This is a genomic window from Actinomadura violacea (genome assembly GCF_017573465.1).
In the GTDB taxonomy this organism is placed as follows: Bacteria; Actinomycetota; Actinomycetes; order Streptosporangiales; family Streptosporangiaceae; genus Spirillospora; species Spirillospora violacea.
Genome location: NZ_JAGEPF010000039.1, coordinates 1 through 103809, shown reverse-complemented (window position 1 = coordinate 103809; position 103809 = coordinate 1). Strand labels below are relative to the sequence as shown.

The following is a 103809-nucleotide window of genomic DNA, read 5'->3' as shown; positions in this document are numbered from 1 at the left end:
GATATCCGAGCGGGCATTGGCCATCACCGAGACGGTCCTGGGCCCCGACCACCCTGACGTCGCCGTCCGCCTGGGCAACCTGGCCGCCACCTACGCCGATCTGGGACGGCCCGCCGAGGCACTGCCGATATCCGAGCGGGCATTGGCCATCACCGAGACGGTCCTGGGCCCCGACCACCCTGACGTCGCCGTCCGCCTGGGCAACCTGGCCGCCACCTACGCCGATCTGGGACGGCCCGCCGAGGCACTGCCGCTGGAAGAGCGGGCATTGGCCATCACCGAGACGGCGCTGGGTCCCGACCACCCTGACGTCGCCAACCGGCTGGGCAACCTGGCCGCCACTCACCGCGATCTGGGACGGGCTGCCAAAGCGCTGCCGCTGGAAGAGCGGGCGTTGGCCATCACGGAGACGGCGCTGGGCCCCGACCATCCCACCGTCGCCATCCGGCTGGGCAACCTGGCCGCCACCTACACCGCTTTGGGGCGGGCCGCCGAAGCGCTCGAAGCGATCAGGCGAGCTGAACAATGCGCATTGGCTGCACTCGGGCCGGAACACCCCACGACGCAGTCAACTCAGTGGTACGCCGACCACTTGAGAGATCTGTTCGGAGTTGCTGACTGAAGGGAAGCTGTACAGCACGCAAGTACAGCAACGCGAGCGCACAGACACTAAAGCGAACACGTGTCGACGCACGCTGTACCTGGAGGCAGTGGTGGGAGATGCGGGGGTGCCAGTGGTTCGCATCCAGGTGTTCACCGGGTGGAGGTACGCGCCTCGAACACCAGGCACCTGCGCCGACCTTGAGGCACCGTCTACCTTGGCAGACGTCCCGTGAGCCGGATGGTCGCCAGTTCTGGAAAGCGAAAGGTCGGCGGTTCGACCCCGCCCCTGCCTACACCTCGTGACGAGCGAGAGCATCTCGGAGCGGTGATCGGTTCCGGGCCTTTGAGTTGGACTGCGAGGTGCCTATTCGTGGACGGCCCTCGGCGTGCTCGGCATGAGTTTCAGCGCGCCGTGGGGGACGCTGACGCACAGCGCCGTGGGAGCGAGCACGGTCAGGGCCCCGAGCAGGCTTGCCAGCAGGGAGTGCGCAATGCCCATACCGGTCGCCACGGTCGCAAGAAACACGTAGACCATGGCAAGCGCTCCGGCAACGGCCGAGGCGACGAGCCACTTGGCGACGAGACGTCCCTTTTTCGCGGCCATCTCTGCGATAACGCTGGCCGGCAGGAACAGCAGCGGCACCAAGACGACGCCCACCACGCCGGCAAGCAGCACCAGGAAAGGCCCCGCAAGTGGACCGCCGGTGTCCGCATCGGCGACGACTGCGCACGCGAGCAGACCGGCGTAGATGACGACGCCCTGCACGACGAACGCCGCGCAGGCGACCACCGCACCGAGCAGGTGCCGGCCGGCCTTCACGAACATAGTCTCCCCCTGCGGTCACGCCCCGATCAGCACCAATGCGCGAGGCCTAAGCAGGTCGCCGGTTCGCACCCTGCCACCGGCCACGGACGCCCGGATTGTGATCGTATCGAACGGTTGTCGTAGTCGGCGGGGACGACCGGTGTCGCAGTCGAGCACCCGAGGCGGCCGATGGCAGACGGGCGATCGTCGGGACGAGGGCCGCGCCCTCGTATCGTCCGTCCGCTGGAGGTGGGACGACGGTGGGCGGGGAGATCAGCGCGCGCAAGTACGTCATGCCCGTGTGTTAGAAGGTATTGCCGACCCCCTGGAGGAATCACGTGCGGCTTCACTTCGATGGCCTGTACGCCGAGCAAGGCCAGACGTACACCTCGTTCCTGCGCTTCTTCCCCGCAGGGGAGGGCATGGCCGCATCGGTCGAGCATGATCTCCCGTTGGAGGAAACCGTCGTTTCGGTGGCCTCGTGGCTGCTCCCCGACCACCCCCTTGCGTCCCGTGGTCCGTACTCGGTGGAGGGCAACGTTCTGTCGTTCGATGCGACGTCCAAGGAAGGGATGGTCGAATACCTCGGCGTCATCGCGCCGCACGGCATGGAGCTATGCCTGCATTCGCACAGCCACATCAACGGCCACAGGGCCTACGGCGTTTACCGGTACCAGCGCCTTTCCATCTCCTAGCAACACCAGGAGGTGCGGGGTGCGGGTGGGCGCGGCGAGGGATTCGGCCGCTCCTGGCCGTCCAACTCCCGCTATACGGAGATCAGTGGTTTCCGGTTGTGGATGGGCGGCCACGCTTGCTGACCGGGCTCGAAGCCTGACCCCGCCGCTAATGGCAACTTCCGGCTCGGATGATGGTGGATGCGGCCCTACGGGTCGACTTTTCCTTGTGCCGTCCCTTGGTTACCTTCGAAGGTATGGACGAGGCGGAGGCGAGTGGGCGGGTCTGGCGGGACCAGGTGCGCCGGCGAGTGACCGCAGAGCAGGACCGGGACGCCTTGGCCCGTCTCATCGAGTACGACGCCGACCCGTTCGAGGTCGAACTGTACGAGCTGGCGGCCGACCCGCGGACGTTGGTCATCGACCGCGCCCAGCGGCGGCACGCCGGGCAGCATGAGCGGCATGTTCGGCGGTTGAAAGAGCGAGGTCGGCGGTTCGACCCCGCCATTACCTGGTGATCTGGTGGCGCTACTCGGAGCGTCGTCTCGCAATCGCAGATCACCGCGGCGTCGGGCCGTCTGCAGGCGGGCAGCATGTCGGGAGGGGCTGCCCGCCTTTTGCGTTGGGTCAGGTGTTGTCCGTGGGGTGACGCGGCGACAGTTGCAGGACGTAGCCGTCGGGGTCGCCGATGAACGCGGTGGGCAGCCCGTCCGCGCCGGTGAACTGCATCAGCAATTCCCCGCCCGCCTCCTGAGCGGCGCCGATGACCGTCTGGAGTGCGGTGGTGTCGGCGACGTCGAACCCGATGTGGTCGACGCCCCCTGAATCTCCAGGTCGGCGCGTCTTGCCGCTTGCCCGGTCCAGGTCCCTGCCCGCGGCCTGCAAGGCCAGCACGTCCTGTGCTCCAGGGGTGGCCAGGAAGGTGATCTCTTTGGTGACCTGCTTGATCCGCATGCCGAGCGCCTCGGTGTAGAACCGCACGGACTCCGGCACGTCGCTCACCACCAGGTTGACGTGGTTCAGTCCCAGCGTCGCCGGCTGCACGGCTTCGGCCGAGGTCGGGATCGTCGTCATGGTCTGCCTCCTCTGCTTCCGGACCGCCGCTCGGTCCATGCGGCTAGGCTGCGACTTGAACCGCGGTTCAAGTCAAGGCCGGGCCGGGGAAGGGAAAGCGCGCCATGGACGACGCTCGTCAGCGCTTGCTGGACATCGGCGAAGTCGCCGAGCGCGCCGGTCTGGCGCCATCGGCTCTGCGGTTCTACGAGCGCAAGGGCCTGATCAGCCCCGCCGACCGCGCCGGGCTACGCCGTGTCTACGCCCCCGACGTCCTGGACACTCTCGCGCTCATCAGCGCCGCCCGCGCCGCCGGCTTCGCCCTCGCCGAAATCGCCGAACTCCTGGCCGCCCGCCCCGGCGACCGGGACCTGCGCCGCCGGCTGGCGGCCAAAGCCGACCAGCTCGATCAGCGCATCACCCAACTCACCGCCATGCGCGACAGCCTCCGGCACGCCACCGCATGCCGCCACGCCCCCCTCACCACCTGCCCGCACTTCCTCCGCTCCATCCGAGCCACCTAGACGGCCTGCAACAGCCGGGGCCTCGCAAAGCGGGTCTAGTTCTCGTGCTCGCCGTCGGGGTCGCAGTACTCGATGTCGTCGGTCGGGGAGAACTTGCCGATGAGCAGGCGCCGGACGAAGGCGCCGCCTTTGGGCACCTCGTCGGCGTCGACCTCATAGGTGAACTGCTGGCCCTGACGCAGACGGCGGCCGCTGATCGTCACGGGACGGCGCACGACGTAAACGGCGCCCCAGGGGCAGCAGTAGTAGCTGCCCAGCAGCTTGCCATTGGAATTCTTGGCGTAGTCGATGGCGCCCTTCTGCTTGGCGGCATCGATCTCGGCCTGGATGCGCAGGGTGGCCGCCGGGGCCGGGTCGAACTCCCAGAGTTCCTTGACGGATTGGCGGGCACGGGGGTCCTTGCGCCATTTGGCGCGTTCGCGCGGCGAGGTCAGGCACCAGGGGTCGAAAGACGGGGACTTCGGGGTCACGTGCTGAGGAGCGACCGCGCCGATCTCGCCGCTCTCGTAGTCGGCGATCAAGGCGGGCATGGCCGTGAGCTGGCCGAGATGGTGATAGGACTCCAGGGCATGTTGCAGGCGCTGTTCGATCGCCTCATGCAGCCCGGGTTCGGGATCGGCTTCCAGCAGTCCCTCGGCGTAGTCGGCGGCGGTGGCCGCGTCGGCCGCCAGCTGGCGGAGCCGGCGCAGGTCGGCACCGTGCTCGTCGGCGTCCTGGACGGTGTTCTGGAACGTCCCCAAGGCCACCTCGGCGTGTTCCCTGATCGCCCGGGTCGCCGCGAGCATGCCGCGCAGGTGCGGCAGCGGGCACGGGTCGGCCTCCGCCCACTCGGGCAGGTCCGCCGGGAGCCTGACGACCTCGCCGACCGCGAAGGTGTCGTTGCCCGCGGCCTGCCGGGCACGTGACGTCCATGCCTCGACCTGGTCGAAGCATGCCGACACCTGGGTGTGGGTCACCGGCGGGACGTAGCCGGCCGTTCTGGGATCGGCGGCGTAGTCGGCGTCGAGCAGGTGTTCGCCGATGGACTGCAGCACGAAGGCATTCCAGGAGCACAGCAGCTGGCTGGAGATTCCGGGCTCGACGTGCCAGAGGTTCGCGCCGTCGGCGGCGAGCTTCTGGCGGAGCGTTTCGGCGTTCTGCATCTCGCCATAGGCGAAGCCACCCGCGCGGCGGAACGATTCCAGGGTGTCCGCACGTACTTCGCCCTTCAGCTTGGCCGCGACCCGGACCAGCAGTGCGGGCTTCCCCGACGACTCTCCGTCAATGCCCATGACAAATCCCCCTGGATGTTCGCCGGCGCCTCGCCGAGAGTCTAGACATCAATGATCTTTAAGGGAGAGAACCGTCGGCATTTCGGCCGCCTGCACCGCTGGGGGTGCGGAGGCCGTTGACGAGGATCGACAGCAGGCGGGGGCCCCGGGCGTCGAGTTCGGTGTCGTCGAGACGTGACAGCCAGCTGATGAGGACGATGACGTCGCGGGCTTCGGCGTCGGGGCGGACGCTGCCGGACGAGCGGCCGGCGGCCAGCAGCAGTTCCACCGCTTCGCCGATCGGCCCGAGGCTGTGAGCGGCGAGGTCGCGCCATGTCGCCGCCTCGATGGCGGCGAACACGTCGCGCTTGACCCGGGCGTAGGCGGCGACGCGGTCGAACCAGGCCGCCAGCGCGTCGAGGGGCCGGTGAGCCGCCAGCAGACGCGGTGCCTCGGCCACGAGTTCTTCCACTTCGCGGCGGTACACCTCGGCGAGGAGGTCTTCGCGCGTCGGGAAGTGCCGGTACAGCGTGCCCTGGCCGATGCCGCAGGCCTTCGCGACCGCGTTGAGCTTCAGCTCGCCCGGTTCGCGCACCAGTTCGCGGGCTGCTTCAAGGATCCGTTCGCGGTTGCGCTGCGCGTCGGCACGCCGGGTCGCGCTGCTTTTGACAGAAGCGGACATGTGTCCGCTATCGTGGTCGTCGTAACCGGACATGTGTCCCATTCTACCGCGGAGGTCTTCATGACCGTTCAGGGCAAGGTCATCGCCGTCACCGGCGCCAGCAGCGGGATCGGCGAGGCGACGGCCCGCCACCTCGCCTCACTCGGCGCGGCCGTCGTCCTCGGCGCCCGCCGCACCGACCGGCTGGACCGGCTGGTCGCCGAGATCGAGGCCGACGGCGGCGCGGCGGCCGCGGTGCGCGTCGACGTCACCGATCCCGGCGACCTCCAGGCGCTCGTCTCTCTCGCCGTCGAGCGCTTCGGCCGGCTGGACGTCCTGGTGGGCAACGCCGGCATCAGCAAGATCAGCCCCGTCGCCGACCTGGACGTCGAGGGCTGGTCGGCGATGGTGGACGTGAACGTCAAGGGGGTCCTGAACGGGATCGCGGCGGCCCTGCCGGTGTTCCGCCGGCAGGGCGGTGGCCACCTGGTCACCGTCGTCTCGACGTCCGGCCTGAAGATCGTTCCGACTCAGGCGGTGTACGCCGGGACGAAGAACGCGGTGCGCACCCTTCTGGAGGCCCTGCGCCAGGAGAGCACCGACGGGGTGCTGCGGACGACGTCGATCTCCCCGGGCTACGTCCGCACCGAGCTCATCGACAACGCCGTCGACGACCCGGCCGTGCGCGAGCAGGCCAGGCGGAACATGGTCGACCTCGGCATCGACCCGGCGGCGGTGGCACGGGCGATCGCCTTCGCCATCGACCAGCCCGAGGACGTCGAGATCGGCGACCTGACCATTCGGCCGACCCGGCAGGGCTGAGCGGGGAGTCAGACGTCGGACTCCAGGGCGAACGTGTTGCCGTCCGGGTCCTGGAACCATGCGATGCGTCCGCCGCCGGCCCGAGGGCTGATGCCCTTGGCGTCGTGTTCGAACTGGTCATAGCGGACGAACTCGACGCCGGACGAGGTGAGTTCGTCAACGATCCGATCGATGTCGTCGACGTACCAGGTGGCCAGTGTCGCCGAGGTCTCCCCGGCGGTGGCCGACTGGTACACGTTCAACGCCGGGCCGCCACCCGACTCGTACACGCGGCTGCCATCGGCGATGTGCGCGCTCGGGCCGGATCGCAGAGCCCGGAGGCCGAGTCTGCCTTCGTAGAACGCGACCGCCTCCCGTATGTCGGAAACGGCCACGTAAGTCCTGAGTTCATACGCGCTCAAGGGCATGAACCACCCTCTCACGAACACGAGCAGCGGATCGCGGCACGTCAGCGCGGGGTGAGCAGGCAGAACTCGTTGCCCTCGGGGTCGGCGAGGACCGTCCACGGGGCGTCGCCCTGGCCGATGTCGATGTCGGCGGCGCCGAGCGCCCGCAGGCGCGCCGCCTCCGCCGCGTGATCGTCGCCGGGGTAGGGCCGGACGTCGAGATGGACGCGGTTCAGTCCGGTCTTCACGTCGGGCGTGCGGACGAACTCGAGATAGGGGCCGATGCCGGCGGCCGAGCGCAGCCTCGCGAGATCGTCGGCCGCCTCGTGCACGATCCAGTCCGTCGCCTCGCCCCAGAAGCGGGCCATGGTCCGCGGGTCCGCGCAGTCGACCACCACCGCGGCGATCGGCCCGGTGTCCCGGTAGATCGACCGGGGCTCCAGCACGCAGAACTCGTTGCCCTCGGGGTCGGCGAGGACCGTCCACGGCACGTCGCCCTGGCCGATGTCGGCGGGCGTCGCGCCGAGGTCCTGAAGGCGCGCGACCAGGTCCGCCTGATGGTCCGCCGAAGCGGACGCGAGGTCGATGTGGACGCGGTTCTTCACGGTCTTGGGGTCCGGGACGCGAAGGACGTCGATGCAGACGGCGGAGGGGTCGGGATAGGCGAAGTCCTTGGGTTCGAGGTTGGTCACGCCGGGTCCCTCGCTGGCGACGCCCCAACCGAGGACATCCGCCCAGAACCGCCCGAGTGCGGAGTCGTCCCGGGCCTTCATGCTGATCTGCACCAGCCGCGTCGCCATGCTGCCGATCCTATGGGCGTGCGGGTGACACGGCTGGTCCAGGTCAGTACGTATGGCCTGGCCAGTGCGGGTCGTCCCAGCGGGCCGGGCCGTTCAGGCCGAGCAGGCGGACGCGTTGGAGGAGTGCGTCGTGTCCCCGGAGGCGTCCGGGGGCCTCCCGGATAAGCCAGACCACGAGCTCGGCGCGCGCCGACGCTTCGGACCCCCAACTGCACCATGGCAGAACGTCTCCGAGGAGGTCGTACTCCCATTTCTCTATCGCCTCCGCCAGGTGCCGATCGGCCGCCGGGGTACGCGACATCTCCCAGGCGGTCAGCCACGGGGTGAGAGTGTCCGAGGCCTCGGCGAGAAAGGCGAAGACCTCGAATGCGGGGATCGCGGGATCGGGCGCCGTGAGGGTGTGGGCCCACCATGCGTCGAGGAACCACTGGACCGCGGACGATTGGCCGGAGGACCACTGGCGCCACTCCCCATGCGCGAGGAAACGTCCGGCGTCCTCGAAGCCGATCTTGGGCTCGACTGCGCCGTCGACCAGGGCCGCGGCGAACTGCGGAAGGATCCGGCGCACCACGGACGCGTGGTCGCTCCACCCGGGAGCCCACCAAGTGCGGCGCAGCAGATCGGGATCGAGCGGGACGTCCGCCGTCTTCAGAAGCGCCAGTTCGTTCGCGCTGCCCCAATGGCATTCGCAGTTGTGCTCATCGGGAGCGGCGGTCATTCCGCGGAAGGCGGCGGCCAAGCCGTCCAGTGCGGCCTGGAGTCGCGGTCCGGGGGGTGTCCGGTCAGGGCTCGTCATGGGCGTTCGCCTTCAGGGACTCCGCGCCTTCTCACCGGCCGAAGATCGGAAGCCTACCGGCTCGCCGGAGCGAGAAGCCAGGACCGCTTCGTCAGGTGATGCCGAACAGGGGGAGGCAGTTGTTCGGGGTGGTGACGGTGACGGGTGGGCGGGGGCTTGATTGCCAGTCGCTGCGTGACAGTCTCAGGCGTTGCGAAATGACGGTCCGGCCGTTCAGGACGTCGCGGGCTATTCCGTCCGGGCGGTAGCCGAGGTTGCGGGAGATCTTCAAGGGCGCCGGGTTGTCGGCGAAGGACGCGGTCGTGGCCTCCAGGCATCCGAGTTCGGTGAACGCGAAGTGCAGGACGGCGGCGCGCATTTCGGTTCCGAAGCCGTGGCCGTGATGGTCCAGGCCCAGCCAGGAGCCGGTGGTGATCTCGCGTCTGAGCGCGAAATCCCGGGCTCGCATGTCCTGGACGCCGACCGGCCGGCCCCGGTGGAAGACCGCGAGTTCCAGTGCCCATTCCTGGGGGCTCCAGGTGCCGAGGCGCTGCCAGTGCTGCTGGATGACGTAGCGGCCGCGGTCGGTCGGCGGGCGGTCCGTCCACGGGGTGAGGAATGGCATTTCGCCGGGTGGATGGACGCCGCGGGCGGCCAGGTCGGCGAGTTCGGCCAGTTCCTCCTCCGAGGGGAGCCGCAGTTCGAGCCTGGGGGTCGTGAGACGGATGCCGCGCAGGGGCCAGTAGTCGGTCAGCACGCGCGACATTGTGCGGTGATGGTCAGCGGGAACGCACCTGGTTTAGGGGCGGGGGCACCGGCGGGGGAGGGCCACCTTGCCCGGGGTGTGCTTGAAGGTGTTCATCACCAGCCACTCGTCCAACTCGGGGTCGAAGAGGTTCTGGACGCCGAACTGGAGGACCTGCCAGAAGGTCGTGGGGTCGCGTTGGTCGACGTAGACATCGCCGAGGGCGAGGGGGAACCGCAGGTACTTGCCCGGAGGCAGTTTCGGCGCGACGATGCCGGTCCGCCAGTGGTCGACGCGGCGGGCGGGGTGCCGTTGCAGGATCTCGCGGCCGACGAACCGGGACTTGGCGAGTTGCTGGTTCAGGGTGTCCAGGTTGAAGCCCGGGATGCGCGAGCATGTGTGGTCCTTGAGACCGGGCCATTTGTAGGTCAGCGTGTAGAGGGAGTTCCGGTAGATGAGGTTCGTGAACCAGATCGGGTAGCGCGGGCCGCCGGCGATCATCTGGCTGTCGCCGTTCCGTCCGGTCCAGGTGAACGGGACGGTGATGCCGAGGTCGCGGACGATCCATTTGCCGCTTCCGTGGAAGTTCCGCGGCAGCCTCGGCGGAGCGGGCTCATGGTCCGCGGCGGATGCCGGGGAAAGGGTCGAAGCCGCGGCCATGACGGCGAGTGCGGCTGATGTGGCGGCTCTGCGTGCGCGGTTCATGGCCTCTCCTTCCCGGCGCCGACTTGTGCACCGTCCCCGGCATCGGAGAGGGGGAAGACCATGAGCGGGTCACGGTCTGATCTTGTCCGTTCAGCGGCGGCCGGTGGGGCGCTTCGGGGGCGACTCGGCCTCTTCGGAGAGGACCTCGACGATCCGCTGCCGGACCTGGGCGAGGTGGTCGACGAGGTGCTTCTCGGCGGCCTCGGTGTCGCCGCGGGCGGCCTGGCGGGCCAGTTCGCGGTGGCCGCCGCCGTGGTCCTCGACGCGGAGCGTGAGCAGGTAGCGGCCGACGCGGTTGCGGAGGTCCTCGATGAGCTCGACGGTGACGGGGTTGTCCTCGGTGGCGTACAGCTCCCGGTAGAAGGCGACCCGGTCGTCGACGGACGGGTTCTCGTCGAGGGCGGCGCCGAGGTCGCGGAGCCGCGCGGCGCGGGCGGAGGTCATGCTCGCGATCGACTTGCGCAGCGCGTGCGTCTCCAGGAGGCGGCGCAGCTCGTAGATCTCCCTGACCTGCTCGACGGTGAGGGTGCGGACGACCGCGCCGCGGTGCGGGTGGAAGGTGACGAGATCCTCGGCCTCGAGCTGCATGAGGGCCGTGCGCACCGGGATCCGGGAGACCCCGATGCGCTCGGCCAGCTCCTCCTGGCGCAGCCACTCGCCGGGCGCGAGGATCCCGGACAGGATGCACTCGCGGATGATCTCGTAGACCATCTGGCCCACGGTGCTGTACCGGCTGGACAAGCGTTCAGCCACGTCGGCGACGAGGTCCGTGTCGCGCGTCCGCCGGGTCACGGCCGCTCCTCAGAGATGGATCATGGATTCTGGATACAGTCTAGCCGTCAGCGCAGGCGCGGGAGGACCTGCGTGCCGATGAACTCGATCTGCTCGAACCAGCGGGCGAACTTGAAGCGGAAGTCGAAGACGAGGTGGTCGACGCCGACCTCGGCGAACTTCTTCACCTCGGCGACGACGTCGTCCGGGTCACCGGCGATGAGCTGGCCGGAGAGGTCCTCAACGGTCTCGAACCGGCCGGACGGCGGCTTCACCGCGAACTTCGCCTTGTTCGACCAGGCCAGCAGGCCGGGGACGTTCACGTCGCGGAGCGCCTCCTCGCGGGTGGCCTCCACGGACGTCGGCGGGATCACCGCGACGGTCGGCATCGGGCGGCCCTTCTCGGCGGACAGTCCGCGCATCGTCTCCACGCGTTCGGCCATGGTCGCGAGGGAGATCCGGCCGGGCATCCAGCCGTCGGCGAACTCGACGGCGAGGCGCGCGGAGCGCGGCGTCGCGCCGCAGTACCAGAACGGCACGGGCCCGCCGAGCGGCTTCGGTTCGACGGTGATGTTGGAGAAGGAGAAGTTCTCGTCGGCGTAGTCGACGTCGTTCTCGGTGGCGAGCCGGCGCAGGATGTGCGCGTTGGAGCGGACGAGCGACACCCGGTCCCGGTCGCCCCAGCCGATCGCCTCGAACTCGTGGTCGAAGGTGCCGGCGCCGACGCCGAGGATCAGCCGGGGCCCGACGAGCCGCGTCATCGTGCCGGTCATCAGCGCGGTGACCAGCGGGTGCCGGAACGGGATGAGCGAGCCGGTGCCGAGCCCGATCCGCTCGGTGACGGCGCCGATCGCGGTCAGCGTGGTCAGCGCGTCGTAGAACTCGCGGTTCGGCTTCTCCATCTCGCCGTGCGGTTCGAAGACCAGGTGGTCGCGGACCCATACCGAGTCGAATCCGAGTTCCTCGGCGCGACGGGACCCGCCGAGCAGCTTCTCGCGGTCGGCGTGCTCGCCGAAGTGGGGCAGCAGCAGTCCGAACTTCACGCCAACCTCCCGTGGCCGGGGACGCCCACGACGTCTCCCCCGGCGTAGACCTCGGTTCCGCGGACGAGCGTCCGCTCGATCCGCATCCGGCAGGTGACCCCCTCGTAGGGGGTCCAGCCGCATTTCGACAGCACGCCGTCCTCGGTGATCTCCATGGACGCATCCGGGTCGGCGATCACGATGTCGGCGTCGTGCCCGGGGAGCAGCGCGCCCTTCCGGCCGGCCAGGCCGAAGTGCCGGGCGGGGGCCTCCGCGACGAGCTGCGCGACGCGTTCGACGGGCAGTTCGCCGCGCGCGGCGGCGTCGAGGAGCAGCGGGTAGTAGTACTGGATGCCGGGCGTCCCGGTGTGGGCGCTCCACATCTTCGTCCAGCCGATGTCCTTCTCCTCCCGGGTGTGCGGGGCGTGGTCGGAGGAGCAGACGTCGATCGTCCCGTCGCGGAGCCCCTCCCAGACCGCGGCGCGCGCGTCGTCGGGGACCCAGTACGAGAGCGCGTACGGGCCGAGCCGTTCGACGTCGTCCCAGCGGGCGAGGAACAGCGCCCAGTGGTTGACCTCGCAGGTCACGTCGACGCCGCGGGCCTTGGCGCGGCGGACGGCGTCGATGGAGCGGCGCGTCTGCATGTGCGCGAGGTGGATCGGGCAGCGGGCGGCCTCGGCGAGGCGGAGGACGACGTCGATCGCGGTGTCCCAGATGACGCCTTCGCGTTCGGCGTAGGCGCGGGCGTAGGCCTGGGGGGTGTTCTCGCCGCGCTCCCAGTAGGCGCCCTCGATGTAGTCCATGAGCGCCTGGTCGTGCGGGTGGATGATGAACCGCTTCCCGGTGGCCGCGATGGTGTCCATCATGCGGAGCAGGTCGCCGTGGTCGTGCATGCCGGTTCCGGCGGGGTGCGGGTAGGTCCGTCCGGTGTCGACGACCATGTAGACCTTGAACGCGCGGACGCCGCGGGCGGCCATGAGGGGAACCTCGTCGGGCAGGGTCGCGGCGGGGTTGTGGTTGTAGTCCACCATCGACGACGCGGCGTACCGGGCGAGGACGTCCTCCAGGGCCTTGTCGGTGCTGGTCGGCGGGTCGAGGTTCGGCATGCCGAAGATCGTGGTGACGCCGCCGGCGGCGGCCTGGCGGGCCGTCGACTCGATGTCCTCCTTGTGCGTGAAGCCCGGTTCGCGGGTGTGCACGTGGACGTCGATCATGCCGGGCAGGACGAGCCTCCCGGACGCGTCGATCTCCCGCGCGGCGCCGGGCGTCGGGACGGCCCGGTCGACGAGCCCGGTGATCCGGCCGCCGGTGACCAGGACGTCCGCGGCGAGCTCGCCGGCGGGGGTGATCACCCGTCCGCCGCGGATCCGCAGGTCGGGGTCACTCATCGGCGGCCTCCGGGACGTCGAGCAGCTCGCGGCGGGCCCCTGCGTCATCGCAGGTGTCGATCACGACGTGGGCGGGGCCGAGGTGGCGGTCGAACCAGTCGACGATGCGCGGTGTCGTGGTCGTCCAGTACCGGTCGTAGGCGGCGTAGTGGGTGGTGTGCCGCTGCATGATCAGCTGCTTGGGGCCGCGGGCCGCGGCGTGGATCCGCTCGGCGTGGTCGGTGGGCGTCGTCGCGTCGCCCTCGATGCCGATGACCAGCAGCGGCGTCGTGAGGGCCGCGGCCGCGTCGGCGGGCCGGTAGGCGAGGATCTCCTCGACGGCGGGCGCGAACTCGACCGCGGTCGGGATCCGGCCGTCCACGTCCGCCTTGACCTTGGTCGCGCGCCGCTCCCGCGTCGGGACCATGATCTCCTCGCGCGGGTGGACGGTGCGTCCCTTGCCGGTCAGCACCCGGTCGCGCCGGTCCGCGCGGACGCTCGCCAGGAAGTCGAGCCATTCCGACTCGCTCCGCATCCGGTGCAGCCAGTCGGCGCCGTCGGCCACCGGGAGCTGGCTCACCGCAGCGCGGACGAGCGGGTCGGCGGCGGCGAGGAGCACGGCGTTGCCGCCGCCGGTGCCGCCGCTGCCGAAGACGCCGATCCCGTCGGGGACGACGTCGTCGCGGCTGTCGAGGTAGGCGACCGCGCTGCGCAGGTCGGCCAGCTGCCGGGCCGGGGAGAGCACGCCGCGGTCCCCTTCGGAGTCGCCGAAGCCCCGGTAGTCGAAGACGAGCACGGCGAAGCCGGCGTCGGTGAGGGCCTCGTGGTAGCGGACGTAGAGCTTGGCGTCCTTCAGCCCGAGCCAGCCGGGTCCCTGCACGATCGCGCGGTAGGGGCCGTCGCCGGCGTCGGGTGTTCGCCACAGCGCGCTGATCCGGTCACCTTCGCTGTACCAGCCGATCTCTTCGGTGCGCATACGCCTTCCCATGCGTGTGGGCCGGGCCCTGATGACCCGAAGCACGCCTAGCGTGAATCTTGTATCCAATCCTTGTCAATGGTGCGGCGCGATCGACTGATGGATCACGCCCGGCCCTTGCAAGACGAGCCCTTGTATGCCTGTCACAAGCGAATATCGGAGGCATTGACGCGCTGGCGAGGGCGTGAATAACGTAGCCAACTAGGGTCCGCCTGCACGGCAGGGCCCGGAACGGAGCACTCATGGCGAACGCCTCCGCCCCCGATCCGCCGACGAGCGACGCCCGTGGAACCGGGCCGCAGGAGCTGCCATGAGGGCGGTGCGGGTCACCGGAGGGCCGGAGACGCTCGCCGTCGCCGACGTCGCCGTCCCCGAGCCCGGCCCCGGCGAGGTGCTGGTCGAGGTCCACGCGGTCGGCGTCAACCAGCTCGAACGGCAGGTGATGGCCGGTGCGCGGCTGGGCGGCGAGCCCGCCGCGCTGCCCCGCACGGTCGGTATCGACCCGGTCGGCGTCGTCGTCGCCGCCGGCGGCGGGCCGGCGGACGAGCTGCTCGGCCGCCGCGTCGCGGTGAAGCCGAACCTGCCCTGCGGCGACTGCCGGTTCTGCCGCGAGGGACGGGAGGCCGACTGCACGGACCAGACCGTCCTCGGGGTCCACCGGGACGGGGGCGCCGCCGAGTACGCGGCGGTGCCGGCGCGCGCGGTGTTCCCGCTCCCCGACGGCGTGCCGTTCCCGGTCGCGGCGGCCGCCGTGCACAGCGTGCCGATCGCGCTGCACATGATCCGGCGCGGCGGCGGCGTGCGGCCCGGCGACGCCGTCCTGGTGACGGGGGCGACCGGCGCGCTGGGCTGCGCCGCGCTCCAGGTGGCCACCGCGCTCGGCGCGCGCGTCATCGCCGGCGCGCTGGAGGGCGAACCGACCGGCGAGCTGCGTGATCTGGGCGCCGATGCCGTCCTCACCTATGGCGTGCGGGAGGTCGCCGGCCTGCCCGGGGCCGTGCGCGCGCACGTCCCGGACGGCGTGCGCCTGCTGATCGACGCGACCGGCAGCGGCCCGCTGATCGAGGCGGCGCTGGACGCGCTCGGCTGGGCGGGCCATGCGGTGTTCGCCGCGGCGCTCCCCGGGGCCGCCGTCACCGTCGAGTCCCGCCCGTTCTACGCGCGCCGCCTCACCCTGCACGGCTGCGCCGCGGCCGACAACGCGGACATGCGCGACGGGCTCGCGCTGCTCGCGGGCGGGCGGGTCAGCCCGCCGGTCACCGCCGTGCACGGGCTGGAGCAGGCCGGTGCCGCGTACGCGCACGCCGGCCGCAGGGACCACCTCGGCAAGGTGGTGCTCCGCGTCCGTCCGGAACCCGGTGCCCGACCCGAGAAGGAGCGTTGATGCCCGCCCCCCTGGACGACGTCCGCGTGATCGAGATCGGCCGGTACATCTCCGGGCCGTACGCGGCGAAGCTGCTCGCCGACCTCGGCGCCGACGTGATCAAGGTCGAGTCGCCCGACGGCGATCCGATGCGGCGCTGGCAGGGCGGCGGCGACCGGCCGTACAGCCCCCAGTTCGGCGCCTACAACCGCGGCAAGCGCGGCGTCACGCTCGACCTGCGGTCACCGGACGGCCTCGCGGACCTGCTGCGGCTCGCCGGAGACGCGGACGTGCTGATCGAGAACTTCCGTCCGGGCGTCGCGGACCGGCTCGGCTTCGGCTGGGAGCGGCTGCGCGCGCGCAACCCGCGCCTGGTCTACTGCTCGATCACCGGTTTCGGCCCGGACGGTCCGTACGCCAAGAGGCCCGCCTATGACACGGTCATCTCCGCGTTGGGCGGGATGTACGGGCACCTCGTGCCGCTGGACACACCGCGTCCCGTAGGGCCGGCCTTCTCCGACCTGCTGTCGGGCATGTCGGCGGCGCAGGGGATCCTCGCCGCGCTGCACGCCCGATCGAGCACCGGTGAGGGGCAGCATGTGGAAGTGTCGATGCTCGGCGCGCTTACCGACTTTCTTACCGAGGCCGTCTCGACATACCTGGAAACGGGCACGGTGGTGGCGCCCGGCACTCGCGCCGCGCGCGCGCAGGCGTACGGCTGTGTCGGTTCCGACGGCCTCCCGTTCGTCGTCCACATGTCGGTACCGGAGAAGTTCTGGCGCGGGCTGCTGGACGTCATCGAGCGTCCCGACCTCGCCGACGACCCGCGGTTCGCGACCCGCGAGGCGCGCTACCGCAACTACGACGCGCTCGACGCGATCCTCAAGGCCGAGACCGGCAAGCACCCGCGCGACGAGTGGTTCGAGCGGCTGACCGCGGCCGACATCCCGCACGGCGCACTGAACACCGTCGCCGGCCTCGCGCAGGACCGGCAGGTCCGCCACCTCGGCCTGATCGACGACCACGAGACGGTGCCGGGCACCCGGTTCTCCGCGTGGGAGCGGGACCGGCCGGCGCCCGCCCCGGACCTCGGGGCGCACAACACGGAGGTGCTCGATGCGTGACGACCTGGTGGCCATCGATGTGCACACGCACCCGCAGACCGAGGAGTTCCTCGCCGCGATGGGCGCCCGCCGCGCGCAGATGGGCTCGCACTTCGGCAAGGAGCGGCGGCCGGTGTCGTTCGCCGCGCAGGCGGACGCCTACCGGGACCGCCGCATGATGGCGGTCATCGTCAACTCCGACGACGAGACGCAGTCGGGCGTCCGCGGCGCGCCCAACGACCTGCTGGGACGCGCCCAGGCCGACCACCCGGACGTGTTCATCGCGTTCTGCGGCATCGACCCGTGGAAGGGGAAGGCGGCGATCGAGGAGATCCGGCGCTGCGCCGAGACCTACGGCGTGCGCGGGGTGGGCGAGCTGAACCCGGCGCGGCAGCGGTTCCATCCGAACGACCGGCGCTTCTACCCGATCTGGGAGACGTGCGCGGAGCTCGGGCTGCCGGTCATGTTCCATGGCGGGTTCCCCGGCGGCGGCGCCGGGACGCCCGGCGGGATGGGATACAAACTGGAGTACGCCCGTCCCGTCCCCTACCTGGACGACGTGGCCGCCGACTTCCCCGAGCTGAAGGTGATCAGCGCGCATCCGGCGTGGCCGTGGCACCTGGACAATCTCGCTGCCTGCTGGCACAAGTCGAACTACTTCATCGACCTGTCGGGCTGGGCGCCGAAGTACTGGCCGGCGGAGGTCGCGCGCTACGCGAACAGCATCGTCACCGACCGGGTGCTGTTCGGGACGGACTGGCCGGTGCTGGACGCGGAGCGGTGGATGAAGGAGTTCGACGCGCTGGAGTTCAAGGAGGCGTCGCGGCGCAAGATCCTGCTCGACAACGCCCGCGGATTGTTCGGGATCTGACATGGCCGAGATCGTGGGGATCTACGGGGTCCCGCACAACCCGCTGCTCTGGCGCACCCTCGCCGCCGACCCGCTGCCCGACGACCTGCGCGCCACCGCGGACGGGTTCGCGCGGCTGCGCGCACGGCTGGCGGAGGCGCGGCCGGACGTCATCGTCACCGTGTCGACCGACCACCTCACCCAGTGGTTCTACGACAACATGCCGTCGTTCCTGGTCGGGAAGGCCGAGCGGGTCCCGGTGACGTTCTGGGCGGAGGAGCGCGAGTTCGGGCTGCCCAAGGCGGAACTGCGCGGCGATCCGGAGCTGGCCCGCGCGCTGCTCGCGGGCGGGATCGAGCGCGGCGTGGACTTCGCCGCGTCCGACGAGTTCACCGCCGACCACAGCGTGCTCGTCCCGCTGCTCTACCTGCGGCCGGACCTGGACCTGCCGGTCGTCTGCGTGTTCACCAACTGCATGGCGCCGCCGCTGCCGACGCCCGCGCGGTTCTTCCGGGTCGGCGAGGTCGTCAGGGAGACGATCGAGGCGCTCCCCGGCGGGCGGAGGGTCGCGGTCGTCGCCAGCGGGCACCTCGCCACCGAGGTCGGCGGGCCGAAGCACTTCGCCGGCTCCCCCGACCGGGACTTCGACGCCTGGGCGGTGGAGCTGCTGCGCAAGGGCGCCGTCGAGGAGGCCGTCCGGTCGCTGACGTTCGACCGGCTGCTCGCCGCGGGCAACGTCAGCCACCAGTTCCTGAACTTCCTGGTCACGATGGGGGTGGCGGGCGGCGCGCCGGCCCTGCACGCCGACGGCGCGGTGTCGCGCTTCGCCACGTCGCCGTTCTTCGAGTGGGCGGTGTGATGGGCGCTTACGACATCGACAAGTTCATGCGGGCGGTCAACATGGACGCCGACCGGCTACGCGCCTACGTCGCCGACCCGGCCGCATTCACCGCCGAATGGGTCGCTGCGGGGGCGCGCGGCCCCGGCTCAGAGCACCGCTCCGGGGGGATCCTCGACGAGCGGGAGCAGCGCGCGTTCCAGGAGCGCGACTATGGCGCGCTGTACGGGATGGGCGCGCATCCGTACCTGCTGTGGAGCTTCGCGGAGGCCGTCTGGGTGCCGGAGATCAGCCGTCCCGACCTGGTCGAACGCTTCCGCCGGGCCGCCGCCGCGCACGGCTACCCCGACTTCGCGACCTGACCTGCGGGAACGGAAAGGGGCGCCGGCGGCAGGCCGGCGCCCCTTTCCGTTCCCGCTCAGCCGATCGTCGTGATCCTCGGCGCGCGCGACCACGCGGTCTTCGGCCGGGGCGCCTTCTCGCCGTCCACGTAGACGGCGTCGACCTGCTCGTCGAAGAAGCAGACGAGGTTCTCGATCTTCGGGCACTCCGGGATCGGATACGGATAGGCCCAGGCCACGTCGTGCATCAGCCGGTCGCCGGCGCGCACCGACCAGTAGACCGGACGGCCCTTGTACGGGCACTGCGACGACGTCGGCGACGGCTGCAGCATGTCCATCCGGACGTCCTGCTTCGGGATGTACCAGCGCGGCGGGATGTTCGTCTCGACGAGCAGCCGGGGACGGCGCGTGTCGGCGACGACCTCGCCCAGCACCACGACCTCGATGTGCCGCGAGCTGTTCAGCACGTCCACCCGGTGGTACGGGTCCCTCGGGTGTCCGTAGATCTCGTCGTCCTCCTCGAACCAGGCGTCCATGGTCTTCCAGTAGAAGGCGATGTGGCCGGCGATGCCCGGGGCGCCCGGCGGCGCGTCCTCGAACGTCCAGGCGGCATCGCGGATCTCCCGCTCGCCCACCCGCAGGCCGAAGAACCGCGCCTTCCCCTTGACCGGGTCGTCGCGCGTCTTGCCGGACGGCGTGAGCAGGTCGGTCCGCACGTCCTCGGCGGGAAAGTAGTAGACCGGCATGTGCCGGGACTCCAGGAGGAGTCGGGCGCGGCACGAGTCGGCGACCGCCACGCCGCCGCAGTAGGCGCGGACCCGTTTGGGCGTGGGCTCCGCCTTCACCGTGTAGTCCACCTGGCGGGCGGCCTCCCGCTCGATGACCCGGTCCTCCAGCGGCTCGTCGAACAGTTCGGGCATGGTCACTCCTTCGGCTTCGCCTGGATCTCGATCTCGATCTTGACCTTGGAGCCGATGAGCACGCCCCCGGTCTCGAGGGCCTGGTTGTAGGTGACGCCCCACTCCTCCCGGTCGAACTCCGCCTCCGCCGAGAACACCGCCTTCCGGTTCCCCCAGCCGTCGGCGGCGGCGCCCTGGAACTCGACGTCCAGCGTCACCGGACGGGTGATCTCGCCGATCGTCAGGTCGCCGTCGACCAGCCAGTGGCCGCCGCGCGGGCGCACGCCGGTGCTCCGGTACGTCATCCGCGGGTGCGCCTCGGCGTCGAGGAAGTCGCGTCCCCGCAGGTCGCGGTCGCGGGCGGGCATCCCGGTCTCGATGCTCGCCGTCTCGATGTCGACGGTGACCGCGGAGTCCTCCGGACGGTCCGCGACCGTGACGACGCCGGCGAACCGCCGGAAGTGCCCCCGCACCTTCGAGATCACCAGGTGCCGCACCACGAACGCGAGCGAGCTGTTCCCGCCCTCGAACACCCACTCGCCGGGCACCGGCACCTCCCGCCCGTCCACGGTCCGGGTCAGGTCCCCCATTCAGCCCTCCTCGGCGCCGGCCGCGGCGCGGCTCTGCCCATCGGCCGCGGCGCGGCTCTGCTCATCAGCCGCGGTGCGGCTCTGCTCGGCGAACCGGACGATCCCCGCCTCCCGGTCGTCCTCCGTCATCTGCTGCCACATCGGGAAGTCGTCCCGGACGACGCTGTGCTCGCAGATCTTCCCGTCGCGGAACCGCAGGAAGTGGACGTGCGGCTGGCTCACGAACCGGCCCGTCGCCGGGATGCCGAACAGGCTGCCGCCGGTGTTGTACGCGGTGAACGTGCCCCTGAGGACGACCATGTCGCCCTCCGCGACGGCGGACTCGATCTCGAACTTCGCGTCGGTGAACAGCAGCTGGAACGCGCGCCGGACCATCTTGGCGTTCTCGAAGCCACGGTCCTTGCCCGGCTCGGAGGCGCGGTTCCAGTAGTCCTCGGTGTGGTACTTGCGGAAGTGCTCGGCGAACTCCTCGCCGTCCGGGTCGACGTCCGCGCCGATGTCGCGCCCCCAGATCGCCAGGGCGATCTCCTTGTTGCGCTCGGCGATGGGATCGGTCATAGGGGTTCTCCTTCTCATCGTGCCGCCCGGTCCGGGACGGGCGAGGCGGCGGTGACCACGGGCGCGGCGGGTTCGGCGGGCGCCGCGGGGACGGTGGCCGCGAGGGTGCGGGCGGACGTGCGGCGGGTCGTCAGCAGGCGCAGCCCGTAGCCCGCGACCAGCACGCACACCGTGAAGATGACGGCCATCGCGGCGCCCTGGCCGGGCGCGTAGAGCTGCGCGGACTCCGGGTCGATGCGGCTGTAGAGGTACCAGGACAGCGGGCGCGACTCGGGCGTCGCGAGGAACGCGGGCAGGGTGAACTCGTTCGCGCCCATGATCACCATCTGGATCCAGGCGCCGAACGCGGCCGGCATCAGCAGCGGCACCACGATGCGGCGGAACACCGCGAACCGGCTCGCCCCCGCCGCCGACCCCGCGTCCTCCAGCTCCGGGTTGATCTGCAGGACGGCGCTGTAGGAGATCCGGTAGGCGACCGACACCCGGTACGAGTACGCGAGGACGAGCACCCAGATCGTCCCCATCAGCGGCACCCACCGGTTGAGCGAGCTGTAGAGCAGGAACGCCGAGAAGCCCACCATCGTCGCGGGGATCGCCAGCGACGACGACGCCAGCGCGTCGAGCGCGCGCATCCGGCGCCGCTTCCCGGGCGTGCGGGCGGTCGTGTACGCCACCACCATCGCGACGGCCACGGCGAGCGTCGCGCTGGACACCGCGATGACGGCCGTCCGGCCGAGCGACGCCCAGAACTCGTGGTCGCCGAGCGCCGCGGAGAACGCGCCGCCGGTGAGGTGGTGCGTCAGGTTCGACCAGGTGACCGGCATCGCGTACGGCGTCACCGCCGACCAGAGCAGCGCGAGCAGCGGCAGGATCGTCGTCGGCACCAGGTAGAGCGCGACGAGGGCGAGCGCCGCGTACCGGAACCGTCCGAGCGGCAGCCGCACCGGCCGGTAGTCCTTGCCGGTCACCGCGGCCCGGCGGTCGGCGCCGCGCGTGGCCCAGAGGTAGACCCGGAACAGCAGCACGACGATGACCAGGAAGTTCGCGCTGTACGCGGCGGCCAGCCCGTAGCGGGGCAGCTCCCCCGTGCTGGGCGTGATGATCTTCCACAGCTTGAGCGAGAAGATGTGCCCGCCCTCCTGCTGGCCGAACAGCAGCGGGACCTCCAGGTTGCCGAACAGCAGCATGGCCAGCAGGACGACGACGCCGAGCGTGCCCGGCCACAGCATCGGCAGCGTGACGCGGCGGAACGTCTGCCACGCCGACGCCCCGCTGGCGCGGGCCGCCTCCTCGTGCGACCGGCCCATGTTCTGCATGATCGGCATGAGCAGCAGGAACGGGAACGCGACGTTCGCCAGCCCCTGCACGACCGTCATCGTCGCGAAGTCGAACGGGTCGATCGGACCGCTGCCGTGGCCGCCGAGGCCGGCGGCGCGCAGCATCTGGTTGAGGACGCCGGACTTCGGCGCGAGCATCAGCAGGTAGCCCTGCGCCCGGACGATCGGCGGGATAACGAACGGCACGATGACCGCCATCGTGATCACGTTGCGTCCCGGCAGGTCGGTGCGGACGACCAGCCACGCCAGCCCCCACGCCGCGAGGACCGCGACCAGCGTCGATCCGCCGACGAACAGCGCGGTGTCGCGCAGCGTGCGGAGCAGGTCGCCGCCGAGCCCGCCGTACAGGTCGGCGAAGTTGTGCAGGCCCCAGCGCGACGAGGGCAGGCCGAAGGGCAGGTAGGTGCCGCGGACGGCGCTGACGACCTGCACGGCGAGCGGGATCACCAGCAGGTAGACCATGACCAGGACCGCGACCGCGGTGGCGGCCCGCATCCCGGAGCCGCCGCCGGGCCCCCCGCGGAACCCGCCGCGGAACCTACGGCGGTCTCTGCCGCGGTCGCTGCTGCGGAAGCCGGGCACGCGCCTCACTTGCCCATCGCGTCGTCGGCCGCCTTGATGAGCTCGTTGTACTTGTCGCGGTTGGCCTGCGTCTCGAAGATCGTCCAGCCGTTCCGGACCGCGGTGAACAGCGCCGCCTGGTTGCGTTTGAGGACGCCGCTGCTCGGCTGGAACACGCTTTCGGGAAGGCCTGGGAAAGGCGTCTGCAGGGTCAGGAAGCGCTTGTCGGTCATCCGGGTGCGGAGCCAGTCCGGGTCATAGGCGTTCCAGAGCAGGAACAGTTCGGCGGCGGGCTTGTTGCTGCCGTACTTGTTGACGCCGGAGAACTGCACGTACATGTTCTCGGTGTCGACCGGCGACACCGCGAGCTTCGGGTTCGGGTCGAACAGCGGCCCGTTGATCATCACCGGCTTGTCGCCGTTGGCGAGCAGCGTGCCCGGGTTGTTGGTGACGGTGAGCCCGGCCCGGCCCTTCAGGTCCTTGATGAGCTGGACCATCTTGTCCTTGCCGTACTTCATGCCGTAGCCGCTGAAGTCCTGCGCCTCGTAGTCCGACATCGCGATCTTGCCGTTCCACTGCGGCGCGAGGAAGTCCGTCCAGCTCGTCGGCACGCTCTTGACCTTGGCCGTGTTGTAGGCGACGAGCGGGCCGTTGATGCTGTCGGGCAGCAGCTCCGGGGCGCCGATGTCGAACCATTCCTTCGGCACGCCGAACTTCGTCCAGTCGACCTTCTCCCAGAACCCCTGGTCGTACATGGCGGTGATGCTGGTGATGGAGCCGGAGACGACGTCGGTGTTGCGCGCGCCGGTCGCCTTCGCGGAGATGATGGCGGACGAGAGGTTGTAGTTCAGCCCGCGCGTCTTCACCTTGATGCCGGGGAAGCGCTTGGTGAACGCCTTGATCAGGTCGGGGCTCAGCTCGTACCAGTCCCAGACGACCAGCTGCCCGCCGTCGGTCTCCAGCGCGTGCTTGTAGAGGGCGTCCATGTTGGCCTTCAGCGTCGGCCAGTACGCGGTGTAGAAGTTCTTGCAGCGCGTGATCGGGCCGAACGGCTCGGCGTCGCACTTGACCGGCTGTGCGGTCTTCACCGGGCCGACGACCTTGCTCGACGAGGAGCCTCCGTCGCATCCGGTCAGCGCGATCGGGCCGGCCACGAAGACCGCCGCCAGCCCGGCGCCGACCTGGATCGAGCGTCGCCTCATGGTCTGCTCCTCTCCCTCTGCCCCGGCCTGAGCGGCCGGTGATCGAGTGATGGTTTGGATTCTGAATCCAATTTTTCGGCGGGAGGCTTTCCTGTCCGGTTCCGGTCAGGGTCGGAAGACGGGTTTCAGCCGGCCTTGGCCACCGGCCCGGCGGCGGCCGGGAGCCGCGCGCCCCGGTCGGTGAGCACCGCGCACCCCTCGGCCGCGAGCTCGATGTGCACGGTGTCGCCCTCCCGCGGCGCCGCCTGCGGATGCCGGTGCACGAGCAGCACGGCCGCGCCGCAGCTCACCTGGCACTCCACCGACTCGCCGAAGAAGTCGACGCGGTCCACCGTCCCGGCCAGCATCGTGGCGCCGCCCGCCGCCGCGTCCGGCGGCGACAGGTGCATCCGGATGTCCTCCGGGCGGAACGTCATCGTCACCCGGTCGCCGACCCGCGTCCCGTCCGGGCACGACGCCCGCACCACGCCCGCCGCGGTGCGCAGCAGCCACCCGTCCGCCGCCCGCTCGACGACCTCCGCGTCCAGCAGGTTCGCCGTCCCGACGAAGTCGGCGACGAACCGGGTGGCGGGCCGCTGGTAGATCTCGCGGGGCGTCCCCTCCTGCACGATGCGCCCCTGGTCCATCACCGCGATCCGGCTGGACATCGACAGCGCCTCCGCCTGGTCGTGCGTCACGAACAGCGCGGTCACGTTCAGCCGGCGCTGCAGTTCGCGCAGCTCGACGCGCATCTGGTCGCGCAGCCGGGCGTCCAGGTTCGACAGGGGCTCGTCCAGCAGCAGGAGCCGCGGCTCGCGGATCAGCGCCCGCGCCAGCGCCAGCCGCTGCTGCTGCCCGCCCGACAGCTGCGTCGCCGACCGGCTCGCGAAGTCGGCGAGCCGCACGGTGCCGAGCACCTCCTCGACGCGCCGCCGGACCTCCTTCTTGGTGCGCCGCCGCCCGTCCACCCGGAGGGGGAACGCGACGTTCTCGAACACCGACATGTGCGGCCAGATGGCGTAGCTCTGGAACACCATCCCGATGTCGCGGCGCTCCGTCGGCACGTAGACGCCCTGGTCGACGACCGGGACGCCCGCCAGTTCGATGCGCCCGGAGTCCGGCCGCTCAAGCCCGGCGACGCAGCGCAGCGTCGTCGACTTCCCGCATCCCGACGAGCCGAGCAGGGTGTACATCTCGCCTTCGGCGATCGTCAGGCTGACGCCGCCGACGGCCCGGTGGTCGGATGCACCGTCCACCGGATAGTCCTTCACGAGGTCTCGTACGTCCAGGCAGATCGTCGTCGTATCCACGGTCGACATGCTCCCTCCGCGGAGGCTCGTCCTGCGGTGGCCCTCAGACCTGCCCCCCGGCGCCCTCCTCCACGGAGGGACGGCCCGCATGCCGCGGAGTCTACGCTCGCCCAAAGATGACGGACCTATAAGAAATTTCTCCCCCGCTATGACGACACCCGCATACCTCGCCGGCGCGACGAGCCGCCTCCGCCTTGCATCACCGCAGCTCAACGCCCCTCTCACCCGTTCCCGGACGGCACCCGCCGCTCAGACCGCGTCGATCTCCATCGTCGTGACCGTGCCGGCCCCATGGGTCAGCGTGAGGATCCCGTCCTGCGAACGCGCGTCGGGCTCGCGCGCGTACCGGCGTGCGCCCGGAGCGTCGGTCGCGTCGGTCACCCACACGCGGGCAATATCGGTGCCCTGGGTCAGCCGCCGCAGGGCGTAGGTGACAGTTCGTTGCGCACCATTGTTGACGGTGACCAAGGACAGGCGCTGGGACGCCGCGTCATGTGCGGCAATGGTGTTCGTGTGCCCTGAGTTGAGAATTCGCGCCCCCGGCCTGATATGGCGAGTGTATTGGGCCAGGACGTGGTACTTGGTGTTCACGCCGCCCACTCTGCCCTTGAGCGTGCCTTTCGCACCGCCGTTCGGGTTCGGGGTCTGATCGTCGTATTCGCCGTCCAGAAGTCCCCAGTCGAGCGCCTCCACCGGCTGCCAGCAGACCCATCCGCTCGGCCGGAGGAACCTGATGTCGCGGCTGATGCTCAACGCCATCGCCATTCCGTCGGGCTCCCCTTCGGAGTACTCCGACTGCCATACCGGCATCGCTTCGCCCACGGCTTTGCGCAGATCAGCGCGGCTGCGGCAGCCTTCGTCGCGCTCGTACGCGTGCACGTTGACGCGCCCGACGAGGCGTCTGGTGTCCTCGGTGAAGCTCCGCCAGGTCCTCGCGGCGCCCGCGTAATGACATTCGTCGGACGCAGCGATCAGCACATCACCGAGACCCTGCTCGTCCAGCGCGCCGCGCAGGAGTTCGATGACCGCCTCCTGCGCACCGAGGGTGAAATGACAACCCTCCTGGTTCTGCTTTGCATGCCAGGAGTTCAGCGACGGCTCGTTGAACGGATCGACCGACGAGAATCTGATTCCCCATTCGTCGCGTGCCCGCCTGGCCACCGCCGCGATGAAACGCGCGAACTCCTTCTGGTACTGGAATTCGAGATTGTCCTGATCGCCCCGCTCGGCGCCGGAGGGATTCCCGTTGACCGTCATCCACCACGGCGGCGACACCGAGAACATCTCGAAGAGGTCGGCTCCGGCATCGCGGGCCTTCGCCAGCATGCTCCGCTGGTGAGCGTCGGCGCCCCAGTCCCACGCGTCGCCGTCGCAGAACGTCTCGATCTGCTTGCGCCGGACGATGGCAGGCGACTCGACCATCGCCGACCCGTCCGTCCACGTGCACGCCCCGAGGTTGTAGCGCACGATGTTCAGGCCGAGCCCGGGCAGCTCGACCGTCCGGCCGGCGGCGTCCACCTTCGCCGTGTCCAGGCGGAACAGGGCGGCGGCCAAGTCGTCGCGCGTCCCCAGCTCGGTGTTCGCCCACCACGACAGGCACGTCCCCCACCCGTCCCAGGTGTACGCGCCTTGCGGGTCTATGACCCGTTCATCGGACATGTCCACGCCTTCGCTCGCCCGTCCCACCGGGATGTGTTCGGACGAGCAGGCACTATCCGACGCTTTTCAGAACTTTGCCGGATCCTTCCCAACACCGTCCGTACAGGCGGCCGACGCGGCGCGGCGTCTCCTCACCCGGCCGGCCGGGCGGCCTCGGCCCTGGTGAGGTGTCACGTGGCCGTGAACAGGACGGCACGCCCGGCGTTGGCCGCGCGCTCGTAGAAGACCCGTACGCCCAGAAAGTTCTGCCACGTATACGAGAAGTCCTCGTCGTTCTGCGGGCCGTTGTAGTCGGGATCGTCAATGGCATCGAAGCGCCGCCGCAACCAACCCTCGTCGACCTGGTTCAGTGCCGTGTTGACGTCGCGAGCCTCCGCTGCGGTGACGTAGACGACGTAGTACTCCTCATGCAGGTGCCGCCCGCCGAGAATGGCGTGCGACAGCGGGTAGCGGCCGCCGTCGGGGTCGAGGCTGCCGTTTCCGAGGGAGCGGTGTATCGCGTCCCAGGCTTTGTCCGTGGACGCGGAGAGGTCGTCCTCGGCCCAGTTCTCCTCGATGTCCTCGAGCACTTCCCCGACGTTCGCGTCGCCCTCCGCCGAGAGCAGGGCGCGCTCCTGATCGGCGGTGAGGGCGAAATGCACTCCGAGCATGCCCGTGGATCGTACGCGTCCCTTCCCGCTGAAGAGCGCTGTCAGGAGGTGGTGAAGGCGCCGGCGGTGGCGGCCAGGGCGGCGGTTCTGGCCGCGTGGGCGGGCAGGTCCGGGTCGGGGGCGGTGCGGAGCAGGACGAGCTGGTGGTAGAGCGGCGCGGTGGCGGCGATCAGGAGTCGCCGGGCGTCGGTGCCGGGCGGCAGGTCGCCGCGCTCGACGGCGCGGGCGACGACGATCTCGCAGCGGGCGTAGCGGTCGTCCCAGAGCCGCCGCTGGGCGTGCTCGGCCTTCTCGGAGCGGAACGAGGCGGCGATCAGCGCCGCCATGATCGACGGCTGTGCCGCCATGGCGTCCTGGATCTCCTGGTTCAGCGCGGCGAGGTCGCCGGTCAGGGAACCGGTGTCCGGCGGCTGCCAGGCGTCGTCGCTCGCCGCGTCCAGCACGTCGGCGAGCAGGCCGCCGATGTCGCCCCAGCGCCGGTACACCGTGGCGCGGTGCACGCCGGAGCGGGCGGCGACGGCCTCCATGGTGAGCCCGTCGTAGCCGTGCTCACCGAGTTCGGCGAGGACAGCGTCGAGAACCTGGGCGCGGACGCGGGCGGTGCGGCCGCCCGGGCGTCGCCGCGGCGTCCCTGCTTGCTCGGTGGACGATGCCATGGCACTATCTTAACGCACCAGTCGTCGCATTAGTGAGGTCATCGATGCTCTTCCGAAGCGTTCACCCGGTCGCGCGGCCCGTCCCGGCCGTCCAGTCCCCGAATGCCGAGGAGTGCCCGCATGCCCGCACAGATCACCGCGCTCGCCGTCGCCAAGTCCTTTGACGGCAGGACCGTCCTCGACTCCGTGACCTGCTCGCTCACCGCCGGTGAGCGGACGGGGATCGTCGGCGAGAACGGGTCCGGCAAATCCACGCTGCTGCGCCTGCTCGCCGGGCGCGAACGGCCCGACCAGGGCGAGGTCGTCGTCCAGGCCGACGGCGGCGTCGGTTACCTCGCGCAGGACGAGCGGCTGCCGCCGGACGCGACCGTCCAGCAGGTCATCGACCGCGCCCTCAGCGATCTGCGCGCCGTCGAGGCGCGGCTGCGACGCCTGGAGGCGGCGATGGCCGGGGGCGACGGGTCGGGCCTCGCCGAGTACGGCGACCTGATGACCGTCTTCGAGCTGCGCGGCGGCTACGACGCGGACGCCCGCGTGGAACGCGCCCTGCACGGGCTCGGCCTCGGGCTCGTCGACCGCGACCGGACCGTCGGCGGCCTGTCCGGCGGGGAGCAGGTCAGGCTGCGGCTGGCGGCGCTCCTCGCGGCCGCGCCGGAGGTGCTGCTGCTGGACGAGCCGACCAACCACCTCGACGAGAACGCCCTGACCTGGCTGGAAGACCACCTGCGCGCCCGGCGCGGCACCACGGTGGTCGTCTCACACGACCGGACGTTCCTCGAACGCGTCGCCACCGCCCTGCTGGAGGTGGACGGCGACCGGCACGGCGTCGCCCGGTACGGCAACGGCTACACCGGCTACCTCGCCGAGAAGGCGGCGGCCCGGCGGCGGTGGGCGCAGGCCCACGAGCAGTGGCGGGACGAGACGGACCGGCTCCGCGAGGCCGCCGCGACCACCGCCCGGCAGGTCGCGCCCCGCCGTCCGATGAAGGACGGCAACAAGATGGCCTACGACCGGGCGGGCGGACGGGTGCAGCAGTCGCTGGCCAGCCGGGTGCGGAACGCCGAGGAGCGGTTGCGCCGGCTCCTGGCGGACCCGGTCCCGGCGCCGCCGGAGCCGCTGCGCTTCACGCCCGTCCTGCGGTCACGCCGCTTGGAGGGAGTCGTGCTCGACGCCGCCGATGTCACCGTGGCGGGCCGGCTCGACCGGACGAACCTCCAGGTCACGGCGGGCGAGCGGCTGCTGATCTCGGGGCCGAACGGCGCCGGCAAGAGCACGCTGCTGCGCGTCCTGGCCGGGGAACTCGCGCCGGACGGCGGCCACGTCACCCGGCGCGGCCGGATCGGCTACCTCCCCCAGGAGCCGCGACCAGGCGAACCGGACGAAACACTGCTGGCGGCGTTCGCCCGCGGCGGCCGGGCCGACGACGCCGCCGAACGGCTGTCGTCCCTCGGCCTGTTCCGCACCGAGGTGTTCTCGGTGCCGGTCGGACGGCTGTCCACCGGGCAGCGGCAGCGGCTCGCGCTCGCGCGGCTGCTCAGCGAGCCGTCCGAGGTCCTGCTGCTCGACGAGCCGACCAACCACCTGTCGCCCGCCCTCGCCGAGGAGCTCGAAACCGCCCTGGCCGGGTACGACGGCGCCGTCGTCATCGTCAGCCACGACCGCCGGCTCCGGCGCCGCTGGCAGGGCGCCCACCTGATGATGCGGCCGGCCACCGCGCCCGCCGCCTGCGCCTGACGCGCCGCCGAAAGGAAGACCACCATGACCCCGCCCGTCCCCGCCGACCCGACCGTCCTGCACCCCGTGCCCGGCCAGCCGCGGGTCGTCCTGCTGAAACCGCTGGTCACGTCGCCGCTGATCGACGTCGGCGAGTTCTCCTACTACGACGACCCGGACGACCCCACCGCCTTCGAGACCCGCAACGTCCTGTACCACTACGGCCCGGAACGGCTGGTCATCGGGAGGTTCTGCGCGCTCGGCGAAGGCGTCCGGTTCATCATGAACGGCGCGAACCACCGCATGGACGGACCGTCGACGTTCCCGTTCCCGATCATGGGCGGGTCGTGGGCCGAGCACGCCGACCTCATCACCGGCCTGCCCGGACGCGGCGACACCGTGATCGGCAACGACGTCTGGCTCGGCTACCGGTCGCTGGTGATGCCCGGCGTCCGCATCGGCCACGGGGCGATCATCGCCTCCGGGTCCGTGGTCGTGGACGACGTCCCCGACTACGGCATCGCCGGAGGGAACCCGGCCCGGCTCGTCCGCCGCCGCTACGACGACGCCGACATCGCCCGGCTCCTCGCCGTGGCCTGGTGGGACTGGCCGCTCGACCACATCACCGAACACGTCCGCACCATCATGTCCGGCGACATCGACGCCCTCGAGAACGCCGCGCCCCGCTGAACCCCCGCACTTCGGAATCGAGCCTCCTCAGCATGCCTGCATCGTCCGAGCACGACCCGTTCACCGAACACACCGTCCCGCTGACCCATCTCGACCCGGCGGCGCCGCTCGACGACCTGGAACCGCTGCGCGCCGTCATCGGCGGCGCCCGCGTCGTCGCGATCGGCGAGCACTCCCACTTCATCGGCGAGTTCGCGCTCCTGCGCGAGCGCATCCTGCGGTTCCTCGCCGAACGCTGCGGGTTCACCGTCCTGGCCTTCGAGCACGGCTTCAGCGAAGGCTTCGCCCTCGATGCCTGGGCGCAGGGGGACGGCGCGGACGAGGACCTCGCGTCCCACCTCGCCGCGTCGATCCCCATCGGGCTCGACGGGCCGCTGCGCTGGATCCGCAGGCACAACCAGACGGCCGCGCGGCCGGTGCGCTACGCGGGCGTCGACGTGCCCGCCGCGGGCGGGTCCCTGCTTCCCGCCCTGGCGCCGGTCGCCGACTACCTGCGGCGGATCGACCCGGAGGCCCTGCCGGCCGTCGAGGCGGCGATGCGGATCGCCGAATCGTTCGCCGGCGGCTCCGCGGCCGTCGCCGCGCCCGCCTGGGCCCGGCTGCCCGCCGCCGACCAGGACGCCCTCACCGCTTCGCTGATGCGGCTGCTCGTCCGGTTCCGCTCCGCCCGGCCGCTGTACGTCTCCCGCGGCGACCGGCACGAATACGACATCGCACTGCGTCGCGTCGAAGCCGCCTGCCATGCCGACTACGGCTTCCGCGCCATGGCGGACCTCTTCGCCGGACGCGGTCTCACCGCCGACACCTCCGCCCGGGACGCCTACATGGCCGAATCCGTCCGGTGGCACCTGGACCGCGCCGGGCCCGGGGCCCGCATGGTGCTCGTGGCCCACAACGCCCACATCCAGAAGGCCCCGATCGCGTTCGACGGGCGGCTCACCGGCTTCCCGATGGGGCATTACCTGCGCGACGCCCTCGGCGACGACTACTTCGCCCTCGGCCTGACCAGCACCACCGGACGCACCGCCGAGATGTGCCGCGACGAGGACGCCCGCTTCGGTTTCACCCTCGCCGACACCGCGCTGGCGCCGCCCGAACCCGGCAGCATCGAGGCCGCCTTCGCCGACGCTGGCCTCGGCCTTGGCCTCGCCGACCTTCGCCGCGCACGCCGCGAGACCCCCGAAGGCGAAGGCCCCGACCGCATCCGGATGCAGAGCGGCTACTTGCGGACCCCCGTCCTCGACGCCTTCGACGCCGTCCTCAACACTCCGGCCTCCACCATCGCCGAGGACGTCCGGCTTTGAGGGCTCGGCCCCCGAGTAGCCTTGGCGCGTGTTCTCGGATCAGGGGCCCTCGTTGCGGGAGCTGGCGGTTCAGGCGCTGTCGTCGGTCGAGCGCGGGTACGACCTGCTCGCCCCGAAGTTCGACCGCACGCCTTTCCGCACGCCCGACGGCATTCTCGACGCGACCGCCGACGCACTGCGGCCGCTCGGGCCGTTCGAGCGGGGCCTGGACGTGTGCTGCGGCACGGGCGCGGGCATGCAGGTCCTCGAATCCGTGTGCCGGGAACGGGTCGCGGGCGTGGATTTCAGCGCCGGAATGCTCGCGCAGGCTCAGAAGGCGCATCCGGATGCCAAGTTGGTCCGAGCTGATGTCCGGGGCCTTTCCTTCGGTGAGGAATTCGACCTGGCCGTCACCTTCGGGGCGCTCGGACATGTGCTGCCCTCCGAACGTCCCGCGGTCTTCGCCGGAGTGCACCGGGCGCTGCGTCCCGGTGGCCTCTTCGCCTTTCCGATCGGCGCGCCGCCGCCCCTCACATCGGCCTCCTATTGGGCGCTCCTCGGCTTCGACGCGGTCATGCGCGTCCGGAACGCGGTGTGGCGTCCGCCGTTCGTCATGTACTACCGCACCTGCCCCCTGAGCGCCGTCCGCGACGACCTGTCGGCGGCCGGCTTCACCGTGACGACCACGCCCTTGACGTCCCTGGGCCGCCGCGACAACGGCGCCCCGCGCTACCGCCTCATCCTCGCCCGCAAAACACCCCCTCCCACCTAAGCCTGAATCGTCGCAATCTTTCAGGTTTTGGGCATGGTGTGGTCTGGGGCGTCCCAAAAGGGAGCCGGGCGCGGTTGCGGTTGACGGTTAAAGGGGGACCTTTCGGACATCAAGTCCGGCTGCGAGCTTGGGGAGGCCCCCGATGACGAGGACGACGCACGGCACTCCGCGGCACCTTCCGCAGACGTCCGGCTGGCTGACGTTCGCCGGGACGCTCGCCATGGTGATCGGCGCGTTCAACGTGATCGACGGGCTGGTCGGCCTGTTCAACGACCACTACTACCTCGTCGGCAGCAACAAGATCATGGTGTTCGACTTCACCTCCTGGGGCTGGTTCTGGCTGATCCTCGGCGCCGTCCAGATCGCCGTCGGCGCCGGGATCATCGCCGGGCGGATGTGGGCGCGCGCCGTGGGCGTGATGTTCGCCGTCCTCACCGCGATCGGCCACATCGCGTTCCTGCGGGCGTTCCCGCTCTGGTCGGTGCTGACCATCGCGATGTCCATCCTGCTGATCTACGCGCTCACCGCTCCCCCGTCCCGCGCCCGGGGCTAAGGTCGCGCAGGACGGTTTGGGCGGCGGTGCGGTGGTGGGCGGCGGCGGGCGGGTCCGTCGCGTCGAGGACGGCGGCGATGCCCTCGTGGGCCAGGGCCTCCTCGTGCCGGTACCCGACCTCGGGGGCCAGGTCGAGCGCCTGGCGGTGCAGCCGCAGGGCCTCCTCGGGCAGGCCCGCGAGCCGGCAGGTCTCGCCGTAGCCGTTGAGGAAGTGGATCTTCCAGTGCTCCTCGAAGAGCTCGTCGAGGAGGGCGAACGCCCGCCGGTGGGCGTCGAGGGCGTCGTCGTAGCGGCCCATGTGGCGCAGGGCGACGCCGAGGCAGTTCAGGCACCACGCCTCGTTGTGCTTGTGGCCGTCCTCGCGGGCCAGGTCGAGGGCCTCGTGCAGGTGCCGGACGGCCTCGTCGGGCTCCTCGGGGGCGATGGCCACGCCGAGGGTGATGCGGGCGGTCAGCGCGGGCGGCCACGCGGCGTCGGCGTGCGGGACTTCCAAAGCCTTGCGGGCCAGGCGCGCCGCCTCGTCGCGGTGACCCAGCTGCAGGAGGGCCCACGCTTCGTAGGCGGTGGCGTGGACGGCGCCCATCGGGCAGCCGGCGGTCTCGTACAGGCGTCCGGCCGTCCGGAACAGCTCAAGGGGTTCGGTGACGTGGCCCTCGTCCCACATCAGGTAGCCGCGGCGGATGGTCAGCTCGGCCTGCGACAGGACGTCGCCGGTCTCGGACACCAGCGGCGCCGCGGCCTCGTACTCGGCGCCGGCCTCCGCCATCCGGCCCGCGTTGTACCGCGCGAAGCCGAGGTCGCTGTGGGCCTCGGCGAGCCAGAGCGGGTCGCCGAGGCGCCGCGCGGCGTCCAGGGACCGCTCGAAGAGGGCGTTGAGCTGCGTCGTCCCGCAGCGGCGCGCGAAGTAGGCCCGCATGAAGCGGGGCAGTTCGCACACGTGGGCGTCGGCGCCGGCGGCGTCCGCGGCGTAGAAGGCGGCCAGCAGGTTCCCGTACTCGGCGTCGTACCAGGCCAGCGCCGCGTTCTTGTCGGCGAACCGCGGCAGCTCGGCGGGGGCGGGGCCCGCGGTGGCGGCACGGCCGCCCGCCGGGAACGGCATCGCCGCGTCGGCGGCCGCGGCGGCGTGCACGTAGTAGTCGAGGACGCGGCCGAGCGCGCGTTCCCGGTCGGCCTGCGGGTCCTGCTCGGCGGCGGCGCGGCGCGCGTGCTGGTGGACGAGGTCGTGCAGCCGGTAGCGGCCGGCGGCCGGCTGCTCGACGAGGTGCGCGTCGAGCAGGTCCTCCAGCATGGCGCGGGCGGTGCGCGGCGGGACGTCCGCGAGCGCGGCCGCGACGTACTCGTCGAACGACGAGCCGGGCAGCTCCCCGAGCAGCCGGAACAGGCGGCGCTGGGCGCGGTCGAGCTGCCGCACCGACATGGCGAACGCGGTGTCGAACTCGCTGGCGCCCTCCGCCATCCGCTCGACGAGGATCCCGACGGTCCAGCCGGGACGGTGCCGGAGCCGGGCCGCGGCGAGGCGCAGGGCCAGCGGCAGGTGCCCGCACAGCCGCAGCACCTCGGCGGCGGCGTCCGGTTCGCGGGCGAGCCGCCCGCCGGAGGCGGCCTCGCCGCTGGCGCGGGCCAGCAGTTCCGCGCTCTCCCGCGGGGTCAGCACGTCCAGCGACACCGGCGGCACCTCGTCCAGGCCGAGCAGCCGGTTCCGGCTGGTGATCAGCGCGACGGACGGGCCCGCGCCGGGCAGCAGCGGCCGGACCTGCTCGGCGTCGGCGGCGTTGTCCAGGACGACCACGGCGCGGCGCCCGGCCAGCTCCGACCGCCAGCACGCGGCGAGCGGCTCGACGCCGCCCTCCTGCGGGACCTTCTCCGACGGGACGTCGAGCGCGGCGAGCAGCGCCCGCAGCGCGGTGTCGGGGTCGAGCGGCGCGCGGCCCTCGGTGAACCCGTGCAGGTCGAGGTAGAGCTGGGCGTCGGGGTAGTCGCCGGCGAGCCGGTACGCGGCGTGCACGGCCAGGCTGGTCTTGCCGACGCCCGCCATCCCGTCGACGGCGGCGACGCGGCTGCCCGCCACGGCGCCGAGGACGGCGGCGAGCTCGGTCTCCCGTCCGGTGAAGTCGGGGACGTCGCGCGGCAGGTCGTTGCGGGGCGGGCGGGGGGCGCCGGCGGGCGGCGACGGGGGCTGCGGCTGGCGGCTGGCCTTCGGGGGCGCGGGCAGCGGGTTCGACGCCCGCTCCCACAGGGGGCGCAGCGGGCGCGGGTCGCGCTTGACGAGCCGGCACAGCGCGATCACCGCGGGCCACGGCGGCACCGTCCGGCCGGCCAGGTACCGCGACAGGGACGACGAGCTGAGGCCGGTGTCCCGGGCGAGAGCCCGGACGCCGCGTCCGGACAGCTCCTGGAGCAGCCGCAGCCGCTCCGCGAGCTCCTGCTGCGGGTCGGTTCTCGTCGCCTGCCGCCCCATGACCACCGTTCCCCCGCCTTCCTGTCCCACGCCCGCCGAAGTCTTGCCTGCGGGCCCGCCCCCGGTCAACGCCGTTCCGGCTGTCCCACGGTGTCCCACGGGGATCGTCAGGGCGGGCCCGTCGGGCTGTGATGGAGACATGCCCCGAGGGAACGGGGCACCGGCTCAAAAGGGAGAACACCGAGATGCAGTCCCGTATGCAGAACCCCGCGGTCGTCCTGTCCAGCGCGATGAAGCCGATCCAGGAGGTCTTCAAGGCCGTCCACTCCGGTGGCGTGGACGAGCAGACGCTGGAGCTGGTCCACCTGCGGGTCAGCCAGATCAACGGGTGCAGCGCCTGTGTGGACGCCGGCTTCAAGACGGGCCGGAAGGCGGGCCTGAGCGACGAGCGGCTGGCGCTGGTCGCCGCGTGGAGGGAGGCCCCGTACTTCAGCGACGAGGAGCGTGCGGCGCTGGAGCTGGCGGAGGCGGCGACGCGCCTCGCGGACCGTCCGGACGCCGTGAGCGACGAGATCTGGGACGCCGCCGCCACCTACTTCGACGAGAAGCAGCTGGCCGCGATCGTCCTGATGATCGGCGTGACGAACCTGTTCAACCGGCTGAACGCCACGACCCGGCAGATCGCCGGCGCGTGGGGCTGAGCGGTGCCGGTCCCGGGCGGTGAACGCCGCCCGGGACCGTCCCGCCCCCGCCCATGGCGGGACGTCGTCGCAGGTGGGGCGGCTGACCAGACCGGTCAGGAATCGAGAAGCGCCGATGACCGAGCCGGAACTAGCGTGACCGGCATGGGCGTCACCGGCCGACCGGGCGCCCTTCCACGACGCGAGGAGAGATCATGAGCGAGTCTTCCACCCTGGGCATCAGGACCGTCCTGCACCCGGTGTCGGACCTGGCGGCGGCGAAGGCCGTCTACACCGCCCTGCTCGGCACCGCCCCGACGGCCGACTCGGAGTACTACGTCGGCTACGACGCCGAGGGCCAGCACATCGGGCTGGTGCCGAAGGGCGGGCCGCAGGACATGGCGTCGCCGGTGGCGTACTGGCACGTGCCGGACATCGAGGCGAAGCTCGCCGAGGTGACGGCGGCGGGCGCGGCCGTGCAGGACGCCCCGCGCGACGTCGGCGGCGGCCGGCTGGTGGCGACGTTCACCGACCCGGACGGCAACGTCCTCGGCCTCGTCCAGGACAAGTAGCCGCCGCCCCCGCGTACCGGACGCGGCGCGGGCCGGGCCGGAGCGGCGGCGGACCGGACATACTGTCGGACCGAGCAAGGCGACGCGGCCCGCGGACGCGGGCCCCGCCGACCCGATGGAGAGATCATGAGCCCGACCACCGGCAAGGACGCGCGACCGCCCGCGCCGCACGCCGCCGACACCCACGACCTGATCCGGGTGTACGGCGCCCGCGAGAACAACCTCAAGGACGTCGGGATCGAGATCCCGAAGCGCCGGCTGACGGTGTTCACCGGCGTGTCCGGCTCCGGGAAGACCTCGCTGGTGTTCAACACGATCGCCGCCGAGTCGCAGCGGATGATCAACGAGACGTACAGCACGTTCGTGCAGGGCTTCATGCCGGCGCAGGCGCGGCCGGACGTGGACGTGCTGGAGGGGCTGACGACGGCGATCATCGTCGACCAGCAGCGGATGGGCGCCGACCCGCGCTCGACGGTCGGCACCGCGACCGACGCGAACGCGATGCTGCGGATCCTGTTCAGCCGGCTCGGGCGCCCGCACATCGGCTCGCCGCAGGCGTTCTCGTTCAACGTCGCGTCGATCAGCGGCGGCGGCGCCGTGAAGTTCGAGCGCGGCGGGAAGACGGTGAAGGAGAAGCGCAGCTTCACCATCACCGGCGGGATGTGCCCGCGCTGCGAGGGCCGCGGGACGGTCTCCGACATCGACCTCGCCGAGCTGTACGACGAGGACAAGTCGCTGAACGAGGGCGCGCTCAAGATCCCCGGCTACAGCATGGACGGCTGGTACGGGCGGATCTTCCGCGGCTGCGGGTACTTCGACCCGGACAAGCCGATCCGCAAGTACACCAAGAAGGAACTGGACGACCTCCTCCACCGGGAGCCGACGAAGATCAAGGTCGACGGGATCAACCTGACCTACGAGGGCCTGATCCCGCGGATCCAGAAGTCGATGCTGTCCAAGGACGTCGACTCGCTGCAGCCGCACGTCCGCGCGTTCGTGACGCGGGCGACGACGTTCACCGTCTGCCCCGACTGCGGCGGCACGCGGCTCACCGAGGCGGCCCGCTCGTCGAGGATCGAGGGGATCAGCATCGCGGACGCGTGCGCGATGCAGATCAGCGACCTGGCCGAGTGGGCGCGCGGCCTGGACGAGCCGTCCGTCGCGCCGCTGCTCGCCAAGCTCGTGCACACGCTCGAGTCGTTCGTGGAGATCGGGCTCGGCTACCTGTCCCTGGAGCGGCCGTCGGGCACGCTGTCGGGCGGCGAGGCGCAGCGCGTGAAGATGATCCGGCACCTAGGCTCGTCGCTCACCGACGTCACCTACGTCTTCGACGAGCCGACGATCGGGCTGCACCCGCACGACATCCAGCGGATGAACGGCCTGCTGCTGAGGCTGCGGGACAAGGGCAACACGGTGCTCGTCGTGGAGCACAAGCCGGAGGCGATCGCGATCGCCGACCACGTCGTCGACCTCGGCCCCGGCGCCGGGACGGCGGGCGGCACCGTCTGCTTCGAGGGCACCCTCGACGGGCTGCGCGGCTCCGGGACCGTCACCGGCCGCCACCTCGACGACCGCGCCGCGCTCAAGGAGTCGGTGCGCGAGCCGTCCGGGAAGCTGGAGATCCGCGGCGCGTCGACGCACAACCTGCGGGACGTGGACGTCGACATCCCGCTCGGGGTGCTCACCGTCGTCACGGGCGTCGCCGGGTCCGGCAAGAGCTCGCTCGTGCACGGGTCGATCCCGGCGGGCGCGGGCGTCGTGGCGATCGACCAGGGCGCGATCCGCGGCTCGCGGCGCAGCAACCCGGCGACCTACACCGGCCTGCTCGACCCGATCCGCAAGGCGTTCGCGAAGGCCAACGGCGTGAAGCCCGCGCTGTTCAGCGCGAACTCCGAGGGCGCGTGCCCGGCCTGCAACGGCGCCGGCGTCGTCTACACCGACCTGGCGATGATGGCCGGCGTCGCCGTGACCTGCGAGGAGTGCGAGGGCAGGCGGTTCCAGGAGGCGGTGCTGGACTACCACCTCGGCGGCCGCGACATCAGCGAGGTCCTCGCGATGCCGGTGACGGAGGCCGAGGAGTTCTTCGGCTCCGGCGAGGCGCGGCTGCCCGCCGCGCACAAGATCCTCCAGCGGCTCGCCGGCGTCGGGCTCGGCTACCTCGGCATCGGGCAGCCGCTCACCACGCTGTCCGGCGGCGAGCGGCAGCGCCTCAAGCTCGCCACCCACATGGGCGAGGACGGCGGCGTGTACGTCCTCGACGAGCCGACCGCGGGCCTGCACCTCGCCGACGTCGAGCAGCTCCTCGGCCTGCTCGACCGGCTCGTCGACGCCGGCAAGTCCGTCATCGTCATCGAGCACCACCAGGCCGTGATGGCGCACGCCGACTGGATCATCGACCTCGGTCCCGGCGCCGGCCACGACGGCGGGAAGGTCGTCTTCGAGGGGACGCCCGCCGACCTCGTCGCCGCCCGCTCCACCCTCACCGGGGAGCACCTCGCCGCCTACGTCGGCGGCTGACCCGCCCACGACCCGCGCCGGCGTCCCGGGCCCGCCCGCCCAGGGACGCCGCGGCGGATTGTCGGAGGTGCGGCGTACGATCCGGATGTGGCCCGCAAACCCGCCTCCGACCAGCGCCTCCACGACCTGGCGCGGCTGCGGCGCGTCCGCGACCGGATCGACCGGGAGTACGCGCGGCCCCTCGACGTCGAGGCGCTCGCCCGCGGCGCGAACATGTCGGCCGGGCACCTCAGCCGCGCGTTCCGCGCCGCCTACGGCGAGTCGCCCTACGCGTACCTGATGACGCGGCGCATCGAGCGGGCCATGGCGCTGCTGCGCCGCGGCGACCTCAGCGTCACCGACGTCTGCTTCGAGGTCGGCTGCTCGTCGCTCGGCACGTTCAGCACCCGGTTCACCGAGCTCGTCGGCGTCCCGCCCAGCGTGTACCGGCGCCGCGCCGCGGGCGCGCCGGGCGAGCCGCCGTCCTGCGCGACCAGGCACGCGACGCGGCCGGTGCGGCGCCGGGAACCGCCGTCCGGCGGCCCGCGGGGTTAGCCTGATCTGCATGGACATCGCGATCCACTCGACGTTCCTGCCGCACGAGGACGCGGAGGCGTCGCTGGCCTTCTACCGCGACGTCCTCGGCTTCGAGGTCCGCCTGGACGTCGGGAGCGGGCGGATGCGCTGGATCACGGTCGGGCCGCCCGGCGGGTCCGGCACGGCCGTCGTCCTGCACCCGCCGGCCGCCGACCCGGGCGTCACCGAGGACGAGCGCCGCACCATCGCCGAGATGATGGCGAAGGGCACCTACGCGATCATCCTGCTGGCCACGCCCGACCTCGACGGCGCGTTCAAGCGGCTGCAGGCCGCGGACGCCGAGATCGTCCAGGAGCCGGCGGAGCAGCCGTACGGGGTGCGGGACTGCGCCGTCCGCGACCCGGCGGGCAACCTGATCCGCATCCAGGAGACCCGCTGACCCGAGCGGTCACCCGTCGGCGTCGGTGCGGGACACGACGTCGCCGGAGAGCGGCTCGCGGATGCCGCGGCACGGTGACCGGACGTCATCTGATGCGGCCTTTCCACGCCCCGCCGCGGCCTTTCGCGTGGAGACGGGCGGAGTCGACGGTCATCGCGGCGTACATGAGCGCGATGACCGGCAGGGCGGGCGCGCGCAACGGGGAGAGCCCGTAGAAGCGCAGCATCGGAACGTACGTGGCGGTCATCAAGGCCCAGGCGAGGAATCCGGCGGCGGCGGGCAGGGCGCTGAGGGACGCCAGCCCGGCGAGCGCCGCGACGGGCGGGACCGCGTAGATCAGCAGCAGCCCGAGCACGGTGCCGAGCAGCAGCGCCGGCGAGTAGCGGAGCTGGTGGTAGGCGCTGCGGGTGATCATCGCCCACAGGTCGCGCAGGTGCGGGTAGGGGCGGCGGCTGACCACGTCCCGGTCGAGGTCGAGGCGGCAGCGGGCCCCGGCGCGCTTGAGGAGGCGGCCGAGCGCGACGTCGTCGATCAGGGCGTCGTGGATGGCGGCCAGGCCGCCCGCGGCCTCGAGGGTCGCGCGGCGGACCAGCATGCAGCCGCCCGCCGCCGCGGCCGTCCGGCGGCCCCGGGCCACCCGGCGGAACGGGTAGAGCTGCGCGAAGAAGTACACGAACGCCGGAACGATCCACCGCTCCCAGCCGGTCGCGGTGTTCAGCGTGGCCATCCGGGAGACGAGGTCGCGGTCGTGCGCGGCGCGGACGAGGCGGGCCAGCGCGCCGGGCGCGTAGCCGATGTCGGCGTCGGTGAACAGGTAGAAGTCGGGCTCGCCGGCCGCGCGGACGCCCTCGGACATCGCCCACACCTTGCCCGCCCAGCCGTCCGGCCGCTCCCGGGCCCGCACGACCCGGGACGCGCCGAGCGCGGCGGCGACCTCGGCGGTGCCGTCGGTGCTGGCGTCGTCCACGAGGACGGCGTCGAAGCGGCCCGGGTAGCGCTGCGCGAGGACGGTCGGAAGCGTCACGGGCAGGACGTCCGCCTCGTCGCGGGCCGGGATCACGGCGGTGACGTGGGGCCATGCGGGCGGATCGGCCGCACCGGCGTCGCCGGGGAGGCCGGTCCGGGTGCGCCAGAAGCCGCCGTGGGCGGCCGCCAGGTAGAGCCAGGCCGCGAGCGAGGCCAGTGCCAGGACGCCCAGGATCAGCACGTGCGGCAGCCTCGCATCCGGCGAGGGCGGTCGTCCAGCATCACGGAGGGTGAGGTGGGGATCAACAGGGTGTGGGAGCTCTCTGGCGCCGGCCGCTGGTCCGGACGATCGCGCGCATGCTGGTGGCCACCGGCTGCATGCTGGCCCTGTACGGGGTGGCGCCGCTGAACGTGCGGTTCGGGCCCGGCTACACGCTGGCGCTGTTCGGGTCGCTGGCGGGCCTGGGCGTGCTGGTCGCCTGGCAGGCGCACGCGATCGTCCGCTCGCCGTCGCCGTGGTTGCGCGCGCTGGAGGCGCTGGTGACGTCCCTCGTGGTGTTCCTGGTGCTGTTCGCCTCGTCGTACCGGCTGATGGACAGCGGCGGGCCGGGGCACTTCTCCGAGCGGCTGTCGAAGGTGGACGCCATGTACTTCACCGTGACGGTGTTCGCTTCGGTCGGGTTCGGCGACATCGTGCCCGTGTCGACGGCGGCGCGGATCCTGACGACCGTGCAGATGCTCGGCGACCTGGTGTTCCTCGGCGCCGTGGGGCGGGTGCTCCTGGAGGCGGCGCGCAGGGGCGCGGAGCGGCGCGAGCGGGCCGCGCGGCCGGACGAGCACGGGTAGCCGGGTCCGGCCAGCACTGTTGATCTTCCCAGTGATTGCTGGCATATTCGCGGCGTCGCATCCGAGGAGGCACCGCGTTGAGGTACCGCATCAGGAACCGCTTCACCGAAGGCACCGCCGTCCGCAGGGCGCTCCCCGCCGGGCTCGCCGCCGCCGCGCTCGGCATCGCGCCCGTCGCCGCTCCCGCCGCGTCCGCCGCCGAACCGGCCGCCGCACCGGTCTGGCAGGACGTGTCCGTCCCGCAGCTCCCCGCGTCCACCACCATGACCGACATCGCCGCCGCCGGGCCGCACGCCGCATGGGCCGTCGGGGGGCAGAGCTCGCCGTCCGCGCCGGCGCTGCTGCGCTGGGACGGGCACGCCTGGCGGACCGAGGCGCTGCCCGCGTCGGTCGGGCGGGGCGGCCTGCGGGCGGTCGCCGCGGCCGGCCCGCGCTCGGCCTGGGCGATCGGTGACCCGCAGGCCGACGGCTCCGGCACGGCCGTCCACTGGAACGGTGCGGCCTGGCAGCGGGTCGCGTTCCCCGCCGGGCTCACCGGGCTCGACGTGTCCGCGCCGCGCGGCGGCGGAGGGGCGTGGGCCGCCGGGCAGGACTACGGCACGTCCGCGCCCGCCGTCCTGCACTACGAGCACGGCGCGTGGGTGAAGAAGGACATCCCCGCCGGCGAGCTCGCGGTGCTGTCGATCTCGGCCCGCTCCGGCCACGACGTGTGGCTCGGCGGCATGGACAGGACCACCGACACCCCGTTCCTCTACCACTGGGACGGCACGGCGTGGTCCGAAGCGCGGATCCAGAAGCCGCTCTGGGGCGCCATCAAGCGAATCGTCGCGGTCTCGCCCGAGGACGTGTGGGCCTACCGGACCGACCTCATCATCGGCGCCGAGCACACGCTGCTGCACTGGGACGGCACGTCGTGGACGGAGATCCCCGTCCCCGAGTCGACCGGCGCGTACGCGGGTCTGACGACGGACGGCCACGGCGGCGTGTGGATGTCCACGGCCTTCACCCAGCACTCGTCCACATACCTGCATTACAGCGGCGGCCAGTGGACGACCGTGCACGGCCCTGACCGCGGCGCCGCGTACATCGGCATCAACGACATCGAGCGGCTGCCCGGGCACGGGCCGATCCTGTCGATCGGCTACGACTCGTCCACGCCGATCAGCGAAGCGCTCCGCTGACCGGCACCTCGCCGCGCGCCCCCGGGCGGATGTCCGGAACAGGCAAACGGTGAGGTCCGGCAGGGGAAAGACGGGGACGGCCCCTCCGCGGTTCACTCGCGGTCATCGCACGCGACCACGAGCGGGAGGAGCCGTCCCGATGCCCGAAGCAGCCGGTTCGGAGTTCTGGAAGAACCTGAAGCCGATCGAGAACTCGCTGAAGCCCGACGCCCTGCCCGAGGTGTACCTGCCGAAGGTCGCCACCGACGACGACCGGTACTACGTGCCGTTCACCGAAACGGTCGGGTCGCGGCCGCTGTGGATCAACGTGAAGGACAACACCTGGTCGGACGTCCTGCGGGCGAAGCAGGCCGGCCTCGTCAACCGGCACTACCACCCGCACGAGGTGTTCGCCTACACGATCTCCGGCAAGTGGGGGTACCTGGAGCGGCCATGGACGGCGACCGCCGGCGACTTCGTCTACGAGTCGCCGGGCGAGGGGCACACGCTGGTCGCCTACGAGTCCGGCGAGCCGATGAAGACGCTGTTCATCGTCAAGGGCCCGCTCATCTGGCTGGACGAGAACGGCGACCCGGACGGCTTCTTCGACGTCCACGACTACATCGCCATGTGCCGCACGCACTACGAGAAGGTCGGCCTGGGCGCGGACTACATCGACTCCCTCTTCCGCTGACCTCCGGCGGGGACGGTCGGACGGCGGCATAGGCTCGCGGGAGGACCGACCGCCGCGATCGGGAGGAGCCCGCCATGCCGGCCGCCGACCTGATGATCTCCGCCGCGAGCACCGAGGACGTCGCCCCGCGCGAGCGGATCGGGTTCTGGGAGGACTACAACCGGCGGGAGCTGGTCGGGCTGTCCTGCACGTCCTACGCCGAGCGGGGGCTGGTCGCGCGGCAGGCGAACTACCTGCTCGGGGACGTCCGGCTGGCCGACATCAGCGGGAACGCACATGCGATCGAGCGGACGCCGCAGGTCGCGCGGTCCGCGCCGAAGGACTCGGTGTTCGTGTCGCTGCTGGTGAAGGGCGAGGCGGTGTTCCTGCACGAGCACGGCTGCCTCGCCGCGGCGGCGGGCGACCTGGTCGTCTACGACACGCGGCGGCCGTACCTGTTCGGGTTCTCCTCGGCCATGCGGCAGTTCCTGGTGGACGTGCCGCGCGAGCTGTTCGTGCGCGAGTGCATGGCGGGCGGGGTGCCCGCGCCGATGCTGTTCGGGCGGACGACGGCGCGCGAGGGCGAGCTGGTCGTCGCGCTGCGGTCGCTGCTGGCGCGGCCGGGCGCCGCCGATCCGGCGCGCACGCGCGGGGCGGTGCTCGGGGTGCTGCGGATGCTGGCGGACGAGCGGTCCGGCGGCCGGCCGGCGCCCGCCGCGCTGCAGGGCCGGCTGATCGTCGCCGGAGACTACATCGAGCGGCACCTGCACGACGCGTCGCTGTCGCCCGGCGAGGTCGCGCGGGTCCTCGGCGTGTCCGTCCGGCACCTCGGCCGGATCTTCGAGGCGGCGGGCACGACGCCGTCCCGGCACATCCTGGAGCGCCGGCTCCAGCGCGCGCACACCGAGCTGACCGGCGGCGGCATGCCGGCCCGGACGACGATCGCCGACGTCGCGCACCGCTGGGGCTTCGCCAGCCAGGCGCACTTCACCCGGCACTTCCGGGCCCGCTTCGGGACCACGCCGTCCGAGGCCCGCGCGCGGCGCTGATCAGCCGCCGGGCAGCTCGCCGAGCTTGACCTGCACGTCCTTCTTCGACCCGTTCGACTCCTCGATCCGCACCTTCACCGTGCCGCCGGGCTTCAGGCCCGCCAGGACGGACGCGAGCGCGGTCTGGTCGGGCGTCGGAGTTCCGTTGACCGAGAGGATCAGGTCGCCGGCCTTGATCCCGGCCTTGTCGGCGCCGGCGCCCTTCGTCACCTCCACCACGGCGACCGCGCTCTGCTGACCGCTGTTCGGGTCGACGATCGTCCGGACCACGGCGCCGATCGCGGCCCGCCCGGACTGCGACACCTTCCCGCTCTGGATCAGCTGCGGGACGATCTTCTTCACGGTGGCGCTGGGCGCGGCGAACCCGATGCCGGCGGCGGCCCCGCCGATCTGCGGGTCGGACGCCGCGGCGGTCGGGATGCCGATGACCTGCCCGTCCAGCGTGACGAGCGCGCCGCCGCTGTTGCCCGGGTTGATCGGCGCGCTGGTCTGGATCGCGTCGCCGATCGTCGCGCCGGGGAACGCGCCCTCCTGCTTGGTGGACACCGTCCGGTTCAGCGCGGACACGATCCCGTTCGTCACGCTGCCCGCCAGCCCGAGCGGGTTGCCCATGGCGAGCACGATCTGCCCGACCTTGGCCTGCGTGGAGTCCCCGAACGTGGCGGGGCGCAGGTTCCCGCCCGTCGCCTTCACGACCGCCAGGTCGTCGGCCACGAACGAGCCGACGAGGTTGGCCTTCAGCGGGCTGCCGCCGCTGGACGCCGTCACCCGGATCTGCTTCGCGCCCGCGACGACGTGCGCGTTCGTCACGATGTCGCCCTTGTCGTCGTAGACGACGCCGGACCCCTCGCCCTGGTCGGTCTCGATCTTCACGACCGAGGGCAGCACGGACGTGACGACCTGCTCGTACTCCTGCTGGAGCTGCGCGGCGCCGCCGCCGCTCGGCGAGGGCGCCGCGGCGGCCGTCCGCGCCTTCCCGCCGTCGCCTCCGCCGCCGCAGCCCGCCAGCAGCAGCGCCGTCCCCGTCAGGGCCCCCGCGAACAACCTCACGTTCCGGTCCACCAGCACTCCCCTCCCCCGACCGGGTCCTTCCCCCTTCCGCGGGGAAGGCACCCCCGGCCCGCACCGGCCCCCCGCGATCAGTCGGCGAGCTCGTTCTTGCCGAAGAACGGCGCGTACCCGGACGGGAGCTGGCTCAGCAGGTGGTTCAGCTCGCCGCCGGAGACGGTGCCCGCGAGGGTGCTGAGCACGGCGTCGGCGTCCCATTCGGCGGTGCGCTCGGTGGCGCCGGTCATCCCGGCGACCCGGCGGCAGAACTCCGCCGACCCGTACGACTCGGCCCGCGCGTCCTCGCGGTCGCGCATCAGCTCGTCCAGCGGCTCGGGGAGCTGCGCGGCCAGATGGTCGGCGCCCTCCTCGGTGAGCCGGTCCCGCAGGACGCTCAGCACCGCCTCGGTGACCCGCTCGGCCTCCTCGCGGCCGCTGTAGTCCCCGTTGTCGCGGACCGTCGCGATGAACTGCCCGTACTTCATGGTCGTCCCCTCTCCGCCCGGTTGCGTCCGGTCCTCTCTGCCGGAGTGCCCGTGAACACGGCCTCCATGCGGGCCGTGACGTGCCGAATCACTCGTTCCCCTGACATGGATCGGGCCCCGGGGGTAGGGCAGAGGGGACGGGAGACCGAGCACGGAGGTGGATTTTGGCGCTGCGCATCGAGGACTACGGCCTGCTGGGCGATCTCCACACGGCGGCGCTGGTGGGCGGGGACGGCTCGATCGACTGGCTGTGCCTGCCCCGGTTCGACTCCCCGGCCTGCTTCGCCGCGCTGCTCGGCGACGACTCGGCCGGGTTCTGGCGGATCGCGCCCGCGGCGGGCGGGATGTGCACACGGCGCCGCTACCGCGGGGACACGCTGATCCTCGAGACCGAGTGGGAGACGCCGGACGGCACCGTCCGGCTGATCGACACGATGCCGCCGCGCGGCGAGGCGGCGGACGTGGTCCGGATCGTGGAGGGCGTCAGCGGGCGGGTGCCGGTCCGGTCGGAGCTGCGGCTCCGGTTCGACTACGGCCGGATCGTGCCGTGGGTGCGGCACCAGGACGGCCGGTTCGAGGCGGTCGCGGGCCCGGACGCGGCGTGGCTGAAGACGCCCGTCGCGCTGGAGGGGCGCGGGATGTCGACCGTCGCCGAGTTCACGGTGGCGGCGGGCGACCGGGTCCCGTTCGTCATGACCTACAGGCCGTCGCACGAGCCGCGGCCCCGGCACGTCGACCCGGAGCGGGCGCTGCGGGACACCGAGGCGTTCTGGGCGGAGTGGACGGGCGGCTTCCGCTACGAGGGCCGCTGGGACGACGCCGTGCGCCGCTCGCTGATCACGCTGAAGGGGCTCACGTACCGGCCGACCGGCGGGATCGTCGCCGCGGCGACCACGTCGCTGCCCGAGCAGCTCGGCGGGCCGCGCAACTGGGACTACCGGTTCTGCTGGCTGCGCGACGCGACGTTCACGCTGCAGGCGCTGCTCGGCACCGGGTTCGTGGAGGAGGCGCGGGACTGGCGGGAGTGGCTGCTGCGCGCGATCGCCGGCGACCCCGCCGACCTGCAGATCATGTACGGGATCGACGGGACGCGGCGGCTCCCGGAGTACACCCTCGACTGGCTCGGCGGGTACGAGGGGTCGGCGCCGGTGCGGGTCGGCAACGCCGCGTCCGGGCAGTTCCAGCTGGACACGTGGGGCGAGGTGCTGCACGGCCTGAACCTCGGGCGCAACGCCGGGATCGGCGCGATCCAGAGCGCGTGGGACGTGCAGAAGGCGCTGCTCGACTTCCTTGAGGGCCATTGGGACGAGCCCGACAACAGCCTCTGGGAGGTGCGTGGCGACCGCCGCCACTTCGTGCACTCGAAGGTGCTGGCGTGGGCGGGGGTCGACGCGGCCGTCCGGGGCGTCGAGGAGCACGGGCTGGACGGCCCGGCGGCGAAGTGGCGGGCGCTGCGCGACCGGATCCACGCGGACGTGTGCGAGCACGGCTACGACGCCGACCGCGGCACGTTCACGCAGTTCTACGGGTCGAAGGGGGTGGACGCGGCGCTGCTGCTGATCCCGACGACGGGGTTCCTGCCGTGGGGCGACCCGCGCGTCGTCGGGACGGTGGACGCGGTGGAAGGCGAGCTGTACCGGGACGGGTTCGTGCTGCGTTACGACACGCAGGCCGACGGCGGCGTCGACGGCCTGCCGGGGTCGGAGGGCGCGTTCCTGGCCTGCACGTTCTGGTTCGCGGACGCGCTGCACGGGATCGGCCGGCGCCGGCAGGCGGCGGAGCTGTTCGAGCGGCTGCTGAGCCTGCGCAACGACCTCGGCCTGCTGAGCGAGGAGTACGACACGGCGGCGGGCCGGCAGGTCGGCAACACCCCGCAGGCGTACTCGCACGTCGGGCTGGTCAACACCGCCCGGCATCTGAGCGGCACGGTGCCGGCGGCGGAGGCGTCCCGGGCCGCCGGCGCGAGCGCCGGGGGCTGACCCGCGGGCGGCCGGAGCGACCGGCGCGGAGAAGACAGGTAAAGACGGAACCGAAGCAGACCCGAAGGAGAAACCGCATGCGCGCCTTGACCGTCGTCCCCGGGCAGAAGGACTCCCTGGCCGTCCGGGACGTGCCCGATCCCGAGCCCGGCGACGGCGAGCTGCTGGTGGACGGGCTGGCCGTGGGGGTCTGCGGCACGGACCGGGAGATCGCGTCCGGCGAGTACGGGTGGGCGCCGCCCGGGCATGACCGGCTGGTCATCGGGCATGAGTCGCTCGGCCGGGTGCGGCGCGCGCCGTCCGGCAGCGGGTTCGCCGAGGGCGACCTGGTGGTCGGCGTGGTGCGGCGCCCCGACCCGGAGCCGTGCGGCGCCTGCGCGCACGGCCAGTTCGACATGTGCCGCAACGGCCAATACACCGAGCGCGGCATCAAGGAGATCGACGGCTACGCCAGCCAGGCGTGGACGGTCGAGGCGGACTACGCGGTGAAGCTCGACCCGCGGCTCGCGGACGTCGGCATGCTGATGGAGCCCACGACGGTGGTCGCGAAGGCGTGGGAGCAGGTCGAGAAGGTCGGCGAGCGCGCCTGGTACGAGCCGAGGTCCGCGCTGGTCACCGGCGCGGGGCCGATCGGGCTGCTGGCCGCGCTGCTCGGCGTCCAGCGCGGGCTCGACGTGCACGTCCTCGACCAGGTGGCGGACGGGCCGAAGCCAGAGCTGGTGAAGAGCCTCGGCGCGACGTACCACAGCGAGGGGATGGACGCCGCGGTCGCGCACGCCAAGCCGGACATCGTCATCGAGGCCACCGGCGTCGGGCAGCTCGTGTTCGGCGCGATGGCGTCCACCGGCGCGTACGGCATCGTCTGCCTGACGGGCGTGTCGCCGACCGGGCGGAGGCTGACGATCGACGCGGGCGGCATCAACCGGGAGATCGTGCTGGAGAACGACGTGATCGTCGGGTCGGTGAACGCCAACCTGGACCACTACGCGGCGGCCGCCGGCGCCCTCGCCCAGGCCGACCCGGACTGGCTCGGCCGGCTGGTGTCGCGGCGCGTCCCGCTGGAGCGGTTCCAGGACGCGTTCACGGCGGGCAAGGACGACGTGAAGGTCGTCATCACGCTCGATTAGCGGCGGGTCAGTGCTGGGTCTCGGTCCCGAGCAGCGGCTCGTCGGACGCGCGGACGTCCTGGTTCGGGAGGCCGTCGGGGAAGTCGCTGCGCACCCGTTCCAGCGCGGACAGCGCGATGTCGAGGTGGCGCCGCTTGCTCGCCTCGTAGAAGGACCGCGCGCCGTCCGAGAGCTTGGGCGCGGCGTGCAGCGGCTTGTCCGAGACGCACAGCAGCGTCGCGTTCGGGATGCGGTACCGGAACCCGTTGGCGGCGATCGTCGCCGACTCCATGTCGACGGCGATGCACCGCGCGCCCTTCATCGCCGCGAGCGTCCGCCGCTGGTTGAACTCCCAGTTGCGGTTGCCGGTGGTGTGCACGACGCCGAGCCGGTACCCGGCCCCGGCCGCTTCGAGGCCGTCGAGCAGGATCGTGTTGAGCCGGTGGTTGGGGATGACCGGGATGTCGGTGGGGAGCACCTCGTCCAGCACGTGGTCGGCGCGCTGGTAGGCGGTGGCCAGCACGTAGTCGCCGAGCCGCTGGTGGTTCCGGAGCCCGCCGCAGTGCCCGATCATGATCATGGTGTCGGGGCGCAGCACCGCCAGGTGGTCGGTGATGGTCTTGGCGTTGGACGGCCCGACGCCGATGTCGACCAGGGTGACGCCGTCGCCGGCCGGGGTGCGGTGGTGCCAGGCGGGCATCTGCACGCCGGGGCGGTCGGGGCCCTCCGCGTCCGGGAACCGCTCGCGGAACGACTCGACGTGCATCGCGTAGTTCGTGAACAGCACGTGCCGCTGGAACGCCTCGGCGGGCGTCCCGCAGTAGTGCCAGAGCCGGTCGAGGGACAGGGCCATCCGCTCCGGCCCGAACAGGAACAGCTTCTTGCCGCGCAGGTCGACGTGGTCCTCGTCCAGCGCCGCGAAGAACCCGGGATCGTCGAACGCCAGCGCCCGGCGCGACGCCCGCACGGTCACGTTCGCGCCCGCCCGGATCAGCGCGGACAGCTCCCTGCGCAGGTACTCGCGGATCGCGCTCGGCCGCGCGAACTCCCCGGTGATGTGCGGATTCGCCGACGACCACGGCCGCTCGACGTCGATGGCCGGGTACCAGCCGTCCGCGTCGATGGCGTGCATGGCGTCCAGGAGTTCCGCCACCGCCGGTGCCGGTGCCCCCGCCGGCGCCGTCGTGACCCGTCCGGCCGTGTGCGGCGCGTTCCGTTCGACCACCCCGGCGCCTCCTTCCGACTGCCCGTCCGGAGCCAGCATCCCCGATCCGGCCCCGCGACGTGATCGTTTTTCTGCGAACTTCGTTCACGAGTGTCGCCTTTGGACGCTCCTGAATGTCATTCTGTTCGGGACGAGGGCGGGCGCGCATCCCTTGATGCGTGGATGCCGCGTCCTTCAGGGCGGGAGGAAACTCGGAACGTTGTCAGTGGGGGCCGGTAGGTTCCGTGCCGTGTCCCGCTACCGGTTGCGTCCGACCCCTGCTCAGCAGGAGGCGCTGTTGCGGCATTGCTCGCATGCCCGGTATGTGTGGAACCTGGCCGTGGAGCAGAACATGTGGTGGACGCCGCGTCGGGGGGCCGTGCCGGGGTTCGCTGAGCAGTGTCGTCAGCTCACCGAGGCCCGCGCCGCCAATCGGTGGCTGGCTGCGGGGTCGGTGACGGTGCAGCAGCAGGCGCTCAAGGACTTCGCGCAGGCCATGGCGAGCTTCTTGGGCGGCACGCACCGTCGCCCCACGTGGCGGAAAGCCGGACGGTACGAGGGGTTCCGGATCGTCGGCCAACGCGGGGCGGCTTGGGAGGTTCGGCGCCTGAACCGCAAGACCGGCGAGGTGAAGGTCCCCAAGGTCGGGTGGGTGCGGTTCCGCTGGTCCCGTCCCGTGCCCGACGGGGCCAAGTCGTTCCGGGTGACCAGGGACCGCGCGGGCCGCTGGCACGTGGCGTTCGCTACCGTCCCCGACCCGATCCCCGCACCCGGCAACGGCGCGGCGGTGGGCGTGGACCGGGGCGTGACCGTCAGCGCGGCGGTGTCCACCGGCGACCTCCTCCACGTCCCCGGCCTGACGGTCAAGGAGGCCGAACGGCTGCAGCGGCTGCTGCGCAAGCTGTCGCGCTGCAAGCGGGGTTCCAACCGCCGTACCCGGATCAAGGCGGCCATCGCCCGCCTCAAGGCCCGTCAGGCCGACCGCCGCAAGGACTGGGTGGAGAAGACCACCACCCGCCTGGCCCGCGAGTTCGATGTGATCGCGGTCGAGGACCTGAACATCGGGGGCATGACCCGGTCCGCGCGCGGCACCCTCGACGACCCCGGCCGCCACGTCCGGCAGAAAGCCGGACTGAACAGGGGCATCCTGGCGGCCGGCTGGGGAGCGCTTGCCCGGCGGCTGGAGGACAAGGCTCCTGGACGGGTCGTCAAAGTCGACCCCGCGTATACGTCGCTGACCTGCAGCTCCTGTAGGCATTGCGCACCGGGCAACCGCGAGAGCCAAGCGGTGTTCCGATGCGTCGCCTGCGGGCGTCGGGTCAACGCCGACGTCAACGCGGCATGCAATATCCGAGACATCGCCGTGGGACGCACGGTGACCGCGCGGGGAGGCCGGGCAGCAGCCCAGCCCGTGAACCGTGAACCTCAACCCGACCTCCTCGCATCGACGTAGGAACGGTTGGAATCCCCCTCCTTCAGGCGGGGGAGGACGTCAACTCCAACCAGACCGGCGGCACCGCCGGAGACCGCGCGGGACTCAAGGCCTGGTACCGGCAGCTGTGCAAGCGGCCCCGCTTCCACGACGAGTACCTGCAGGCGTTCAACGCCCCCGGCACCCGCCTCGTCGACACCGGCGGGAAGGGCGTCGACCGCATCACCGCGTCCGGCGTCGTCGTGGGAGGCCGAGGAGGCCTGGCTCGACCTGCTGCGCACCACGACCCCGACGATGCGGTTCCTGCCGGACTGCACGCCCGGCTACTACAACAACGAAGGCCAGGCGCCGTCGCCGTGGTCGCTGCTGAACGTCGGCTACCCGGCGGGCGCCACCGCCTACTTCTCCTACCTGGAGCGGTGGCGCTCGTCCGGGACGTTCGAGGGCCTCGACTTCCGCTGACCGCCGTTCCCCCGCGCGCGTCAGTCGGCGACGAAGCGCATCCCGCCGCGGCGCCGGTCGTGCTCGCGCTGCCGCCGGACGGCGTAGGTCCCCGGCGCGCAGCCCGACGCGCCGTGCTCGGGATGCAGCAGGTACACGACCTCCGACGCGGTGAACACGCCGATCGCGAGGCCGGTGTCGTCGACGACGTTCGTCGTCCAGCGGCAGGTGCCCGGCTCGGCGACGAGCGAGTGCGTGTTGCCGCCGGCCTCGGCGCGCAGCAGTTCCACGCCCTCCGGCGGGACGTCCCGCCACGCGCCGGGACCGCCGAACCCCGGCTCGTCGGGGCCGGGCCTCACCGCCCGCGCGACGAGGCGGAGCGGGATCACGATCAGGTCGCCCTGGGCCTGGAGGCCGTCGACGACGGGGATGCGCATCGACCGCTCCAGGTGGTCGAGCACGCTGACACCGGTCTGCAGGGAAAGGGACGCGAGGGTCTGCTCCATGGTGATCACCTTCAGGTTCGGCGGGCGAGGAGGGAGTACTGCTCGGCGGACAGCCCGTACGTCCAGGCCGCCGCGGCGACCGGGTCGGCGAGCGCGCCCGGCACGGTCAGCCCGTACCGGCGGCGGTGCCCGTCGCGCTCGACCGACCCGTTGACGGCCAGCAGCACCCGGGTGTCCGGCCGCATGTCGTAGAGCCGCAGCTCGGAGCCGGGGTTCCCGGGGTCGGGCGCGGCGCCGACGAGCCGCAGGCCGGCGCCGTCGATGTAGGCGGGCCAGCCGATGCGCTCGATCGCGCACCGCCGGACCTCGACGTTCGCCTCCCGGTCGATGCGCTCCGGATCCGGGTCGGCGATCACCCAGGACGGCACCGGCGTGCCGTGCCAGGCGTGCACGTCCCAGCCGTCGGCGTAGCGGACCGCCGGGCCGTCCGGGTCGTGCAGGCGCACCTCGCCGTCGTCGCCGCACGGCTCGGTGCGGACGGCGGCGGGCCGCTCGGACACCACGCACACGTCCTCGTACGGCCACCACCAGCCGGACGACGTCAGCGCGGTCCCCCACAGATCGAGGTGCCCGGCCTGCTCGGACGTGAACGGGACGCCCGCCACCCGGCGCATGACGTCGTAGTAGGCGACCCAGGAGACGCACAGCCTGTCGTACCAGGTGGTCGCGGCGCGCTTCCAATCGTGCGCCTCCTGCGCGGCCGTTCCCAGCGTGCCCCGCACCGAGCGGGCCAGCGAGAACTGCACCTGCTTCTGGAAATGCCAGCCCAGTCCGGTCAGTCCGGCCACGCGGGCGCCGTGCTTCCTGATCCGGTCGTCGAGGTCGAGCCGCAGCCTCAGCGCGGAGGCGACGAGTGTGCGCGCGGCGGGGCCGTCGAAGACCTGCGTGCCGTCCGGGCGCCGGCGCATGCCGGGCGGGACGGTCTCGAAGGCCGCGAGCGGCGAGGGGACCCAGTGGAACCGGGGGGAGTCGAATCCGGCCAGGCGGTAGAGGCCGGAGATGGCCGCCTCGGCGGCCGGTCGGTCGGCGGGCCGCACGGACAGTGCCCGGCCCAGCCATTCATCGCGGATGGCGGCAGCGTCCCGCTGCACGGCTCCGCTCATCGGATGCGGGCGTCAGCGCCCCTTTCAGCGATCATGCCCGCATGGTGGCAGACGACCGCCCGCGATGTCCACACCCTTCCGGTCAGGTAGGCCGCCACCAGGAACCTTTCAGGGTTCCTTCATCGAACCCTGAGCCGGGCCGCATAGACCGTGCGACATGGATCTGTCACGTCGCGGGTTCCTGGTGGGGACGGTGCTGGCCGGCGGCGCCGCGCTGGCCGGCGCCGCCGGAACGCTCCAACGCTCCGCCACCGGTTCCGACACCGAGCCCGCCGCGCCGGCGTCCGGCTACCTCACGCTGCCCGGGAAGCAGCCACCGAAGGTGACCGTGCGCCGCACGGGCACGGTCGCCTCGGGGCTGCTGTTCGTCGCGCCCTTTCGCGGCACCGACTACGCCGACGCCCTCATCGTCGACGACGACGGCGAACCGGTGTGGTTCCGCGGCTCGGACGACCTCGTGACGGACCTGCGCGTGCAGACCTACAAGGGCGAGCCGGTGCTGGCCTACTGGGAGGGCGCGCGGCTGACCGGCGGGCACGGCGCCGGCAGCGGGATCCTCCTCGACCGGACGTACCGGAAGATCGCCGAGGTCCGGGCCGGGCACGGCATGGACGGCGACCTGCACGAGTTCCAGCTCACCGACCGCGGCACCGCACTGATCACCGCATATCCCGAGGTCACCGCGGACCTCCGGCCGATCGGCGGCCCCCGCGACGGGCACGTGTACGGCTGCCGCGTCCAGGAGGTCGACGTCGCGACCGGCGAGGTGCTGCTCGACTGGAAGGCGCTCGACCACATCGCGATCGCCGAGACGAGAATGCCGATGACCAAGGACACCGACGGGACGAAGGGCAGGACGTTCGACCCGATCCACGTCAACTCGGTGCAGGCCTACGGCGACACCCTGCTGATCTCGGCGCGCGACACCTGCGCGCTGTACTGCGTCGACCGGCGGACGGGCGCGGTGCGGTGGCGGCTCGGCGGCAGGCGCAGCGACTTCGCGATCGGGTCCCGCGCCGCGTTCGCCTGGCAGCACGACGCCCGCCGCCTCGACGCCACCACGATCTCGCTCTTCGACAACCACATCACGAACGTCGGCGACGGTCCGTCCCGCGGGCTCGTCCTGAAGATCGACGAGCGGGCCCGGAAGGCGACGCTGCTGCGGGAGTACACCGACGGCCGCACCTACGGGCAGTACATGGGGAATGTGCAGATGCTGCCGGGCGGGAACGCGCTCGTCGGCTACGGCTCGACCGCCACGGTGATCGAGTACGGGCCGGACCGGAAACCGGTCATGGAGATGACCGGGGCCGGCTCGTACCGCGCGTACCGCGCGCCCTGGTCGGCGCGGCCGATGGAGGCGCCGTCCGTCGCCGTCGCGGCGGTGTCCGGCGGCCGGATGCGGGTCCACGCGAGCTGGAACGGCGCCACGGACGTCGCGGCCTGGCGGTTCCTCACCGACGCGGACGCGGCGCGGCTCACCGTCGCCGCGACCTCCCGCCGCACCGGGTTCGAGACGGCCGCGAGCATGCCGGTCGCGCCCCGCGTCGTCGCCGAGGCGCTCGCCGGGAACGGGACCGTGCTGGGCCGGTCCGCGGCCCAGGCCGTCAGCGTCTGAGGTCAGCCGCCGGGCGGCGGGTTCAGCGTCGAGTTCAGCGCCCGCAGCCGGTCCAGCTCGCGCCGGTCGCGCTTGGTCGGGCGCCCGGCGCCCCGGTCGCGGCGGCCGATCGGGACCAGCGCCTCGCGCGGCGGCGGTGGCGGGCTCTTGTCGATCAGGCACTCGGCCGCCGTGGGCGCCCCCACCCGCTTGCGGACGATCTTCTGCACGACCACGATGCGCTCCCGGCCGTCGTGCCGCAGCCGCACCTCGTCGCCGATCTTCACCGCGGTGGCGGGCTTGGCCCGCTCGTCGTTCACCCGCACGTGCCCGGCGCGGCAGGCCGTCGTCGCCATCGACCGCGTCTTCAGCAGCCGGACGGACCAGATCCACAGATCGACCCGCACCGTCCCCTCGTCCGCCATGCCCTGGAGTCTATTGACCGCGTCAACGACTTATCCGGTTCGCGCTGATCCACGCGTCGGCCCGCTCCCACTGCGCGTAAAGCCAGTTGATCCGGGCCTCCCGCCCCTGCGGGACGTCCTCCGCCGCGATCCGCCACCACCGCGCCCGGACCGGCTCGGTCAGCGGCACCCGCCGCCAGATGTCCCCGGCCGACGCCATCTGGTCGAGCCCCACGTGCGCGACGAACACCACGTCCGCGCCGGGCGCCGCGTCGATCGCCGCGAGGACGCCGCCGGGCCGCGGCGGCATCAGGTTCCGCATCCGCTCCGCCCGGACCGCGTCGCGCCGCCGCCGGTGCCGCGCGAGCCGCCGGATCGCCCGGCGCCTGCGCTCCGGCGAGAAGTTGCCGCCCTCCGGGAAGATCAGCAGCGCGTCCCGCGGGCCGAGCCCCTCCGCCAGCCGCCCGATCCGCTCCGCCGCGCCGCCGTGCTTCACGAACACGTTCGGCATCCGCCCGGCGGCGATGTCGATGCACGGATCGAGCTGCAGCTCCGCCTTCATCACCACCCGCGGACGCCGCCCGTACCCGCTGAGCAGATGGTGGACGAGGATCAGCGCGTCGCCCGGTCCCGCGTGCCGGCTGAGGACGATCAGCGGCCGGTCCTCGCCCGTCCCGTCCCAGCTGCCCTCGTCCTCGACGCGCAGCCCGAGCCGCCGCTCCGCCACCGCGTACAGCCCCGCCACATATCGCCGGATGACGTCGTAATGCCGCACGTCGTGCCCGCGGCCCGTGCACCACAGCCACCCGCACTCCGCCACCGCCGCCGATTCCCGCGTCCCCCACGCCAGCGCGAACCAAAGGAACCGGACGGCCCGTTTCCGCTCCCGCCCGAACACCACCCCGAAAAGCCACACCACCGGAAAAAGAAGCAACACCAGCGCCGTCAGCAGAAAAAGCACCGGTGTACAGACCAAACGCCGGACAATGGGGGGCGGCACCATTTCACACCTGCTCTTCGAGATACCTCATCGACGCCGCATAGGCCCGCTCGATGTGCGCCGCGATACCGGACACGTCCCGGTACCGCATCTGCGCGTAGTCGACCCCCGCCTTCCGCTGCCGCCCGCCCGCCGGCAGGACGTGCACCGTCAGCCCCTCCGGCAGCGCCGCCATCTCCTCGAAGAACCGGTGCCGCCGCGCGATCTCGAACGCGACCATCCCGACCTCCCACGGCCGCCGCGGCGGCGCCAGCTCCCGCTCGACCCGCCCCACCTGCAGCACGTAGACCGTCGTCGCGCCCAGCGCGACCGCCCGCCCCACCGGGATGCTGTGCACCAGCCCGCCGTCGTAGTAATGCCGCCCCTCGACCTCCACCGGCGGCAGCAGCCCCGGCGCCGCGCACGACGCCAGCACCGCCGGGATCACCGGCCCCTGCGTGAACCAGTGCGCCATCGCCGTCTCGATCCCCGCCGCGACGCACTGGAACGGGACCGCCGTCTCCTCGAACTCCCGCACCGGCAGCAGCTCGTCCAGCATCCGCCGCAGCGGCTCCGCCGAATGCAGGTGCGTCCCCGACCGCGCCAGCGTCCACAGCCGCTCCCACACCCGCGCCCCGAACACCTCCCGCGCCGCGTCGTCCGACCACAGCCCGGTCAGCCGCTCGACCGCCGTGCCCGGGTCCGCCGCGACGAACGCGCCGTTCAGCGCCCCGATCGACGTCCCGACCACCAGGTCCGGGACCACCCCCGCCTTCTCCAGCGCCCGCAGCATCCCCACCTCGTGCGCACCGAGCACGCCCCCGCCGCCCAGCACGAACGCCGTGTCACCCGACTCCACCACCCCCCGTTCCTCCCCCGAGAAACCGCCCCAAATCGCCGAGGGCAGGCAGCCTCCCGTGCATTCGGGAACGATGCGGCGACCAGAGTGCCGTCCACAGGCTGTGGATAAGGGTCCGCGATCCGCCTTCCGGCGCCGGAACGCGTCGGTGCCCGGCGCCGGAAGGCTTCAGATCGTCATCGCCGGGTGCGGAGCCCGTACCCGTAGGGGAACAGCGGGTGGTAGTTCTTGTCGCCGATGTTGATCGGCTCCTGCGACTCGCTGCGCGGCCACGTGAAGGACAGGCGGCCGGTGTAGGGGCGGTTTCCGAAAAGGGTGTCGGAGACGCCGGCGCCCTCGCTGCCCGGCAGCCACGACATCACGAACGCGTCCATCTTCGGCAGTTCGTCCGTGACGATCTGCGGCCGCCCCGCGACGTCGAGCACGACGCACTTCTTGATGGCGGAGCAGACCTTGTCGATGTTGGCGCGGTCGGCGTCGGAAAGGTTGAGCGTGTGCCCGTTGCCGACGTCGCCGACGCCTTCCGCGTACGGCTTCTCGCCGACGACCACGATCCCGACGTCGCTTCCCGCCGTGGGCGCGGACGCGTCGGCGCTGTAGGTGACGTTCTTGGCGTTCTGCTGGATGCCCTGCAGGATCGTCGTCCCGGGAATGGTGTTCCCGGAGCCGCCCTGCCAGCTGACGGTCCAGCCGCCGGCCTGGTTGCCCATGTCGTTGGCGTTGACGCCCGCGACGTAGATGCGCTGCGACTTCTTCAGCGGCAGGACGCGGCCGGAGTTCTTCAGCAGCACCTGCGACTCGGCGACGGCCCGGCGGGCGACGGCGCGGTGCGCGGGCGAGCCGACCGACTTGATGTTGGTCCGGTCCGTGTACGGGTGCTCGAACAGCCCGAGCTCGAACTTGGCCTTGAGGATCCGCCTGACGGCGTCGTCGATCCGCGACGTCGCGACGCGTCCGGCCTTCACCTCGGCGAGGAGGGTCTGCTCGAACTGCGGCGCGCTGTAGGGCTCCATGAACATGTCCATGCCGGCGTTGACCGCCGTCCGGACCTGGTTCGCGTAGTCGCCGGGGAGCTGGTGGATGGCCTCCCAGTCGCTGATCAGGAACCCGTCGAACCCGATCTTCTTCTTGAGGACGTCGGTGAGCAGCTCCTTGCTGGCGCTCATCTTGACGGGGTTGCCGACCCCGTCCTCCGTCCAGTCGACGCTGGAGAACGACGGCATGACGCTGCCGACGTGGTACTTGCGCACCGCCGGCACGTACGGCGCCAGGTCGATCTTGTTGAAGTGGGCGCGGTCGGTGATGGTGACGCCCTGGTCGATCGTGTAGGTGCCGCTGGTGGACGACCCGTACTTGGTGTCACCGTCGCCCGCGTAGTGCTTGGCGGTGGCGAGGACGTGCGTCGGGTCGGCGAGGTCCTTGGGGCTCCGCCCCTGGAACCCCTCCAGGGCGGTCTCCATCTTGATGACGAGCGCCGGGTCCTCGCCGAAGGACTCGTACGTCCGCCCCCAGCGCAGGTCGCGGGACACGCAGATGCAGGGCGCGAACACCCACTGCGGCCCGGTCGCGCGCGTCTCGGTGGCGGTGATCCGCTCCTCCTCGCGGACGAGCGCGGGGTCGCGGGTGGCGCCCATGGCGTTGTTGTGCGGGAAGATCGTCGCGCCGACGAGGTTGTTGTCGCCGTGCACCGAGTCGATCCCGTACAGCAGCGGGATCTTCAGCCGCGTCCTCAGCGCGGCGGCCTGGTACCGGTCGACCATGTCGGCCCAGCCGGACGGGGTGTTGTCGGACGGCACGGAGCCACCGCCGGACAGCACCGAGCCGAGCGCGAGCGAGGTGATCTGGCCGGGGTCGGCGTCGATGGCGCCGCGCTCGGCCTGCGTCATCTGGCCGATCTTCTCTTCGAGCGTCATCCGGCCGAGCAGGTCGGACACGCGCTGGGCGACGGGCAGCCGCGGGTTCAGGTACGGCGCGGACGCGGGCGCGCCCGCGAGGGCGGGGCCGGCCGCCGCGGGCACGGCGGACGCGGCGACCGCGAGCGCGATCAGCGAACGCCCGATCCGGGTGGCCGTTCGGGTGCAGGGGTGTCGCAAGGTCCCTCCAGGGTCGTGACGGCGACGACGCCGCGCGGCCCGGTGGACCGCGCGCCCGCCCTCGTCCACGTGGGCCAATCGGAGGCTGGTGGACGGGGTCACGGCGCGCCCGGACGGCCATGACCCCTGCGGCGGGCTTCAGCGTCACCAGGAACCTCCCCCGGCCTTGATCACCTGTCAAGCAGTCCCGGCCCGATCTAGATGATCTTGGTCGAAGCATGGAGCCGGGGGGTTGACGGGGACTAAATTCACTATTTAAATCATGGGTCGAATTAAGCCGGTCGGACGGGTCGGGCGACGAGCGCCGCGCCCGCCGTCGCGCTGCCCGGCCGCGGCTCGGCCCGGCCGCCCGTCCCGCCACGGTGGCCACACCCGGCCGCGACCGCCCCGCCCGGAGCCCCGCCCCGGCCCGTCCGGCACCCGCCGGGCACCTCGCCCGCAACCCTGTCCGAAACTGCGCAGACCTTGTCGTTCCAGCCGCTCGTGCGGTGTGCGCCGCGCCCCAGAGCATGGCGCCATGAACGACTTCGGCATCGGCGGCAGGGCCTGGTGGAGAGCCGGGCTCGCCGTCGCGACGGTGGGATGGGGAGCGCAGCAGTTCGCACCGCTCCTGCCGCTGTACCGGGCCAGGCTCGGCCTTTCCGCGACGACCGTGCAGGCCACGTTCGGCATGTACGTGCTCGGGCTCGTCCCCGGACTGCTGCTCGGCGGCCCGGTCTCCGACCGCCACGGGCGCCGCCGAGTGCTCGTCCCGGCGCTCGCCGCGTCCGCCGCCGGGACGGTCCTGCTGATCCTCGGCGGGACGGGCCCCGGATGGCTGTTCGCCGGACGGCTCGTCGCCGGCGTCGCGAGCGGCGCCGCGTTCAGCGCCGGCTCCGCCTGGATCAAGGAGCTGTCGGCGACCGCGGCGGGCTCGGCACCGCGCCGCCTGACCATCGCGATGAGCATCGGTTTCGGGCTCGGACCGCTGGTCGCGGGGGTCCTCGCGCAGTGGGCGCCCGCCCCGACCACGGCGCCGTACGTCCCGCACCTGATCCTCGCCGGCCTCGCGCTCCCCCTCGCCGCGCGAGCCCCGGAGACCGCCCGGCGGGCGGGCACGCCGCCCCGGCTGCGGGACGCGCTGCGGGTCCCCGAGGCGCGCGAGCGCCGGTTCCGGACGGTCGTCGTGCCGCTGGCGCCGTGGGTGTTCGGGTCGGCGTCGGTCGCGCTCGCCTACCTCCCCGGCCTGGTCGGCGACCGTCTCGGCGGGCACGCGCTCGGCTACGGCGCGGCCGTGACGACGCTGACCGCCGCGGCGGGGATCGCCGTCCAGCCGCTCGCCCGCCGGGTCCGCGCGCCGCGGCGGCTGCTCATGACGGCGATGGGCCTGGTCACCGCCGGGATGCTCGTCGCGACGGGCGCCGCCGCGGCGGCCGGGGTCGCGGCCGGCCCGGTCCTGGTGGTCGCGGCGGCGCTCGTGCTCGGCGCGGCGTACGGGTGCTGCCAGGTGTGCGGCCTCCAGGAAGTGCAGCGGCTCGCCCGCCCGGAACGGCTCGCGGCGCTGACCTCGGCCTACCAGGCCGTCTCCTATGTCGGCTTCGCGGCGCCGTTCCCACTGGCCGCCGCCGGACGGTTCGCTTCGCCGCCCGTCCTCCTGCTGGCCGTGACGGGCCTCGCCGCCCTGACCCTCGCCGCGCTGGCCCGCACCGGCCGGGTCCGCGGCGAGGAACCCGGCGCCATCGCCGCGACGGGACGGCCGGACGATCAGCCGGGCATGGCCGATGCGCGGAACGTCCGCCGGTAGGCGTCCGGCGAGACGCCGAGGGCCCGCTGGAAGTGCCGGCGGAGCGTGGCGGCGGTGCCCATGCCGGTCCGGTCGGCGATCAGGTCGATGCCGTCGTCCGTGGTCTCCAGCAGTTCCTGCGCGCGGTGGACGCGCTGCGCGTGCAGCCATTGGAGCGGCGTCGTCCCGGCGGCCGCGTGGAAGTGCCGGGCGAGGTTGCGGGAGCTCATCCCGGCGCGGCGGGCGAGGTCCTCGACGGTCAGCGGCTCGTGCAGCCGGGCGAGCGCCCACGGCAGCAGCCCGGCGAGGGCGTGCTCGCGGCCCGGCCCGACGGGCGCGGGGATGTACTGGGCCTGCCCGCCCGGCCGGTGCGGCGGGACGACGAGCCGCCGCGCCAGGTCGTTCGCGACGGCCGCGCCGTGGTCGAGGCGGACGATGTGCAGGCATAGGTCCATGCCGGCGGCCTTGCCCGCCGACGTCATGACGGACCCGTCGTCGATGTAGAGCACGCCGGGGTCGACCTCGACCTGCGGGTACAGCTCGGCGAGGCGCGCCGCGTGCATCCAGTGGGTGGTGGCGTGCCGCCCGTCCAGCAGCCCGGCGGCGGCCAGGACGAACGCGCCGGTGCAGATCGACACGATCCGCGCCCCCGCCGCGTGCGCGTCGCGGACCGCGGCGACGAGGTCGGCCGGCGGCTCCTCCAGGACGTTGCGGCAGGCCGGCACGATCACGGTGCCCGCCGCGGCGAGGCCGTCGAGCCCGCGCGCGGCGTCCACCCGGAACCAGCCGCCGAGCCGGACGGGCGCGGGGGCGCAGACGGTGAGGTCGTACCAGGGGTCGGCGAGGCCGCGGTCGACGCCGAACACCTCGCAGGGCGCGGCGACCTCGAACAGGGTGATCCCTTCGCTGACGGCGAGCGCGACGGTGGCCATGTCCGGAATCGTACGCCCGCAGCTGTTCCGGACAGCGCCGTTCCGGACAGCGCCGTTCGGACAGCGGGCGAGCGCGCCGGAGCGCCCGGCCGGCCTGCGGGTGGAAGGGCCGACCGGGCGCGCACGGTCCGGTCACTCGGAAGGTGCCAGGCGGCGGTGCCGGAAGCGTGCCGGGGCGGTGTCGGAAGCGGTGCCGTGCGGGTGCCGGCGGTGCGGTGCCGGCCGGGGTCAGCCGCGGTGCCGGCCGCCGCCTCCGGTCCCGCCGCCGTGCTCGCCGGAGGTGCCGTCGTCGCGGGTGACCTCGACGCGCTCCTTGCGCAGCTCGCCGCGGACGGTCTGCTCGTCCTGCACCTGCTCGGTGCGGATCCGGACCCGCTCGACCGGGACGGTCTCCTTGGCCACCACCGGGCGCTCCTCGTAGAGGATGATCTCCACGTCGTCCTCGGTGACGTTGATCTTCATGTCGGGCCGGCCGTCCGCGATCGGCTCGCGGTCGATCTTGATCTCCTCGTGGCTGACCGGGATCGTCCGCTCGACCATCTCGGTCTCCACCCACTTGCGCACGTGCACGCGGCCGGCCTCGTGCCGCTCGGTGTCGATGCGCAGCCGCTCCTCGGACCGGGTGATCTCCCGCGTCGGGGCGCCGGGCTGCGCGGGCAGCGGCTCGCCGCCCTTGCCCCGCTCGGGGTGCACGGCCATTCCGGCGGCGCCCGCGGCGCCCGCGGTGCCGGGCGTGCCCGCGGTGCCGGACGTGCCGGCCATGCCGGACGGGGCGCGGCCCTGCGCGCCGGTGGTGCCCTGGTCGGCGCCCTTGTCGGCGGCCTCGGCCTGGTCGCCGGCCTTGCCCATGTCGGTGCCGCGGCCGGTGCCCGTCCCGCGGTCGGTGCCGGTGCGGCGGTCCGCGTCGGCCTCGGCGGTGCCCTCGCCGCCCTCGGTGCGGCGGCCGCTCGGCGGGCGGACGCCGTAGTGCCGGTAGAGGTCGACGATCTGGGCGTGCGACAGGTGCTCGTCGGCGTCGACGTTCGGCGCGCCCTTGATCGTCTCCTTGTCGTAGGGGACCTGCAGCGCGTCCTGGGCCTTGCGGGCGCCGGACAGCGGGACGAAGCTCTCCCGCATCCCGAACCAGCCGGTGTGCACCGTGACCCATTCCGGCGCGCCGGAGTCGTCGTTGAGGTAGACCTGCTTGACCGTGCCGACCTTGGTGCCGTGGGTGTCGGTCACGCTCATGCCCATGAGTTCCCGCACCTGTGTCTGCGTCTGCACGTTGAACACCCCCGAGTTGCCTGATTACCTCCTGATTTTTCCGTACCGGGCACCGGTAAACGCGTTTACCGAACTATGAACACCGATTTGCCGGATACTGACCGGACGCCGCCGCGGGCGCCCGCCGTCATTTTCCGGAAGATGCGCAGATGGCCGCCTATTTCGCAATGGCGATATTCGCAGCGTGGTGATCATTTTAGGCTGTGCCGGTTTGCCTTTTCCGGCGTCGCGAAAGACTGACGGCTGGAGCGTGGAAGCCCGTACCGACACATCGGAGAAATGGCATGGACGACGTCTCGCCCGCCGGACGCGGGCGGCGCACCGGCGCCTGGTGCGCCACCGCCGTCACGGCCCTGTCCTGCATGGTCGCCGCGGGCGCGGGCACCGCCACCGCGGGCACCGGCACCACGGGCACCGCCGGCACGGGCACCGGCACCACAGGCACCGGCGCCGCCGCGCACCGCCCGCCCACCTGGTGCAAGGCGAGCGGGGCGCTGAGGGCGCGCGCCATGCCGCAGAAGGTCAGGCTGTCCGACTGCGACCTGCGCGGCCGGGTCGTCCGCGGCGAGAACGGGCTGGCCGCGACGGTCCCGTCCGACGGCACCTCGGTGACCGCGCACTCGCTGCGCACCGACGGCGCGTCCGAGCTGCGCGTCGAGGTGGACGAGGCGAAGGGCGAGATCACCCTCACCGCCACCGGGACGCGGGTGCCGCAGGGCCGGCCGCGCGCGTTCCGCGCGCCGATGGACGCCTGCAAGGACGGCGCCTACCAGCAGGAACCGAGCAAGTGGCCGAAGGGCGCCACGATCGAGTGGCACTACTACCCCGGCACGGCGGGCCTGCCGATGTCGGGCGTGTCCACCGGCATCACCGACATGTTCGACGCCAAGACCGACTGCACTCCGTCGCACGCGTTCGCGCCGCTGCCGGACGTCTCGCAGAAGTACGCGGGCCAGACGACCACGGCGCCGAACGTGACCGCCGACGCGACCTGCGGGGAGCACGACGGGACGAACGTGTCCGGCTGGCAGGCGATGCCGGGCGCGGAGCCGGACGTCCTCGCGGCGACCTGCACCTGGTTCCGCGGGCCGACGACGATCGAGAGCGACACCGCGCTGCAGACGCAGGGGAAGAAGTGGTGGCCGGGCCCGCAGGACGGCTCGTCCTGCCCGGCGGGCAGCTACGACGCGGCGGCCGTCACGACGCACGAGACGGGCCACATGCTCGGCCTCGGTCACGTCGAGGGGTCGCAGCACTCCGAGCTGACCATGGCGCCGACCGTCGCGTCCTGCGACGACGACCCGGCCACCCTGGGGAAGGGCGACTACGACGGGCTCATCGCCCTTTACGGGGCTCGTTCGCCCGCCTAGCCGGAATGTCGCGGCCGCTCATTTCCTCATCTTGCCGACGACCACGATGCGGTGCCGGTCGGAGCCTTTCGGGGTGCAGCTGATGAGCGTGACGTACTTGCCGTCCGGCGCCTTTCCGCGCTTGAACGGGACGGGTTCGAGCGCGCGCCGGTCGGTCGGGGTGATGATGTGCCGGCCGCGCACCCGGTAGACGTAGGTGCGGTGGTGCGCCTTGAGGACGATCCGGTCGCCGCGCCGCAGCCGGTCGAGCCTGCCGAACGGGTGCAGCCAGGTGGTGCGGTGCCCGAGCAGGACGGTGTTGCCGAGGGTTCCGGGCGGGGCCGTCCTCGGGTAGTGCCCGACGCCCCGGCTGAGGACGCGCTCGGTGACGCCCTCCCGCACCTTGATCTTCAGGTGGATCCGCTTGATCGTGATGGTGGCGATCACCTTGCCGATCCGCGGCCGGTGGACGCGCGCCGCGGCGGCGGTCCGGGCGGCCGCTCCGGCCGGCGCACCGGCCGCCGCGGGCATCCCGGCGGCGGTCACGCACCCCGCGGCCAGCAGCGCGGTGGCAGGCAGCGTCCAGGCCGGCGCGCGTAACGTCCGTCCCGGGCGCCTCGAATACATGATCTTCATCTTCGGCCTCGTCTCCGTCTTCGGTGGTGAGAAGCCCGGGCGGCGCGGCCCGCACGGGAGGGCCGCGCCGCCCGGGCGCGGGAAGGGGACGGCACGTCTGCCGTCCCCTTCGCCGTGTCGCCTCCGGCTCGCCCGCCGGCCGGCCGGATCGTCATCCGGCCCGGTCGCGGCCGGGCGGCCCGGCGTTCGGGTGACTCAGTGGGTCAGCGGGGTGCCCAGCTTGACCGGGGCCTCGTTGCCCTGGGGCAGCTGCGTGCCGATCTGTCCCGGCGCGACGTTCGCGACCGGCTTGGCGATCCGGGTGACCTTGCCCAGCAGGTCCTGGACGGCGGGCATGCCGTCGGCGCTGCGGTAGTCCGGCCCCATCGCGATGCGCTCGCTGGTCCCGCGCAGGGTCGACGGCAGCTTGTGGTGCCCGGCCGCCGGGCGGTGCTTGGACGGCTTGTAGTGGTGGTGCTTCTTGTGGTGCGGCTTCTTCGGGAAGTGCTTGATCGGCGGCCGCTTGTGCTCGTGGCCGCCGCTGGTGACGGAGGCGCCGCCCTTGCAGCCCGCCTGCGCGATGCCGAGGACCGCGCCGATCGCGTTGCCGCAGACGTTCACGGGCACGGAGATCGGCGCGTACACCTGGTTGCCGCCGAGGATCGACAGGTTCCCGGACGTCTTCATGTCCGGCGTGTCGTCGCCCTTGCGCTGGACGGACGCGCCGCCCTTGCAGCCGGCCTGGGTGATCCCCGCGATGAGGGAGATCGCGTTGCCGCAGACGTTCACCGGCACGGAGATCGGCGCGTACACCTGGTTGCCGCCCAGGATCGACAGGTTCCCGGACGTCTGCATCCCGTGCTTGCGGCCGCCCCAGCCGCCGTCCCAGCCGCCCATGCGGCCGTTCCCGGCGGCGGGCGCGGCGGCCGGCGCGGCCGCGCCCGTCGCCGCGGACGCCTGCCGCTCGCCGGGCGCGGTGGCCGCGCCGCCCGCGCGCCAGCCGGAGTGCTCCTTGTGCCCGCCCTTCTTGACGGACGCGCCGCCCTCGCAGCCGGCCCTCGCGATGCCGATGATGGCGCCGACGGCGTTGCCGCAGACGTCCACCGGGATGGAGATCGGGGCGTAGACCTGGTTGCCGCCGCCGATCGACAGGTTGCCCGAGGTGTGCATGTCGCCGCCGTCGCGGCCGCGCCGCTCGACGGACGCGCCGCCCTTGGACCCGGCCTGGGCGATTCCGGCGACGGCGCCGACGGCGTTGCCGCTGACGTCGATCGGGACGGAGATCGGCGCGACGACCTGGTTGCCGCCGAGGATGGACAGGTCGCCGCTGGTGCGGTTGTCCGCGGAGGCGGGGGCGCCGAGTCCGGTCGCCCCCATGGCGACGCAGCCCGCCGCGACGAGAGCGGCGCGGCCGGTGTTCCTTGCCCAGATGCGCATGGTGTTGCTCCTTCTTTCGGTGAATCGGTGAATCGGTGATGATCACTGCGTGCACCGTCCGGGTGAGCGCAGCGGGCAGCGGTCTGGCCAGGACCGTGCCGCTCGGAGAAAAGATCGGTGTGAGACGGGGGACGGGCGGGAAGCGGCCGTCCGAGGGCCGGCGCGGGAGTCGCGCGGGCGGGGACGGGCGGCTTCCGGCACGAGCCGCGCGGGAACGCGCGGGAACGCGCGGGTGCCCGGAGAGCGGGGTGCTAGTCGGGGACGACCGACGGGCGGCCCGGAGCGGCCTCGTCGGTCAGCGCGGTGCGGTGGAACGCGCCGCGGCCGGCGGCGTGCGGCGCCTGCAGCCGCTGGGCGGTGCCGAGGTCGGCGACCGGCCCGAACGGGTGCCCGCCGGACGGCGGCCCGCTGCGCGGGTTGCCGTCCTGCTCGGACGGCATCGCGGGACCGCCGGGCAGGCGGTGCCCGTCCCCGCACATCCGGCAGTGCCCGCCGGAGCGGTGAGCGCCGGACGGCGCTTTGGCGGCCGCGTGGCGGTCCGCAGCGATGTGCCCCGGGACATGGGCGGTGCCATGCCCGTCCGCGTGCGCCGCGGCGGCGTGCTGCGAGGGCGCGTGCGCGGCGGGGCGCGGGGCGCCGTGCGGCGCGGTCCGCGGACCGGTCATGCCGTGCACGAGCCGGCCGACGCCGGCACCGCCCGTCCGGACGTCCGGGAGCCGCAGCTCCGGCACGCCGGCCGCGTCGGCGGTCTTGCGCACGGTGCCGCGGGCGGTGCGGTCCACCGACCGGGCGACGTGGCCGCCGTCGGCGGCGGCGTCGCGCCCGCGCTCGCCGAGGTAGGTGATCGGGTGCTCGCCGGCCTCGCGGACGTCGCCGGCGACGGCGCCGGGCGTGCCCGCGGTGGGGCGGCCGCCCACGAACCGGAAATGGCGGAGCGTGGAGAGCCCGCCGATCCCGGCGGGATCGCCGGCGGTGTCCCGGACCGGGTTCCACTGCCCGCCCCGCTCCGTTCCGCGGCCCGCGCCGCCGCTTTGTGCGGCGTAGGCGGACTGGTTAAGGGAACTGAGGGCGAGCCATCCGGCGAAGGCGAATCCGGCGATGGCCGCGACGCGTACCAGCGCGGTTCCGAGGGCGCGCCGACGCGCATCGGGGCGGTGCGCCCCGTGGCGGGTCGGTAGGCGTCGCACTGCGGAATCTCCTCGCATCGGGCCTGGTCGGGCCGTCGTCCGGTGTCCGGCTCCGGGCCGGTCGGCAAGACCGTAGCACCGCACCGGGCGCCTTCACCGATGCGTTGCCGCGCAGGTCGGCGCGTCTTTGCCATCGTTTACCCGGTGATGGATCTCGCTTTTCCCGAGCCGGGTTCCGGCGGGTTTCCAGAGCCGCCGACAGTGCGATTCAACCGCAATTCGCCCGTTTTATTGGGACTTATTCCACGGGTGGTCCGGCCGCGGCACCGGCACCCGGTTTCGGGCCGATGTCCGGGAGAAGCATGGCGCACGGTATTCGGTGCGCTACATTCGGTGACAAGGTCGCCGTCTAGCCGAGGAGCCGACCGCATGCCAGCCCCCTCCCCCGCGAACCCCTGGCCCTGGTCACCGCGCAGGCAGGTGCGCCCGCGCACCGCCGCCGGGCCCCGCGAACCCCGCCCCGTCCGCTACTCCGTCACCCGCGAGGGCATCCGCGTCCCCGGCCGTTTCCGCAGGCCGGAGTGGATCCTCATCCGTACGCGACCGGAATGGACGCGGGTCTGGACGCTCTGCTCCCGGCTCGAGTGGGCGCTCGCCACCGCGCGGGTCGAACGGGTCCGGCGCCGGGCCCGCCCGCTCTGGCGCTGATCACGCGCCCGCCGTGCGCGGCGGCCCCGCACAAGCGGGCGCCGGTGGCGCGCCCGCCCCGGCGCGCCACCGGCGTCGTCCCGTCCGGTGGAGATTCCTTCTCCCGGTGGGATTCCTCCCCCGGGAGCGGATTCCTCCTCCCGGCTACCTCGCGTCCGTCTCCAGGGCGGGCGCGGGCCGCCGCGCCGCCGCGGCCGCCGGGGGCGTCCGGTGCACGATGTGCCGGGCGATCCGGTGGGCGGCGAAGCCCGCGCCGTGCACGAACCGCATCACCGGCCCGAACGTCGGCGCCGCCGCGAGGCCCGCGAAGTACAGGCCCGGCATCGACGACTCGAAGCTCGCGCTGAGCACCGGCGCGCCGAGCCGGCTGTCCACCCGCACCCGCAGCTCCGGCGACAGCAGCTTCAGCCGCTCGACGTCCGGCACGAACCCGGTCGCGGCGATCACGTGCTCGGCCTCGACGACCAGCCGCCGCCCCGTCCGGTCGACGGTGGTGATCGCGATGACGTCGTCCTGCGCGGCGGCCTTCACCAGCTGCCGGCCCGTCGACACCCGGACCCGCTCGTCCAGCCGGTCGCGCAGCCACCACGCCCCGGCGGGCGGCAGCGTCTCGCGGACGAGCCGCAGCCGAGTCCGCTCCGGCAGGTACCGGACGAACCCGGGCCGCTCCGCCAGCACCCACGTCCGGTACCCGGTGCCGAGCCCGGACCGCGGGCCCTCCCGCAGCCGCTCGCCGCCGGTGCGGTGCTCCTTCGGCACGCTGTTCCAGTCGATCTCGCCGCGCCGCGCGAGGACGTGCGGGTGCGCGCCCGCGTCGGCCAGCAGCACCGCCGTCTCCAGCGCCGACTGCCCGGCCCCGACGACCGCGACGTCCTTGCCCGCGAACAGGCTCAGGTCGCGGTGGTCGCCGCTGTGCGAGACGAGCCAGGACGGCATGCCCGACAGTTCCTCGGGCAGGTGCGCGAACGGCCCGACGCCGACGGCGACCACGACCGCGCGGGCCCCGATCACCTCGCCGCCGGCCAGGGTCACCTCGTATCCGGCCGGGCCGCCGCGCTCCACCTTCACGACCTCGCCGGGCTCGACGCCCGGCACCGCCTGCTCGGCGAACCAGCGGCCGTAGGCGACGAAGGTGTCCAGCGGGATCGGCTGGCCGAGCCGCCACTCCGGGTGGCGGTCGGTGAAGCGCAGCCCGTCCTGCGGCGCCCCGAGGCTGGAGGCGAACCCCTCGGACTTCAGGTGCATGCCCTCCGGCATGCTGGTGGCCCAGTACTCCATCGGCGTGCCGATGATCCGCACGTCGAGCCCGAGGTTCTGCAGGTGCGCGGCGGTCGACAGGCCGTAGGGCCCGGCGCCGGCGATGACGACGTCGCTGACCGAATCGGTCATTTCTCGTTCCCCCCGATGTGTGTCCGTGCTTGGGATGGCGCCGCGTGCCCGGGCGCCACTGTGGTGAGGTGGTGTGGTGGTGCGGCCCGCCCGGCTCAGCGGCCGGACGGGCGGAGCGCGCGCCCCCGCGCGCGCCCGGCGGCGCGCAGGACGCTCTGCCCGCCCATCGCCAGGAACGGCGGCAGGTCGTCGCCGGCGTACCAGGCCAGCTCGTCGGCCTCGCGCAGCGGGCGGAGGGTCCCCGCGCGCAGCAGCGGCCGGCCGAGCGCCTGCCGCAGGTAGTGGTTCTCCACCAGCAGCCGGCGGCCGTACGCCGGGTGCGCCGGCGGGACGTCGCGCCCCGACTGGTCCAGGTGCAGGACGCGGACGAGGTCGAGCCCGCGCCGGTCGGTGAACAGCCGGAACTGCGCGCCGAGCCGCGGGTTGAAGTCGAGCAGGTGGTAGGCGCCGGTCCCGGCGTCGAACCGGAAGTCCAGGTCGACCAGGCCCCGGCAGCCGAGCGTCTGGACGGTCCGCACCGCGAGCCGCTCCAGCTCGGGGTTGGCCGTCCACTGCCCGGCGATGGTGTGGCCGGCCTGCGGCGGGTGCGCCAGGTGCTTGCGGCCGGTCGCGGCGAACAGGCAGTCCAGCGAGGCGTCGAAGTAGCCGTGGAAGAACCAGTCGCCGCCGGCCTGCGGGATGCGCCGCTGCAGGATCAGCGGGCCCGCGTCGCCGTCCGGGTCGCGCCGCAGCCCGGCCGCGAACAGCCGGTACGCCTCGTCGAGGGTGTGCGCGAGGGTGGTGCTGCGCATGCCCGGCGGCAGCCGCCACGGCCGCGCCCACTTGGCGATCAGCGGCAGGCCGAGCTCGGCGGCGGCGTCCTCGACGTCGGCGGCGCTGCGCGGCGTGCGGCTCTGCGGGCACGGCACGCCGCTCTCCCGCAGCGCCGCGATGAGCTGCGACTTGTCGGCGACGCGGCGCGGGACGTCGCGGTCCTGGCGCGGGAAGACGAACGCGGCCGCGAGCGCCTCGGCGTGCTCGGCGACGAACAGCGCGCCGGCGTCGTCCACCGGCAGCAGCAGCGCCGGGCGGCCGATCCGCTCGGCGATCCGGTGCAGGTGCGCGGCCAGTTCGGCGGGACGCTCGGCGGGCGGTGCCCACGGGTGCCCCCGGTACAGGTAGCGGGACCGGGACGCCGGGCTGGCGCGGCCCTCCAGGATGGCGTGCACCGGCACCCCGGCGCGGCCGAGCGAGCGGATGGCGCCGAGGCTTCCGTGGTGGAAGAAATTGTGGTCGGTGCGCAGCAGCAGGACCGGCAGTCCGGGGTCCAGCAGCGGCGGCGCCGAGGCAGGAGTATCGAGGATCATCCGCGTCATCCGGCCGGTTCCGGCGGCGGTTCTTGGCGCACGGGATCGCCTTCCCTTTCAAGGTAAATTTTGTGATCGGCCGCTTGGCCGATTCGTTCGCTGCGGCCGCCAGAGGGCATACGATACGCATGCGAGCTGCGAATATCCATTCGACCGGGCGGCGGATGCGGGAAACGCGGCGGAAAAGGCGCTTCGCGTTCTTCCCGTTCCCGACGCTGCTGCTCGCCGCGGCCGCGCTGGTCGCGCTCGCGGCGTCCACACTGGTCACCTGGTTCCAGCCGCAGGCCACCCACAGAATGGCGAATTATGTGCCGTTGGGGGCCTTTCTCGGGTCCGGTCCGGAGGGCGTCGCCCGGGTGGCGCGGTTCCAGCGCTGGCTCGGCTCCACGGTGACCGTCGGGCGCACCTACCTGCCGGGCGACTCCTGGGACGACGTCGAGGGCCCGCCGCAGATCCTGCAGCCGTGGACGCGCTGGCTCGCCGCCGACCCGCGCCGGACGCTGGTGCTCAACGTGCCGATGATGACGCCGAACGAGGCCGGGCTGGCGCCGGTGGTGCTGTCGTCGCTGCTGCGCGGCGGCGCGTCCGGCGCGTTCGACGAGCACTACCGGGCGCTCGCGCGGCACCTGGTGTCGCTGGACGCCGGGGACACGGTCATCGTGCTCGGCTGGGAGATGAACGGGGACGTCTACGGCGGCCGGTGCGCGCCGGATCCGGACGCGTGGAAGACGTACTGGCGGCGCATCGTCGCGGCGATGCGCTCGGTTCCCGGCGCGCGTTTCCGGTTCGATTTCGCGCCGAACCGCGGGCATGACGCCATCCCGTGGACGGACTGCTATCCCGGTGACGACGTGGTGGACATCATCGGTTCCGACAGCTACGACCAGCCGCCCGGGAACTCCTTCCAGGACTACATCGACCAGCCGTACGGGATGAAGGCGCAGGCGGACTTCGCCGCCGCGCACGGAAAGCCGATCTCCTTTCCCGAATGGGGTCTGTTCCGCAACTCCGACAACCCCGAATATATCCAGGGAATGCATGACTGGATCGTGTCGCATAACGTGGCCTACCAGTCGATCACGGACTACTGCCCGCACGGCGTGTGGGAATGCGGCGCGAACCCGCGCTCGGCGGAGGTCTACCGGGAGCTGTTCGGCGGGGTGGCGGCGCCGTCGCCCGCGGCGCCGGGCAACGGCGCCACGCCGCCGATCGCGCCGCCCCCGTCGACGCCGCCCGCGGGCTCGCCCGCTCCGGCATCGGCTCCCGCATCGGCTCCTCCTCCTCCTCCTCCGGCTCCGGCTCCGGCGCCGCCGTCGGCCGCGCCTTCGGTGGCGAACGCCGAGCCGCCGTCCGGCCCGCCGCCGTCCAGTGCCCCGGCCCCGGTCCCGGCGCCGGCGAGCACCGGGCCCGCCCCGCTCGCGAAACCGCCGGCGAACCCGCCGCCCGCGCGTCCCGCGCCCGACATCGCGAGGGCCTCCGAGCCGGCCAGGACGTCCGCGCCCAGGTCGTCGGCGTCCGCGAGCTCGCGGGCGACGCCGTCCGGCACCGGGCCGCCGCGTCCCGCGACCTCCCCGGTGAGGGCGGCGAGCAGCGCGACCGTCTCGGCGAGGTCGTAGTCCGCCGCGGCGTCCGCCGCCGCGCGGCCCTCGCGCTCGGCGACGCCCGGGAACAGCAGCCGGGCCGCCATCGCGTCGGCGAGCGCGGCCGGGTCGTCCACCGGCACCAGCGCGCCGAGGCCGGGCCGGACGACCTCCGCGATGCCGGGGATGTCCGTCCCGACGAGGGACCGGCCGGTGGCGAGCGCCTCCAGCGCGGTCAGCGGCAGCCCCTCCCAGCGGGACGGCAGCACGACCACGTTCGCGGCGGCCAGCCAGTCCCGCGGGTCCCGCACCGCCGGGACGAACCGGACGCCCGGCTCGGCGCGGCGGCGCAGCGCGTCCCGGTCCTCGCCGTCCCCGACGATCGCGAGCAGCGCGGACGGGCAGCGGGCGGTGACCGCGGGCCAGGCCGCGACCAGCACGTCCTGCGCCTTCTGCCGGGTCAGCCGGCCGACGCACACCGCGAGCGGCGCGGCGGCGGGCAGGCCCAGCCGGGTCCGCGCGGCGAGCCGGGCGGACGCGCCGGCGGGCCCGAACCGGCGCCGGTCCACGCCGTTGCGGACGAGCCGGAACGGCCCGCGGATCCCGGCGCGCATCCCGGCCCGCAGCTCGCCCTCGCCGACGCAGACGAGCGCGTCGGCGCGGCGGGCCGCGAACCGCTCCCAGAGCCGGCTGACCGCGTCCTGCCGGCCGGTCGCCGCGAGCCACGACCAGCCGTGCGGCTGGAAGAGCGCCGGGACGCCGGCCGGGCGGCGGAGCAGCCGCCCGGCGAGGCCCGCCTTGGCGGAGTGCAGGTGGACGACGTCGGGCCGGAAGCTCCTGATGAGGCGGCGCAGGCGCAGCGCCTCCAGCGGCGTCCCGGGTCCGGGCGCGCGGCGGGCGTCCCAGTTGAACCAGGGCACGCCCGCCGCCGCGCACCGGGCGGGCAGGTCGCCGCCGGGCGGGCAGGCGACGGCGACGTCCCAGCCGCGGCGGCGCTGGTCGGCGACGGCCTGGCCGACGTAGACGGCGACGCCGCCCGCGTTCGGCTGGCTGACGTGCAGGACCCGCAGCGGGGCGGCGGCCTCAGCCATGCCCGGGCCGCCCGCCCTTCCGCGCGCCCGCCTCGGCGTCCCGGATCGGCACGGCGTCTTCCACCGGCACGGCTTCGTCCACCGGCATGGCGTCGTGGCGGGGCAGCGGCACGTCCTCGCGGCCCGCGGCGCGCAGCGCCTCGTCACCGAGCAGGCCGTCGCGCGGCGGGGCGGGCGGCGGCACGGTCGCCGGGCGGCGGTGGCGGCGGGCGGCGAGGCCCGCGCGAACGAGCGCCAGGCCCGCGAACAGCGACGCGGGGAACGAACGGCCGAGCACGATCCGCTGGTTCTGGACCCGGCTCGGCCGCCACTTCAGCTTGTAGGGCTCCTCGCCGCGCAGCAGGTTGACGGCCTGGCGGCCGCGCGAGCGCGCGAGCGCGAGGTCCTCGCGCAGGAGCATCAGCGAGACGTCCACGCCGTCGCGCAGCTCGGGGATCGCCCCGTACAGGTAGGCGCCGACGAACCGGTGCCCGATGAGGACGAGGTCGCTCGCGACGAGCCGCCCGTCCCAGTGGTAGCGGAGCACGGCGGCGCGGCCCTCGCGGACCATCGCGGCGCCCGCCTCGGCCAGGTGGCGGCGGAACCGCTCGCGGGCGTGCTCGGGGTTCATCGGCCGGCCGCGCCACTGGCGGGCGTGCATCTCCAGCAGCGCGCCGATCGCGTCCGCGGCCTCCTCGGGCGGGACGGTCTCGGCGGTGATGCCCCGCACGTCGATCTTGCGGAGCTTCGCGCGCATCTTGCCGGCGCTGCGGCGCGGTAACCGGTCCATGACGTCGGCGATGTCGGCGCAGGGCAGCTCCATGCACACCGACGCGGGCATCGGCCACGTCCGGCCCGGCCAGCGCCGCACCACCTGGTGGACGACCGAGCCGGGCCGTACCTCGCGCAGGTCGATCGCGCACCGGCCGCGCATGCCGTGGAGCGCGCGCGCGAGGTGCTCGACGGCGCCGTCGGTGTACGCGGGGTCGAGGAGGAAGTCGGTGAAGTCGCTCTGCTCGTCGGCGATCGGCACCAGCACGGGGAAGCCCCAGCGGCCCGCGGTCATCAGCGGCGCGGCGGCGACGAGGCGCCCCCGGTACCGGACGAGGACGAGCCGCAGCCGCCCCCGGATGCCGTACCAGCCCCACCAGGCGCTCAGCCATTCGTGGGACTGGAACGGGGTCGCCTCCGGGCTGCGCTCGTACAGGTCGCGCAGCTCGTCGCCGAGCTCGATGAGGGCGCCCTCGTCGCGGCGCACCTCCACCCGCCAGGCCTCGGCGGGCGCGGCGGCCCGTCCCGGACGGATCACGCTGGACAGCGTCACGAGTGCACCTCCACGGGTTCGGCGGCGGGGCCCGGCACGGCGCCGCGCGGGGCGCGGCCCGCGTCGTGCTGGCCGCGGGCGCGCCGCCCGCTGAGCACGGCGGCACCGAGCCCGGCGAGCAGCACGCCGGACGCGGTGCCGACCGCCACGTCCAGCGGCAGGTTCGGCGAGGACGGCGCCGACGGCGTCGCGGCCATGCTCATCAGCGCGACCCGCACGCCGGTGTCGGTGCGGTGCGAGGTGCCGTAGCGGACGAGCGCGTCGGCGGCGGCGTTGGCGTACGCGGCGGCGCCGGCCGGGGTGTCCGCGCTGCCCGCCAGCTTGATCAGCGGCGTGTCGGGCGAGGTGGACGACTGGATGTGGTCGCGGGTCGCGGCCATCGCGCCGTCCGGCAGCGGGATCGAGGAGTAGGCGAGGGTCTCGGGCAGCGGCGCGAGCCGGCCGAACGCCTGCGCGAAGCTGACCGCGGCCGGGCCCTGGCCGCCGTCGCCGTCGTCCACGACGAGGACGTAGGCGGTGGCGGTGTAGGTCGTCGGCGCGAACAGGGCGTAGCCGAGGCCGCCGAGGAAGCCGCTGAGGACCAGCGCGGCGAGCAGGCCGAACCGGCGCAGGAACGCGGTGAGCGGCGCGCGCAGCCGGGCGGCGGCGGCGCCGGCGGCGCGGCCGGGCGTCGCGGCGGCGCGGCGGGCCTTCGCGCGGCTCGCCTTCGCACGGCCGGTCTTCGCACGGTCGGTCTTCGCACGGTCGGTCTTGGCACGGTCGGTCTTCGTGCGGGCGTTCTTCGCGCGGGCGGCCTCGCCGGGCGGCCCTTCCCCGTGGGCCGATTTCTTGGTGGCGTCACGTTGCGACATCGGCAGACCCTTCTCTCTTGCCGTCAGGTCGGGATGGACTCGGGGGCGGGCCGCGTGCGCCCGGCGCTCGGATCGCCGCCGCCGTGGCCGCCGTAGAGGCGGGCGAGCTTCGCGGCCTGCTCCTCGATGGCGTAGCGGCGCACCGCTGGCGGCACCGGGACCCGTCCGGCGCGGCGGCCGATGGCGGCGCTCCAGGCGTCCGGACCGGCCGCCGCGGGCAGCCGGGTCGCGTGCGGCGCCTCGCCGGGCGGCAGATCGTCGAGCGCCGGGCAGGCGGCGCGGACGACGGGCAGCCCGGCGGCGAGCGCCTCCAGGACGCCGAGGCCGAACGTCTCCTGCGCGGACGGGGCGGCGTACACGTCCATCGCGGCGAGCAGCGGCGCGACCTGGTCCGTCCCGCCGGTGAAGACGACGCGGCCGGACGCGCCGAGCGACGCGGCGAGCCGTTCGAGCCGCGCGCGCTCGGGACCGTCGCCCGCGAGCAGCAGCCGGGCGGCGGGCGTCCGGGCGACGGCCTCGACCAGCAGGTCGAACCGCTTGGTCGGGACGAGCCGTCCGATGCACCCCGCGACGTGGGCGTCCATCGGGATGCCGAGGCGGCGGCGCGTCACGGCGCGGTGACCCGGGTCGTAGGCGAACGCGTCCGCGTCGATCCCGTTGGGGACGACCGTGATCCGGTCCGGCCGGACGCCCCAGGCGCGCAGCCGCGCCGCGACCGTCGGGGACACCGCGACCGTCATCGAGCCGAGCCGCTCGGTCGCCCGGTAGAGGGCCTGCACGGCGCGGGTGGTGCGGCGCCCCTCGATGTGCCCGTCTCCGAGGGAGTGCTCGGTGGCGATGATGCGCGGCGTCCCGGCGAGGCGGGCGGCGACGCGGCCGTAGACGCAGGCGCGGTACAGGTGCGTGTGGACGACGTCGTACCGCCCGCCGCGGATCAGCCGGACGAGCCGCGGCAGCGCGCCGAGGTCCCGGTTCCCGCGCATGCCGAGTTCGTGGACGCGCACGCCGCCGCTCCGGATCCGCTCGCCGAGCACCCCCGCGTGCGTCAGCGTCGCCACCTCGCACTCCATGGGCAGGCGGCGCAGCAGCAGGACGAGCTGGTGCTCGGCGCCGCCGTGCTCCAGTCCGGTGATGACGTGCAGGACGCGGGTCACATGCGGCTCCGCCACAGCATCTGGTGCCGGACCAGCTTGGCGCGCAGCCGCAGGCCGCCGTCGCGCTCGCCGATGTAGGCGCGGCCGAGCGCGTGCCGGGACGGCTCGTCCGGGCGGATGTGGCAGGCGTAGTCGTAGCCGGCGGCGCGGACGGCGTCGATCTCGCGGGCGTCCGCGCGCCCGTACGGGTAGGCGAAGCCGGTGACCTCGCGTCCGGTGAGGTCCTCCAGGGCGGCGCGGCTCTCCTCGAGCTCCTCGCGCAGCTCGGTGTCGTCGACCTCGGGCAGCGGGACGTGGTGGCGGCCGTGCGAGGCGACCTCCATGCCGGTGTCGGCGACGGTGCGCAGCTGCTCGGCGGTCATGAGCGGCTTGCGGGGGCCGTCGTCCCAGGCGTTGTAGGAGCCGACCCGCCCGGACACGGCGAAGACGGTCGCGCCGAACCCGTAGCGGACGAGGACGGGCAGGGCGCGGGTGGCGAAGTCGGCGTAGCCGTCGTCGAAGGTGAGGCCGACGAGGCCGCGGGCGCGTCCCTCGGCGTGCTCGGCGAGCAGTTCCGCCATCCCGACGCCGCGCAGGCCGCGCGCGCGCAGCCAGGCCATCTGCCGCTCGAACCGGGGCGGCGTGACGGTCACCAGGTGCGGGTCGTCATCGTAGTGATCGATCGAGTGGTACATCAGCACCATCGGCGGCGGCTCGACCTCCTGCGGAGGCCGGGCGGGCCTGATCCTCGGTGCCGGGCTCGCGGCCGTCGGCGCGGGACCGGCCGTCGCGGGACTTGTCGTCGCGGGACTGGTCGTCGGCGCCGCCTCCGGCGCCGGTTCGGTCGGCTGGGTCACTGGTTCCCCCGGAAGAAGTGCGGCCGCGGCGGACGAGCGCGCCGGGCCTCCATGAGGGCCACGGAATGCTCCATGGCGCGATGAGGTCGCGTCCCGCGAGGGCGATCAGCGCGGCGAACGCGGCGGCGAAGACGAGGCCGCCGGCGGCGAGCCGGACGATCGCGCCGCCGGACCCGCCGAGCAGCCCGTCGACGGGCGGTGCGCCGGCGGGCAGGGCGCCGGCGAGCAGAGCGGCGGCGGCGCCGGCGAGGGACGCGAGGACGGTGAGCCGGGCGAGGTCGGCGGCGACGCGGCGCAGCGGGATCGGTGCGACGCGCGCGCGCAGCCCGGCGAGCAGCAGGACGGCGGCGAGGGTGATGCCGGCGGCGTCGGCGGCGGCCAGCGCGACCGTCCCGAGGGCGGCGGCGAGCGCGGCGCAGACCGCGGCGGTCACCGCGAGGCCGCCGGCGAGGACGGCGGCGGGCCGCCACGGCGGCCGCTTCTGCGCGAAGAACGCGCGGGCCGCGAGCCCGACCGTCGACTGCCCCCACAGCCCGAGCGCGTAGACGCGCAGGGTGGCGGCGGTGTCGCGGGTGTCGGCGGCGGTGAACTCGCCGTGCTGGAACAGCACCCGGATGACGGCGGGCGCGAACGCGACGAGGAACGCCGACGCGCCGAGCACGAGGCCGCCGGCGATGACGAGGTCCTGCCGGATGCGGCGGGCGACGCCGCCGGTGTCGCCGTCGGCGGACGCGCGGGCGAGGCGCGGGAACGTCACGGTGACGATCAGCAGCGACAGCACCATCGGGACCTGCGCGACCTTCTGCGCGTAGTTGAGGTGCGAGATCGACCCTGCGGCGAGGCCGGAGCCGATGAACCGCTCGACGAACACCTGCGCCTGCCGGGTGACGGTGTAGACGACGATGGGCGCGACGGCGGCGAGGCCGAGCCGCAAGTCGGCGCGGTCCACCGCCGCCGGTCCGCAGCGCGCGGCGTCCTCGCGCAGGCACCGGACGAACGCGGGCACCTGCACCGCGACCATCAGCACGCTGCCGCAGGCGACGCCGATCGCCGCGCTCATGATGCCGACGAGCCCGGCGAACCCGGCGATCAGCGCGAGGATCCCGATGTTGTAGGCGAGGTAGATGGCGGCGGGCGGCCCGAACCGGTGGTGGGCGCGCAGCGTCGCGCTCATGAACCCGGCGACGCCGAACGTGACGACGGTGAGCGCGGTCAGCCGGACGCACTGGACCGCGGGCCCCGGTTCCGACAGCCCCGGCGCGAGGACCTCGACGACGGCCGGGGCGGCGATCCCGAGCGTCAGCGTGACCGCGGCGAGGCCGAGGACCATGCGCGGCAGTGCCGTGCCGGTGAGGGCGCGCAGGCCGCCGCCCCCGGCGAGCAGCCGGGTGACGACCGGGACCATGAGCAGCGCCATCGCGTCCTCGATGAGCAGCGGCGAGACGGTCTCGGGGATCGTCCAGGCGACGAGGAACGCGTCGGTGGCGCCGCTCGCGCCGAACCGGTGCGCCATGACGAGGTCGCGCAGGAACCCCAGGCCGGTGCCGCCGGCGATGAGCACGCCCGACAGCGCGGCGGCCCGCCCGACCGAGCCGCCCCGCGCCGGGTCGGGCACCGCGTCGGGCACCGCGTCGGGCACCGCGTCCCGCGCCGTCACGCCGGCTCCCCGCCCGGTTCGGGGCGTCCCGGCCGCAGGCCGAAGGCGCGGCAGGCGGCGGCACCGACGAGGACCCCGGTGAGCACGCAGGTCGGCCCGCCCATGTCGGCGTACAGGAAGTTGACCAGCAGGAACGTCATGAATGCGGCGCCGATGAGCCAGAACGGGTCGCGCAGGTCCCGGCGCGTCCACAGCCCCCACACGATCGCGCCGAGCAGCGCGGCGAACCCGGCGAAGCCGAGCGCGCCCTGCTCGGACAGGATCAGCAGGTACTCGTCGTGCGGCGACAGCAGCGGCTGCCGCGCGTAGCCGTGGACGGGGTCGTCGGTCTCGCTGCCGGACGACAGCTCGATGCCCGCGTAGGTGTCGCGGTAGGCGGGAAAGTTCTTCACGCCGACGCCGGTGACCGGGTGGTCGGTCCAGATCCGCCCGGCAGCCGCCCACAGGTTGTAGCGGTCGCTGACGGACTGGTCCGGGGCGCTGACCGAACCGGCGATCGACGCGTACCGCTGGACGATCTCGCCGCCGCCGAGCAGCCCGAACGCGACGAGGCCGAGCGCGGCGCAGCACACCGCCGCCTTCACCGCGAGCCACCGGTCGAAGACCACCAGCATCAGCCCGACGCCCGCGCCGAGCGCGATCCAGCTGCCGCGGCTCAGCGCGAGCAGCAGCGCGAGCGCCAGCACCGCCAGCCCGGCGAGCGCGACCGGCACTCCCGCGGCGCCGAACCGGGGCGCGACCAGCGCGAACGCCGTCAGCACCAGGAACGCGAACCCGACGACGATCGACATCGCCATGACGTCCACGGCGCCGAACGTGCCGACCGCGCGGACGTTCGCGCCGCCGATCGACGCGCCCGCCCCGCTGAGCGCCTGCCAGATCCCGTACAGCGCCTCGCCGAGCCCGAGCCCGAGCACCGACCCGAACACGATGCCGAGGTCGCGGCGGTCCCGGACGAGCAGCACGACGGCGAGCGGCACCAGCACGAAGATCTGCGCGTCCCGCACGAACCCCGGCAGGCTCGACCCGATGTCGGGGGACGCGACCGTCGTCACGCCGAGCGTCGCCGCCAGCGGCGCGAACGCCCACAGCGCGCGGCGCGGCAGCGTGAGCCGCCCCCGGGCCGCCAGCAGCACGGCCGCCGCGACCATGGCGACGCTCGCGCAGTCGCCGACGGTGACCTGCACGCCGGCGCCGTCCCCGCCGTCCCCGCCCGACGGGACGCCGACGCACGCGACGGTCGCGGCGACCAGCCAGCTCGGGCGGGCGAGCAGCCCGGCGAGGACGCGGCGCGACGTCCACGGCGTCCGCGGCGTCCCGTGATGCCAGGGCACGGCGGCGGTCATGCGTGCGGCTTGCAGGGGGCGACCCCCCACACCCCCCGGCAAAGACGGCCGCACGCCCTCGCTCCGCTCGGTCATGCGTGCAGCCTGTGGGGGGCGACCCCCCACACCCCCCGACAAAGACGGCCGCACGCCCTCGCTCCGCTCGGTCATGCGGCGTCCCGGCACAGCATCGCCCGCACCGTCAGCAGCAGGATGCGCAGGTCGGAGCCGAACGTCCAGTGGTCGATGTAGTGGTTGTCGAGGCGAGCGCGCAGCTCGATGGAGGTGTCGCCGCGGAAGCCGTGCACCTGCGCCCAGCCCGTCATCCCGACGGGGACGCGGTGCCGCAGCATGTAGCCGGGGCACGACCGGGAGAACTGCTCGACGAAGTGCGGGCGCTCCGGGCGCGGCCCGACGAGGCTCATGTCGCCGCGGACGACGTTCCACAGCTGCGGCAGCTCGTCCAGCGACGTGCGGCGCAGGAACCGGCCGACGGGCCCCATCCGGCGGTCGCCCTCGACGGTCCAGCGGGTGTCGGACTCCTGCTCGTCGGCGGGCTTGAGGGTGCGGAACTTCAGCAGCACGAACTCCTCGCCGCCGCGGCCGATCCGGCGCTGCCGGAACAGCACGCCGGGGCCGCCCTCCAGCCGCACCGCGAGCGCGCACGCGGCGAGCACCGGCGCCGCCAGCAGCAGCGCCGCCACCGCGACGGCCAGGTCGAGGGCGCGCTTGGCGAGCCGCGGCGCCGCGCCGCGCAGCCGCCAGTCGACCCGCGCGCACGGCAGCCCGGCGAGGTACTCGCGCCGCGCGGGCGCGACCGGCACCACGTCGGACGGCGGCTGCACGAGCAGCGTCTCGCAGGGCAGCGCGAAGCAGATGCGCAGCACCGCGTCGAGCCGCTCCGGATGGACGTCCTCGGCGACGATCACGACGGTGTCGGCGCCGTGCTCCTCGACGAGCGCGGGCAGGTCGGCGGTGTCGCCGAGGACCGGCAGGCCGGACGACGCGCCGGGCCCGCCGGCCCCGACGAGCCCGACCGGCGCGAGCCCGAACTCCCCGCGCACGCACAGGATGTCGATGACGTGGTCGCTGGTCGCGCCCGTCCCGACGACGAGGGCCGTGCGGGCGCGGGACCGGCGGCAGCGGTAGGTGCGGGCGGCGGCGTTGCCGAACGCGCGGGCGGTGAGCGCAAGGACGCCGGCGACGGACGCGATCAGCAGCCACGCCGCCGTCCCCGCCCACGACGGCGCGGCGCCCGGCGTCAGCGCGGGCAGCAGCGCGGCGGCCAGCGCCCCGACGACCAGCGCCCGGACCAGCACCGGCCGCGCGTCCGCGAGCAGCGACGGGCTGCGCCGCACCCGGTACAGCCCGCCGGAGGCGTTCAGCGCGACGACGGCGGCGGCCGCGGCGGCGGGCAGCGCCCCGTCCGGCCCGGCGCCGCGCGCGACGGCGACCGCGGCGGCCATCGCCCAGCCGTCCGCGACGGCGAGGCAGGCCGGGTACAGCACGGCGAGGAGCGAGGGGGCGCGGCGGCGGCGGAACGGCGGCGGCGGGACGGCGGGGGGCGTCCCCGACCCGGTGGACACGCCGGAGTCGATGGAGGAGGCGCTCAGCCCCTGGGCTCTCATCTCGCGCGTCCCTTCGCTGACAGAACCTCACCGGCAGGTGACTCCGCCGGGCCCGCGGTGCCGCGACGCCGCGCGCGTTCCCCGCCGCCGTCAATGGGGTCCGCGGGCGGCCACGATCCAGCTTCGCAGCAGGTCCCGGCACTGATCACCGCTTTTAACGAAGGCCGCCTCAGGCTTGAATAGAAGATCGACACCGTCCGGGTGCTACCCAGGTGACCTGCGGAGACGACCCCATCGCCGGCCATCGCTTTCACCAAGAAACGCCAAGGAGGCGAACCCCGCGGCCGCCCTTGCAATTACATATCCGGCGACGCCGACGACGCCTTTCCTTTTCGCCCGCCCACGCGCCGATTGCGAGCATTGACATGCCTGCCCCCGCCCCCGCCGCCGCCCTCGCGGCGGACCGGCGGCGCCGGCCCGCGCCCGCCCGGCCGTCCCGCCGCCGGGAACCGATGGGGCGCGAGTGGCGAAAGATAGGAAGAACCCCCCACACGAGGCGAACCTTCGGGGCACGATGGACGTCCTATGTGATCGGGCGCGAAGGCCGGCCGTCCCCCCTGGTGCGGGCCGGATCGACAGGGCCGTTCGTCGGCGATCTCGTTGCGGGGTCCGCGCTCCGCCGGGTTCGGGTGGGCTGGATGAGGGAGAACGGTGCGAGGGAAGTCGGTTGCGGTGGTCGCTCTGGTCCTGGGACTGGCGACGGCGTGCGGTGGCAGCGGCGGCGAGGGCGGCACGACGGCGGCGGGCGGTGAGGACGGCGCGCCGAAGGTGACGATCACCCCGGCGAACGGCGCCGGCAAGGCCCGCCCGGACGAGGGCGTGACGGTGACGTCCACGGGCGGCGCGCTCGGCCAGGTGTCGGTGAAGCTGAAGGGCGCCGAGGTGCCCGGGAAGCTGTCGGCCGACAAGACCCAGTGGCATTCGAGCTGGACGCTGCAGCCGGGCGGCAGCTACCAGGTGTCGGCGACGGCGACCTCCCCCAAGGGCAAGGCCACCACCGCCACCAGCGCCTTCAAGACCAGCAGGGCGACCGCCGCCACGGTGATCAACAACGTGGTGCCGAGCCCGAACGAGACGGTCGGCACCGGGATGCCGGTGTTCATCCAGTTCAACAAGGCCGTCCCGGCGAAGGCGCGGGCCGCGGTGGAGAAGAGCGTCGAGATCTCCTCGACCAAGCCGACCGAGGGCGCCTGGCGGTGGCTGGCGCCCGGCGAGTCGTTCAACGGCCTGCCGTCCCTGGTGTTCCGTCCGAAGCACCCGTGGGCGCCGCACCAGCAGGTGGCGCTCACCGTCCACTACGCCGGGCTGAAGATCGGCGACAGCGTGTTCGGCGCCAAGGACGTGACCCGCAAGTTCAAGATCGGCGACTCGCACACCGTCCAGGTCAACGCCAAGACCGACCGGCTCGTGGTGAAGAAGAACGGCCGGACGGTCCGCACCTGGGGCGTCAGCCTCGGCGCCGGCGGCGACGTCCAGGCCGACGGCGTCGACCACCTGCTGACGACCAGCGGCATCCACCTGACCATGGACCACAGCCGCCTGGAGCGGATGCGCCCGCCCGGCAAGAAGAAGGGCGACCCGGGCTGGTACGACGAGCAGGTCCCGTTCGCGACCCGCATCTCCAACAGCGGCGAGTACATCCACCAGAACATGGACGACCCGACCTGCCTGGGCAACCGGAACTGCAGCCACGGCTGCGTCCGCTCCCCCGGCGGCGACGCCCAGTGGTTCTACAACTGGTCCTACCGCGGCGACCTGGTCACGATCACCGGCACCAAGCGCCGGCTCCAGTGGACGAACGGCTGGGCCTACTGGCAGCTCCCGTTCGCCAAGTGGGCGCAGGGCAGCGCCCTCGGCCAGCCCGTCACCACCACCGCGCTGGGCGCCTGACCCGCGCCCCACGCCCCTCCCGGCCGCGCCGCTCCCCCAAGGACCGGCGCGGCCGTCCCCTTCCCAAGCCCCAGCCGCCGCCCGCTCAGGGGAGGGGGAGGGCGGCGGGGGCGTTCGGGGGGACGGACGGGGAGTGGGGGGCTACGCGTTCTACGCGCTCGTAGGGGGTGCCGGGCTCGGGGCGGGGGTCCTTCTCGCCGCGGTTCGGCCAGAACGCCATCGCCCGCTCCGCCTGCGCCGTGATGGTGAGCGACGGGTTGACGCCGAGGTTCGCGGTGACCGCCGAACCGTCCACGACGTGCAGGCCGGGGTGGCCGTGGACGCGGTGGTAGGGGTCGATGACGCCGGCGTCGGCCGTCTCGCCGATCACGCAGCCGCCGATGAAGTGCGCGGTCGTCGGGATGTTGAACAGGTCGAACCAGGTGCCGCCGGCGGTCGCGTCCAGCTCGTCGGCGAGCATCCGGACGGCCTTGTGCGCGACCGGGATCCAGGTCGGGTTCGGTTCGCCCTCGCCGAGCCCGGCGGACAGGCGGCGGCGCCCGAGCAGGCCGCGCTTCTCGGTGACGGTGATGGAGTTGTCGGCGGTCTGCATGACGAGGGCGATGACGGTGCGCTTCGCCCAGTCCTTCAGTGAGAGGCCGCGCAGGATGATGGTGGGGTGCCGGGCCGCCTGGCCGAGGAACTTCAGCCAGCGGGGCGCGCCGCCGCCGTCGACGAGGAGGGTCCGGATGAACCCCATCAGGTTGTTGCCGGCGCCGTAGCGGGTCGGCTCGATGTGCGTCTTGTCATCGGGGTGGAACGAGGACGTGATCGCCAGGCCCGTGCTGTGGTCGACGTCCTTCTTGCGGTGCCACACCGTCATCCGCTCGACGCCGAGGAGCGCCTCGGAGTTCGTGCGGGTCAGCTCGCCGAGCCGCGGCGACAGGTGCCGGAGCCGTCCGGTCGCGCGCATCCGGTGCAGGAGCCGCTGCGTGCCGTAGGTGCCCGCGGCGAACACCACGTGCTCGGCGGTCAGCGTCCGGCGCCGCTTGAACGGCGCCATCGCCCGCTGCATCTCCACCCGGTACCCGCCGGACGGCAGCGGCGCGACCGCCGTCACCGTCGTGTCCGGCAGCACCTGCACGCCCGCCTGCTCGGCGAGGTACAGGTAGTTCTTGGTGAGCATGTTCTTCGCCCCGACCCGGCAGCCGATCATGCAGGAGCCGCACGCGGTGCACGTCGTGCGGCGCGGGCCGGCGCCGCCGAAGAACGGGTCGTCGTGGTCCTCGCCGGGCTTGTCGCCGAAGTACACGCCGACGGGCGTCGGATGGTAGGTGTCGCCGACGCCCATCCGGTCCGCGACGCGCTTCATCGCCTCGTCCGCCGGGGTCACGAGCGGGTTCACGGTGACGCCGAGCATCTTCTGCGCCTGCTCGTAGTACGGCCTCAGCTCGTCCTGCCAGTCGGTGATGTGCCCCCACTGCCGGTCCTTGAAGAACGGCTCCGGCGGGACGTACAGGGTGTTGGCGTAGACGAGGGACCCGCCGCCGACGCCGGCGCCCGCGAGGACCAGCACGCCGGCCTTGCCGCCGACGAGGTGGATCCGCTGGATCCCGCGCATCCCGAGCCGCGGCGCCCACACGTACTTGCGCAGCCGCCACGACGTCTTCGGCAGCGTCCGCTCGTCGAAGCGGCGGCCCGCCTCCAGCACCGCGACCCGGTACCCCTTCTCCGCCAGCCGCAGCGCCGACACGCTGCCGCCGAACCCGGACCCGACCACGATCACGTCGAAGTCGAACGCGCCACCGGACATCGGAGCACCACCTCACTGATCAGGGCATGGGGTCCCCGACTATGGCGCCGCGCTCCGTCGCGCACCATGCACGCGGCGCAACGATTCGGCGGCGCGTTTGTCACCCGGCTGACAAGAACCGCGTCAGCGCGCCGCGCCCCGGTTGACGAGCCGGGCGTGCAGGATCAGCTCCATCTCCAGGCAGCGCCGCGGGTCCCGCAGATCGTCGCCGAAGAGGTCCTGCAAATGGCGCAGCCGGTAGCGCACCGTCTGCGGATGGACGCGCAGCCGGCGGCTCGCGTCCGCCGCGTTGAAATTGTGCTCCAGCAGGGCCAGCAGCGTTTCGGCGAGCCTTTCCCGGCGGGCCGGCGGGACCGCGCTGAGCGGCGCCAGCCGGGTCGCCGCCGCGTCGTCGATCAGCTCCCCCGCCCGCGAGATCACCAGCGCCGGGACGTGCTCGGCGCTGCGGATCAGCCCGCCGTCCGGGATCACCCCGCGGGCCGCCAGCGACAGCGTCTCGCGCGCCCACCGCAGCGAGTCCGCCGCCCGCGCGAGCGGCACCGCCGGCCCGACCGCGACCGCCCAGTCGCGCAGCAGCGCCTCCGGCAGCCGCGGCCGGCCCGGCCGGTCCGGGTCGGGGACCAGCAGGCACGGCTCAGGCGCCCCGAAGTCGCAGAGCAGCCCGTCCGCGGCGACGACCGGCGTCCGGCCGCCGCCCTCGGTGCGCTGCCGCGCCACCGCGACCGCGACCGTCACCGGCAGCGGCCAGCGGGCCTCCGCGGCCAGCGACGCCACCCGCGCCTCGTCCGCGGGCGGGTCCGCGAGCAGCAGGTGCAGCAGCCGTGCCCGGCGCCGCCGCTCGGCCAGGTCCGCCGCGCCGTCCGCCCGCGCCGCCACCTCCGCCGCGTACCCCGCCGCGATCACCTCCGACACCGCGTCCATGTAGCCGAACTGGGCGTCCACGACCAGGCTGAGCGCCTCCAGGTCCAGGTCGAGGCCGCCCGGGACGGCCGCGAGCGTCCGCCACGCCGCCAGCGCGGACCGCCGCAGCGCCTGCTGCACCTCCACCGGGTCCCGCCCGTCCCGGGCCAGGTGCCGGCCGACCCGCAGGTAGAACGCCGACACCCGCTCCCATCCGGCGCCCGGGTCCTCGACCAGGTCGCAGAAGTGCCGGATCCCGGCGACGATCCCGGCCCGCGCCCGGCCGGCCTCCTCCCCGCCGACCGGCGGATCGCCGCGCCGCAACTCGTTCAGCACCTCGTCCGCCGCCCGGTCGACGTGCGGCCGCAGCCGCCGCGCCACCCACCCCGGGACGGCCTCGAACGCCCGCACGTCCAACCCTGTTCGCACCACTCGTCGATCCCCCTGTCCCAGGCCCGCCGGTCGGCGGCGCTCCCAGGATCGCGGATCGGACCCCTATTCCGATTGTCGCTGGAATAAACCGTTCAGGGGCCTTTCATGGAGTCGAATGACAAAACCTCGAACCGGATGACGAGCACGTTTCGCATTTCTAGAATGCCCAACGAAATCGCCACCTCGCCCGCGTCCGGACAGACCATTTCCGCCGTCCACCCGCATCCCCGCGCCCGGTGGGCTAGAAAGTGTTGATGCCCGTGATCCGCCACTTGCCGGAGTGGCGGGCGGCGGTGACGGCGAGCATGGCGGGCGACGTCGTGCCCTTCCCGTCGCTGGTGCGGGTCGTCTGCTGGTCGGCGTAGACGAGCAGCCGCGCCCGGCCGTCGCGCAGGCTGATGACGGCGCTGTCGGTGACCTTGGTGCTGAGGACGGTCTTCTGCCGCGGGGCGTCGCTGCGGACGCCGGTCATGAGGGCGGCGTACTGGCGGACGGCGGCGCCCGTCAGATACGTCCGGGCGGCGGCGTCGGTGCGTCCGGGATCGGTGTAGTTGTAGGAGAACAGCTTCCCGAGCATGTCGGCGACCGCGCCCTTGGCCTCGCTGGTGGCGGCGTTGTCGGTGAGGGCGGCGTTGCGGGCGGCGGGGTCGGTGCGCAGGTCGCGGGCCTGCCGGTACATCCAGATGCCGGACGCGGCGAGCAGCACCGCGAGGAGGCCGAGGACGGCGGGCGACGCCGCGGCGGCCTTCCAGCGGGTGCCGCCGAGGATGCGGGTGGTGTGCGCGGCCATGGCGGGCCGTCCTCTCACGTGGTGCCGGCCGGGGCCTGGCCGAGGTCGCTGAGCTTCCAGCCGCCGGGAGTGCGGGCGAGGCGTCCTTCGAGGCGGTTCTGCTTGGTGACGGGGGTGCCGCCGGGCGGGGTGACGGTGGTCTCGACGGCGACGAGCACGCTCGCCTTGCCGGAGCGTTCGTCGAGTTCGGAGACGGCGGCGTCGAGGATCTTCGCGGTGGTGACGGTGCGGGCCTTGCGGACCTGGTCGGTGAACCCGGTGCGGCCCTGCGCGATCTGCTGGTGGAGGTCGCCGGTGGTGGAGTCGAGCCAGGTCGCCAGGCCGGTGTCGACGTCGCGGTAGTCGAGGGTGCTGAGGTTCTGGACGCCCTGCTCGGCGCTCTGCAGGACGGCGTCGCGGGTGCGGGAGTAGGCGTGCGCGCCGTCGTGGGCGGCGGTGTACCAGTTCTGGCCGGCCCAGGCGGCGAAGAGGGCGGCGAGGACGGCGAGGCAGGCGGCGGTCCGCTGCAGGGCGTCCGTTTCCGGCATGTCGGGCCTCCGGGTCACGCGGACTTGAGCTCGGTGATGCGCCAGTGGCCGTCGTCGCGGTGCGCGGTGACGGTGAGCTGGGCGGCGGCGGGGGTGCCGTCGGGCCTCCCGGCGCGGGTGGCGGTCTGGTCGAGGAAGACGAGCAGCCGCGCGGTGTCGCCGACGAGGGAGATGACGCCGGCGCGGGTGACGCGGGTGGTGAGGGCGACGCGCTGGGCGGGGGCCTGCCGCTGCACCTGCGCGAAGATCTGCCGGTACTGCTGGGCGGCGGCGCCGGTGAGGACGTCCGCCGCGGTGCGCTGCGCGGTGGACACGTCGGCGGGGGTGTAGCTGAAGATGCGGCTGAGGGCGGTGGACACGTCGCCGGTGACGTCGGTGGTGGCGACGCCGTCGAGGACGGCCCGGTCGCGGGGGGTGCCGTCGTCGCGGAGCCGTCCGGCGATCGGGTGCAGCAGCAGCGCGACGAGGACGAGCCCGAGCGCGACGCCGAACGGCTTGTACAGGCCGAGGAGGCGGCTCATCGGGCACCGGCCGGGATCGAGGTGAGCGATTCGAGTTTCCAGCCGGCCGCGGTCCGGACGGCGCCGGCCTGGAAGCGTTTGCGCTGCAGCGTCGGCGCGCCGCTCGCCGGGACGAGCTTGACCTGCACCGACGCGATGATCTGGGCGGTTCCGGCGGCGGTGTCGAGGGAGGTGACGGCGGCGCCGGTGACGGTGGCGGACGCGCTGGTCCGGGACGTGCCGATCTTCGCGCGGTTCTGCGGTTCGTCGCGCTGGAGCTGGTCGTGCAGGGCGCCGGTGGACGCGTCGAGCCAGGCTTTGAGCCCGGCGGCCGGGTCGGTGCGGTCCATGGTGTTGAGCGCGGCGATCTCGCGGCTGCCGCTGCGCAGGACGAGGTCGCGTTCGGCTTCGGGTCCGGTGGCGCGGTGCCCGGCGGGGCCGTGGAGGAGGGTCCAGGTCGTCCAGCCGAGGAACGCGGCGGCCGCGAGGATCGCGGTCCAGCCGATGAGGCCCCATCCGGCGAGCAGCGGCCGGCGTTTGGGACGGGGCCGGGTGCGGGGTTCGGCTTTCACGGTGGCGGCCATCAGTGCCCTCCGTTCAGGCCGAGCAGGGCGCTCATCCCGGACGGTCCGGGCGCGACGCCGGGCAGCGCGAGCGCGCCGGGCAGGCCGGTGTTCGCGGATGCGCCGGTCGCCGTCCCGCCGCCGAGGACGGATCCGGGGCGCGCCGCGTCGGGGACGGGTCCGTGCGGGGCGTTGGCGGCGCCGCGGACGTTGACGCCGCTGGACGCGGGGGCGGCGCAGCGGGCCGCGGTGTTGAGGGCGGGCCCTGCGGAGGTGTCGAGGCCGTTGCGGTACTTCGTCCCGCCGTAGCCGGACGTGCAGGGCAGCGGGTTGAAGAAGGTGTTGACCATCCCGAAGTTGAGGTGGCCGCCGCGCGCGACGGTCGTGCCCATGGCGACGGCGGCGGGGAGCTTGGCGAGGAGCTGCTCCAGGCCGTCCGTCCTCGGCTGGAGGACGCGGGAGGTGGTGAGGAGGTTCGCGACGAGGACGCTCATCGACGGGTCGAGGTCGCGGACGAGGCCCTGGAGTTCGCCGGCGGCGTCGGGCGCGGTGGACACGAGCCTGCGGAACGCGGGGTCGGAGGCGCGGAGCTGCTGCGACAGCAGCCGGGCGTTGTGCCCGAACGCCTTGAGCGCGCCGGACTCCTCGTCCTGGGTGCGCAGCACGGTCTGGCCGTCGCCGATGAGGGAGCGGGTCGGCGCGATGTTGCGGTCGGCGGCCTCGGTGAAGGTGTGGCTCTCGTCCAGCAGGACCTGGAGGTTCGGGCCCTCGCCGGCGAACGCCCGGCCGAGTTCGGCGACGACGGTGCGCAGCGAGTCCGTCGGGACGGACGCGGCGAGGTTGTTGACGCTGGTCAGCAGGTCGGTGACGGGGGCGGGGGTGGTGGACGACGAGCGCGGGATGACCGACCCCGCGGCGAGGTAGGGGGCGCCGCCGGTGCGGGGCCGCAGGTCGATGTACTGCTCGCCGATCGCGGACCGGTTCGCGACGACGGCCTGCGTGTTCTCCGGCACCTTGGGCGCCGACTTGCGGATCCGCAGGTCGGCGATGACGCCGTCGCCGGTGAGGTCCAGGGCGCCGACGCGGCCGATGGAGGTGCCGCGGTAGGTGACGTCGGCGTTCTCGGCGAGCCCGCCCGCCTGCGGCAGGTCGACCTTCACGACGTAGTAGTTCCGCAGCCCGACGTATCCGCCGAGGTCGGCGTAGTTGAGGCCGACGTAGCACATCGCGATGGCCCCGACGATGAGGAACGCGATGTTCTTGATCCTGGTCCCGATGGTCAGCATCGCGGTCAGCCCCCCTGCCCCGCCGGGCCGCCGCCCGCCGGCTTCCCGTCGCCCGGCTTGCCGTCGCCGCTGGTGGGCAGCGGCGCCACCGGCGGCACGATCTGGGTCCCCGGCTGCGCGGTGACCTGGAGATACACGTTGAGGTAGTCGCCCTTGACCGCGGGCAGCACCGCGTCGGTGAAGGGGTAGGTGAGCATCACCTGCAGCGCGTTCGGCAGGTCGTGCCCCGCGTCCGACAGCTTGCGCAGCGTCGGTTCGAGCGACTTCAGGTCGGCGACGAGGTCGGCCTTGCTCTGCCTGATGGTCGTGACGGCGACACCGGACAGGTCGTTCAGCGAGTTCAGCATCCGGACGAGCGCGCCGCGCTGCTCCTCCAGCACCTTCAGCCCGGGTTCGATGTCGTCGAGCGCGACGCCGATCTGCCCCTGGCGCGCGCGCAGCGTCCCCGACAGCCGGTTGATGCCGTCGAGGGCGTCGGTGATGCCCTTCTTGTTGGCGTCGAGGTCGCCGACGAGCTTGCGCGCCTGCTCCAGCAGCGAGCGGATCTGCGGCTCGTTGCCGTCCAGGGCCTTGTTCATCTCGGTGGTGATGGTGTGCAGCTGCGCGATCCCGCCGCCGTTGAGCAGCATCGACAGCGCGCCGAACACCTCCTCGACCTCGGGGTTGCGGTTGGTGCGCGACACCGGGATCACCGCACCGTCCGCGAGCCTTCCCGTGCTCGCGGACGGCGCGGGCCCGCCCGGCGCGGCACCACCCGGCGCGGCGGTACCACCCGGGAGTCCGGTGTCCTGGGGGGCGGCGCTGAGCTGGACGAACTTCTCGCCCAGCAGGCTCGACTGCTCCAGCTGCGCGTACGCGCCGGCGGGCAGCCGGACGTCGCCGTTGATCTTCATGGTGACCTCGGCGGTCCAGCCGCCGTCCGGCAGCGACACCTTCTCGACCCGGCCGACCGCGACGTCGTTGACCTTCACCGCGGACTGCGGGACGAGGTTCAGCACGTTCGCGAACTCGGCCTTCACCGTGTACGGGTGGCCGCCGAGGTCGGCGCCGCCGGGCAGCGGCAGGTCCTGGACGCCGCGGCCGAGCCCGGCGGGACCGCAGCCGCCGAGGGCGAGGGCGGCGAGCGCCGCGGCCAGGGCCGCGCTCCGGGCCCGCCGCCTGTCGAAGCGGGTCATGGCGCTCCCTTCGCCGCCGCGCCGCCGGCGGGCGCGGCCTGGCCGGCCGTCGGCAGCGGCAGGCTCATCTCGTTGAGGTCGCCGCGGCCCATCAGCGTCCGGGTCCGCGGGTCGTAGGCGTTCAGGACGTTCGTGACGTTGAGCGGCTGCACGTCGAGCGCCTCGGCCAGCGACCGGCGCTGGTCCACCAGCAGCTGCGTGATCTTCGAGAGCTTCTGCACGTTCGTGCGGATCTGCTCCCGGTTGTCGTGGATGAACGCCTTCACCTTGGCGAGCGCGGCGGCGAGCGCCTTCAGCGCCGCGTCGAGCTCCTGCCGGTCGTCGGCGAGGAACCCGGAGACGTCCGCGAGCTGCTGCTCGGCCTGCCGGACCTGCCCGTCGTTCGTCTTCAGCATCGAGGTGAACTTCGACAGGTTCGCGATGGTGGAGAACAGGTCCTTCTGCGAGCCGGACAGGGTCTTGGCGGCCTGCGCCATCCGCTCGGTCGTGGTGCGGATGTCCTGGCCGTTGCCCTGGAGGTTCTGCGCGCCGGTGCCGAGGACGCGCGACAGGGCGCCGTCCTTGTTCACCCCGTTCGGGCCGAGCTCGTCCGACAGCTTGCGGATGTCGTCGTAGATCTGGTCGAGCTCGACGGGCGTCGCCGTCCGGTCGGCGGGGACGGTCGCGCCGGACGCCAGCTTCGGGCCGCCGGTGTAGGCGGGGGTGAACTGCACGTACCGGTCGGCGACCAGGCTCGGCGCGATCGCGACGACGTTCGCGCCCGCCGGGACGTCGATCCCGTGGTCGACGGTCATCACCGCCCTGACCTGCGTGCCCTGCGCCCGGACGGAGTTCACCGTGCCGACCTTCACGCCGAGGACCCGCACGTCCGAGCCCTTGTAGATGCCGACGGCGTCGTGGAAGTAGACGGTGACGCGGGTGCCCGCCGGGGGCCGCAGGACGAGGAACGCGGCGGCGGCCCCGACGATGAGGACGAGCCCCGCGGCGACCATCGTGGCCGGGCCGGCCAGTTTGCGCAGCATCAGTGCCCGCCCTTCCTGGGCGGCATGCAGCCCTTGTCCGGTGTGGTCGCCGGCGCGTACTCCTTCGGGACGAGCCCGCACAGGTACCCGTCCATCCAGCGGCCGTTGCCCATCGTGTTGCCGAGCAGCCGCGTGTACGGGCCGGCGGTCTTCAGCGCGCGGTCGAGGTTGTCCTGGTTCTTCTGGAGCAGGTCGGTGACGCGGCCGAGCGCGCGCAGCGTCGGGTCGAGCTGCTCCTGCTCGTCGTCGACGAGCCCGCTGATCTGCTGCGACAGCGACTGCGTGCCGACGAGCAGCCCGTGGATCGCCTGGCGGCGCCGGCCGATCTCGTTCAGCAGCAGGTTGCCGTCGCGCAGCAGCGCCTGGACGTCCTGCGTCTGGTCGGAGACGGTCCCGGTGACCTGCCGGGTGTTGGCCAGCAGCCGGGACAGCTGCGAGTCCCGCGACGAGATCGTCTTCGACAGCGCGGACACGCCGGTGAGGGCCTGCCGGACGCTCGGCGCGGTGTGCGCGAACGCGCCGGAGATCGCGTCGAGGCTCTCCGCGAGCTTCTTGGAGTCGAGCTGCCCGGTCGTGGTGGCGAGGTCCTGGAACGCCTGCGTCACGTCGTAGGGCGACGTCGTGCGGTCCATCGGGATCGTCCGGCCGGGGTCCTGCCGGCGCGGGCCGAGCGGGTCGACGGCGAGGTACTTGTCGCCGAGCAGCGTCTTGATCGCGATCGCGACGGTGCTGGCGTCGCCGACCCAGGCGTCCTTCACCCGGAACGACACCCGGACCTTCGCGCCGGCCAGCCGGACGCCGGTGACCTCGCCGACCTTCACGCCCGCGACCCGCACCTCGTTGCCGGACCGCAGCCCGGCGGCCTCGCCGAAGTCGGCGCTGTAGCGGGTGCCGCCGCCGATCAGCGGCAGGTTCTTGGCGTTGAACGCCGCGAGCCCGGCCGCGACGATCAGCGTGATCGACACGATCGCGACGAGGACCGGGTTGCGCTCCCGGACCGGCTTCAGCCGCGGCCGCCTCATGACCCGCACCTCGCCGCGTCCGAGTGCACGCCGGTGGGCGCCGGATGCGTCTCCCCCGGGTACTGCTTGTAGGTCACCCCGGTCACGGACGCCTCGCACATGTAGAAGTTCATCCACGACCCGTACGAGCCGATCCGGCCGATCGCCGCCATCTTCACCGGCAGCGTCCGCAGGAACCTGTCGATGGTCGGGGAGTCGTCGTTGAGGTTGGTGGACAGCCGCCCGAGCTGCGCGATGTCCTGCTTGAGCGGCGCGCGCCCCTCCTGGAGGAGTCCGGTGGTGGCGTCGGCGAGGTCGTCGAGCGCGCTGATCGCGGTGCCGATGGACGTCCGGTCGCCGGCGAGGCCCGACACGAGGCGCCGCAGCGTGGTGATCAGGCTCGACAGGTTGTCGCGGCGCGAGTTGATCGTGTCGAGGACGGCGTTGAGGTTGTCGATGACCTGCCCGATCACCTGGTCCTTGTCGGCGATTCCGCTGGTCAGCGACCCGACCGTGGACAGCAGGCCCTCGACCGTCCCGCCCTCGCCCTGCAGCACCTGGACGATCGACCCGGCGAGCTGGTTGACGTCCTTGGGCGACAGCGCCTGGAACAGCGGCTGGAAGCCGTTGAACAGCTGCGTCAGGTTCAGCGCCGGGGCGGTCCGCTCGACCGGGATCGTCGCGCCGGGCCGCAGGTCGCCGGCGCCGCCGGCGCCCCGCCCGATCTCGACGTACCGCTGCCCGATCAGGTTCAGGTACTTGATCGTCGCGGTGGACGCGGCGGGCAGCCGGTGGCCGCGGCCGACGCTGAACGTCACCAGCGCCTGCCGCCGCCCGACGACCCGGATGCCGCCGACCCGGCCGACCTCGACGCCCGCGATCCGCACGCTGTCGCCGTCGCGCAGCCCGGACGCGTCGGTGAACCGCGCCTTGTAGCTGACGGTGTTCCCGCCGCCGGTCTGGGTGATGCTGAGCGCCAGCATCGCGGTCGCGACGACCGTCACCGCGACGAACGCCAGCGACTTCAGCAGCGGCCCGAGCAGCCCCCTGCGGTTCACTTGATCCTCACCTCCGTGCCGCGGTAGACGGGGCCGAGGAGCACGCTGGTCCAGTCCGGCAGGTCCTCGGGGACCTCCTGGAGGCCGGGCGCCAGCAGCTCGTTGACCAGCCGGTTCTCCTCCGGGGAGTTCGGCAGGCCGAGCGCGCCGGGCGCGACCGCGACCGGGGTCGCCGCGTTCGGCGGCGCCGACTTCACGGCGGCGGAGCCGCCGACCGGGTAGCAGTGCGGGCCGCTCTTGTCGGTGTAGCGGGGCGTGTCCTTGCCCGGGACGTAGCGGCCCTTGTTCTGCACGGTCGTCACGTCCACGTGCAGGCCGGGACGCTTGGTGCCCTTGCCGAGGACCTTGTCCATCAGCGGGATGAAGTCGTTCAGCATCCGCAGCGTGCAGGGCAGCTCCGGCGAGTACTTCTGCAGCACCTGCAGGGAGGTGCGGCTGTCGGCGGCGAGCGCGATGAAGTTCGACGAGTTCTCGTGCAGGAAGTCCGCCATGTCCTGCGAGGCGCCGGTGACGGTCGCGTACAGCCGGCTCAGGTCGTCCTTCTGCTGGACGATCGAGCGCGTCGTGTAGCTGAAGTCGTTGAGCGCCTGGAGGATGTCGGGCGCCGCCTGCGCGTAGTCGTTGCTGACCGCGACGAGCTCGCGGATGTCCCGGTTCAGCGCGGGCAGGCTCGGGTTGATCTTCTTCAGGTAGGCGTCCAGCTCCACGAGCGTCTTCCCGAGCTGCTCGCCGCGGCCGTCCAGCGCCTGCGACACCGCGGTCAGCGTCGCCGACAGCTGCGCCGGCTGCACCGCGGTGAGCAGCGGGTACAGGTTGTCCATCACCCGCTGCAGCTCGATCGCGTTGGACGAACGGTCCTGGCTGATCACGCTGCCCCCGGTGAGCCGGGCAGGGCTCGGCTGCGTGGGCGGGATCAGCGCGACGAACCGCTGCCCGAACAGCGTCGTCGGCAGCAGCTGCGCCGACACGTTCCGCGGCAGCAGCTTCACCTTGTCCGGCTGGATCGCCAGCTTCAGCGTCGCGGTCCCGCCGTTGGACGTCACCGTCCGCACCTCGCCGACGACGACGCCGCGCAGCTTCACGTCCGCGTGCGGGTGCATCTCGCTGCCCGCGCTCGCCGTCCGCAGCGTCACCCAGCTGACCTTGGTGAACACCTTGTCGTAGACCGCGATGCACAGCCACACCAGCAGCGCCGGCACCAGCAGGAACGCGACCCCGGCGAGCCGCCGCCCGGCGACCGCCTCGCCGCCCGCCCGGCGCCGCCCGCGGGCCTCCCGCCGGGCGCTCATCCGGCCACCTTCACCGTCGTGTTGGTGCCCCACACCGCGAGGCTGAAGAAGAAGTCGCTGACGCTGATCAGCACGATCGACGTGCGGACCGCGCGGCCGACGGCCTTGCCCACACCCGCGGGACCGCCGGCCGCGCGGTAGCCGTAGTAGCAGTGCGACAGGATCACCAGGACGCTGAAGACCAGCACCTTCAGGAACGACAGCACCACGTCCGTCGGTGACAGGAACAGCCCGAAGTAGTGGTCGTAGGTGCCCGCCGACTGCCCGTTCACCTTCACTGTGACCTCGCGGGACGCGAGGTAGGCGCACAGCAGCCCGATCGCGTACAGCGGGACGATCGCGACCGCGCCCGCGATGATCCGGGTCGTCACCAGGTACGGCAGGCTCGGGATGCCCATCACCTCCAGGGCGTCCACCTCGTCGCTGATCCGCATCGCGCCGAGCTGCGCGGTGAACCCGGCGCCGACCGTCGCCGACAGCGCGAGGCCCGACACCACCGGCGCGATCTCGCGGGTGTTGATGTAGGCGGACGCGAACCCGGTGAACGCCGACGTCCCGATCTGCTGGAGCGCCGAGTAGCCCTGCATGCCGACGACGACGCCGGTCGCGAGGGTCATCGCGACCATCACGCCGATCGTCCCGCCGATGACGCCGAGGCCGCCGCTGCCGAACGCGACCTCCGACAGCAGCCGCTGCACCTCCTTGCGGTAGCGGTGCAGGGCGCGCGGCGTCCACAGCAGCGCCTTCACGTAGAAGGTGCCCTGGTCGCCGGGCTGGTCCAGCCACGCGAACCAACGGTTCGGGCCGCCTCTCACGGCGGTCAGCAGGCTCATCGCTCAGCCACCCTTCGGCGGGACGACCTGCAGGTAGATCCCGGTGATCACGAGGTTCATCAGGAACAGCAGCAGGAACGTGATGACGACGGACTGGTTGACGACGTCGCCGACGCCCTTCGGGCCGCCCTTCGGGTTCAGCCCCCGGTACGCGGCGACGACCCCCGCGACGAACCCGAACAGCAGCGCCTTCGCCTCGCCGACGTAGATGTCGGGGAGCTGCGCGAGCGCGGAGAAGCTCGCGACGTACGCGCCGGGCGTGCCGCCCTGCATCATGACGTTGAAGTAGTAGCCGCCCGCGACGCCGACGACCGAGACCAGCCCGTTCAGCAGCAGCGCGACCGCGACGCACGCCAGCACGCGCGGCACCACGAGCCGCTGGACGGGCGAGACGCCGAGCACCTCCATCGCGTCCAGCTCCTCGCGGATCGTCCGGGCGCCGATGTCCGCGCAGATCGTCGAGCCCGCCACCCCGGACACCAGCAGCGCCACGATCATCGGGCTGGCCTGCTGGATCACCACCAGCACGCTGGCGGCGCCGGTGAACGACTGGGCGCCGAACTGCTGGGTCAGCGAGCCGACCTGCAGCGAGGTGACGGCGCCGAACGGGATCGACACCAGCGCGGTCGGCAGGATCGTCACGCTGGCGATGAACCAGAACTGCTCGACGAACTCGCGGAACTGGAACGGCCGGCGGAACGACATGCCGAGCACGGTGGCGCCCAGCGCGAACATCCGCCCCGCCTGGCGCAGCGCGCTCAGCGGGAATTCGATGACCGGTGCCGCCACGGCCGGGCCTCCTTTCGCGTTCGCATGGTCCAGGAAAACTACTGGCGGGTAAATTCGGCGCGCAAGAACTCGGGGGACGAAAATCCCCGGGTCCGCGCCTTTCTATCCCGCACTGACACTTTCTTGATGATCATCGGCATTTATTTGACGTCGGCGAACACATTTCCGGGCGCGCTCGCGGGGGCGCGCGAACGGCGCCGGACCGGCTATCGTCGAGGCGCCGCCCCGCCGGAAGGAACCGAAGTGAACCGACGTCGTCTCGCAGTCCTGCTGCTCGCGCCGGCGCTCGCCCTGACCGCCTGCGGCGGCGGTGGCGGCGGCGAGTCGTCCTCCTCGGGCGCCCCGAGCCCGTCCGGCGGCACGGCGGCCCCGTCCGGCGCCGCATCCGGCGCGCCCGGTGCATCCGGCGCCCCGGCCGGCGGCGGCAACGGGACCGGCAACGGCACCGGCGGCGGGGCCGGCGGTGCCGCCGCGTCCCCCGGCGCCCCGCAGGTCTCGTCCGCTCCGACGCAGGTCGTGAACGACTTCGTCGCGTGCATGCGGGCCCACGGCGTCCAGGTCCCCGACGACGTCAGCCACTGGCAGCCGACCTCCGGTCCGGGCGACCTCAAGATGCAGGGCGCCCTCCTCGCCTGCATGAAGTCCGCCGGCGCCAAGTAGGCCGCGAGCACGAAGCGGGCCGCACCCCGGGCCGGGGCCCGGCGCGCCGCGCGCGGGCCCCGTCCGGCGGGTCAGCTGGGCTGCGCGGTGCGGCATGCCGGGGCCTTCGCGAACGCGGCGTTCAGCTTCGGGTCCTTGCGGAAGTCCTGCTGCGGCCCCTGGTAGGTCTTGTACGCCGAGAACGCGACGCCGACCTGGCCGATCGCCTGCTGCAGCGACCGCTTGTCGGTCACCTTGGCCTTGTGCAGGCGCTTGGTGGCGGTGCTCACCGACGAATGGGTCCGGGTGAGGTTGCTCATCGCGGTCGTGAGCAGCGCCTGCCCGCCCGCGACGGGCGGCGCGCCGAGGCCCTGGAGCCTGACCTCGAGCGAGGCCATCCGGGTGGAGATGCCGTCCAGCAGCTTGACCATGGACGCCTTGGACTGCAGCACGTTCGCGGAGTTCAGCTGCTTCGGCACCGCCAGCGGGGCGCCCTGGTTCATGGCCGCGCACGCCTTGCCGGCCCAGGCCACCTCGGGCCCGTCGTGCTTCTTCCCGCCCCCGCCGCAGCCGGCCAGGGCGAGGCCGGCGGTGCCGGCGAGAGCCGTCGCGACGATGAATCGTCGAACCATTTCCTTCTCCTTCTCGACTGCGCCGGTGCCGAGGTGAGACCGGCCATGAATGCCGCGACGGGGCGCGGCGGCGGCGATCAGCAGTTGGAGGTCGCGGGCTTTCCGGCGAACCGGTCGCCGAGAAAGGCCATCGCGTCCTGGTTTCCGCGGTAGACGAGGGTGATGTGGCTGATCTTGTCCCAGGTCTTCCAGGTCTCCTGGACGCCGAGCTTGCAGTAGGCGTCGCGGAGTTCCTTGGCCTGGCCGAAGGCGACGATCTCGTCCGCGGTGGAGTGGTACTGGAACACCGGGACCTTGATGGGGTCGGAGCCGAGCGTGTTCTCCGCGACCCGCGCCAGCCAGTCCTCGTTCCCGTAGGGGCTGGAGGTGAAGTAGTCCGGGACCGTCTTCCCCTGGTAGTTCAGCAGCAGTTCCAGGGTGCACACGTTGCCCTGGAAGTCGGCCAGCATCGCCTTCCCGGCGTCGTTGGCGTACGAGCCCAGCTTCAGCTCCGGGTAGGCGTTGTCCATGCCGACCATCGAGTACAGGAGGAAGCCGAACGGCTTCGCGCCCTCCAGCGGGGCGCCCACCGCCGCGAGGTCGGACGGCACGCCGCCGCCGACCACGCCGGCGAGCTTCAGCTCCGGCGCGTAGCCCGGCTGCTTCTGGCCGGCCCACATCGCGGCGGCGCCGCCCTGCGAGTAGCCGCGGAACGCGACCTGCGCGGACGCGGACAGCCCCGACTCCGGCAGCCGCTGCGCGGCCCGGACCGCGTCGATGAGGTCGTAGCCCATCGAGTTCACGACGTAGGTCGTCGTGGGGTTCTCGTGGTAGCCCTCGTAGTCGGTCTCGGCGACGGCGTAGCCCGCCTGGAGCATCTCGTTGACCGCGGACTGCTCGTAGAAGGCGCCCTCGTCGATGAACTTCGACGGCGCGCAGCGGAACGCGGGGCCGCTCGTCCCGGGGCCGAAGCCGACGATCGGGGCCTTGGCCGGGTCGCCCTTCTTCGGCACCAGCACCATCCCGGTGACCGCGACCGGCTTGCCGAGTGCGTTCGTCGACAGGTACATGACCTGCCAGGCGTTGGCGAGGTCCCGCGCGGCGGGCGGGCCGGCCTTGGCGGGACGGGCGCGGATGACGTCGCCGGGCTTGCCGGCGGGCAGCGGCGAGGGCGGGGTGTAGAACGCGTCGCCGGCCGGACCGGGGTCGGTGGTCGCGGGCGCTGCCGGCGCTGCCGGCGCTGCCGGCGCTGCCGGGGCGGCCGGGGCGGCCGGGGCTGCGCTCGCCGGGGCGGCCGGGGCCGTCCCGAGGGCGGCGGCGAGGAGGACGGCGGCGGTCAGGGGGGCGAGGAGGGCCCGGCCGCGGCGGGCGGTGTGCTTCGGCATCTCCTGGCTCCTAGCTGCCGGACTTCGGGGTGAGCGCCAGGTCGGCGGTGTTGCCGGTCCCGGCGACGAGCGGGCTGAGCAGGCCGGTGATCGGGCCGCAGTTCGTCAGCGCCGCCAGGTCGTAGCCGCCCTTGACCGCGCCGCCCGCGGCCGGGTCGAACGTCCCGGCGGAGGCGAGCTTGAGGGTGGACGGCGCGCTCGCCTGGCACTGGTCGCCGCCGCCGATCGGGACGATGCCGAACGCGGCGAACGAGGACGCCTTCACGAGCACCCGGGTCTGCGTGCCGAGCGCGCCGTTCGCGTAGGTCCCGGTGGTGGGGCCCTGGTTCGCGAACGTGAGGTGCGCGGTCACCGGCAGGAACCCGAGGGCCTGCAGGCTCGCGTCGGCGGGGTCGAGCGCGAGGTCGCCGGTGACGGCCCCGGTGTCCGGCGCTATCTGCGCGTTGAGGACGCCGGTCAGCGGCGCGGTCCCGTTGGACGCCTTGATCGTGGTGGTGCCCTTGAGGGTGTAGGCGTGGCTCGCCGGGCCGGCCGCGTCCGTCGTCACGGTGACGGGGTCGCTGGGGTCGGAGACGTTGCCCTTGTCGTCCTTGGCCTTGACCGTGAAGGTGTAGGTGGTCTTGGGGGTCAGGTTCGGGACGGTGGCGGTGGTCCCGGTGGAGCTCGCGACGACCGAGCCGTTGCTGTAGACGTCGTAGCCGGTGACCGTGCCGCCGGTGTCGGTGGACGCGCCCCAGGTGAGCGTCGCGCTGGTCGAGGTGTGGGCGGTGACCGTCGGAGTGCCCGGCTTGGACGGCCCCTGCGCGCCCGGAAGGTCGATCTGGAAGCCGGCGAGGACGTTGTTCTGGCCGGGGTCCTGCGTGCACTCGGACTGGAACGTGCCGAGGCCGGTCGGGCCGCCGTCGTCCGTGCGGGGGGTGAGGGTCAGCAGCAGGTTCCCGACGGTCACCTTGCCGGACCCCGCCTGCGTGAACACAAGGTCGGGGGACGTCCCCGTCCCGTGCACCTTGAACTCGCCGGACGCGGGGAGCGTGGTCTTGTCGAGCGTGGAGTCGACCTGGACGGGCAGGCCGTCGGGCTCCTCGGGGACGACGAGGGTCGCGTCGGCGAGCGCGTCCCCCTCCAGGGTGACGGAGTAGAGCGCGCCGAGGGCGCGGGTGGAGTCGGCGTTGACCGTCGACACCGAGTCGACGACGAACCCGTGCATCTGCTGGCCGACCTCCACCGCGTCCGGCACGGTCGCGGTGAGGTCCACGTGCACGGGCTCCGGGCCGAGCAGCGGGAAGGTGCAGTGGTAGTCCAGCCCCAGCGTCACCTGCTGGGCCGCCGCGGGCCCCGCGCCCGCGACGCCCGCCGCGCCGGCGAGGCCGGAGGCGGCCACGGCGACGGCCAGCGCGGCCCCCGCCGTCCTTGCTCTGTTCCTGCTTCTCACACGCCACCTCTCAGCGCTCGGCGCCCTTACGGAGCCGGCCCCCGCCGCACCTCCCGGTACGGCAGGGGCCGTCCTTGTGTCGACCTTCGTCCGCCGCGGCCGGTCAGGCCTTCGGCGTCAGGTTGAGGTCGATGGTGTTGCCGTCACCGGCGGTGAACAGGCTGAGGATGCCGGTCAGCGGCCCGCAGTTGTCGATGGACGACAGCGAGTAGGTGCCGCTGATCTTGCCGCCGACGCCCGGGTCGAAGAACTGGCCGTCGGCCGACTTCAGGGTGATGTCGGACGGCTTGGTCGTCTGGCACTGGTCGCCGCCGCCGATCGGGATGGCGCCGAACACGTTGAACGTCGACAGCTTGGTGATCACCTTGCTGTTGGTGGTCAGCTGCCCGTCCTTGTACAGGCCGGTGGTCTGGCCCTGCGAGACCAGGCCGATGTCGGCGGTCACGGGCAGGAAGCCGAGGATCTGGAAGTTGCCCTTGGTCGGGTTCAGCTTCAGGTCCGCGGTGACGTCGCCGGTGTCCAGGTTGAGGTTGGCGTTGACGCTGCCGGTCAGCGGCGCCTTGCCGTTCGGCGCCTTCACGAAGGTCTCGCCGGCGAGGGTGAAGTCGTACTCCTGGCCGCCCGAGGTGGGGGTCGGGGTGGGCG

At 73.0% G+C, this 103809-nt stretch carries 99 protein-coding genes and 2 pseudogenes; 35 read left to right on the top strand and 66 right to left on the bottom strand.

The window, feature by feature from the left end:
* The coding region (locus J4709_RS45895) for a tetratricopeptide repeat protein (RefSeq protein WP_208251778.1) at nucleotides 1–622 on the top strand (622 nt) is incomplete at its 5' end.
* 345 nt (nucleotides 623–967) lie between these two features.
* On the opposite strand, the gene J4709_RS45890 is transcribed toward J4709_RS45895, so the two are convergent.
* Complete coding sequence (locus J4709_RS45890; RefSeq protein ID WP_208251777.1) at nucleotides 968–1429, bottom strand: hypothetical protein; 462 nt, start codon at nucleotides 1427–1429, stop codon at nucleotides 968–970.
* A 317-nt stretch (nucleotides 1430–1746) separates the two neighbouring features.
* On the opposite strand from J4709_RS45890, the gene J4709_RS45885 reads away from it, so the two are divergent.
* On the top strand, nucleotides 1747–2103 hold the full coding sequence (locus J4709_RS45885) for a hypothetical protein (RefSeq protein WP_208251776.1): 357 nt from the start codon (nucleotides 1747–1749) through the stop codon (nucleotides 2101–2103).
* A 236-nt stretch (nucleotides 2104–2339) separates the two neighbouring features.
* Nucleotides 2340–2600: a hypothetical protein gene (locus tag J4709_RS45880; RefSeq protein ID WP_208251775.1), complete on the top strand. Its 261-nt coding sequence runs from the start codon at nucleotides 2340–2342 to the stop codon at nucleotides 2598–2600.
* 109 nt (nucleotides 2601–2709) lie between these two features.
* Here the strand turns inward: J4709_RS45880 and J4709_RS45875 are convergent, their stop codons facing one another.
* Nucleotides 2710–3156: a VOC family protein gene (locus J4709_RS45875; protein WP_208251774.1), complete on the bottom strand. Its 447-nt coding sequence runs from the start codon at nucleotides 3154–3156 to the stop codon at nucleotides 2710–2712.
* 104 nt (nucleotides 3157–3260) lie between these two features.
* Here J4709_RS45875 and J4709_RS45870 point away from each other — a divergent pair, with 104 nt between their 5' ends.
* Nucleotides 3261–3659, top strand: a complete 399-nt coding sequence (locus tag J4709_RS45870) for a MerR family transcriptional regulator (protein WP_208251773.1) — start codon at nucleotides 3261–3263, stop codon at nucleotides 3657–3659.
* A gap of 35 nt (nucleotides 3660–3694) precedes the next feature.
* On the opposite strand, the gene J4709_RS45865 is transcribed toward J4709_RS45870, so the two are convergent.
* Both J4709_RS45865 and J4709_RS45860 read right to left on the bottom strand, forming a co-directional pair.
* Complete coding sequence (locus J4709_RS45865; protein WP_208251772.1) at nucleotides 3695–4930, bottom strand: hypothetical protein; 1236 nt, start codon at nucleotides 4928–4930, stop codon at nucleotides 3695–3697.
* A gap of 58 nt (nucleotides 4931–4988) precedes the next feature.
* Nucleotides 4989–5624, bottom strand: a complete 636-nt coding sequence (locus J4709_RS45860; protein ID WP_232385065.1) for a TetR/AcrR family transcriptional regulator — start codon at nucleotides 5622–5624, stop codon at nucleotides 4989–4991.
* Between the two features lie 27 nt (nucleotides 5625–5651).
* Here J4709_RS45860 and J4709_RS45855 point away from each other — a divergent pair, with 27 nt between their 5' ends.
* Nucleotides 5652–6392, top strand: coding sequence for an SDR family oxidoreductase (locus J4709_RS45855; RefSeq protein ID WP_208251771.1), 741 nt, complete (start codon nucleotides 5652–5654; stop codon nucleotides 6390–6392).
* A gap of 8 nt (nucleotides 6393–6400) precedes the next feature.
* Here J4709_RS45855 and J4709_RS45850 read toward each other — a convergent pair whose 3' ends face one another.
* The 9 genes from J4709_RS45850 to J4709_RS45810 all read right to left on the bottom strand — a co-directional run bounded on the left by J4709_RS45850 (nucleotide 6401) and on the right by J4709_RS45810 (nucleotide 13939).
* A complete protein-coding gene (locus J4709_RS45850; RefSeq protein WP_208251770.1) occupies nucleotides 6401–6793 on the bottom strand; it encodes a VOC family protein in 393 nt (130 codons plus the stop codon).
* A 47-nt stretch (nucleotides 6794–6840) separates the two neighbouring features.
* A complete protein-coding gene (locus J4709_RS45845; protein WP_232385064.1) occupies nucleotides 6841–7578 on the bottom strand; it encodes a VOC family protein in 738 nt (245 codons plus the stop codon).
* A gap of 43 nt (nucleotides 7579–7621) precedes the next feature.
* On the bottom strand, nucleotides 7622–8374 hold the full coding sequence (locus J4709_RS45840; protein ID WP_208251769.1) for a hypothetical protein: 753 nt from the start codon (nucleotides 8372–8374) through the stop codon (nucleotides 7622–7624).
* 91 nt (nucleotides 8375–8465) lie between these two features.
* The gene (locus J4709_RS45835; protein ID WP_307802095.1) at nucleotides 8466–9110 is read right to left on the bottom strand and encodes a GNAT family N-acetyltransferase; all 645 of its coding nucleotides are present in this window, start codon (nucleotides 9108–9110) and stop codon (nucleotides 8466–8468) included.
* A gap of 42 nt (nucleotides 9111–9152) precedes the next feature.
* A complete protein-coding gene (locus tag J4709_RS45830; RefSeq protein WP_208251767.1) occupies nucleotides 9153–9803 on the bottom strand; it encodes a hypothetical protein in 651 nt (216 codons plus the stop codon).
* Nucleotides 9804–9893: 90 nt separating this feature from the next.
* Nucleotides 9894–10595 carry a GntR family transcriptional regulator gene (locus tag J4709_RS45825; RefSeq protein WP_208251766.1) on the bottom strand — a complete coding sequence of 234 codons (702 nt, stop codon included), beginning with the start codon at nucleotides 10593–10595 and terminating at the stop codon, nucleotides 9894–9896.
* Nucleotides 10596–10642: 47 nt separating this feature from the next.
* Nucleotides 10643–11617 (bottom strand): LLM class flavin-dependent oxidoreductase, encoded by a 975-nt coding sequence (locus tag J4709_RS45820; protein ID WP_208251765.1) that lies wholly within the window; start codon nucleotides 11615–11617, stop codon nucleotides 10643–10645.
* Nucleotides 11614–12984, bottom strand: coding sequence for a dihydroorotase (locus tag J4709_RS45815; protein WP_208251764.1), 1371 nt, complete (start codon nucleotides 12982–12984; stop codon nucleotides 11614–11616). The genes J4709_RS45820 and J4709_RS45815 overlap by 4 nt, the downstream gene beginning before the upstream one ends.
* Nucleotides 12977–13939: an alpha/beta hydrolase gene (locus J4709_RS45810; protein WP_208251763.1), complete on the bottom strand. Its 963-nt coding sequence runs from the start codon at nucleotides 13937–13939 to the stop codon at nucleotides 12977–12979. The genes J4709_RS45815 and J4709_RS45810 overlap by 8 nt, the downstream gene beginning before the upstream one ends.
* 310 nt (nucleotides 13940–14249) lie before the next feature.
* On the opposite strand from J4709_RS45810, the gene J4709_RS45805 reads away from it, so the two are divergent.
* Genes J4709_RS45805 through J4709_RS45785 form a run of 5 tightly spaced genes read left to right on the top strand, consistent with a single transcriptional unit; the run spans nucleotide 14250 to nucleotide 18455 of the window.
* Entirely contained in the window at nucleotides 14250–15323 is a 1074-nt protein-coding gene (locus J4709_RS45805; protein WP_208251762.1) for an alcohol dehydrogenase catalytic domain-containing protein, read from the top strand.
* The gene (locus J4709_RS45800; protein WP_208251761.1) at nucleotides 15323–16426 is read left to right on the top strand and encodes a CaiB/BaiF CoA transferase family protein; all 1104 of its coding nucleotides are present in this window, start codon (nucleotides 15323–15325) and stop codon (nucleotides 16424–16426) included. The genes J4709_RS45805 and J4709_RS45800 overlap by 1 nt, the downstream gene beginning before the upstream one ends.
* Nucleotides 16419–17276: an amidohydrolase family protein gene (locus J4709_RS45795; protein WP_208251760.1), complete on the top strand. Its 858-nt coding sequence runs from the start codon at nucleotides 16419–16421 to the stop codon at nucleotides 17274–17276. The genes J4709_RS45800 and J4709_RS45795 overlap by 8 nt, the downstream gene beginning before the upstream one ends.
* Before the next feature lies 1 nt (nucleotide 17277).
* The gene (locus tag J4709_RS45790) at nucleotides 17278–18114 is read left to right on the top strand and encodes a DODA-type extradiol aromatic ring-opening family dioxygenase (RefSeq protein WP_208251759.1); all 837 of its coding nucleotides are present in this window, start codon (nucleotides 17278–17280) and stop codon (nucleotides 18112–18114) included.
* Nucleotides 18114–18455 (top strand): hypothetical protein, encoded by a 342-nt coding sequence (locus tag J4709_RS45785; protein WP_208251758.1) that lies wholly within the window; start codon nucleotides 18114–18116, stop codon nucleotides 18453–18455. The genes J4709_RS45790 and J4709_RS45785 overlap by 1 nt, the downstream gene beginning before the upstream one ends.
* A gap of 56 nt (nucleotides 18456–18511) precedes the next feature.
* Here J4709_RS45785 and J4709_RS45780 read toward each other — a convergent pair whose 3' ends face one another.
* The 9 genes from J4709_RS45780 to J4709_RS45740 all read right to left on the bottom strand — a co-directional run bounded on the left by J4709_RS45780 (nucleotide 18512) and on the right by J4709_RS45740 (nucleotide 27835).
* Entirely contained in the window at nucleotides 18512–19354 is an 843-nt protein-coding gene (locus J4709_RS45780; RefSeq protein ID WP_208251757.1) for a DUF427 domain-containing protein, read from the bottom strand.
* Between the two features lie 2 nt (nucleotides 19355–19356).
* Nucleotides 19357–19923 (bottom strand): YceI family protein, encoded by a 567-nt coding sequence (locus tag J4709_RS45775; protein ID WP_208251756.1) that lies wholly within the window; start codon nucleotides 19921–19923, stop codon nucleotides 19357–19359.
* Complete coding sequence (locus J4709_RS45770; protein ID WP_208251755.1) at nucleotides 19924–20481, bottom strand: ester cyclase; 558 nt, start codon at nucleotides 20479–20481, stop codon at nucleotides 19924–19926. It abuts the gene before it with no gap.
* A gap of 14 nt (nucleotides 20482–20495) precedes the next feature.
* Entirely contained in the window at nucleotides 20496–22313 is a 1818-nt protein-coding gene (locus J4709_RS45765) for an ABC transporter permease (protein ID WP_208251754.1), read from the bottom strand.
* Nucleotides 22314–22405: 92 nt separating this feature from the next.
* Nucleotides 22406–23581 (bottom strand): ABC transporter substrate-binding protein, encoded by a 1176-nt coding sequence (locus J4709_RS45760; RefSeq protein WP_208251753.1) that lies wholly within the window; start codon nucleotides 23579–23581, stop codon nucleotides 22406–22408.
* Nucleotides 23582–23706: 125 nt separating this feature from the next.
* Nucleotides 23707–24879, bottom strand: coding sequence for an ABC transporter ATP-binding protein (locus J4709_RS45755; protein ID WP_208251752.1), 1173 nt, complete (start codon nucleotides 24877–24879; stop codon nucleotides 23707–23709).
* 240 nt (nucleotides 24880–25119) lie between these two features.
* Complete coding sequence (locus J4709_RS45750; RefSeq protein WP_208251751.1) at nucleotides 25120–26529, bottom strand: glycoside hydrolase; 1410 nt, start codon at nucleotides 26527–26529, stop codon at nucleotides 25120–25122.
* Nucleotides 26530–26699: 170 nt separating this feature from the next.
* Nucleotides 26700–27179 (bottom strand): YfbM family protein, encoded by a 480-nt coding sequence (locus tag J4709_RS45745; protein WP_208251750.1) that lies wholly within the window; start codon nucleotides 27177–27179, stop codon nucleotides 26700–26702.
* Between the two features lie 41 nt (nucleotides 27180–27220).
* Nucleotides 27221–27835 (bottom strand): TetR/AcrR family transcriptional regulator, encoded by a 615-nt coding sequence (locus tag J4709_RS45740; protein ID WP_208251749.1) that lies wholly within the window; start codon nucleotides 27833–27835, stop codon nucleotides 27221–27223.
* A 120-nt stretch (nucleotides 27836–27955) separates the two neighbouring features.
* Here J4709_RS45740 and abc-f point away from each other — a divergent pair, with 120 nt between their 5' ends.
* The 5 genes from abc-f (at nucleotide 27956) to J4709_RS45715 (ending at nucleotide 32846) form a co-directional block, all read left to right on the top strand.
* Complete coding sequence (gene abc-f, locus J4709_RS45735; protein WP_232385063.1) at nucleotides 27956–29569, top strand: ribosomal protection-like ABC-F family protein; 1614 nt, start codon at nucleotides 27956–27958, stop codon at nucleotides 29567–29569.
* Nucleotides 29570–29593: 24 nt separating this feature from the next.
* The gene (locus J4709_RS45730; RefSeq protein WP_208251747.1) at nucleotides 29594–30238 is read left to right on the top strand and encodes a CatB-related O-acetyltransferase; all 645 of its coding nucleotides are present in this window, start codon (nucleotides 29594–29596) and stop codon (nucleotides 30236–30238) included.
* Nucleotides 30239–30270: 32 nt separating this feature from the next.
* Nucleotides 30271–31542 carry an erythromycin esterase family protein gene (locus J4709_RS45725; RefSeq protein WP_208251746.1) on the top strand — a complete coding sequence of 424 codons (1272 nt, stop codon included), beginning with the start codon at nucleotides 30271–30273 and terminating at the stop codon, nucleotides 31540–31542.
* A gap of 28 nt (nucleotides 31543–31570) precedes the next feature.
* Nucleotides 31571–32293, top strand: coding sequence for a class I SAM-dependent methyltransferase (locus J4709_RS45720; protein ID WP_208251745.1), 723 nt, complete (start codon nucleotides 31571–31573; stop codon nucleotides 32291–32293).
* A gap of 142 nt (nucleotides 32294–32435) precedes the next feature.
* A complete protein-coding gene (locus J4709_RS45715; protein ID WP_208251744.1) occupies nucleotides 32436–32846 on the top strand; it encodes a DUF7144 family membrane protein in 411 nt (136 codons plus the stop codon).
* On the opposite strand, the gene J4709_RS45710 is transcribed toward J4709_RS45715, so the two are convergent.
* Complete coding sequence (locus J4709_RS45710) at nucleotides 32815–35304, bottom strand: tetratricopeptide repeat protein (protein WP_232385062.1); 2490 nt, start codon at nucleotides 35302–35304, stop codon at nucleotides 32815–32817. The genes J4709_RS45715 and J4709_RS45710 overlap by 32 nt on opposite strands.
* Nucleotides 35305–35489: 185 nt before the next feature.
* On the opposite strand from J4709_RS45710, the gene J4709_RS45705 reads away from it, so the two are divergent.
* The 5 genes from J4709_RS45705 to J4709_RS45685 all read left to right on the top strand — a co-directional run bounded on the left by J4709_RS45705 (nucleotide 35490) and on the right by J4709_RS45685 (nucleotide 39968).
* A complete protein-coding gene (locus tag J4709_RS45705; protein WP_208251743.1) occupies nucleotides 35490–35945 on the top strand; it encodes a carboxymuconolactone decarboxylase family protein in 456 nt (151 codons plus the stop codon).
* A 194-nt stretch (nucleotides 35946–36139) separates the two neighbouring features.
* Nucleotides 36140–36496 (top strand): VOC family protein, encoded by a 357-nt coding sequence (locus J4709_RS45700; RefSeq protein ID WP_208251742.1) that lies wholly within the window; start codon nucleotides 36140–36142, stop codon nucleotides 36494–36496.
* A 126-nt stretch (nucleotides 36497–36622) separates the two neighbouring features.
* A complete protein-coding gene (locus tag J4709_RS45695) occupies nucleotides 36623–39013 on the top strand; it encodes an ATP-binding cassette domain-containing protein (RefSeq protein ID WP_208251741.1) in 2391 nt (796 codons plus the stop codon).
* 87 nt (nucleotides 39014–39100) lie between these two features.
* Nucleotides 39101–39547: a helix-turn-helix transcriptional regulator gene (locus J4709_RS45690; protein ID WP_208251740.1), complete on the top strand. Its 447-nt coding sequence runs from the start codon at nucleotides 39101–39103 to the stop codon at nucleotides 39545–39547.
* Between the two features lie 10 nt (nucleotides 39548–39557).
* A complete protein-coding gene (locus tag J4709_RS45685; protein WP_208251739.1) occupies nucleotides 39558–39968 on the top strand; it encodes a VOC family protein in 411 nt (136 codons plus the stop codon).
* Between the two features lie 85 nt (nucleotides 39969–40053).
* Here J4709_RS45685 and J4709_RS45680 read toward each other — a convergent pair whose 3' ends face one another.
* Nucleotides 40054–41175 carry a glycosyltransferase gene (locus J4709_RS45680; protein WP_307802094.1) on the bottom strand — a complete coding sequence of 374 codons (1122 nt, stop codon included), beginning with the start codon at nucleotides 41173–41175 and terminating at the stop codon, nucleotides 40054–40056.
* 71 nt (nucleotides 41176–41246) lie between these two features.
* On the opposite strand from J4709_RS45680, the gene J4709_RS55230 reads away from it, so the two are divergent.
* The 4 genes from J4709_RS55230 to J4709_RS45660 all read left to right on the top strand — a co-directional run bounded on the left by J4709_RS55230 (nucleotide 41247) and on the right by J4709_RS45660 (nucleotide 44662).
* On the top strand, nucleotides 41247–41780 hold the full coding sequence (locus J4709_RS55230; RefSeq protein ID WP_208251738.1) for a potassium channel family protein: 534 nt from the start codon (nucleotides 41247–41249) through the stop codon (nucleotides 41778–41780).
* A 77-nt stretch (nucleotides 41781–41857) separates the two neighbouring features.
* Entirely contained in the window at nucleotides 41858–42961 is a 1104-nt protein-coding gene (locus tag J4709_RS45670; RefSeq protein WP_208251737.1) for a hypothetical protein, read from the top strand.
* 139 nt (nucleotides 42962–43100) lie between these two features.
* Nucleotides 43101–43634: a 2,4'-dihydroxyacetophenone dioxygenase family protein gene (locus J4709_RS45665; RefSeq protein WP_208251736.1), complete on the top strand. Its 534-nt coding sequence runs from the start codon at nucleotides 43101–43103 to the stop codon at nucleotides 43632–43634.
* A 74-nt stretch (nucleotides 43635–43708) separates the two neighbouring features.
* A complete protein-coding gene (locus J4709_RS45660; RefSeq protein ID WP_208251735.1) occupies nucleotides 43709–44662 on the top strand; it encodes a helix-turn-helix domain-containing protein in 954 nt (317 codons plus the stop codon).
* Here J4709_RS45660 and J4709_RS45655 read toward each other — a convergent pair whose 3' ends face one another.
* Both J4709_RS45655 and J4709_RS45650 read right to left on the bottom strand, forming a co-directional pair.
* Entirely contained in the window at nucleotides 44663–45724 is a 1062-nt protein-coding gene (locus J4709_RS45655) for a S1C family serine protease (protein WP_208251734.1), read from the bottom strand.
* A gap of 77 nt (nucleotides 45725–45801) precedes the next feature.
* Nucleotides 45802–46194 carry a DUF2267 domain-containing protein gene (locus tag J4709_RS45650; protein WP_173098066.1) on the bottom strand — a complete coding sequence of 131 codons (393 nt, stop codon included), beginning with the start codon at nucleotides 46192–46194 and terminating at the stop codon, nucleotides 45802–45804.
* A 170-nt stretch (nucleotides 46195–46364) separates the two neighbouring features.
* Here J4709_RS45650 and J4709_RS45645 point away from each other — a divergent pair, with 170 nt between their 5' ends.
* Nucleotides 46365–48173, top strand: coding sequence for a glycoside hydrolase family 15 protein (locus tag J4709_RS45645; RefSeq protein WP_372442239.1), 1809 nt, complete (start codon nucleotides 46365–46367; stop codon nucleotides 48171–48173).
* Nucleotides 48174–48250: 77 nt separating this feature from the next.
* Entirely contained in the window at nucleotides 48251–49300 is a 1050-nt protein-coding gene (locus J4709_RS45640; RefSeq protein WP_208251732.1) for a glucose 1-dehydrogenase, read from the top strand.
* A 7-nt stretch (nucleotides 49301–49307) separates the two neighbouring features.
* On the opposite strand, the gene J4709_RS55995 is transcribed toward J4709_RS45640, so the two are convergent.
* On the bottom strand, nucleotides 49308–50504 hold the full coding sequence (locus J4709_RS55995; RefSeq protein ID WP_208251731.1) for a phosphorylase family protein: 1197 nt from the start codon (nucleotides 50502–50504) through the stop codon (nucleotides 49308–49310).
* Between the two features lie 229 nt (nucleotides 50505–50733).
* On the opposite strand from J4709_RS55995, the gene J4709_RS45630 reads away from it, so the two are divergent.
* Together J4709_RS45630 and J4709_RS45625 are read left to right on the top strand one after the other, a co-directional pair.
* Entirely contained in the window at nucleotides 50734–51936 is a 1203-nt protein-coding gene (locus tag J4709_RS45630; RefSeq protein WP_208251730.1) for an RNA-guided endonuclease InsQ/TnpB family protein, read from the top strand.
* A 273-nt stretch (nucleotides 51937–52209) separates the two neighbouring features.
* On the top strand, nucleotides 52210–52377 hold the full coding sequence (locus J4709_RS45625; RefSeq protein WP_208251729.1) for a hypothetical protein: 168 nt from the start codon (nucleotides 52210–52212) through the stop codon (nucleotides 52375–52377).
* Nucleotides 52378–52397: 20 nt separating this feature from the next.
* Here the strand turns inward: J4709_RS45625 and J4709_RS45620 are convergent, their stop codons facing one another.
* Nucleotides 52398–52862 (bottom strand): DUF8820 family protein, encoded by a 465-nt coding sequence (locus J4709_RS45620; RefSeq protein ID WP_208251728.1) that lies wholly within the window; start codon nucleotides 52860–52862, stop codon nucleotides 52398–52400.
* A gap of 11 nt (nucleotides 52863–52873) precedes the next feature.
* Complete coding sequence (locus J4709_RS45615; protein WP_208251727.1) at nucleotides 52874–53953, bottom strand: DUF6745 domain-containing protein; 1080 nt, start codon at nucleotides 53951–53953, stop codon at nucleotides 52874–52876.
* A 169-nt stretch (nucleotides 53954–54122) separates the two neighbouring features.
* Between J4709_RS45615 and J4709_RS45610 the strand changes: the two genes are divergently transcribed.
* On the top strand, nucleotides 54123–55583 hold the full coding sequence (locus tag J4709_RS45610; protein ID WP_208251726.1) for an arylsulfotransferase family protein: 1461 nt from the start codon (nucleotides 54123–54125) through the stop codon (nucleotides 55581–55583).
* A gap of 2 nt (nucleotides 55584–55585) precedes the next feature.
* On the opposite strand, the gene J4709_RS45605 is transcribed toward J4709_RS45610, so the two are convergent.
* From J4709_RS45605 to J4709_RS45590, 4 genes are all read right to left on the bottom strand, one after another.
* Entirely contained in the window at nucleotides 55586–55987 is a 402-nt protein-coding gene (locus J4709_RS45605) for an RNA-binding S4 domain-containing protein (protein WP_208251725.1), read from the bottom strand.
* A gap of 22 nt (nucleotides 55988–56009) precedes the next feature.
* Nucleotides 56010–56927 (bottom strand): 1-acyl-sn-glycerol-3-phosphate acyltransferase, encoded by a 918-nt coding sequence (locus tag J4709_RS45600; RefSeq protein WP_307802093.1) that lies wholly within the window; start codon nucleotides 56925–56927, stop codon nucleotides 56010–56012.
* Between the two features lie 43 nt (nucleotides 56928–56970).
* Nucleotides 56971–57807, bottom strand: coding sequence for a patatin-like phospholipase family protein (locus J4709_RS45595; protein ID WP_307802092.1), 837 nt, complete (start codon nucleotides 57805–57807; stop codon nucleotides 56971–56973).
* A 173-nt stretch (nucleotides 57808–57980) separates the two neighbouring features.
* Nucleotides 57981–59897 (bottom strand): glycoside hydrolase family 3 protein, encoded by a 1917-nt coding sequence (locus J4709_RS45590; protein ID WP_232385061.1) that lies wholly within the window; start codon nucleotides 59895–59897, stop codon nucleotides 57981–57983.
* Nucleotides 59898–60414: 517 nt separating this feature from the next.
* Between J4709_RS45590 and J4709_RS45585 the strand changes: the two genes are divergently transcribed.
* Nucleotides 60415–61680 (top strand): MFS transporter, encoded by a 1266-nt coding sequence (locus tag J4709_RS45585; RefSeq protein WP_208251723.1) that lies wholly within the window; start codon nucleotides 60415–60417, stop codon nucleotides 61678–61680.
* Here the strand turns inward: J4709_RS45585 and J4709_RS45580 are convergent.
* A complete protein-coding gene (locus tag J4709_RS45580) occupies nucleotides 61641–62591 on the bottom strand; it encodes a GlxA family transcriptional regulator (RefSeq protein ID WP_208251722.1) in 951 nt (316 codons plus the stop codon). The genes J4709_RS45585 and J4709_RS45580 overlap by 40 nt on opposite strands.
* Before the next feature lie 228 nt (nucleotides 62592–62819).
* Nucleotides 62820–63854: a PRC and DUF2382 domain-containing protein gene (locus J4709_RS45575; RefSeq protein ID WP_307802091.1), complete on the bottom strand. Its 1035-nt coding sequence runs from the start codon at nucleotides 63852–63854 to the stop codon at nucleotides 62820–62822.
* A gap of 284 nt (nucleotides 63855–64138) precedes the next feature.
* On the opposite strand from J4709_RS45575, the gene J4709_RS45570 reads away from it, so the two are divergent.
* On the top strand, nucleotides 64139–65224 hold the full coding sequence (locus J4709_RS45570) for a matrixin family metalloprotease (protein ID WP_208251721.1): 1086 nt from the start codon (nucleotides 64139–64141) through the stop codon (nucleotides 65222–65224).
* A gap of 18 nt (nucleotides 65225–65242) precedes the next feature.
* Here the strand turns inward: J4709_RS45570 and J4709_RS45565 are convergent, their stop codons facing one another.
* The 3 genes from J4709_RS45565 to J4709_RS45540 form a co-directional block, all read right to left on the bottom strand.
* Nucleotides 65243–65830: a class E sortase gene (locus J4709_RS45565; RefSeq protein ID WP_208251720.1), complete on the bottom strand. Its 588-nt coding sequence runs from the start codon at nucleotides 65828–65830 to the stop codon at nucleotides 65243–65245.
* A 204-nt stretch (nucleotides 65831–66034) separates the two neighbouring features.
* Nucleotides 66035–67255 carry a chaplin family protein gene (locus tag J4709_RS54240; RefSeq protein WP_232385060.1) on the bottom strand — a complete coding sequence of 407 codons (1221 nt, stop codon included), beginning with the start codon at nucleotides 67253–67255 and terminating at the stop codon, nucleotides 66035–66037.
* Between the two features lie 251 nt (nucleotides 67256–67506).
* Nucleotides 67507–68442, bottom strand: coding sequence for a hypothetical protein (locus J4709_RS45540; protein WP_208251719.1), 936 nt, complete (start codon nucleotides 68440–68442; stop codon nucleotides 67507–67509).
* Nucleotides 68443–68811: 369 nt separating this feature from the next.
* On the opposite strand from J4709_RS45540, the gene J4709_RS45535 reads away from it, so the two are divergent.
* Nucleotides 68812–69090 (top strand): hypothetical protein, encoded by a 279-nt coding sequence (locus tag J4709_RS45535; protein WP_208251718.1) that lies wholly within the window; start codon nucleotides 68812–68814, stop codon nucleotides 69088–69090.
* 144 nt (nucleotides 69091–69234) lie between these two features.
* Here J4709_RS45535 and J4709_RS45530 read toward each other — a convergent pair whose 3' ends face one another.
* Both J4709_RS45530 and J4709_RS45525 read right to left on the bottom strand, forming a co-directional pair.
* A complete protein-coding gene (locus tag J4709_RS45530; RefSeq protein WP_208251717.1) occupies nucleotides 69235–70479 on the bottom strand; it encodes an NAD(P)-binding domain-containing protein in 1245 nt (414 codons plus the stop codon).
* A 95-nt stretch (nucleotides 70480–70574) separates the two neighbouring features.
* Nucleotides 70575–71834, bottom strand: a complete 1260-nt coding sequence (locus J4709_RS45525) for a carboxylate--amine ligase (protein ID WP_232385059.1) — start codon at nucleotides 71832–71834, stop codon at nucleotides 70575–70577.
* A 119-nt stretch (nucleotides 71835–71953) separates the two neighbouring features.
* Between J4709_RS45525 and J4709_RS55990 the strand changes: the two are divergent.
* Nucleotides 71954–72730: pseudogene (locus tag J4709_RS55990) on the top strand (glycosyl hydrolase); the annotation flags it as partial.
* A gap of 233 nt (nucleotides 72731–72963) precedes the next feature.
* Here the strand turns inward: J4709_RS55990 and J4709_RS55225 are convergent.
* The 8 genes from J4709_RS55225 to J4709_RS45480 all read right to left on the bottom strand — a co-directional run bounded on the left by J4709_RS55225 (nucleotide 72964) and on the right by J4709_RS45480 (nucleotide 83250).
* Nucleotides 72964–74496 (bottom strand): glycosyltransferase, encoded by a 1533-nt coding sequence (locus J4709_RS55225; RefSeq protein ID WP_208251716.1) that lies wholly within the window; start codon nucleotides 74494–74496, stop codon nucleotides 72964–72966.
* Nucleotides 74489–75799 carry a GNAT family N-acetyltransferase gene (locus J4709_RS45510; RefSeq protein WP_208251715.1) on the bottom strand — a complete coding sequence of 437 codons (1311 nt, stop codon included), beginning with the start codon at nucleotides 75797–75799 and terminating at the stop codon, nucleotides 74489–74491. Before J4709_RS45510 ends, J4709_RS55225 begins: the two co-directional genes overlap by 8 nt.
* Entirely contained in the window at nucleotides 75796–76650 is an 855-nt protein-coding gene (locus tag J4709_RS45505) for a Wzz/FepE/Etk N-terminal domain-containing protein (protein WP_208251714.1), read from the bottom strand. The genes J4709_RS45510 and J4709_RS45505 overlap by 4 nt, the downstream gene beginning before the upstream one ends.
* 23 nt (nucleotides 76651–76673) lie before the next feature.
* Nucleotides 76674–77804, bottom strand: a complete 1131-nt coding sequence (locus J4709_RS45500) for a glycosyltransferase (RefSeq protein ID WP_307802090.1) — start codon at nucleotides 77802–77804, stop codon at nucleotides 76674–76676.
* Entirely contained in the window at nucleotides 77801–78478 is a 678-nt protein-coding gene (locus J4709_RS45495) for a polysaccharide deacetylase family protein (RefSeq protein ID WP_232385058.1), read from the bottom strand. The genes J4709_RS45500 and J4709_RS45495 overlap by 4 nt, the downstream gene beginning before the upstream one ends.
* Nucleotides 78450–80297 carry a lipid II flippase MurJ gene (locus J4709_RS45490; RefSeq protein WP_307802089.1) on the bottom strand — a complete coding sequence of 616 codons (1848 nt, stop codon included), beginning with the start codon at nucleotides 80295–80297 and terminating at the stop codon, nucleotides 78450–78452. The genes J4709_RS45495 and J4709_RS45490 overlap by 29 nt, the downstream gene beginning before the upstream one ends.
* The gene (locus J4709_RS45485; protein ID WP_208251712.1) at nucleotides 80294–81643 is read right to left on the bottom strand and encodes an O-antigen ligase family protein; all 1350 of its coding nucleotides are present in this window, start codon (nucleotides 81641–81643) and stop codon (nucleotides 80294–80296) included. The genes J4709_RS45490 and J4709_RS45485 overlap by 4 nt, the downstream gene beginning before the upstream one ends.
* Nucleotides 81644–81789: 146 nt before the next feature.
* Nucleotides 81790–83250, bottom strand: a complete 1461-nt coding sequence (locus tag J4709_RS45480; protein ID WP_208251711.1) for an exopolysaccharide biosynthesis polyprenyl glycosylphosphotransferase — start codon at nucleotides 83248–83250, stop codon at nucleotides 81790–81792.
* A 672-nt stretch (nucleotides 83251–83922) separates the two neighbouring features.
* On the opposite strand from J4709_RS45480, the gene J4709_RS45475 reads away from it, so the two are divergent.
* Nucleotides 83923–85140: a L,D-transpeptidase gene (locus J4709_RS45475; RefSeq protein ID WP_208251710.1), complete on the top strand. Its 1218-nt coding sequence runs from the start codon at nucleotides 83923–83925 to the stop codon at nucleotides 85138–85140.
* A gap of 85 nt (nucleotides 85141–85225) precedes the next feature.
* Here J4709_RS45475 and J4709_RS45470 read toward each other — a convergent pair whose 3' ends face one another.
* From J4709_RS45470 to J4709_RS45405, 14 genes are all read right to left on the bottom strand, one after another.
* A complete protein-coding gene (locus J4709_RS45470; protein WP_208251709.1) occupies nucleotides 85226–86932 on the bottom strand; it encodes a GMC oxidoreductase in 1707 nt (568 codons plus the stop codon).
* A gap of 123 nt (nucleotides 86933–87055) precedes the next feature.
* Complete coding sequence (locus tag J4709_RS45465) at nucleotides 87056–88261, bottom strand: PucR-like N-terminal domain-containing protein (RefSeq protein WP_307802088.1); 1206 nt, start codon at nucleotides 88259–88261, stop codon at nucleotides 87056–87058.
* A gap of 244 nt (nucleotides 88262–88505) precedes the next feature.
* A complete protein-coding gene (locus tag J4709_RS45460) occupies nucleotides 88506–89054 on the bottom strand; it encodes a hypothetical protein (protein ID WP_208251707.1) in 549 nt (182 codons plus the stop codon).
* Nucleotides 89055–89068: 14 nt separating this feature from the next.
* Nucleotides 89069–89581 (bottom strand): Rv1363c family protein, encoded by a 513-nt coding sequence (locus J4709_RS45455; RefSeq protein ID WP_208251706.1) that lies wholly within the window; start codon nucleotides 89579–89581, stop codon nucleotides 89069–89071.
* Between the two features lie 14 nt (nucleotides 89582–89595).
* Nucleotides 89596–90102, bottom strand: coding sequence for a nuclear transport factor 2 family protein (locus J4709_RS45450; protein ID WP_208251705.1), 507 nt, complete (start codon nucleotides 90100–90102; stop codon nucleotides 89596–89598).
* On the bottom strand, nucleotides 90099–90665 hold the full coding sequence (locus J4709_RS45445) for a hypothetical protein (RefSeq protein ID WP_208251704.1): 567 nt from the start codon (nucleotides 90663–90665) through the stop codon (nucleotides 90099–90101). Before J4709_RS45445 ends, J4709_RS45450 begins: the two co-directional genes overlap by 4 nt.
* Entirely contained in the window at nucleotides 90665–91930 is a 1266-nt protein-coding gene (locus J4709_RS45440) for an MlaD family protein (RefSeq protein WP_208251703.1), read from the bottom strand. The genes J4709_RS45445 and J4709_RS45440 overlap by 1 nt, the downstream gene beginning before the upstream one ends.
* Nucleotides 91931–91935: 5 nt before the next feature.
* Complete coding sequence (locus J4709_RS45435; RefSeq protein WP_208251702.1) at nucleotides 91936–93105, bottom strand: MlaD family protein; 1170 nt, start codon at nucleotides 93103–93105, stop codon at nucleotides 91936–91938.
* Nucleotides 93102–94127 carry an MCE family protein gene (locus tag J4709_RS45430; protein ID WP_208251701.1) on the bottom strand — a complete coding sequence of 342 codons (1026 nt, stop codon included), beginning with the start codon at nucleotides 94125–94127 and terminating at the stop codon, nucleotides 93102–93104. The genes J4709_RS45435 and J4709_RS45430 overlap by 4 nt, the downstream gene beginning before the upstream one ends.
* Entirely contained in the window at nucleotides 94127–95149 is a 1023-nt protein-coding gene (locus J4709_RS45425; protein ID WP_208251700.1) for an MCE family protein, read from the bottom strand. The genes J4709_RS45430 and J4709_RS45425 overlap by 1 nt, the downstream gene beginning before the upstream one ends.
* Complete coding sequence (locus J4709_RS45420) at nucleotides 95146–96186, bottom strand: MCE family protein (RefSeq protein WP_307802087.1); 1041 nt, start codon at nucleotides 96184–96186, stop codon at nucleotides 95146–95148. The genes J4709_RS45425 and J4709_RS45420 overlap by 4 nt, the downstream gene beginning before the upstream one ends.
* Complete coding sequence (locus J4709_RS45415; protein ID WP_208251699.1) at nucleotides 96183–97475, bottom strand: MCE family protein; 1293 nt, start codon at nucleotides 97473–97475, stop codon at nucleotides 96183–96185. Before J4709_RS45415 ends, J4709_RS45420 begins: the two co-directional genes overlap by 4 nt.
* Nucleotides 97472–98308 (bottom strand): MlaE family ABC transporter permease, encoded by an 837-nt coding sequence (locus tag J4709_RS45410; protein ID WP_208251698.1) that lies wholly within the window; start codon nucleotides 98306–98308, stop codon nucleotides 97472–97474. The genes J4709_RS45415 and J4709_RS45410 overlap by 4 nt, the downstream gene beginning before the upstream one ends.
* Nucleotides 98309–98311: 3 nt before the next feature.
* The gene (locus J4709_RS45405) at nucleotides 98312–99097 is read right to left on the bottom strand and encodes an MlaE family ABC transporter permease (RefSeq protein ID WP_428993761.1); all 786 of its coding nucleotides are present in this window, start codon (nucleotides 99095–99097) and stop codon (nucleotides 98312–98314) included.
* Between the two features lie 243 nt (nucleotides 99098–99340).
* On the opposite strand from J4709_RS45405, the gene J4709_RS45400 reads away from it, so the two are divergent.
* Nucleotides 99341–99757, top strand: a complete 417-nt coding sequence (locus J4709_RS45400) for a hypothetical protein (protein WP_208251697.1) — start codon at nucleotides 99341–99343, stop codon at nucleotides 99755–99757.
* A gap of 71 nt (nucleotides 99758–99828) precedes the next feature.
* Here the strand turns inward: J4709_RS45400 and J4709_RS45395 are convergent, their stop codons facing one another.
* The 4 genes and pseudogenes from J4709_RS45395 to J4709_RS45380 form a co-directional block, all read right to left on the bottom strand.
* Entirely contained in the window at nucleotides 99829–100368 is a 540-nt protein-coding gene (locus J4709_RS45395) for a hypothetical protein (protein WP_208251696.1), read from the bottom strand.
* Between the two features lie 77 nt (nucleotides 100369–100445).
* Nucleotides 100446–101732 (bottom strand): lipase family protein, encoded by a 1287-nt coding sequence (locus J4709_RS45390; protein ID WP_208251695.1) that lies wholly within the window; start codon nucleotides 101730–101732, stop codon nucleotides 100446–100448.
* A 10-nt stretch (nucleotides 101733–101742) separates the two neighbouring features.
* A complete protein-coding gene (locus J4709_RS45385) occupies nucleotides 101743–103164 on the bottom strand; it encodes a DUF6801 domain-containing protein (protein WP_208251694.1) in 1422 nt (473 codons plus the stop codon).
* 103 nt (nucleotides 103165–103267) lie between these two features.
* Nucleotides 103268–103809 (bottom strand): annotated as a pseudogene (locus tag J4709_RS45380) (fibronectin type III domain-containing protein); the annotation flags it as partial.

What these genes read in the sequence shown, in the direction of transcription:
- J4709_RS45890 (WP_208251777.1), bottom strand. Translation starts at nt 1,429, where the DNA reads ATGTTCGTGAAGGCCGGCCGGCACCTGCTCGGTGCGGTGGTCGCCTGC.
- J4709_RS45880 (WP_208251775.1), top strand. Translation starts at nt 2,340, where the DNA reads ATGGACGAGGCGGAGGCGAGTGGGCGGGTCTGGCGGGACCAGGTGCGC.
- J4709_RS45875 (WP_208251774.1), bottom strand. Translation starts at nt 3,156, where the DNA reads ATGACGACGATCCCGACCTCGGCCGAAGCCGTGCAGCCGGCGACGCTG.
- J4709_RS45870 (WP_208251773.1), top strand. Translation starts at nt 3,261, where the DNA reads ATGGACGACGCTCGTCAGCGCTTGCTGGACATCGGCGAAGTCGCCGAG.
- J4709_RS45865 (WP_208251772.1), bottom strand. Translation starts at nt 4,930, where the DNA reads ATGGGCATTGACGGAGAGTCGTCGGGGAAGCCCGCACTGCTGGTCCGG.
- J4709_RS45860 (WP_232385065.1), bottom strand. Translation starts at nt 5,624, where the DNA reads ATGTCCGGTTACGACGACCACGATAGCGGACACATGTCCGCTTCTGTC.
- J4709_RS45855 (WP_208251771.1), top strand. Translation starts at nt 5,652, where the DNA reads ATGACCGTTCAGGGCAAGGTCATCGCCGTCACCGGCGCCAGCAGCGGG.
- J4709_RS45845 (WP_232385064.1), bottom strand. Translation starts at nt 7,578, where the DNA reads ATGGCGACGCGGCTGGTGCAGATCAGCATGAAGGCCCGGGACGACTCC.
- J4709_RS45840 (WP_208251769.1), bottom strand. Translation starts at nt 8,374, where the DNA reads ATGACGAGCCCTGACCGGACACCCCCCGGACCGCGACTCCAGGCCGCA.
- J4709_RS45830 (WP_208251767.1), bottom strand. Translation starts at nt 9,803, where the DNA reads ATGAACCGCGCACGCAGAGCCGCCACATCAGCCGCACTCGCCGTCATG.
- J4709_RS45815 (WP_208251764.1), bottom strand. Translation starts at nt 12,984, where the DNA reads ATGAGTGACCCCGACCTGCGGATCCGCGGCGGACGGGTGATCACCCCC.
- J4709_RS45810 (WP_208251763.1), bottom strand. Translation starts at nt 13,939, where the DNA reads ATGCGCACCGAAGAGATCGGCTGGTACAGCGAAGGTGACCGGATCAGC.
- J4709_RS45805 (WP_208251762.1), top strand. Translation starts at nt 14,250, where the DNA reads ATGAGGGCGGTGCGGGTCACCGGAGGGCCGGAGACGCTCGCCGTCGCC.
- J4709_RS45800 (WP_208251761.1), top strand. Translation starts at nt 15,323, where the DNA reads ATGCCCGCCCCCCTGGACGACGTCCGCGTGATCGAGATCGGCCGGTAC.
- J4709_RS45795 (WP_208251760.1), top strand. Translation starts at nt 16,419, where the DNA reads ATGCGTGACGACCTGGTGGCCATCGATGTGCACACGCACCCGCAGACC.
- J4709_RS45790 (WP_208251759.1), top strand. Translation starts at nt 17,278, where the DNA reads ATGGCCGAGATCGTGGGGATCTACGGGGTCCCGCACAACCCGCTGCTC.
- J4709_RS45785 (WP_208251758.1), top strand. Translation starts at nt 18,114, where the DNA reads ATGGGCGCTTACGACATCGACAAGTTCATGCGGGCGGTCAACATGGAC.
- J4709_RS45780 (WP_208251757.1), bottom strand. Translation starts at nt 19,354, where the DNA reads ATGCCCGAACTGTTCGACGAGCCGCTGGAGGACCGGGTCATCGAGCGG.
- J4709_RS45775 (WP_208251756.1), bottom strand. Translation starts at nt 19,923, where the DNA reads ATGGGGGACCTGACCCGGACCGTGGACGGGCGGGAGGTGCCGGTGCCC.
- J4709_RS45770 (WP_208251755.1), bottom strand. Translation starts at nt 20,481, where the DNA reads ATGACCGATCCCATCGCCGAGCGCAACAAGGAGATCGCCCTGGCGATC.
- J4709_RS45765 (WP_208251754.1), bottom strand. Translation starts at nt 22,313, where the DNA reads ATGCGGGCCGCCACCGCGGTCGCGGTCCTGGTCATGGTCTACCTGCTG.
- J4709_RS45760 (WP_208251753.1), bottom strand. Translation starts at nt 23,581, where the DNA reads ATGAGGCGACGCTCGATCCAGGTCGGCGCCGGGCTGGCGGCGGTCTTC.
- J4709_RS45755 (WP_208251752.1), bottom strand. Translation starts at nt 24,879, where the DNA reads ATGTCGACCGTGGATACGACGACGATCTGCCTGGACGTACGAGACCTC.
- J4709_RS45750 (WP_208251751.1), bottom strand. Translation starts at nt 26,529, where the DNA reads ATGTCCGATGAACGGGTCATAGACCCGCAAGGCGCGTACACCTGGGAC.
- J4709_RS45745 (WP_208251750.1), bottom strand. Translation starts at nt 27,179, where the DNA reads ATGCTCGGAGTGCATTTCGCCCTCACCGCCGATCAGGAGCGCGCCCTG.
- J4709_RS45740 (WP_208251749.1), bottom strand. Translation starts at nt 27,835, where the DNA reads ATGGCATCGTCCACCGAGCAAGCAGGGACGCCGCGGCGACGCCCGGGC.
- abc-f (WP_232385063.1), top strand. Translation starts at nt 27,956, where the DNA reads ATGCCCGCACAGATCACCGCGCTCGCCGTCGCCAAGTCCTTTGACGGC.
- J4709_RS45730 (WP_208251747.1), top strand. Translation starts at nt 29,594, where the DNA reads ATGACCCCGCCCGTCCCCGCCGACCCGACCGTCCTGCACCCCGTGCCC.
- J4709_RS45725 (WP_208251746.1), top strand. Translation starts at nt 30,271, where the DNA reads ATGCCTGCATCGTCCGAGCACGACCCGTTCACCGAACACACCGTCCCG.
- J4709_RS45715 (WP_208251744.1), top strand. Translation starts at nt 32,436, where the DNA reads ATGACGAGGACGACGCACGGCACTCCGCGGCACCTTCCGCAGACGTCC.
- J4709_RS45710 (WP_232385062.1), bottom strand. Translation starts at nt 35,304, where the DNA reads ATGGGGCGGCAGGCGACGAGAACCGACCCGCAGCAGGAGCTCGCGGAG.
- J4709_RS45705 (WP_208251743.1), top strand. Translation starts at nt 35,490, where the DNA reads ATGCAGTCCCGTATGCAGAACCCCGCGGTCGTCCTGTCCAGCGCGATG.
- J4709_RS45700 (WP_208251742.1), top strand. Translation starts at nt 36,140, where the DNA reads ATGAGCGAGTCTTCCACCCTGGGCATCAGGACCGTCCTGCACCCGGTG.
- J4709_RS45695 (WP_208251741.1), top strand. Translation starts at nt 36,623, where the DNA reads ATGAGCCCGACCACCGGCAAGGACGCGCGACCGCCCGCGCCGCACGCC.
- J4709_RS45685 (WP_208251739.1), top strand. Translation starts at nt 39,558, where the DNA reads ATGGACATCGCGATCCACTCGACGTTCCTGCCGCACGAGGACGCGGAG.
- J4709_RS45665 (WP_208251736.1), top strand. Translation starts at nt 43,101, where the DNA reads ATGCCCGAAGCAGCCGGTTCGGAGTTCTGGAAGAACCTGAAGCCGATC.
- J4709_RS45660 (WP_208251735.1), top strand. Translation starts at nt 43,709, where the DNA reads ATGCCGGCCGCCGACCTGATGATCTCCGCCGCGAGCACCGAGGACGTC.
- J4709_RS45650 (WP_173098066.1), bottom strand. Translation starts at nt 46,194, where the DNA reads ATGAAGTACGGGCAGTTCATCGCGACGGTCCGCGACAACGGGGACTAC.
- J4709_RS45640 (WP_208251732.1), top strand. Translation starts at nt 48,251, where the DNA reads ATGCGCGCCTTGACCGTCGTCCCCGGGCAGAAGGACTCCCTGGCCGTC.
- J4709_RS45625 (WP_208251729.1), top strand. Translation starts at nt 52,210, where the DNA reads ATGCGGTTCCTGCCGGACTGCACGCCCGGCTACTACAACAACGAAGGC.
- J4709_RS45620 (WP_208251728.1), bottom strand. Translation starts at nt 52,862, where the DNA reads ATGGAGCAGACCCTCGCGTCCCTTTCCCTGCAGACCGGTGTCAGCGTG.
- J4709_RS45610 (WP_208251726.1), top strand. Translation starts at nt 54,123, where the DNA reads ATGGATCTGTCACGTCGCGGGTTCCTGGTGGGGACGGTGCTGGCCGGC.
- J4709_RS45605 (WP_208251725.1), bottom strand. Translation starts at nt 55,987, where the DNA reads ATGGCGGACGAGGGGACGGTGCGGGTCGATCTGTGGATCTGGTCCGTC.
- J4709_RS45585 (WP_208251723.1), top strand. Translation starts at nt 60,415, where the DNA reads ATGAACGACTTCGGCATCGGCGGCAGGGCCTGGTGGAGAGCCGGGCTC.
- J4709_RS45580 (WP_208251722.1), bottom strand. Translation starts at nt 62,591, where the DNA reads ATGGCCACCGTCGCGCTCGCCGTCAGCGAAGGGATCACCCTGTTCGAG.
- J4709_RS45570 (WP_208251721.1), top strand. Translation starts at nt 64,139, where the DNA reads ATGGACGACGTCTCGCCCGCCGGACGCGGGCGGCGCACCGGCGCCTGG.
- J4709_RS45565 (WP_208251720.1), bottom strand. Translation starts at nt 65,830, where the DNA reads ATGTATTCGAGGCGCCCGGGACGGACGTTACGCGCGCCGGCCTGGACG.
- J4709_RS54240 (WP_232385060.1), bottom strand. Translation starts at nt 67,255, where the DNA reads ATGCGCATCTGGGCAAGGAACACCGGCCGCGCCGCTCTCGTCGCGGCG.
- J4709_RS45535 (WP_208251718.1), top strand. Translation starts at nt 68,812, where the DNA reads ATGCCAGCCCCCTCCCCCGCGAACCCCTGGCCCTGGTCACCGCGCAGG.
- J4709_RS45530 (WP_208251717.1), bottom strand. Translation starts at nt 70,479, where the DNA reads ATGACCGATTCGGTCAGCGACGTCGTCATCGCCGGCGCCGGGCCCTAC.
- J4709_RS45525 (WP_232385059.1), bottom strand. Translation starts at nt 71,834, where the DNA reads ATGACGCGGATGATCCTCGATACTCCTGCCTCGGCGCCGCCGCTGCTG.
- J4709_RS55225 (WP_208251716.1), bottom strand. Translation starts at nt 74,496, where the DNA reads ATGGCTGAGGCCGCCGCCCCGCTGCGGGTCCTGCACGTCAGCCAGCCG.
- J4709_RS45505 (WP_208251714.1), bottom strand. Translation starts at nt 76,650, where the DNA reads ATGTCGCAACGTGACGCCACCAAGAAATCGGCCCACGGGGAAGGGCCG.
- J4709_RS45495 (WP_232385058.1), bottom strand. Translation starts at nt 78,478, where the DNA reads ATGTACCACTCGATCGATCACTACGATGACGACCCGCACCTGGTGACC.
- J4709_RS45485 (WP_208251712.1), bottom strand. Translation starts at nt 81,643, where the DNA reads ATGACCGCCGCCGTGCCCTGGCATCACGGGACGCCGCGGACGCCGTGG.
- J4709_RS45480 (WP_208251711.1), bottom strand. Translation starts at nt 83,250, where the DNA reads ATGAGAGCCCAGGGGCTGAGCGCCTCCTCCATCGACTCCGGCGTGTCC.
- J4709_RS45470 (WP_208251709.1), bottom strand. Translation starts at nt 86,932, where the DNA reads ATGTCCGGTGGCGCGTTCGACTTCGACGTGATCGTGGTCGGGTCCGGG.
- J4709_RS45460 (WP_208251707.1), bottom strand. Translation starts at nt 89,054, where the DNA reads ATGGCCGCGCACACCACCCGCATCCTCGGCGGCACCCGCTGGAAGGCC.
- J4709_RS45455 (WP_208251706.1), bottom strand. Translation starts at nt 89,581, where the DNA reads ATGCCGGAAACGGACGCCCTGCAGCGGACCGCCGCCTGCCTCGCCGTC.
- J4709_RS45450 (WP_208251705.1), bottom strand. Translation starts at nt 90,102, where the DNA reads ATGAGCCGCCTCCTCGGCCTGTACAAGCCGTTCGGCGTCGCGCTCGGG.
- J4709_RS45445 (WP_208251704.1), bottom strand. Translation starts at nt 90,665, where the DNA reads ATGGCCGCCACCGTGAAAGCCGAACCCCGCACCCGGCCCCGTCCCAAA.
- J4709_RS45440 (WP_208251703.1), bottom strand. Translation starts at nt 91,930, where the DNA reads ATGCTGACCATCGGGACCAGGATCAAGAACATCGCGTTCCTCATCGTC.
- J4709_RS45435 (WP_208251702.1), bottom strand. Translation starts at nt 93,105, where the DNA reads ATGACCCGCTTCGACAGGCGGCGGGCCCGGAGCGCGGCCCTGGCCGCG.
- J4709_RS45430 (WP_208251701.1), bottom strand. Translation starts at nt 94,127, where the DNA reads ATGCTGCGCAAACTGGCCGGCCCGGCCACGATGGTCGCCGCGGGGCTC.
- J4709_RS45425 (WP_208251700.1), bottom strand. Translation starts at nt 95,149, where the DNA reads ATGAGGCGGCCGCGGCTGAAGCCGGTCCGGGAGCGCAACCCGGTCCTC.
- J4709_RS45415 (WP_208251699.1), bottom strand. Translation starts at nt 97,475, where the DNA reads ATGAGCGCCCGGCGGGAGGCCCGCGGGCGGCGCCGGGCGGGCGGCGAG.
- J4709_RS45410 (WP_208251698.1), bottom strand. Translation starts at nt 98,308, where the DNA reads ATGAGCCTGCTGACCGCCGTGAGAGGCGGCCCGAACCGTTGGTTCGCG.
- J4709_RS45395 (WP_208251696.1), bottom strand. Translation starts at nt 100,368, where the DNA reads ATGGTTCGACGATTCATCGTCGCGACGGCTCTCGCCGGCACCGCCGGC.
- J4709_RS45390 (WP_208251695.1), bottom strand. Translation starts at nt 101,732, where the DNA reads ATGCCGAAGCACACCGCCCGCCGCGGCCGGGCCCTCCTCGCCCCCCTG.